The organism is Pseudomonas helleri, from assembly GCF_045830615.1.
GTDB lineage: Bacteria > Pseudomonadota > Gammaproteobacteria > Pseudomonadales > Pseudomonadaceae > Aquipseudomonas > Aquipseudomonas helleri.
The window spans coordinates 5268178-5380812 of sequence record NZ_CP174501.1; the positions used below are offsets into that span (position 1 = coordinate 5268178).

The 112635-nt window shown below is 59.3% G+C and carries 107 protein-coding genes, 2 tRNA genes and 1 other RNA gene (1 of these 110 only partly in view); 58 read left to right on the forward strand and 52 right to left on the reverse strand.

The features are described from left to right. Positions 1-215 precede the first annotated feature (215 nt). The 8 genes from ACJJU9_RS23675 (at position 216) to ACJJU9_RS23710 (ending at position 7469) form a co-directional block, all read left to right on the forward strand. The gene (locus ACJJU9_RS23675) at positions 216-2429 is read left to right on the forward strand and encodes an AsmA family protein (protein ID WP_407729660.1); all 2214 of its coding nucleotides are present in this window, start codon (positions 216-218) and stop codon (positions 2427-2429) included. Then, entirely contained in the window at positions 2426-3493 is a 1068-nt protein-coding gene (gene mutY / locus ACJJU9_RS23680) for an A/G-specific adenine glycosylase (protein WP_048366798.1), read from the forward strand. Before ACJJU9_RS23675 ends, mutY begins: the two co-directional genes overlap by 4 nt. Next, positions 3490-3762: an oxidative damage protection protein gene (locus tag ACJJU9_RS23685; protein WP_048366799.1), complete on the forward strand. Its 273-nt coding sequence runs from the start codon at positions 3490-3492 to the stop codon at positions 3760-3762. The genes mutY and ACJJU9_RS23685 overlap by 4 nt, the downstream gene beginning before the upstream one ends. Before the next feature lie 104 nt (positions 3763-3866). Beyond that, positions 3867-3942: transfer RNA gene (locus tag ACJJU9_RS23690), tRNA-Phe, on the forward strand. 167 nt (positions 3943-4109) lie between these two features. Continuing rightward, positions 4110-4580: a hypothetical protein gene (locus tag ACJJU9_RS23695; protein ID WP_048366808.1), complete on the forward strand. Its 471-nt coding sequence runs from the start codon at positions 4110-4112 to the stop codon at positions 4578-4580. Positions 4581-4639: 59 nt separating this feature from the next. Beyond that, positions 4640-5509, forward strand: coding sequence for an alpha/beta fold hydrolase (locus ACJJU9_RS23700; RefSeq protein ID WP_407729661.1), 870 nt, complete (start codon positions 4640-4642; stop codon positions 5507-5509). Positions 5510-5606: 97 nt separating this feature from the next. Then, entirely contained in the window at positions 5607-6752 is a 1146-nt protein-coding gene (locus ACJJU9_RS23705) for an IS481 family transposase (protein WP_407728679.1), read from the forward strand. Positions 6753-7217: 465 nt separating this feature from the next. Further along, positions 7218-7469, forward strand: coding sequence for a DUF3077 domain-containing protein (locus ACJJU9_RS23710; protein WP_407729662.1), 252 nt, complete (start codon positions 7218-7220; stop codon positions 7467-7469). Between the two features lie 246 nt (positions 7470-7715). Here the strand turns inward: ACJJU9_RS23710 and ACJJU9_RS23715 are convergent, their stop codons facing one another. After that, positions 7716-7961, reverse strand: coding sequence for a DUF1272 domain-containing protein (locus ACJJU9_RS23715; RefSeq protein ID WP_082148605.1), 246 nt, complete (start codon positions 7959-7961; stop codon positions 7716-7718). A 170-nt stretch (positions 7962-8131) separates the two neighbouring features. Here ACJJU9_RS23715 and ACJJU9_RS23720 point away from each other — a divergent pair, with 170 nt between their 5' ends. Both ACJJU9_RS23720 and ACJJU9_RS23725 read left to right on the forward strand, forming a co-directional pair. Further along, positions 8132-8737, forward strand: coding sequence for a biliverdin-producing heme oxygenase (locus tag ACJJU9_RS23720; protein WP_407729663.1), 606 nt, complete (start codon positions 8132-8134; stop codon positions 8735-8737). Further along, complete coding sequence (locus ACJJU9_RS23725; RefSeq protein ID WP_407729664.1) at positions 8734-10971, forward strand: ATP-binding protein; 2238 nt, start codon at positions 8734-8736, stop codon at positions 10969-10971. Before ACJJU9_RS23720 ends, ACJJU9_RS23725 begins: the two co-directional genes overlap by 4 nt. Before the next feature lie 90 nt (positions 10972-11061). Here ACJJU9_RS23725 and gabP read toward each other — a convergent pair whose 3' ends face one another. Further along, positions 11062-12453 carry a GABA permease gene (gene gabP, locus ACJJU9_RS23730; RefSeq protein WP_048366814.1) on the reverse strand — a complete coding sequence of 464 codons (1392 nt, stop codon included), beginning with the start codon at positions 12451-12453 and terminating at the stop codon, positions 11062-11064. Positions 12454-13004: 551 nt separating this feature from the next. On the opposite strand from gabP, the gene ACJJU9_RS23735 reads away from it, so the two are divergent. From ACJJU9_RS23735 to ACJJU9_RS23755, 5 genes are read left to right on the forward strand one after another with little or no spacing between them, the layout of a single operon-like run. Further along, a complete protein-coding gene (locus tag ACJJU9_RS23735) occupies positions 13005-13778 on the forward strand; it encodes an ABC transporter ATP-binding protein (RefSeq protein WP_048366815.1) in 774 nt (257 codons plus the stop codon). Between the two features lie 13 nt (positions 13779-13791). Then, positions 13792-14541 carry an ABC transporter substrate-binding protein gene (locus ACJJU9_RS23740; RefSeq protein WP_407729665.1) on the forward strand — a complete coding sequence of 250 codons (750 nt, stop codon included), beginning with the start codon at positions 13792-13794 and terminating at the stop codon, positions 14539-14541. Between the two features lie 57 nt (positions 14542-14598). Further along, the gene (locus ACJJU9_RS23745; protein WP_048366817.1) at positions 14599-15291 is read left to right on the forward strand and encodes an ABC transporter permease; all 693 of its coding nucleotides are present in this window, start codon (positions 14599-14601) and stop codon (positions 15289-15291) included. Further along, positions 15291-15983: an ABC transporter permease gene (locus ACJJU9_RS23750; RefSeq protein WP_407729666.1), complete on the forward strand. Its 693-nt coding sequence runs from the start codon at positions 15291-15293 to the stop codon at positions 15981-15983. Before ACJJU9_RS23745 ends, ACJJU9_RS23750 begins: the two co-directional genes overlap by 1 nt. Then, positions 15964-17184, forward strand: coding sequence for a methyltransferase (locus ACJJU9_RS23755; RefSeq protein WP_407729667.1), 1221 nt, complete (start codon positions 15964-15966; stop codon positions 17182-17184). The genes ACJJU9_RS23750 and ACJJU9_RS23755 overlap by 20 nt, the downstream gene beginning before the upstream one ends. 79 nt (positions 17185-17263) lie before the next feature. Here ACJJU9_RS23755 and uraH read toward each other — a convergent pair whose 3' ends face one another. Together uraH and ACJJU9_RS23765 are read right to left on the reverse strand one after the other, a co-directional pair. Beyond that, entirely contained in the window at positions 17264-17674 is a 411-nt protein-coding gene (gene uraH, locus ACJJU9_RS23760) for a hydroxyisourate hydrolase (RefSeq protein WP_407729668.1), read from the reverse strand. 15 nt (positions 17675-17689) lie between these two features. Further along, positions 17690-18172 carry a GlcG/HbpS family heme-binding protein gene (locus tag ACJJU9_RS23765; protein ID WP_407729669.1) on the reverse strand — a complete coding sequence of 161 codons (483 nt, stop codon included), beginning with the start codon at positions 18170-18172 and terminating at the stop codon, positions 17690-17692. 135 nt (positions 18173-18307) lie between these two features. Between ACJJU9_RS23765 and ACJJU9_RS23770 the strand changes: the two genes are divergently transcribed. Both ACJJU9_RS23770 and ACJJU9_RS23775 read left to right on the forward strand, forming a co-directional pair. Further along, entirely contained in the window at positions 18308-18982 is a 675-nt protein-coding gene (locus ACJJU9_RS23770) for a heavy metal response regulator transcription factor (RefSeq protein WP_407729670.1), read from the forward strand. Continuing rightward, positions 18975-20342 (forward strand): heavy metal sensor histidine kinase, encoded by a 1368-nt coding sequence (locus ACJJU9_RS23775; RefSeq protein ID WP_407729671.1) that lies wholly within the window; start codon positions 18975-18977, stop codon positions 20340-20342. The genes ACJJU9_RS23770 and ACJJU9_RS23775 overlap by 8 nt, the downstream gene beginning before the upstream one ends. A 111-nt stretch (positions 20343-20453) precedes the next feature. Here ACJJU9_RS23775 and ACJJU9_RS23780 read toward each other — a convergent pair whose 3' ends face one another. From ACJJU9_RS23780 to ACJJU9_RS23805, 6 genes are all read right to left on the reverse strand, one after another. After that, positions 20454-21527: a PAS domain S-box protein gene (locus ACJJU9_RS23780; protein ID WP_048366824.1), complete on the reverse strand. Its 1074-nt coding sequence runs from the start codon at positions 21525-21527 to the stop codon at positions 20454-20456. An 85-nt stretch (positions 21528-21612) separates the two neighbouring features. Further along, on the reverse strand, positions 21613-22581 hold the full coding sequence (locus ACJJU9_RS23785; protein WP_407729672.1) for a PDR/VanB family oxidoreductase: 969 nt from the start codon (positions 22579-22581) through the stop codon (positions 21613-21615). Positions 22582-22650: 69 nt separating this feature from the next. Beyond that, complete coding sequence (locus ACJJU9_RS23790; protein WP_407729673.1) at positions 22651-24099, reverse strand: NAD-dependent succinate-semialdehyde dehydrogenase; 1449 nt, start codon at positions 24097-24099, stop codon at positions 22651-22653. A gap of 59 nt (positions 24100-24158) precedes the next feature. Next, entirely contained in the window at positions 24159-25280 is a 1122-nt protein-coding gene (locus ACJJU9_RS23795; protein WP_407729674.1) for an aromatic ring-hydroxylating oxygenase subunit alpha, read from the reverse strand. Positions 25281-25451: 171 nt separating this feature from the next. Beyond that, the gene (locus tag ACJJU9_RS23800) at positions 25452-27089 is read right to left on the reverse strand and encodes a BCCT family transporter (RefSeq protein ID WP_282364158.1); all 1638 of its coding nucleotides are present in this window, start codon (positions 27087-27089) and stop codon (positions 25452-25454) included. A 299-nt stretch (positions 27090-27388) separates the two neighbouring features. Continuing rightward, positions 27389-28471 carry a tartrate dehydrogenase gene (locus ACJJU9_RS23805; RefSeq protein WP_048388895.1) on the reverse strand — a complete coding sequence of 361 codons (1083 nt, stop codon included), beginning with the start codon at positions 28469-28471 and terminating at the stop codon, positions 27389-27391. Positions 28472-28546: 75 nt separating this feature from the next. Here ACJJU9_RS23805 and ACJJU9_RS23810 point away from each other — a divergent pair, with 75 nt between their 5' ends. Both ACJJU9_RS23810 and ACJJU9_RS23815 read left to right on the forward strand, forming a co-directional pair. Beyond that, positions 28547-29494, forward strand: a complete 948-nt coding sequence (locus tag ACJJU9_RS23810; RefSeq protein ID WP_088500274.1) for a LysR substrate-binding domain-containing protein — start codon at positions 28547-28549, stop codon at positions 29492-29494. 61 nt (positions 29495-29555) lie between these two features. After that, positions 29556-29631, forward strand: a tRNA-Thr gene (locus ACJJU9_RS23815). A gap of 217 nt (positions 29632-29848) precedes the next feature. Here ACJJU9_RS23815 and ACJJU9_RS23820 read toward each other — a convergent pair. Together ACJJU9_RS23820 and ACJJU9_RS23825 are read right to left on the reverse strand one after the other, a co-directional pair. Then, positions 29849-30133, reverse strand: coding sequence for a type II toxin-antitoxin system RelE/ParE family toxin (locus ACJJU9_RS23820; protein WP_407729675.1), 285 nt, complete (start codon positions 30131-30133; stop codon positions 29849-29851). Further along, on the reverse strand, positions 30123-30365 hold the full coding sequence (locus ACJJU9_RS23825) for a CopG family ribbon-helix-helix protein (RefSeq protein ID WP_407729676.1): 243 nt from the start codon (positions 30363-30365) through the stop codon (positions 30123-30125). The genes ACJJU9_RS23820 and ACJJU9_RS23825 overlap by 11 nt, the downstream gene beginning before the upstream one ends. Positions 30366-30613: 248 nt before the next feature. On the opposite strand from ACJJU9_RS23825, the gene ACJJU9_RS23830 reads away from it, so the two are divergent. From ACJJU9_RS23830 to ACJJU9_RS23865, 8 genes are all read left to right on the forward strand, one after another. Continuing rightward, positions 30614-31597 (forward strand): AraC family transcriptional regulator, encoded by a 984-nt coding sequence (locus tag ACJJU9_RS23830; protein ID WP_048366844.1) that lies wholly within the window; start codon positions 30614-30616, stop codon positions 31595-31597. Between the two features lie 157 nt (positions 31598-31754). Next, positions 31755-32789, forward strand: a complete 1035-nt coding sequence (locus ACJJU9_RS23835) for a DUF1254 domain-containing protein (protein ID WP_407729677.1) — start codon at positions 31755-31757, stop codon at positions 32787-32789. A 72-nt stretch (positions 32790-32861) separates the two neighbouring features. Beyond that, positions 32862-33704, forward strand: a complete 843-nt coding sequence (locus tag ACJJU9_RS23840) for a MipA/OmpV family protein (protein WP_407729678.1) — start codon at positions 32862-32864, stop codon at positions 33702-33704. A gap of 52 nt (positions 33705-33756) precedes the next feature. Then, on the forward strand, positions 33757-34584 hold the full coding sequence (locus tag ACJJU9_RS23845; protein WP_407729679.1) for an acid phosphatase: 828 nt from the start codon (positions 33757-33759) through the stop codon (positions 34582-34584). Between the two features lie 13 nt (positions 34585-34597). After that, positions 34598-35374, forward strand: a complete 777-nt coding sequence (locus ACJJU9_RS23850; RefSeq protein WP_407729680.1) for a hypothetical protein — start codon at positions 34598-34600, stop codon at positions 35372-35374. A 245-nt stretch (positions 35375-35619) separates the two neighbouring features. Continuing rightward, on the forward strand, positions 35620-36120 hold the full coding sequence (locus ACJJU9_RS23855) for a sigma-70 family RNA polymerase sigma factor (protein WP_031633056.1): 501 nt from the start codon (positions 35620-35622) through the stop codon (positions 36118-36120). A gap of 11 nt (positions 36121-36131) precedes the next feature. Continuing rightward, positions 36132-37067 (forward strand): FecR domain-containing protein, encoded by a 936-nt coding sequence (locus ACJJU9_RS23860; RefSeq protein WP_407729681.1) that lies wholly within the window; start codon positions 36132-36134, stop codon positions 37065-37067. 111 nt (positions 37068-37178) lie between these two features. After that, positions 37179-39593, forward strand: a complete 2415-nt coding sequence (locus tag ACJJU9_RS23865) for a TonB-dependent siderophore receptor (protein ID WP_407729682.1) — start codon at positions 37179-37181, stop codon at positions 39591-39593. Positions 39594-39698: 105 nt separating this feature from the next. On the opposite strand, the gene ACJJU9_RS23870 is transcribed toward ACJJU9_RS23865, so the two are convergent. From ACJJU9_RS23870 to aguA, 3 genes are all read right to left on the reverse strand, one after another. Continuing rightward, on the reverse strand, positions 39699-40982 hold the full coding sequence (locus tag ACJJU9_RS23870; protein ID WP_048388877.1) for an OprD family porin: 1284 nt from the start codon (positions 40980-40982) through the stop codon (positions 39699-39701). A 248-nt stretch (positions 40983-41230) separates the two neighbouring features. Further along, positions 41231-41914, reverse strand: coding sequence for a DsbA family protein (locus tag ACJJU9_RS23875; RefSeq protein ID WP_407729683.1), 684 nt, complete (start codon positions 41912-41914; stop codon positions 41231-41233). Positions 41915-42106: 192 nt separating this feature from the next. Then, positions 42107-43213 carry an agmatine deiminase gene (gene aguA, locus ACJJU9_RS23880; RefSeq protein ID WP_048366852.1) on the reverse strand — a complete coding sequence of 369 codons (1107 nt, stop codon included), beginning with the start codon at positions 43211-43213 and terminating at the stop codon, positions 42107-42109. Positions 43214-43463: 250 nt separating this feature from the next. On the opposite strand from aguA, the gene ACJJU9_RS23885 reads away from it, so the two are divergent. Genes ACJJU9_RS23885 through ACJJU9_RS23895 form a run of 3 tightly spaced genes read left to right on the forward strand, consistent with a single transcriptional unit; the run spans position 43464 to position 47143 of the window. Continuing rightward, the gene (locus tag ACJJU9_RS23885; RefSeq protein WP_407729684.1) at positions 43464-45278 is read left to right on the forward strand and encodes a cache domain-containing protein; all 1815 of its coding nucleotides are present in this window, start codon (positions 43464-43466) and stop codon (positions 45276-45278) included. Continuing rightward, on the forward strand, positions 45275-46669 hold the full coding sequence (locus ACJJU9_RS23890) for a sigma-54 dependent transcriptional regulator (RefSeq protein ID WP_314917486.1): 1395 nt from the start codon (positions 45275-45277) through the stop codon (positions 46667-46669). The genes ACJJU9_RS23885 and ACJJU9_RS23890 overlap by 4 nt, the downstream gene beginning before the upstream one ends. 18 nt (positions 46670-46687) lie before the next feature. After that, positions 46688-47143, forward strand: coding sequence for a thioesterase domain-containing protein (locus tag ACJJU9_RS23895; protein ID WP_048388869.1), 456 nt, complete (start codon positions 46688-46690; stop codon positions 47141-47143). Positions 47144-47228: 85 nt separating this feature from the next. On the opposite strand, the gene cysQ is transcribed toward ACJJU9_RS23895, so the two are convergent. Both cysQ and nudE read right to left on the reverse strand, forming a co-directional pair. Continuing rightward, complete coding sequence (gene cysQ, locus ACJJU9_RS23900; RefSeq protein WP_407729685.1) at positions 47229-48053, reverse strand: 3'(2'),5'-bisphosphate nucleotidase CysQ; 825 nt, start codon at positions 48051-48053, stop codon at positions 47229-47231. Further along, entirely contained in the window at positions 48050-48616 is a 567-nt protein-coding gene (gene nudE, locus ACJJU9_RS23905; RefSeq protein ID WP_048388865.1) for an ADP compounds hydrolase NudE, read from the reverse strand. Before nudE ends, cysQ begins: the two co-directional genes overlap by 4 nt. An 88-nt stretch (positions 48617-48704) precedes the next feature. Here nudE and yrfG point away from each other — a divergent pair, with 88 nt between their 5' ends. Continuing rightward, a complete protein-coding gene (yrfG, locus tag ACJJU9_RS23910; protein ID WP_314917481.1) occupies positions 48705-49367 on the forward strand; it encodes a GMP/IMP nucleotidase in 663 nt (220 codons plus the stop codon). A 91-nt stretch (positions 49368-49458) separates the two neighbouring features. Here yrfG and lysM read toward each other — a convergent pair whose 3' ends face one another. After that, complete coding sequence (lysM, locus tag ACJJU9_RS23915; protein ID WP_407729686.1) at positions 49459-49899, reverse strand: peptidoglycan-binding protein LysM; 441 nt, start codon at positions 49897-49899, stop codon at positions 49459-49461. A gap of 66 nt (positions 49900-49965) precedes the next feature. On the opposite strand from lysM, the gene ACJJU9_RS23920 reads away from it, so the two are divergent. The 5 genes from ACJJU9_RS23920 to ACJJU9_RS23940 all read left to right on the forward strand — a co-directional run bounded on the left by ACJJU9_RS23920 (position 49966) and on the right by ACJJU9_RS23940 (position 55991). After that, positions 49966-50853 (forward strand): LysR family transcriptional regulator, encoded by an 888-nt coding sequence (locus tag ACJJU9_RS23920; protein WP_048388859.1) that lies wholly within the window; start codon positions 49966-49968, stop codon positions 50851-50853. 94 nt (positions 50854-50947) lie between these two features. Beyond that, positions 50948-51787, forward strand: a complete 840-nt coding sequence (fdhD, locus tag ACJJU9_RS23925; RefSeq protein WP_048388858.1) for a formate dehydrogenase accessory sulfurtransferase FdhD — start codon at positions 50948-50950, stop codon at positions 51785-51787. Continuing rightward, entirely contained in the window at positions 51784-54132 is a 2349-nt protein-coding gene (locus ACJJU9_RS23930) for an FdhF/YdeP family oxidoreductase (RefSeq protein ID WP_407729687.1), read from the forward strand. Before fdhD ends, ACJJU9_RS23930 begins: the two co-directional genes overlap by 4 nt. 224 nt (positions 54133-54356) lie before the next feature. Beyond that, positions 54357-54833 carry a glycine zipper domain-containing protein gene (locus tag ACJJU9_RS23935; RefSeq protein ID WP_407729688.1) on the forward strand — a complete coding sequence of 159 codons (477 nt, stop codon included), beginning with the start codon at positions 54357-54359 and terminating at the stop codon, positions 54831-54833. A gap of 246 nt (positions 54834-55079) precedes the next feature. Continuing rightward, positions 55080-55991, forward strand: a complete 912-nt coding sequence (locus ACJJU9_RS23940) for a hypothetical protein (RefSeq protein WP_153434864.1) — start codon at positions 55080-55082, stop codon at positions 55989-55991. Positions 55992-56129: 138 nt separating this feature from the next. Here ACJJU9_RS23940 and ACJJU9_RS23945 read toward each other — a convergent pair whose 3' ends face one another. Next, positions 56130-56594 (reverse strand): Lrp/AsnC family transcriptional regulator, encoded by a 465-nt coding sequence (locus ACJJU9_RS23945; protein WP_314917473.1) that lies wholly within the window; start codon positions 56592-56594, stop codon positions 56130-56132. A gap of 127 nt (positions 56595-56721) precedes the next feature. On the opposite strand from ACJJU9_RS23945, the gene ACJJU9_RS23950 reads away from it, so the two are divergent. From ACJJU9_RS23950 to ACJJU9_RS23965, 4 genes are all read left to right on the forward strand, one after another. Next, entirely contained in the window at positions 56722-57048 is a 327-nt protein-coding gene (locus ACJJU9_RS23950) for a hypothetical protein (RefSeq protein ID WP_407729689.1), read from the forward strand. A 107-nt stretch (positions 57049-57155) separates the two neighbouring features. Next, positions 57156-58925, forward strand: a complete 1770-nt coding sequence (locus ACJJU9_RS23955; protein WP_407729690.1) for a GspE/PulE family protein — start codon at positions 57156-57158, stop codon at positions 58923-58925. Between the two features lie 117 nt (positions 58926-59042). Beyond that, entirely contained in the window at positions 59043-59354 is a 312-nt protein-coding gene (locus ACJJU9_RS23960) for a DUF2388 domain-containing protein (protein ID WP_407729691.1), read from the forward strand. A 216-nt stretch (positions 59355-59570) separates the two neighbouring features. After that, the gene (locus tag ACJJU9_RS23965; protein WP_048366872.1) at positions 59571-60713 is read left to right on the forward strand and encodes a DegT/DnrJ/EryC1/StrS aminotransferase family protein; all 1143 of its coding nucleotides are present in this window, start codon (positions 59571-59573) and stop codon (positions 60711-60713) included. A gap of 91 nt (positions 60714-60804) precedes the next feature. Here ACJJU9_RS23965 and gcvH read toward each other — a convergent pair whose 3' ends face one another. The 9 genes from gcvH to ACJJU9_RS24010 all read right to left on the reverse strand — a co-directional run bounded on the left by gcvH (position 60805) and on the right by ACJJU9_RS24010 (position 71532). Next, the gene (gcvH, locus tag ACJJU9_RS23970) at positions 60805-61188 is read right to left on the reverse strand and encodes a glycine cleavage system protein GcvH (protein WP_407729692.1); all 384 of its coding nucleotides are present in this window, start codon (positions 61186-61188) and stop codon (positions 60805-60807) included. 62 nt (positions 61189-61250) lie between these two features. After that, positions 61251-62333, reverse strand: a complete 1083-nt coding sequence (gene gcvT, locus ACJJU9_RS23975) for a glycine cleavage system aminomethyltransferase GcvT (RefSeq protein WP_048388843.1) — start codon at positions 62331-62333, stop codon at positions 61251-61253. 156 nt (positions 62334-62489) lie between these two features. Further along, positions 62490-64106: an iron ABC transporter permease gene (locus ACJJU9_RS23980; RefSeq protein WP_323370165.1), complete on the reverse strand. Its 1617-nt coding sequence runs from the start codon at positions 64104-64106 to the stop codon at positions 62490-62492. A 146-nt stretch (positions 64107-64252) separates the two neighbouring features. Next, complete coding sequence (locus tag ACJJU9_RS23985) at positions 64253-65254, reverse strand: extracellular solute-binding protein (RefSeq protein ID WP_153336495.1); 1002 nt, start codon at positions 65252-65254, stop codon at positions 64253-64255. Between the two features lie 365 nt (positions 65255-65619). Next, complete coding sequence (locus tag ACJJU9_RS23990; protein ID WP_407729199.1) at positions 65620-66744, reverse strand: IS481 family transposase; 1125 nt, start codon at positions 66742-66744, stop codon at positions 65620-65622. Positions 66745-67113: 369 nt separating this feature from the next. After that, complete coding sequence (locus tag ACJJU9_RS23995; RefSeq protein WP_407731029.1) at positions 67114-68334, reverse strand: 2-octaprenyl-3-methyl-6-methoxy-1,4-benzoquinol hydroxylase; 1221 nt, start codon at positions 68332-68334, stop codon at positions 67114-67116. 86 nt (positions 68335-68420) lie between these two features. After that, complete coding sequence (gene ubiH / locus ACJJU9_RS24000) at positions 68421-69608, reverse strand: 2-octaprenyl-6-methoxyphenyl hydroxylase (protein ID WP_407729693.1); 1188 nt, start codon at positions 69606-69608, stop codon at positions 68421-68423. Beyond that, the gene (pepP, locus tag ACJJU9_RS24005) at positions 69605-70939 is read right to left on the reverse strand and encodes a Xaa-Pro aminopeptidase (protein ID WP_407729694.1); all 1335 of its coding nucleotides are present in this window, start codon (positions 70937-70939) and stop codon (positions 69605-69607) included. Before pepP ends, ubiH begins: the two co-directional genes overlap by 4 nt. A gap of 29 nt (positions 70940-70968) precedes the next feature. Further along, complete coding sequence (locus ACJJU9_RS24010) at positions 70969-71532, reverse strand: YecA family protein (protein ID WP_407729695.1); 564 nt, start codon at positions 71530-71532, stop codon at positions 70969-70971. Positions 71533-71666: 134 nt separating this feature from the next. On the opposite strand from ACJJU9_RS24010, the gene ACJJU9_RS24015 reads away from it, so the two are divergent. The 4 genes from ACJJU9_RS24015 to ACJJU9_RS24030 all read left to right on the forward strand — a co-directional run bounded on the left by ACJJU9_RS24015 (position 71667) and on the right by ACJJU9_RS24030 (position 73094). Further along, on the forward strand, positions 71667-71876 hold the full coding sequence (locus ACJJU9_RS24015; protein ID WP_048366881.1) for a TIGR02449 family protein: 210 nt from the start codon (positions 71667-71669) through the stop codon (positions 71874-71876). Further along, positions 71873-72190 (forward strand): cell division protein ZapA, encoded by a 318-nt coding sequence (locus tag ACJJU9_RS24020; protein WP_048366882.1) that lies wholly within the window; start codon positions 71873-71875, stop codon positions 72188-72190. The genes ACJJU9_RS24015 and ACJJU9_RS24020 overlap by 4 nt, the downstream gene beginning before the upstream one ends. 31 nt (positions 72191-72221) lie before the next feature. Beyond that, positions 72222-72399, forward strand: a non-coding RNA gene (ssrS, locus tag ACJJU9_RS24025) — 6S RNA. A gap of 89 nt (positions 72400-72488) precedes the next feature. After that, positions 72489-73094 carry a 5-formyltetrahydrofolate cyclo-ligase gene (locus tag ACJJU9_RS24030; protein ID WP_153326039.1) on the forward strand — a complete coding sequence of 202 codons (606 nt, stop codon included), beginning with the start codon at positions 72489-72491 and terminating at the stop codon, positions 73092-73094. Positions 73095-73138: 44 nt separating this feature from the next. On the opposite strand, the gene ACJJU9_RS24035 is transcribed toward ACJJU9_RS24030, so the two are convergent. Next, entirely contained in the window at positions 73139-73288 is a 150-nt protein-coding gene (locus ACJJU9_RS24035) for a hypothetical protein (RefSeq protein WP_088500273.1), read from the reverse strand. 196 nt (positions 73289-73484) lie between these two features. Here ACJJU9_RS24035 and ACJJU9_RS24040 point away from each other — a divergent pair, with 196 nt between their 5' ends. The 4 genes from ACJJU9_RS24040 to ACJJU9_RS24055 all read left to right on the forward strand — a co-directional run bounded on the left by ACJJU9_RS24040 (position 73485) and on the right by ACJJU9_RS24055 (position 78982). Continuing rightward, positions 73485-73934: an EVE domain-containing protein gene (locus tag ACJJU9_RS24040; protein ID WP_407729696.1), complete on the forward strand. Its 450-nt coding sequence runs from the start codon at positions 73485-73487 to the stop codon at positions 73932-73934. A gap of 232 nt (positions 73935-74166) precedes the next feature. Further along, a complete protein-coding gene (locus tag ACJJU9_RS24045) occupies positions 74167-75132 on the forward strand; it encodes an HlyD family secretion protein (protein WP_048366884.1) in 966 nt (321 codons plus the stop codon). Beyond that, on the forward strand, positions 75129-77864 hold the full coding sequence (gene rbbA / locus ACJJU9_RS24050; RefSeq protein ID WP_407729697.1) for a ribosome-associated ATPase/putative transporter RbbA: 2736 nt from the start codon (positions 75129-75131) through the stop codon (positions 77862-77864). Before ACJJU9_RS24045 ends, rbbA begins: the two co-directional genes overlap by 4 nt. Then, positions 77864-78982, forward strand: coding sequence for an ABC transporter permease (locus ACJJU9_RS24055; RefSeq protein ID WP_048366886.1), 1119 nt, complete (start codon positions 77864-77866; stop codon positions 78980-78982). The genes rbbA and ACJJU9_RS24055 overlap by 1 nt, the downstream gene beginning before the upstream one ends. 106 nt (positions 78983-79088) lie before the next feature. Here the strand turns inward: ACJJU9_RS24055 and ACJJU9_RS24060 are convergent, their stop codons facing one another. From ACJJU9_RS24060 to ACJJU9_RS24095, 8 genes are all read right to left on the reverse strand, one after another. Next, the gene (locus tag ACJJU9_RS24060; protein WP_407729698.1) at positions 79089-79493 is read right to left on the reverse strand and encodes a flagellar basal body-associated protein FliL; all 405 of its coding nucleotides are present in this window, start codon (positions 79491-79493) and stop codon (positions 79089-79091) included. A gap of 93 nt (positions 79494-79586) precedes the next feature. Further along, the gene (locus ACJJU9_RS24065) at positions 79587-80252 is read right to left on the reverse strand and encodes an energy transducer TonB (protein WP_407729699.1); all 666 of its coding nucleotides are present in this window, start codon (positions 80250-80252) and stop codon (positions 79587-79589) included. A gap of 142 nt (positions 80253-80394) precedes the next feature. Then, positions 80395-81054, reverse strand: a complete 660-nt coding sequence (locus ACJJU9_RS24070) for a gamma-glutamylcyclotransferase (RefSeq protein ID WP_153326046.1) — start codon at positions 81052-81054, stop codon at positions 80395-80397. 236 nt (positions 81055-81290) lie between these two features. Beyond that, positions 81291-82259 carry a CDP-6-deoxy-delta-3,4-glucoseen reductase gene (locus tag ACJJU9_RS24075; protein WP_153326048.1) on the reverse strand — a complete coding sequence of 323 codons (969 nt, stop codon included), beginning with the start codon at positions 82257-82259 and terminating at the stop codon, positions 81291-81293. Continuing rightward, positions 82259-83725, reverse strand: coding sequence for a 4-hydroxy-3-polyprenylbenzoate decarboxylase (gene ubiD, locus ACJJU9_RS24080; RefSeq protein WP_048390472.1), 1467 nt, complete (start codon positions 83723-83725; stop codon positions 82259-82261). Before ubiD ends, ACJJU9_RS24075 begins: the two co-directional genes overlap by 1 nt. Positions 83726-83869: 144 nt before the next feature. Further along, positions 83870-85129: a transcription termination factor Rho gene (gene rho, locus ACJJU9_RS24085; RefSeq protein WP_048366890.1), complete on the reverse strand. Its 1260-nt coding sequence runs from the start codon at positions 85127-85129 to the stop codon at positions 83870-83872. Between the two features lie 233 nt (positions 85130-85362). Beyond that, positions 85363-85692: a thioredoxin TrxA gene (gene trxA / locus ACJJU9_RS24090; protein ID WP_003206727.1), complete on the reverse strand. Its 330-nt coding sequence runs from the start codon at positions 85690-85692 to the stop codon at positions 85363-85365. A 120-nt stretch (positions 85693-85812) separates the two neighbouring features. Further along, a complete protein-coding gene (locus ACJJU9_RS24095; protein ID WP_407729700.1) occupies positions 85813-86520 on the reverse strand; it encodes a FadR/GntR family transcriptional regulator in 708 nt (235 codons plus the stop codon). 256 nt (positions 86521-86776) lie between these two features. Between ACJJU9_RS24095 and ACJJU9_RS24100 the strand changes: the two genes are divergently transcribed. The 5 genes from ACJJU9_RS24100 (at position 86777) to ppx (ending at position 91371) form a co-directional block, all read left to right on the forward strand. Beyond that, positions 86777-87562: a transporter substrate-binding domain-containing protein gene (locus tag ACJJU9_RS24100; RefSeq protein WP_048366892.1), complete on the forward strand. Its 786-nt coding sequence runs from the start codon at positions 86777-86779 to the stop codon at positions 87560-87562. 20 nt (positions 87563-87582) lie between these two features. Then, positions 87583-88248, forward strand: coding sequence for an amino acid ABC transporter permease (locus ACJJU9_RS24105; protein ID WP_048366893.1), 666 nt, complete (start codon positions 87583-87585; stop codon positions 88246-88248). Then, positions 88245-88895, forward strand: a complete 651-nt coding sequence (locus tag ACJJU9_RS24110) for an amino acid ABC transporter permease (RefSeq protein WP_173430624.1) — start codon at positions 88245-88247, stop codon at positions 88893-88895. The genes ACJJU9_RS24105 and ACJJU9_RS24110 overlap by 4 nt, the downstream gene beginning before the upstream one ends. Then, positions 88882-89613: an amino acid ABC transporter ATP-binding protein gene (locus tag ACJJU9_RS24115; protein ID WP_407729701.1), complete on the forward strand. Its 732-nt coding sequence runs from the start codon at positions 88882-88884 to the stop codon at positions 89611-89613. Before ACJJU9_RS24110 ends, ACJJU9_RS24115 begins: the two co-directional genes overlap by 14 nt. 255 nt (positions 89614-89868) lie before the next feature. After that, positions 89869-91371, forward strand: a complete 1503-nt coding sequence (ppx, locus tag ACJJU9_RS24120) for an exopolyphosphatase (protein WP_048366896.1) — start codon at positions 89869-89871, stop codon at positions 91369-91371. A gap of 144 nt (positions 91372-91515) precedes the next feature. On the opposite strand, the gene ppk1 is transcribed toward ppx, so the two are convergent. Then, entirely contained in the window at positions 91516-93753 is a 2238-nt protein-coding gene (gene ppk1, locus ACJJU9_RS24125) for a polyphosphate kinase 1 (protein WP_048366897.1), read from the reverse strand. Positions 93754-94205: 452 nt separating this feature from the next. On the opposite strand from ppk1, the gene ACJJU9_RS24130 reads away from it, so the two are divergent. Continuing rightward, complete coding sequence (locus tag ACJJU9_RS24130) at positions 94206-94823, forward strand: DedA family protein (RefSeq protein WP_048366898.1); 618 nt, start codon at positions 94206-94208, stop codon at positions 94821-94823. Between the two features lie 130 nt (positions 94824-94953). Next, positions 94954-95619 (forward strand): isoprenoid biosynthesis glyoxalase ElbB, encoded by a 666-nt coding sequence (elbB, locus tag ACJJU9_RS24135; RefSeq protein ID WP_048366899.1) that lies wholly within the window; start codon positions 94954-94956, stop codon positions 95617-95619. On the opposite strand, the gene ACJJU9_RS24140 is transcribed toward elbB, so the two are convergent. Together ACJJU9_RS24140 and ACJJU9_RS24145 are read right to left on the reverse strand one after the other, a co-directional pair. After that, positions 95620-96072, reverse strand: coding sequence for a YaiI/YqxD family protein (locus ACJJU9_RS24140; protein ID WP_048366900.1), 453 nt, complete (start codon positions 96070-96072; stop codon positions 95620-95622). It abuts the gene before it with no gap. Between the two features lie 71 nt (positions 96073-96143). After that, positions 96144-97283 (reverse strand): hypothetical protein, encoded by a 1140-nt coding sequence (locus tag ACJJU9_RS24145; RefSeq protein ID WP_278939343.1) that lies wholly within the window; start codon positions 97281-97283, stop codon positions 96144-96146. A gap of 466 nt (positions 97284-97749) precedes the next feature. Between ACJJU9_RS24145 and ACJJU9_RS24150 the strand changes: the two genes are divergently transcribed. Continuing rightward, the gene (locus ACJJU9_RS24150) at positions 97750-98676 is read left to right on the forward strand and encodes a hypothetical protein (protein ID WP_407729702.1); all 927 of its coding nucleotides are present in this window, start codon (positions 97750-97752) and stop codon (positions 98674-98676) included. A 32-nt stretch (positions 98677-98708) separates the two neighbouring features. Here the strand turns inward: ACJJU9_RS24150 and ACJJU9_RS24155 are convergent, their stop codons facing one another. The 4 genes from ACJJU9_RS24155 to abc-f form a co-directional block, all read right to left on the reverse strand. Continuing rightward, on the reverse strand, positions 98709-100616 hold the full coding sequence (locus ACJJU9_RS24155; RefSeq protein WP_407729703.1) for an FTR1 family protein: 1908 nt from the start codon (positions 100614-100616) through the stop codon (positions 98709-98711). Positions 100617-100682: 66 nt separating this feature from the next. Next, positions 100683-101315: a LysE family transporter gene (locus tag ACJJU9_RS24160; protein ID WP_048366902.1), complete on the reverse strand. Its 633-nt coding sequence runs from the start codon at positions 101313-101315 to the stop codon at positions 100683-100685. A 165-nt stretch (positions 101316-101480) separates the two neighbouring features. Further along, on the reverse strand, positions 101481-102038 hold the full coding sequence (locus tag ACJJU9_RS24165) for a mechanosensitive ion channel family protein (RefSeq protein ID WP_048390485.1): 558 nt from the start codon (positions 102036-102038) through the stop codon (positions 101481-101483). Continuing rightward, positions 102038-103948, reverse strand: coding sequence for a ribosomal protection-like ABC-F family protein (gene abc-f / locus ACJJU9_RS24170; RefSeq protein ID WP_407729704.1), 1911 nt, complete (start codon positions 103946-103948; stop codon positions 102038-102040). The genes ACJJU9_RS24165 and abc-f overlap by 1 nt, the downstream gene beginning before the upstream one ends. Before the next feature lie 50 nt (positions 103949-103998). Here abc-f and ACJJU9_RS24175 point away from each other — a divergent pair, with 50 nt between their 5' ends. Then, on the forward strand, positions 103999-104463 hold the full coding sequence (locus ACJJU9_RS24175; protein WP_407729705.1) for a TIGR02444 family protein: 465 nt from the start codon (positions 103999-104001) through the stop codon (positions 104461-104463). Here ACJJU9_RS24175 and ACJJU9_RS24180 read toward each other — a convergent pair. Further along, positions 104460-105473 (reverse strand): AlgP family protein, encoded by a 1014-nt coding sequence (locus ACJJU9_RS24180; protein ID WP_407729706.1) that lies wholly within the window; start codon positions 105471-105473, stop codon positions 104460-104462. The genes ACJJU9_RS24175 and ACJJU9_RS24180 overlap by 4 nt on opposite strands. Before the next feature lie 336 nt (positions 105474-105809). On the opposite strand from ACJJU9_RS24180, the gene ACJJU9_RS24185 reads away from it, so the two are divergent. Further along, entirely contained in the window at positions 105810-106385 is a 576-nt protein-coding gene (locus ACJJU9_RS24185) for an FKBP-type peptidyl-prolyl cis-trans isomerase (protein ID WP_407731030.1), read from the forward strand. Positions 106386-106473: 88 nt separating this feature from the next. On the opposite strand, the gene rsd is transcribed toward ACJJU9_RS24185, so the two are convergent. The 7 genes from rsd to ACJJU9_RS24220 form a co-directional block, all read right to left on the reverse strand. Continuing rightward, the gene (gene rsd, locus ACJJU9_RS24190; protein ID WP_407729707.1) at positions 106474-106944 is read right to left on the reverse strand and encodes a sigma D regulator; all 471 of its coding nucleotides are present in this window, start codon (positions 106942-106944) and stop codon (positions 106474-106476) included. A gap of 177 nt (positions 106945-107121) precedes the next feature. Beyond that, positions 107122-107661 carry a disulfide bond formation protein B gene (locus ACJJU9_RS24195; protein ID WP_048390495.1) on the reverse strand — a complete coding sequence of 180 codons (540 nt, stop codon included), beginning with the start codon at positions 107659-107661 and terminating at the stop codon, positions 107122-107124. 226 nt (positions 107662-107887) lie between these two features. After that, complete coding sequence (locus ACJJU9_RS24200; protein WP_048366910.1) at positions 107888-109114, reverse strand: heme biosynthesis protein HemY; 1227 nt, start codon at positions 109112-109114, stop codon at positions 107888-107890. After that, positions 109111-110238: a uroporphyrinogen-III C-methyltransferase gene (locus tag ACJJU9_RS24205; protein ID WP_407729708.1), complete on the reverse strand. Its 1128-nt coding sequence runs from the start codon at positions 110236-110238 to the stop codon at positions 109111-109113. Before ACJJU9_RS24205 ends, ACJJU9_RS24200 begins: the two co-directional genes overlap by 4 nt. Before the next feature lie 16 nt (positions 110239-110254). Continuing rightward, complete coding sequence (locus tag ACJJU9_RS24210) at positions 110255-111022, reverse strand: uroporphyrinogen-III synthase (protein WP_407729709.1); 768 nt, start codon at positions 111020-111022, stop codon at positions 110255-110257. Then, on the reverse strand, positions 111019-111960 hold the full coding sequence (gene hemC / locus ACJJU9_RS24215; RefSeq protein WP_407729710.1) for a hydroxymethylbilane synthase: 942 nt from the start codon (positions 111958-111960) through the stop codon (positions 111019-111021). Before hemC ends, ACJJU9_RS24210 begins: the two co-directional genes overlap by 4 nt. A gap of 157 nt (positions 111961-112117) precedes the next feature. Further along, positions 112118-112635: the 3' portion of a LytTR family DNA-binding domain-containing protein gene (locus ACJJU9_RS24220; RefSeq protein WP_048366914.1), read on the reverse strand. It continues 229 nt past the right edge of the window; only the last 518 of its 747 coding nucleotides appear in the window; its start codon lies beyond the right edge, outside the window — the gene reads right to left on this strand; the stop codon is at positions 112118-112120.

Below are 112635 nucleotides of genomic sequence, written 5' to 3' on the forward strand. Positions count from 1 at the left end.
TGTAGGATTGAGATCAAGGCGAGACACTACGCCCTGGAAGGCCTGGAAAACGGACGGAGATTACCACTTCAGCGTAGGCCAAAGCCTTCGCTGATGCGGTCTTTAATGCGCAAACTGTTCTGACACTATCCGCGCCCCAGTCCGTCATCGCGTGGCGCTATACTCAGCGGCTAAATTTGAAACTCACCTAACAACAGACTTACAAGGACTCGCCCATGAAAGCGTTCGGCAAAATCCTGGGTCTGGTGCTTCTCGGGTTGTTGCTGATCATCGTGGCGCTGGGCTTTGCCCTCAGCCACCTGTTCGATCCCAACGATTACAAAGACGAGATCCGCCAGATAGCCCGTGACAAAGCCCACATTGAGCTAACCCTCAATGGCGACATCGGTTGGAGCCTCTTCCCGTGGCTTGGCCTGGAACTGCACGACGCCAGCGTGGCGACCCTGACAGCCCCCGACCAGCCTTTTGCCGACCTGCAAATGCTCGGCCTGTCAGTGCGCGTGCTGCCGCTGCTGCGCAAAGAAGTGCAAATGAGCGACGTTCGGGTCGAAGGCCTGAACCTGCACCTGACCCGCGACAAAGACGGTCGCGGCAACTGGGAAGACATTGGCAAGCCTGCACCCGCTGCGCCCGGCACTGAAACAGCCGCCACCGACAGCACCAAGCCTGCTGCCGCAGACACCGCCAGCCAGCCGATCAAGCTCGACATCGACAGCCTGACCGTGAACAACGCCCGCGTTGAATACAGCGACGAGCTGACCGGCAAGCAGTTCAGCGCCGAGAGCATCCAGCTGAGCACCGGGCCGGTTCACGAGGCCACCAGCATCCCGGTCAAGTTGACCGCCTTTTTGGGCACCAACCAGCCAGTGATGCGGGTCAAGACTGAACTCGACGGCAAGCTGCGCTTTGACCGCGTGCTCAAGCGCTATCAGCTTGAAGACATGAAGATCGTGGGCGAAGCCTCGGGCGAGCCGCTGCAAGGCAAAACCATGAACTTCTCCGCTTCAGGCCAGCTTTTGGTTGATATGGCAGCGAACGTCGCCGAATGGAGCAGCTTGAAGATTTCTGCCAACCAGCTGCGCGCCCTCGGTGAACTCAAGGCCAACAGCCTCGACAAAACCCCGCAAATCAGCGGCGGCCTGTCGATTGCCCAGCTCGACCTGGCCAAGTTCCTCGACAGCATCGGCCAAACCCTGCCTGCCATGGCGCCGGGCAGCCTGAGCAAGTTCGAACTGGTCACCCAGCTCTCCGCTACGCCGACTAGCGTGAGCTTTGATGACCTCAAGCTGAACCTCGATGACAGCACCTTCAATGGCCGCATTGCCGTCGAAGACTTCGCCAAGCAAGCCCTGCGTATTCAGCTCAAAGCCGACACGTTCGACGCTGATCGCTACCTGCCGCCTAAATCAGCCGAAGCCAATGGCGCCAAGGCTGCGCGTCAGGCCGAAGTGCAAGGCAGCGAAGCCAGCGCGCTGACCGCCTCGGGTGACAGCCCGCTGCCGGATGCACCGACCAAGAGCGGCTGGAGCACCACCAAAATCATCCCCGTCGAGCGCCTGAAAACCCTGGACCTGAACGCCGACATCAGCTTTGGCCAACTGACCCTGAGCAAATTGCCCATTCAGAATGCGGCGCTCAAAGCCAACAGCAAAGACGGTGTGCTGACCCTCGAAAACCTCAGCGGCAGCCTCTACAAAGGCACGTTTGCCGCCAACGGCAGCCTGAATGTGCAGCCGGTGCTGCCGGTGGTCAAACTGCAAACCCGCATCACCAATGTGCCGGTTGAGAAGATCCTCCAGAGCCAGGGGCAAACATCACCCGTCACCGGTTTGTTGACCCTCAACAGCAACGTGACCGGCAGCGGCAACAGCCAGAGCGCGCTGATCCAGAGCCTCAACGGCACCGCCAGCTTCGCCCTCAACAACGGTGTGCTGCTCAATGCCAACATTGAACAGCAACTGTGCAAAGCCATCTCCACGCTCAACCGCAAAACCCTGAGCGGCGCCCCGCCGGGCAAAGACACGCCCTTCAACGAACTCAAGGGCAGCCTGGTATTCCGTAACGGCGTAGCCAGCAACCAGGACCTGGTGGTGCGCATTCCCGGCCTGAGCGTCAAAGGCGATGGCGACATCGACCTGCGCGTATTGGGCATGGACTACCGCATTGGCATCATCATCGAAGGCGACACCCGCCCCATGCCCGACCCGGCGTGCCAGGTGGGCAAAAACTTCGTCGGCATCGAGCTGCCTTTGCGCTGCCGTGGCCCGCTGGAACTGGGCGCCAAGGCCTGCCGCCTGGACAAAGAAGGCCTAGGCAAAGTCGCCGTTAAAGCCGCCGGCAACAAACTGAGCGAGAAACTTGAAGAAAAACTCGGAGACAAAGTCAGCCCCGAACTCAAAGACGCGCTCAAAGGGCTGTTCAAACGATGAGGGATGAGCAGTTCGCAAGTGCCGTGCTCGATTGGTATGACCGCCACGGCCGCCACGACTTGCCCTGGCAACAGGGCATCACCCCTTACCGGGTGTGGGTCTCGGAAATCATGTTGCAGCAGACTCAAGTCAGCACCGTGCTCAACTACTTCGACCGCTTTATGGCCTCACTGCCAACGGTCGAAGCCTTGGCCGCAGCCCCCGAAGACGAAGTGCTGCACCTGTGGACCGGCCTGGGCTACTACACCCGCGCCCGCAATTTGCAAAAGACCGCAAAGATCGTCGTCGAGCAATACGGCGGCGAATTCCCGCGTGACGTTGAAAAACTGGTCGAACTGCCCGGCATTGGCCTGTCTACCGCCGGGGCGATTGCCAGCCTGAGCATGGGCCTGCGCGCGCCGATCCTCGACGGCAACGTCAAACGGGTGCTGGCCCGCTTTACCGCGCAAGAAGGCTACCCGGGCGAGCCCAAGGTCGCCAAACAGCTGTGGGCCACCGCCGAGCGCTTCACGCCCTATGACCGGGTCAACGCCTACACCCAGGCGATGATGGACATGGGCGCCACGCTGTGTACCCGCAGCAAGCCCAGCTGCCTGCTGTGCCCGCTGGAAACGCACTGCGAAGCGCACATGCTCGGCCTCGAAACGCGCTACCCGATCCCCAAGCCGCGCAAAACCATCCCGCAAAAGCGCACGCTGATGCCGATGCTGGCCAACGCCGACGGCGAGATTCTGCTTTACCGCCGCCCGTCGACCGGTTTGTGGGGCGGCCTGTGGAGCCTGCCCGAGCTGGACGACTTCAATGACATCGAGTCGCTGGCCCAGCAACACGCGCTGGCCCTGGGCGAACATCACGAACTGCCCGGCCTGACCCACACCTTCAGCCACTTCCAACTGGCCATTGAGCCCTGGTTGATCCAGGTTCAGGAAGCTGGCCATCACGTGGCCGAGGCTGACTGGCTCTGGTATAACCTCGCCACCCCGCCGCGCCTGGGCCTTGCTGCCCCGGTGAAGAAGCTGCTCAAACGCGCAGCCGACCTAATCCACGCAGGAGAGACCTCATGACCCGCACCCTCATGTGCCGCAAATACAAAGAAGAACTGCCCGCCCTCGAGCGCGCCCCATTCCCGGGCGCCAAAGGTCAGGACATTTTCGACCACGTCTCGGCCAAAGCCTGGGCTGACTGGCAAAAACACCAAACCTTGCTGATCAACGAGAAGCGTTTGAACATGATGAACGCCGAAGATCGAAAATATTTGCAGGGCGAGATGGATAAGTTCTTCAGCGGTGAAGAATATGCCAAAGCAGAAGGCTACGTTCCGCCGAGCGAGTAAACCCCGGTTTTAAAGGGTTTGGTCCGTAAGCGACGGTAATAATTAAAATTTTTTGAAAAAAGTGTTTGACGGATCCTCGGAAAAAGCTTCTAATGCGCCCCGTTGCCCAGATAGCTCAGTCGGTAGAGCAGGGGATTGAAAATCCCCGTGTCGGCGGTTCGATTCCGTCTCTGGGCACCACATTCAGCTTTGATGTGGTGTTCACGCCACGCCAAAGCACACAAAAAACCCGCCTAGTGCGGGTTTTTTGTTGCGCGCGATTTTTATCCGTAAGCGCCACCTCTCTTGGCGATTGCAAAGAGATGAGGTTCAATCCTCTCTTCAGCCTGCAAGGACACACCCTTTTAATGTCATCGCCTAAAAAACAGCAAAAGAATGCGCAGCGGGCCAAATCCAAGGCCAAGCAGAACCGCATCGGCAAGCCGGCCAAAACGTCGGCCAGCAGCTTGATGGATCATCCGTTCGATGACGTCAAAATCGATCTGAGCACGTTTAACTTCCAGGACATCCTCGACAACGGTTTTGACCCGGCCGATTACGATGATCTGTTCCAGGTCATGAAGGCCGCCGAGGCCATTAACCTGCAAGCGATGTGCACGGTGTTCCTGCAGTACCCGGTGCTGGAGCTGGTGATTTCCGAAGAGGAAGAAGACAGCGCCACGGACTTCCTGATGGGCTTGTTGATCGAGTACCGCATTGCCATTCACGGCGATGACGAAGACAGCGCCGTGGCCTGGATCGAAACACCGGCCTTCCAGAAAGCCTATGTCGAGGCCTCGCGCTTGCTGCAAGAGCGCAACACCCGGAGCGCGCACTGACCGCAGCGCTGACCCCACCTGTCAGCCGGGCGTTTACCGAGCCCGCCGCTGACGGTTATGTGCTGGGCGGTGTTGAGTGGCGCCATGGCGCTGGCGACCCGACGCGGGCAGTGGTGATCCTCAACGCCGCGACGTCGGTGCGCTGCACGTATTACTCGCGCTTTGCTGAGTACCTGTTTAGCCATGGGCTGGACGTGATGCTGTTTGATTACCGGGGCATCGGGGTTTCTCGTGCCGGATCGCTGCGCGGGTTTCAAGCCTCATGGTCGGATTGGGGCGCGCTCGACTTTGAAGCCTTGCTCCAGCGCGCACAGCGCGACTACCCCGGCCAACCTGTCGATGTGGTCGGTCACAGCTTTGGCGGCTGTGCAGCGGGCCTGGGGGCGTCCGGGGCGGTGATCCGCAATCTGGTGACGGTGGGCGCGCAGTTTGCCCACTGGCGCGACTATGCGGCTGAACAGCGCTGGTCCATGCTCGCCAAATGGCATGGGGTGATGCCGCTGCTGACGCGGGTGTGCGGCTACTTCCCGGGCAAACGCCTGGGCTGGCTCGAAGACACCCCGGCAGGCGTGGTTGGCGACTGGTGCGGCCTGGGCACGCGCTACGAGCAGCTGCCCAGCGCACGCAAACGGGCTACCCTGCCCTTTTCATCGGTGACGGCCAACACCCTCGCCATCAGCCTTAGCGACGACCCCTTTGGCACAGTGGCAGCCACTGAGCGCTTGCTGAGCCATTTCAGCGCCAGCCCGCGTACGCACTTGCGCATAGACCCACAAGAAATCGGCGAAGCGGCCATTGGGCATTTCGCGTTTTTTCATAGCCGTTTTCAGTCCACGTTGTGGCCGATTGCGTTGCAATGGTTGCGACAAGGGGAATTGGCGGCGGGGATGCCGGGGCGGGTGTGTTCCTTTAAAGCGCCCTCACCCTAGCCCTCTCCCTGTATGGACCGGGGACATAGCGAACACAATGTTCGGAGACATCGCGAACACTTTTAATAGGACACATTGACCCCTTAGGAGGTGTGATGTGTCCTGGAAAGAGGTGTCCGCAGTGGATCTTCGTCTCGAATTCGTCGCCTTGGCTTTGGCTGAGGGCGCTAACATCAAAGCATTGTGCGAGCACTTCAATATCGGCCGCACCACTGCTTATAAATGGCTCAAGCGTTTCCAATGTGAGGGTAAAGACGGGCTGATAAATCGGTCCCGTCGACCCCACAGTTCGCCTAATCGAACTGCTCACGAGTCTGAGAAGCAGATACTGGCGCTTAATATCGAGCACACCGGCTGGGGGGCGCGCAAGATCAAGGGATGCCTTGAGCGGCGCGGCAACAACATGCCTGCAGCCAGTACGGTTCATGCCATTCTCAAGCGTAATGAGCGCATCGACCCTCATGCAGGTCTAGTCAAACCATTCATCAGATTTGAACACGAGCAGCCCAATGATCTGTGGCAAATGGACTTTAAAGGCCATGTGCCCATGCGTACGGGTCGCTGCCATCCATTGACACTTCTGGATGACCACTCGCGTTTCTTTTTAACTATCGCCGCCTGTGGCAACGAGCAGCGCAGTACCGTACAGGCCCATTTGATCAATGCGTTTCGCCATTACGGGCTACCTGAGCGCATGACGATGGACAACGGGGCGCCGTGGGGCGACGAGCCTGATGCGTATACAGGGCTGGAAATCTGGATCATGCGTCAGGGCGTAAGGGTGAGCCACTCACGCCCCTACCACCCTCAAACGCAGGGCAAGCTGGAAAGACAGCATCGCAGCATGATCAGGGAGGTTTTTAAGGGCTTGTGTCTGATTGACCTGCCCAGCGCGCAGTTCACGCTGGATGAATGGCGCAAGATCTACAACTACGAGCGCCCGCACGGTGGCATAGGCATGCAGGTACCAGCGTCTCGCTATACGCCCAGCGCACGGGAGTATCAGGAGGTGCTACCTGCCATCGAGTACGGTGCTGAGCTTCATGTGCGAAAGGTGCAGGCTAAAGGTGAGATCTACTGGCAGGGTCAGCCCTGGAGGCTCGGTAAAGGCTTTAAAGGCGAGCGTGTAGGTGTACAAGAGGGTATTGAAGATGGGCAATACGATGTCTTCTGGGGAAGCCATCGTATTGCGCAAATTGACAGAGTGACCGGGGTTGTAATATCAGGGAAAAAGCTTCGTTAACTGTTCGCTATGTCTCCGAACAAAGTGTTCGCTATGTCCCCGGTCCATACACTCCCGGAGGGAGAGGGGACTGATTGGGGGGATGCTGAAGGACGTTGGCAATCTGAAGCTCTTGCACTGAACCTGAGAACACCCCGATAAAGCTCCCTCGGCCCTCCGGGAGAGGGTTGGGGTGAGGGGCTTTTGGGCCTATTGCCAATAGCGGGTGTGAACGTTAGAGTCCGCTGCGTCGCGGTCAATCCCGTGGCCGGGTGTAGGAACCCGATAAAAGTTGGCGCGTAGCGCCCAAGACTGTATCTCCGGCGTTTTTTTATGCCTGAGATAACGCTCTATGGCAGCTGTGTGCGGGCAGACTTCGGTCTGGCCGGGTGCCAACTTTCCCGGTATTCCTACCCCGCACATGGCTGCCACCCAATCCCGTAGGAAGGATCGTGTCAGCTCTTACTCAAAAAGTTGGAGAAATGCATGACCCAATCCCACACCACCGCCCTCGCTTTCCATGAAACCGGTCGCGACCATTTGCTGTTCAGCGTCACGCCCGACATCCCCGCTGCCGATGCATTGCACAGCGCCTCGGAACTGCTGTCTGCCGCCGCTCACTCACTGGACGCCGTAGCCACCGGCACTGCCCTGATCGACGCCCATCAAGCTTTCCTGCTGTGCCACGCCCTGCGCGCGGCCAAAGCGACGGTCGACTCGCTGATACACGACGCGTAAACACCCGCTGCGAGCAAACGAATTTAGAAAAGGGGGGGAATCCAACCTTCGCTGTATATGGCTTTTCTATCAGGCCTTTTCAAAGTTTGACGCACTGCGTCACGAATTGAGCAGGCCCACGCCCTACTACACGGGGTCCGGATCGAAGGACTATCTGTAGGAGCGAGCTTGTCTCGCGATCTTTTGAGCACTTTAAAGATCGCGAGACAAGCTCGCTCCTACACAGTGAATAGCCTTACTTAAACCTCACCGGGCAAAACACCCGTCGGGCTTGTACACCCGCGCTGTCGACGGCGGGTTGTTTGCTAGTTTGCTCGCGGGGCGGCGTGGGCGCGGCAACAGCTCGCCTTCACAGTTAGGGCAGATGCCGCCCAGTTTCTGTTCAACGCACGCCGCACAAAACGTGCATTCGAACGAGCAAATCCGTGCTTGAGCAGAGTCTGGCGGCAGGTCCAAATCACAACATTCGCAACTGGGGCGTAGTTCCAGCATGAGTACCTCTCTGTCGACAAAAAAAACGTTCCTGTGTGCAGTTAAGACGCTTCCTACAAAAAACCAACTGCTAACCTGCTAGCAAAATAATTGCACTTTTTACACACGGTGCATTCAAACAGACATGAGCGCCTTTTCATAAGCGCACACAGAGAGCCCCGTAACACCGCATGCCACATGACACGCTTACCCCATCACTGCCTTCGGTTTTGGCCGAGTTACGTTCTGGTACTCACACCCTGCATGTCGCCCTGGAGAAGCGCTTGCCGTTTTTCTCGGACAGCCTTGATACGGGGCTCTACACACGTTTACTGGCAGCCTATTACGGGTTTTATCAGGCGATAGAAGACGCACTCTCACACAGTGCATGGATCCCGCCGGGCTTTGATCTGCACGCCAGGCTCAAGACCCCCGCTCTGGAGCAAGACCTCCAGGCTTTGAACATCAACCCTGGCACCTTGGCACAGTGCCCTACCCTGCCGGCCATGAACAGCCAGGGCAGCGTACTCGGGGTGTTGTATGTGCTTGAAGGGGCAACCTTGGGCGGCAATGTGTTGCGTAAACGAATCGCTGAACACCTGGGCCTGGACGCCCACAACGGGTGCGCTTTTCTTTACGTGTATGGCGAAGCCACTGGCCGCCAGTGGAAGTCTTTTCTGGAATTTCTGAGCGACGTTCAACTGGACGCCCAAGGATGCGATGAAGCCGTCAACGCTGCCTGTTCCACTTTTAGCTGTTTCGAGCGCTGGCTCGAACGCCAGGAGGTGTTGTTATGACCCCATTAGATACGCAAACCTTTGAAACCCTGTTGGCCAATTGCGCCGACGAGCCGATTCGCTTTCCGGGTGCCATTCAGCCCCACGGCCTGCTGCTGACCTTGTCCGAGCCGGACCTGCACATCCAGCAGATCAGCGCCAACGTCGAAAACTTGTTCGGCCTGGCACCGGCTGCGCTGTTGGATCAGCCGCTGGCGACCCTGACCGGCCCGCAGGCGTCGGTCATCGTTGAGCAAGCGGCGCAGTTCGCCGGGCAGGTCGATGTGCCGCCCCTGGAGCTGACTCTGCAAGGCATTGCCTACGAAGGTCTGCTACACAGAGATAACGGCCTGCTGATTCTGGAGCTTGAACTTAAGCCCGATCAGGCTGCGCTGGTGGGCACCATGGCCAAGATCCGCAACCTGAGCCGCGTGCTGCAAAGCCTGCAAGCCGCCAAGACGCTGCCTGCGCTGTACGACATTTGCGTCAAGGAGATCCAGGCACTGACCGGGTATGACCGGGTGCTGATTTATCGCTTCCAGGAAGAGGGCCACGGCCAGGTGATCGCCGAGGCCTCGTCGCCGTCGATGGAGCTGTTCAAGGGCATGTTCTTTCCGGCCTCGGACATTCCGGAGCAGGCCCGCGAGCTGTACCGCACGCATTGGTTGCGCATTATCCCGAATGCTGACTACACACCGGTTGAGCTGGTGCCCCGATTGCGCCCCGACACGCAGCAACCGCTGGACCTCAGCGGGGCGACGTTGCGCAGTGTGTCGCCGATTCACTGCCAGTACATGAAGAACATGGGCGTGCTGTCGTCCATGAGCATCTCACTCATGGATGGCGACCGCTTGTGGGGCCTGATCAGTTGCGGCCACCGCACGCCGCTGCACGTGCCGCACGAGCTACGCATGGCCTGCCAGACCATCGGCCAGGTGCTGTCGCTGCAAATCAGCGCCTTGCAAACCCTGGAGATCAGCCGCCAGCGTGAAGCCAAAATGGACGCCTTGGTGCGCCTCAACAGCGCGATGGTGCAAGGCCCGGAAAACGTCTTCGACGGCCTGGCGCAAGAACACGCCTTGCTCATGGACCTGACCCAGGCCAGCGGCGTGGCCATTCTTGAAGACAACGTGCTGCACCGTTATGGCCAGTGCCCCAAGCCCGAGCAGATTCGTGAGCTGTACCAATGGTTCAAACAGAACGATGCGCCCGTGTTCTCCACCCATAACCTGTCCACGCTGTTCGCCCCGGCAGCAGACTACAAGGACATTGCCAGCGGCCTGTTGGCCATGAGCCTGCCCAAGCCCGTGGACAATGGCGTGCTGTGGTTTCGCACCGAGGTCAAAGAGAGCATTCCCTGGAGCGGCGACCCGAGAAAGCCGCTCAATCTGGAGTCGAGCGAGACCGGTTTGCGCCTGAGCCCGCGGACTTCGTTCGAGCTGTGGAAAGTCGAAATGGACGGTATTTCGACCAAATGGAGCCATGGTGACCTGTTCGCTGCCAATGACCTGAGGCGCTCGGCGCTGGAAAATGACCTGGCCCGCCAGGTGCGTCGCGAGCAACAGGCGGTGCGGGCACGGGACGAGCTGGTGGCCGTGGTGTCCCACGACTTGCGCAACCCCATGACGATCATTTCGATGCTCTGCGGGATGATGCAAAAGACCTTCAGCAGCGACGGCTCGCACGCGTCCAGGCGCATCACCACGGCCATCGACACCATGCAGCAGGCCAGCAGCCGCATGAACATCCTGCTGGAAGACTTGCTCGACACCTCCAAGATCGAGGCGGGCCGCTACACGATCTCGGCGCAGTCTCTGGACGTGACGCAGATTTTTGAAGAGGCCCTGTCGCTGCTGATGCCGCTGGCGAGCGAAAAGCAGGTAGAGCTGACCTTTCACGCCGAGCCCGACCTGCAGATCCACGCCGACCCTGAGCGCTTGTTCCAGGTGCTGTCCAACCTGATCAGCAACGCGATCAAGTTCACCCCGGCCGACGGCAAAATCGTGGTGGCGGCCATGTCCAACGGCGATGACATCGTGTTCAGCGTGCGTGACTCCGGCAAAGGCATCCCCGCCGAACAACTGCCGCATATCTTCGACCGTTACTGGACGGCCAAAGAAGGCAACGCTTCGGGCACTGGCCTTGGGCTGTACATCTCACAGGGCATCATCAAGGCCCACGGTGGCCAGTTGCTGGCCGAGAGTACGCCGGGCGAAGGCAGCGAGTTCCGCTTTACGGTGCCTAAAATCAGCTGACCGCACACGGTTGTAACGCCCACAAAAAAGGCCGCCATCGCGAACGATGGCGGCCTTTTTCTGGACTCAACGTTGAGGGCCGTCCTGGCCTCAGTTAAGTACCGATGCCCCCGCTTTCTCTGCACTGCGACGACGTGTGACCAACAGGCCCGCCGCCACCACCAAAATGCTCAACAGGCCGGTGGCCATGATTTCAGCCTGATGCTCTGGCTGGAACAGCATGATGGTCAAAATGGCCACGATAAACACGATCACCGCCCAGGTCAGGCCCGGGAACAGCCACATTTTGAACTCGATTTTCTCGCCCTTTTCGGTGCGCTTTTTGCGCATGCGCAGTTGCGATACCGCGATCACCAGGTACACCAGCAGCGCGATGGCGCCGGAGCTGGCGAGCAGGAATTCAAACACCGCAGCAGGCGCCACGTAGTTGGCAAACACGGCCACGAAGGCTGCGCCGGTGGACATCATGACGGCCCAGTAAGGCGTGCCGCTGGCGTTGGTGCGCTTGGCCGCGGCCGGTGCGTCACCGCGTTTGCTCAGGGAGAAGAGCATGCGCGAAGCGGTGTAGAGCGCCGAGTTCAGGCAACTGGTGACCGCGATCAGAACCACGATATCAACGATCAGCTTGGCATTCGGGATGCCCATGCTGACCAGCGCAGTCTGATAAGAGCCAACGCTGGCCAGGCTTGGGTCGTTCCATGGCACCAGGGCCACAACGATGAAGATCGACACCAGGTAGAACAAGCCAATCCGCCAGATCACCGAGTTGGTGGCCTTGGTGATTTGCTTGCTCGGGTCTTTGGATTCCGCCGCCGCAATCGTGACGATTTCGGTACCCATGAACGAGAACATGGTGGTCAGCATGGCGGCCAGTACAGCGCCCATGCCGTTAGGCATAAAGCCGATGGTGTCGACCAGGTGCGACACACCGCTGACGCCGCTGGTGGGCAGCAGGCCGAAGATGGCCGCAAGGCCCAAGCCAATGAAGCCCACGATCGCCAGCACTTTGACCAGCGCAAACCAGAACTCGAACTCGCCGTAGTTCTTGACGCTGAACAGATTGGTGATGGTCAGCAACAAGGTGATGACCAGGGTAAACACCCAGATCTCCACGCCCGGGAACCAGGCATGCAGGATGGTGCCGGCCGCCACCGCTTCCAGCGGGATAACCAACACCCAGAACCACCAGTACAGCCAGCCGATGGTGAAACCGGCCCAGTGCCCGATGGCACGGTCGGCGTAGGTGGAGAATGAACCGGTGTCCGGCGAAGCGACGGCCATTTCGGCCAGCATGCGCATCACCAACACCACTAACGTGCCTGCTGCGGCGTAGGCCAGCAGCACGGCAGGGCCCGCCTGGGCAATCGCGTGTCCGGAGCCGACGAACAAGCCGGCACCGATGACCCCCGCGATAGACAGCATGGTCACATGCCGTGGCTTGAGCCCTTGCTCCAGGCCGTTAGAGGTTTGTGTATTGCTCATTGGGACTACCTTTGCAGTGAAAGCCATTCCGAGCGCCGCGCTTGATTACCTTCTCGTAAAAAGTAACCAACGGGGCGTTTAGAATTATTTACGCAATAAATGAGCCAAAATGTGACAGGTGCACGGTTTGTGCGGCCTGTAAGGCATTTGCGATGTGTTTGTAACCTGTTGAGCGTAATGGCTTTTTGCCTATTTGTTACCGTAACACTCAGTTACAGGGAAACTCGCGCACCAAAAAAAAGCAAATCTACCCATCTGGCCCTAAACCGGTGCGCATCTTTGACCTTTAGTAGGTTCGTGCTTCCAACACAGGGCCAAAACTGGCAACATCGCGACCTTTTTTACGCGACACCTCTCTGGCCGAACGGCAAAATACGGGGCTTGGTTGTTGTCGGCGCGACAGTCTTCTATCGCGATGCGACAAACGACCACACTCGTGCCTTTTGGGCTGGTGGTGCGGCTGGTTGCCTTGGCGACCCTATGCTAGCTTGGCCCTCGCCAGGAAGGCCGCCCAATAGCAGGATCGCACCCGAACACAATGAGGACCGCACATGGCTTTGGCCACGCCCGCGCTTGAAATCCGCAATTTGCATAAACGCTACGGCGAGCTTGAGGTGCTTAAAGGTATCTCGCTGACCGCACGCGACGGCGACGTGATCTCGATCCTGGGTTCTTCCGGTTCCGGCAAGTCCACTCTGCTGCGCTGTATCAACCTGTTGGAAAACCCGCACGAGGGCCAGATCCTCGTAGCCGGTGAAGAGCTCAAACTCAAAAAAGCCAAATCGGGTGAACTGGTTGCCGCCGATGGCAAACAAATCAACCGCATGCGCAGCGAACTGGGTTTTGTGTTTCAAAACTTTAACCTGTGGCCACACATGACCATCCTCGACAACATCATCGAGGCGCCACGCCGCGTGCTGGGCCAGAGCAAGGCCGAGGCCATCGAAGTGGCCGAAGCGCTGCTAGCCAAGGTAGGCATCGCTGATAAACGCCATGCCTACCCGTCGGAACTGTCCGGTGGCCAGCAGCAACGTGCCGCCATCGCCCGTACGCTGGCCATGCAACCTAAAGTGATCCTGTTCGATGAGCCCACATCAGCCCTTGACCCGGAAATGGTCCAGGAAGTACTTAGTGTGATCCGCGCGCTCGCCGAAGAAGGTCGCACTATGCTCATGGTCACCCACGAAATGGGCTTTGCCCGTCAGGTGTCCAGCGAAGTCGTGTTTTTGCACCAAGGCCTGATCGAAGAGCAAGGATCGCCTGACCAGGTGTTTGATAACCCGGTCTCAGCGCGCTGCAAACAATTCATGTCCAGCAATCGCTAACGGAGCAATACGAATGCAGAACTATAAAAAACTTCTCCTGGCTGCTGCCGCCACTTTGGTGTTCAGTGCTAATGCCTTGGCTGTTGATAAGTACAAAGTCGGTATTGAGGGCGCTTACCCTCCGTTCAATAACAAGAACGCCAGTGGCGAGGTAGTCGGTTTTGACCCGGATATTGCCATGGCCCTGTGCGCGAAGATGAAAGCCGAGTGCGAGATCGTCACCTCCGATTGGGACGGCATCATCCCGGCGCTGAATGGCAAAAAGTTCGATTTCATCGTGTCGTCACTGTCGATCACTGACGAGCGCAAGCAAGCAGTCGATTTCACCGACCCGTACTACTCCAATAAACAGCAGTTCATTGCTCCAAAAAAAGTCGACTTCAAAACCGACATCGCTTCACTCAAGGGCAAAGCACTAGGCACCCAGCGTTCTACCCAGGCCGCAACCTGGCTTGAAGACAACGTGGGCGGCAAAATTTCTTTGTATGACACCCAGGAAAACGCCTACCTTGACCTGATTTCGGGCCGTGTCGATGCATTGCTGGCTGACAAATACGCCAACTACGACTGGCTCAAAAGCGAGGCAGGCCAGGCTTATGAGTTCAAGGGTGAGCCGGTCAACGAAGACGACAAGGTCGGCATTGCTCTGCGCAAAGGCGACAACGAACTGCGCGCCAAGCTGAACCTCGCCCTCAAGGAAATCGTTGAAGACGGCACCTACAAGAAGATCAACGACAAGTACTTCCCGTTCAGCATCTACTGACCTGCCTGACCGGTGCTGCCTGCGCAGCACCGGTCCCTAGCAAAGCCTGCCTAACCCATGACTATCGATTTATACGGATTCGGCCCGGCGCTTGCCGCTGGCGCACTGATGACCGTCAAACTGGCACTCACTGCGCTGTGTCTGGGCCTGGTGCTCGGCCTGCTCGGTGCATTGGCCAAAACTTCGCCGTACAAGCCGCTTAAATGGCTCGGTGGCACTTATTCAACGCTGGTTCGCGGCGTGCCGGAACTGCTCTGGGTGTTGCTGATTTACTTCGGCAGCGTCAATGCGGTACGCGGCCTCGGCGAACTGATCGGCATGCCCGACCTCACCCTCAGCGCCTTCGCTGCCGGTGTTATCGCGCTGGGCCTGTGCTTTGGCGCGTATGCGACCGAAGTGTTTCGTGGCGCCATTTTGGCCATCCCCAAAGGCCACCGCGAAGCGGGCATGGCATTGGGTCTGTCCAAGCCGCGCATTTTCACCAAGCTGGTGCTGCCACAAATGTGGCGTATCGCCCTGCCCGGTCTGGGCAACCTGTTCATGATCCTGATGAAAGACACCGCGCTGGTCTCGGTCATCGGCCTGGAAGAAATCATGCGTCAGGCGCAAAACGCCGTGACCTTCGCCAAACACCCCTTCACCTTCTACATGGTGGCTGCCGTGATGTACCTGGGCCTGACCATCTTGGCCATGGGCACCCTGCACGTGCTTGAGAAACGCGCCGCACGCGGCTTCGTGAGGAGAACGTAATGCTGGTGTGGGAACTCTTCATCAAGTGGCTGCCCAAGCTGATTCAGGGCGCGACCCTGACACTGGAGCTGACGGCACTGTCGGTCATCGCCGGTTTGATCGTGGCCATTCCGCTGGGCATCGCCCGCTCCTCCAAGCTGTGGTACGTGCGCTCGCTGCCTTACGGCTATATCTTTTTCTTTCGCGGCACACCGCTGCTGATCCAGCTGTTTCTGGTGTATTACGGGCTGGGGCAATTTGAAGCGGTGCGTGAAAGCGTGTTGTGGCCATACCTGCGCGACCCGTTCTGGTGTGCGGTACTCACCATGACCCTGCACACGGCCGCCTACATCGCCGAGATCCTGCGCGGTGCGATCCAGGCCATCCCGCCGGGTGAAATCGAAGCGGCCCGTGCCCTGGGCATGTCACGCGGTAAAACCTTGCTGCACATCGTGCTGCCGCGTGCTGCACGCATCGGCCTGCCGGCGTACAGCAACGAGGTGATCCTGATGCTCAAGGCCAGCTCGCTGGCGAGTACCGTGACCTTGCTGGAACTGACCGGCATGACCCGCACCATCATCGCCCGCAACTACCAGACGGTGGACATGTTCCTGATCGCCGGGGTGATCTACCTGGTCATGTCGTTTGTGCTGATCCAGGGGTTCAAACTGCTGGAGCGCTGGTTGCGCGTCGATGCCTGCCAAGGCCGTTAACCTTGAGGGCGAGCAACTGCTCGCCCGCTTTGAGGCACTGGACGCGTTTTTACGTGAGCACCAGTCGCTGTGGCGCCCACGGCCATTCACGCAGCTGAATATGCCGTGGGAAGCCCACCATCCTGAACTGTCCCAATGGTTGCGCCAGCGCTCGTTGCACGACGCTGAAGCCAGCCATAACCAGCCACATCAGCTAGGCGCCCCCGCCCCGTTCGCGACACTGGCAGCCACCGCCCTTGCACTGAGCCGCCTTGAGCGTTTACCCGTTCAGGCCCTGGCGCCAGCCGCGCCGCGCTTGCAGGTGGATGTACCGGGGCGCAAATGGCAGCAAATCGAAGCCTTCGCACAAAGCCTGACGTTTAAGCGGCCCCCCACGCACTGGCTGGACTGGTGCTCTGGCAAAGGCCATTTGGGCCGCCGCTTATTAAGCGCCGAACAGCAACTGACGTGCCTGGAATACGACCCGGCGCTGGTCGAAGCCGGTTTGGCGCTCAGCCAGCGGCATCGGCTCAATGCCCGGCATGTGCAACAGGACGTGATGGCGGCGCTGGAGTTGCAACCCGGCATGACCCCCGTGGCCCTGCATGCCTGCGGCGATTTGCACGTGCGCCTGCTGCAACTGGCCAGCGCGGCAAGCTGTGCACAACTTGCCCTATCGCCGTGCTGTTACAACCGCATCAGCGCGCCGCACTACGCGGCGTTATCCACAGCCGCCAAGGCCTCGGCTTTGCAATTATCGCTGGAAGACCTGAGCTTGCCGATGAGCGAAACCGTGACCGCCGGCAGCCGCGTGCGGCGCCAGCGCGATGAGTCGATGGCACGGCGTTTGGGGTTTGATGGGCTGCAACGCCAATTGCGTCAGTGCGATGAATACTTATCCACACCCTCGCTACCCAGCGCCTGGTTGAACAAGCCGTTTGCCCAATACTGCGAAGACTTGGCGGCGTTGAAGAACTTATCCACAACCGGGACAGAAGACTGGGCAGCGCTTGAAGCGGCGGGCTGGGAGCGGTTGGCGCACGTGCGCAATCTGGAGTTGGTACGCGGCCTGTTCCGCCGCCCGCTGGAACTGTGGCTGGTGCTGGACCGGGCGTTGTACCTGCAAGAGCACGGTTATGACGTGCACGTAGGCGAGTTTTGCGACAGCAGCCTGACGCCGCGCAATGTGATGGTGATTGCGCAACGCACACAGCCTCTGTAGGAGCGAGCTTGCCTCGCGATCTTTAAAAAGATCAAAAGATCGCGAGACAAGCTCGCTCCTACAGGGTTAGTCAGTGAACCTACGACCCGCGATACGTCGAGAAGCCGTAAGGGCTGAGCAGCAGCGGGATGTGGTAATGCTGGTCGGCGTTTTTCACTTCGAAGATCACCGGGATCTCCGGGAAGAAGGTGTCACGCCCGGCCTTTTTGAAGTATTCGCCGGTTTTGAACACCACGCGGTATTCGCCCGCTTTAAGCGTCTGCTGGGCCGGGAACAGTTCGCCAATGCGACCTTGTTCGTTAGTCACACCCTGGCTCAGCATCTGCCAGTTCTGACCCACGTGCTGCTCCAGGGTGACGTTAACGCCCGGGGACGGTAAGCCGTTCTCCAGGTTCAGCACGTGCACGCTCAGCGGGTTACCCGCCGCCCATGCGACGCTCGAAACAGCGCTCAGGCCCAAGGCCGCCAAGGTGATTTTCAACCGTTTCATGTGTGATCCTCCGGGTTAATTGCGTTGTGTGGTCAAGCCGATCTGTTGGGCAGCGCTCACCGCGCAGGCTTCGTCCTGCTCGGCGCCGCCCGCTCCGGCCACGCCCATGGCGCCGACCAGTTCAGTGCCGGCAAACAGCGGCACGCCACCGCCTAACAGCAGCAGTTCAGGGATGGAGTTGAGGTTGGCGGCCTCCGGGTTTTTGCGTGCACGTTCAGCAAACAGCCGGGTTGGCGTTTTGGTCGACAGCGCGGTGTAGGCTTTGCGCTGGCTGGCCAGCAGGTTATGCGGCCCTACGTTCTCCGGGCGTAGCGCCAGCAGCACGTTGCCACCGCGGTCCAGCACGTTCAGCGCCCCGTTGCAGTGTTTGAGCACAGCAGCGGCCAGTTGCTGGGCCGTGGCCAGATCGAGGTCGGCATGGCGCGGCAAATCCGGCGCGGCCTGGGCGGCGCCAGCGGTGCTTAAGGCAGCCCACAACAGCACATTTTTCAGCTTCATCGGCAAGCTCCTGTTCGAATGGCGCCACCTTAACCAACGCCCCCCGTCAGAACCCCGTCAGTTGGATTACAAGTTTGTAATAGGCAATACCGGCGAACACGCCTAGCCTGTTCAGACGATTGATCGAGGTGTGCGATGCGCTTGTTAGTGGTGGAAGACGAAGCCAAGACGGCTGAGTTCCTGGCCAAGGGCCTTAAGGAGTCAGGTTTTGTCGTGGATGTGGCCTTGAACGGGCTGGACGGGCGCTACCTGATTGAGCAGCAGGAATACGACCTGATCATTCTTGACGTGATGCTGCCAGGGCTTAATGGCTGGCAACTGTTGCAGTTGATTCGCCAGCGCGGCGCCACGCCGGTGCTGTTTTTAACCGCCAAAGACGCCATCGAAGACCGCGTGCGCGGCCTTGAACTGGGCGCAGACGACTACCTGCTCAAGCCGTTTGCCTTTGCCGAACTGCTGGCCCGGGTGCGCACGCTGCTGCGTCGTGGCCCGATGCGTGAGGCCGAGTCGTACAGCATTGCCGACCTTGAGATCGACGTGCTGCGTCGCCGGGTCAGCCGGGGCGGTCAGCGCATCAGCCTGACCAACAAGGAGTTCGCACTGTTGCAGCTGCTGGCCAGCCGGCAGGGCGAAGTGTTGTCACGCACCTTGATTGCCTCGCAGGTGTGGAACCTGAACTTCGATAGCGACACCAACATGGTCGAGGTCGCCGTGCGCCGGTTGCGCGCCAAGGTCGACGACCCTTACATGCCCAAACTTATCCACACCGTGCGCGGCGTCGGCTATCAGTTGGAAGCGCCCGATGAATAGATCCATCGCCTGGCGACTGGCCCTGGCCATTGCCTTGACCTGCGCGCTGGTGCTCAGCGTGATCGGTGTGTTCCTGTATCGCTCACTGGCCTCGGAGCTGAGCTTTCGCGATGACATGGCGCTGCTCGGTCGCCTTGAGCGCATGCGCGCCCTGCTACACGACAGCGACAGCCTCGAAGCCCTGCAAGAGCGCCCCCGGCTGTATCAAAACATGCTGGGCAATCGTGACAGCCTGCTGCTGGTGACCCACAGCGACGGCCGCCCTGTGATCACGATCAACCCGCATCAGCAAGCGCTGCCGCCTGTGCAGCCCCTCCCTCAGGACCGCATGCCACAGCGCAGCGATATCCAGACAGTGGACAACCTCGTCTTATTGAGCGGCGTGGCCGACGGCCCGGCGGACGAGCGCTTGAACGTGACCGTGGGCATGCATCTGCAAGAGCGTGAGCAGATGCTCGCCAGTTACCGGCTGCGCCTGTACATGGCGGTCGGGCTGGGCGCCCTGCTCGCGTTTGGCCTGGGCTTGCTGCTGTTGCGCCGTGGCCTGAAACCGCTGCGCGAACTGGCCCAGGCCATGCGCGGCATTAACCCGCGCAGCCTTGACCAACGCATGCCGGTCGACCACGTCCCCACGGAATTGAAAGAGCCAGTGCTGGCGCTCAACGCCATGCTCGCGCGCCTTGAGGACAACTTTGCGCGGCTGTCGCAGTTCTCGGCGGATCTGGCCCATGAGATCCGCACGCCGCTGCACAACCTGCTGGGCAGCAACAGCCTGGCCCTGAATCAGACGCGCAGCCCGGCGGAGTATCAGGACGTGCTGGCGTCCAACATTGAAGAATACGAACGCCTGAACCGCATGGCCGAGAACCTGATGTTCCTGGCACGCGCCGAGCACGGGCAACGGCCGTTGCACCTGCAAAACGTGGACCTGCGCGAGGTGGGCGACGAGCTGTGTGATTACTTTGACGCGCTGGCTGAAGACCGTGGCGTGCGCTTGGGCAATTCGCTCAGCGGCACGCTGACCGCAGACCTGCATCTGTTGCAGCGGGCCTTGAGCAACCTGCTGGCCAATGCCGTGCGGCATGCCGAGCCCGATTCGGTGATCAGGCTGGTGCAGCGTGAAGACGCCGAGTATTGCTGGATCGGCGTGCACAACATCGGCCCCGCCATCGAGCCGCAGCATGTGGGCAAAGTGTTCGATCGTTTTTACCGGGTCGACCCTTCGCGCTCACAGCCTGGGGATTCAGGCGGGCTGGGCTTGGCGATTGTGGGGTCGATCATGCAACTGCATGGCGGCGAAGTGCGCGTGCAAAGCGACGACAGCGGGACGCTGTTTGAGCTGGGGTTTCACCACAGATAGTTAATCGAAAACGGCCTGTTGTAGGAGCGAGCTTGCCTCGCGATCTTTTGATCGTTTAAAAGATCGCGAGGCAAGCTCGCTCCTACAGTGGGTGTGTGCAGCGTTTGAGGGTTAGAGCTGGCCTTCAAGCTCAGCAATGCGGTCCAGCAGCGCTTGGCGTTCGGCGCGTTCCTGGGTGATGTCGTCGATCACGCTGATCAAGTGCTCGGGGCTGTCGTCTTGGGAGTTGCGCTGCAATGAGGTGCGCACGTGGGCCCAGATGTAATGGCCGTCTTTGCACAGCAGGCGTTTTTCCAGGTCGTAGTTGCTGATTTCGCCATCCAGCAGGCGCTGCAACTGCTCAAGATTGATTTGCAGGTCGTCGGGGTGGGTGATGGCCTGAAAGGTCAGCGCCCGCAGCTCTTGTTCGCTGTAACCCAACAGCTGGCACAAGCTGTCGTTAACCCGCCGCCAGCGGCCATCAAGGTCGACGTAAGCCATGGCGCCGCACGCCAGTTCAAACAACGCCCGAAAGGCTTCTTCACTTTTGCGCAGCGATTGCTCGGCGGTTTTGCGGGCGGTGTTGTCCATGCTGATGCCGATCATTTTTACCGGGCGCCCGGCGCTGTCGTTCAGTGGCATGGCGCGCGATGAGATCCAGCGCATCTCGCCATCCGGGCGGAAAATGCGGAAGTCGTATTCGTAAGGGGTGTTGTTGGCGAAGCATTCGCGGTACAGCTCGTTCATCACCACTTCGTCTTCGGGCAGTACGTGCGGCCAGAAGTCTTCGTTGCGGTTGACCTGCCAGCCGTAGACCCGCTCGACGTTGGCCGAATAGAACACCTCGTCGGTGATGAGGTTCCACTCCCAGGTCACGATCCCGGCGTTTTCCTGGGCCAGGGTCATGCGCGCTTCGCTTTCCATGATGTCGGCGATGTACTTGCGCCGTACATCGGTCATCGGCAGCTCGACCGATGTGGTGCCCTGAAGGTCTTGCACCGCTTGTTCGCCATAGCGCAGCCACACCCAGTTGACCTTGAGCAGGTCCGCCAGTTTGCGCAAATTGCTGTAGTCGATTTCGCCACCACGGGTCCACTTGTGCACCGCCGTGCGGGAAATACCCAAGGCCGTACCGACCGCTTGCAGGGTCATTTTGTGGTGTTCGAGCAGCTCCTTCAGACGAAAGGCAAAGCTATCTTCGGTCATGACATATCCGTGATCACGTGAGGCGCAGGGCGCTGCGATTATACACACACGCCTGCGGCCCTCGACCCGATCACGGAAGTGAGGCTTATAAGTCCAGTACCAGGCGTTCGCCACGGGCCCGCGACACGCAAATCATCATGGTTTGCTGGGCGGCTTTTTCGTCGTCGCTCAGGTATTGGTCGTTGTGCTCGGCTTGCCCCTCAAGGATGCGCGTCTCGCAGGTGCCGCACACGCCTTCGCGGCACAGGCATTCGACGTCGACATTGGCTTTTTCAATGGCCTTGAGGATGCTCATGCCCTCTTCGACGCGCAGTTCCTGACCGGATTTGGCCAGCACCAGGGTGAACGCACCGCCGGTGATCGGCGCAGCGGCGAACTGCTCCCAATGCACGCGTTCGTCAGCCAGGCCCAGTTGTTTGCCGGTGGCGATCACCGCATCGATCAGCGGTTTAGGGCCGCACACATACACGTGCGCGTCGCTGTCCAGGTTGCCCATCAGCTCGGCCAGATTCAGTGATTGGCCCAGGCTGTCGGCGTAGGTGCGCGTGCGCTCGGCATGCGGGCCTACGCTGAGTTCGTCGTGAAACGCGCCGTGTTCCGGGCTGCGGAAGGCGTAGTGCAGTTGGTAATCGGCGCCCGCGTCACGCAGTTCGTGCACTTGCGAGAGGAACGGGGTGATGCCGATCCCGCCCGCGATGAGGATGTGTTTGCCCGCCTTCGGGTCGATGGCGAACAGGTTGTTGGGGGTCGAAATCATCAGCTCGGTGCCGACCTCGACCTGTTGGTGCATAAATGCCGAGCCGCCTTTGGATTGCTCTTCCAGGCGCACGCCAATCTGATAGCTGGCGGTCTGGCGCGGGTCGCTCATCAACGAATAGGCGTTGCTGTGCTGACGGCCGTCGGCGTCTTTCATCTGCACGATGATGTGGCTACCGCCGGTGAAGTCGGGCAGCGGCTGGCCGTCCTGGCGTACCAGGGTAAAACGTTTGATCAGCGGCGTTACCTGCTCTACACCGATCACACGGGCGGCAAGCATTTGATAAGAGTTGGCCATCGCAAAACCTCTACTGCGGTAAAGGGCGGCACTCGCGTGCCGCCTGATTTAAAACCCGGTGCTGAGGGCTCAGACCGCCAGGCACAGGTATTTCAGTTGCAGGTAATCATCGATCCCGTACTTGGAACCTTCGCGCCCCAGACCGGATTGTTTGACCCCGCCAAACGGCGCCACTTCGTTGGAGATCAGCCCGGTGTTGATACCGACCATGCCGTATTCCAGTTGCTCGGCGATGTGCCACACGTGGCCGATGTCGCGGCTGTAGAAGTACGCCGCAAGGCCGTACAACGTGTCGTTGGCCAGGGCCAGCACTTCGGCGTCGGAGTGGAAGCGCACCAGCGGCGCAACCGGGCCGAAGATTTCTTCGTCCAGCAGCAACATGCCTTGCTTGATGTCACCCAGCACAGTCGGCTCGAAGAACTGCTCACCCAGCGCATGCACCTGGCCGCCCAGCAGCAAGGTCGCGCCTTTGCTGACGGCGTCGTCGATCAGGGCGCGGACTTTGTCCACCGCTTTAACGGTGATCAGCGGGCCGATCTGGGTGTCTGCCGCGTTGCCATGGCCGACCTTCAGTTCGGCCACTTTGGCGGCGAACTGGCTGGCGAACTGGTCATACACCGCGTCGTGCACATAGAAGCGGTTTACGCAGACACAGGTCTGGCCCGCGTTGCGGTATTTGGCCGCGATGGCGCCTTCGACGGCGGCATCAATGTCGGCGTCGGCAAACACAATAAACGGCGCGTTGCCGCCCAGTTCCAGCGAGACTTTTTTGATGGTTTCGGCGCACTGGCTCATCAGCAAACGGCCGATCGGGGTCGAGCCGGTGAAGCTGAATTTGCGCACCAGCGGGTGGCCGGTGAGTTGCGCGCCAATGGCCGGAGCGTCGCCGGTGACGATGTTCAACACGCCTGCCGGGATGCCTGCACGCTGCGCCAGTTCCGCCAGGGCCAGCGCCGAAAACGGCGTTTCGTTGGCCGGTTTGACCACGATGGTGCACCCGGCCGCCAGCGCAGGCGCGACCTTGCGGGTGATCATTGCGGCGGGGAAGTTCCACGGCGTGATCGCGGCGCACACGCCGATGCCTTGCTTGACCACAATCAGGCGTTTGTCGCCGGACGGCGAAGGGATCACGTCGCCATAAACGCGTTTGCCTTCCTCGGCAAACCACTCGATAAACGAGGCCGCGTAACGGATTTCACCCACCGCTTCGTGCAGTGGTTTGCCCTGTTCCAGGGTCATGATCCGGGCCAGATCGTCTTCGTGTTGCAGGATCAGTTCAAACCAGCGACGCAGGATCTGCGCGCGGTCTTTGGCCGTGCGTTCACGCCAGGCTGGCAAGGCTGCGTCGGCGGCCTGAATGGCGCGGATCGCTTCGGCGCCGCCCATCAACGGCACATTGCCCAGCAGTTGGCCTTGGGCCGGGTTGGTCACGTCGACCGTTTGACGGCTGTCGGCATCTGCCCAGGCGCCATCTATAAACGCCTGTTGACGAAACAATTGGGGGTCTTTGAGCTGCACGCAGGACACTCCTCTAAATAGGGCCAGGGCGCCGCAGCGTGGCTGCGGCACCCGGCAGATCAGTCGTCCAGGTGGGCCACGGCGATCAGGTTGTGGAAGTGCGCGATGCCGTGTTCGCTCATGCCGCTGCGCTGACGGTCAGCCATGATCCGGCCTTGGCCGCGATAGCCGCGCGATTGCAGGCCGCGTTGCACGCTTTCGACCAGACGCAGGTCTTCTGGACGGAACACGTCGCGGTACCACTCGATCAGCGATTGCTGCTCGGGGGTGATCTCTTTGTTGAGGAAGTAGATGTCGTAGTGCTGCATGGTCACGCCCGCGCTGACCGGGAACTCGTAGATCACGGTCATGAAGTTGCCACCGGGTGGCGCGTTGAACATGGTGCACGGCCAGGCCCAGAAGCCGCTGAAGGACGGGTCTTTGAGCGACTCGTCGAACTTGAAGGACTTCTCTGACGACTTGGCGTGGCCAAACTGCAACGACCAGTTGCCGTGCAAGGTGTGCCAGTACTCGTCCACGCTCACCGAATCGGCGAAGCCCGGGTGAGCCGGGGCGCAGTGGTAGCACTCCAGGTAGTTGTCGACGATGGACTTCCAGTTGGCCGGGGTGTCGCTGACAAAACGCGCCGCCAGGTGCAGGTCATCGACCACCGGGCAGGCTTCGCGCAGGCGCGCTTGAAGGCCCGGCAGTTGTTCTTCAACGGTGCCCGCTTCGTTGTTCATGTTGATGTAGATGAAACCGGCGTATTCCTCGACGCGCAGCGACACCAGGCTGGAGTTTTCTTTGTCGAAGTTGACCACGTTGTCGCAGTTGCGCGCGTGTGCCAGTTCGCCGTCGAGCTTGAAGGTCCAGGCGTGGTACGGGCAGGTGATCACGTTTTTGGCCTTGCCGCTGCCGCTGAGCAATTGGTGGCCACGGTGCGGGCAGACGTTGTAGAACGCACGCAGCACGTTGTCACGACCACGAACGACGATGATGCTTTCGCCGATGACTTCGCGGGTGATGTAGTCGTTGCTGTTGGCCACTTCGCTGCGGTGGCCGACACAGATCCAGGTGTTGGCGAAAATCTTCTCTTTTTCGACCTCGAACACGTCCTGGTTGGTGTAGTACGACGCCGGAATGGTGTGTGCTACGTCAGCATTGGTGCAGAAGTCAGCAGGCAATTTCACGATTGTGTTCATTCTTTTTCTCTCTCAAGCGCTTAAGAGGGTTGTGCTCGACACCCTGTTTCGGGTTGTTTTTGTGTAACTCATGAATAACAAGAAACTCATGGTTAACACGACACGCAAAAAAAATCGCTCAGGTCCCGGCACCGTGGTGCCGGAGCCTGCGCGTGGTTCAGTCAGCAATACTTAACTCAGGGCTGCGGGTACCGCCTTGGCTTTGGTTGCAGCACCCGGTGCGGGCGTCACGTTTTCAAACGGGGCGACGTAATCCAGGTTCTGCTCGCGCTCCACCGACTCTTCCTCGATCAAGTAAGCCGGCATGGAGCCGTAGTCCTTGAACATCCAGGTAAGGAAGCCGTAGATCTTGGTCATCAGGATCACCAGGAACGGGATCGCCGTCAGCACCACCGCGGTTTTCATGGTCGACAGCGACACCTTGGCAAACAACATCGCCAGCGGGATCAGGGTCAAGGCGATGCACCAGAACAGACGGTGCGTCGGCGATGGGTCCTGGCCTTCCTGCATGTTGCGGGTGCTGGTGGCCGCCACGGCGTAGGCCGCTGCGTCCATGTGCGAGGCACAGAACACCGCCATGATGAACAGGTAAACCCCTAGGAAGATCTGACCGAACGGCAAGGCGTTCAGCAACATCTCGACGGCGGTTTCACCGCCCTGCTCCGTGAGGATGCGCGGCACGTCGATAGCGCCGGTGATGAACTGATGCATGCTGTAGCTTTCGAGCGTGCCGAAGAAGAACCAGCAGCCAAAACTGCCACCCATCAACATCGCCGCGACCACTTCTTTCATCTTGCGGCCCTTGGACACACGGGTCACAAACATCGCGACACCCGGCGCGTAGGACACCCACCACAACCAGTAGAAAACCGTCCAGTTGCGGGTGAAGGCACCGTCACCTTGCGGGTCGGTAAACAGGCTCATGTGCACGTAGTTCTGCATCATCAGGCCAATGGAGTTGGCCGTGTTGTTGATGATGAACTGCGTTGGGCCCACGACCAGTACCACGGCCGCAAACACCAGCGCACCAATGCACACCATCTTCGACAGACGCTGCATGCCACTGGCAATACCGATGTAGGAGCTGAGCGAGAACACCACCGCCACCACACCAATAACTGACAACTGCGTGACGAAGGTGTCCGGCATGCCGGTGAGTGCCGACAGGCCACGGGTCAAGGTGGACGCGGTGAGCACCAGCGATACGGTCAAGGCGCCGAACATGGTAAGCAGGAACACCAGGTCGACGAGCCGACCCACTGGGCCGTGCGCTTTGAAGCCGGTCACTGCCTCGACGATCGAAGACAGGCTCAGGCCGCTCTTCTTACGCACGTGGAAGTGATAAGCCATCGCCAACGACGACAAGGCATACAGCGACCAGGCGCTGATACCCCAATGGAAGAACGAGTAGCTGACGCTGTAATCCAGCGCTTCACGCGAGCCTGCGGCAATGTTCAGACCGGGCGTCTGGTAGTAATACGCCCACTCCATCACGCCCCAGTAAAGCGTCGACGAGCCCATACCGGCGCAGATGAACATGAACACCCACGTCACGGTCGGGTATTCAGCTTTACCATTGCCCAGGCGAATGTTGCCGTACTTGCTGAACGCGATGTACAGCACCACCAGGGCGCAGCAGAACACAAACACTTGCACCGAGGTGCCAAACGTCCGAGACGACAGCTCAAACAGCATATTGGCGGTGACTTCGGCTTGTTGCGGATAAACGGCAAGACCTACAACGGTAATCAGTACAGCAATCAGGCTAGTTGATATCAAAAAGACATCTTTTTTATTGTTATTGGACATTTAAGTCTCCAGATAGAGAGTTTTTCTCTTACTGCGTGGCTCTAGATCAGCGTTTACAGCTGTGAGGGACTCCTTCCATATCGTTGAACCCTGAGCGTTAACCATTAGTTAACACATACCTTTAGGTTAACAATATGCCCCGAGATTTAAGCTTTTGCAACTGGAATTGTTGAAATTTCACACGTCTAAAACGGCTGTTTCAACACGCCAAAGAGCCCGCGAAAGTCCCCGTATTCCGGGCATTTCGCAGGCTTGTGAAGCGTCTATTTCGCGGCGCTGATCAACGCCGTTTAGTCAACTCACGCCAGGGCGGCGGCGATGGCTGCACCGACTTCTTGAGTCGAGGCCTTGCCACCCAGATCCGGGGTTTTCGGACCACTGGCAATCACGTCCTCGATGGCGCGCAAAATGCCATCGTGTGCCGCCTGATAACGCTCATCGCCTTTGCCCAAAAATTCCAGCATCAGCGCGCCCGACCAGATCATCGCAATCGGGTTGGAAATGTTTTGCCCGTAGATATCCGGTGCCGAGCCGTGAACCGGCTCAAACAGCGACGGGAAATTACGCTCGGGGTTGAGGTTGGCCGATGGCGCAATGCCGATGGTGCCGGCGCACGCTGGCCCGAGGTCCGACAGAATGTCGCCAAACAGGTTGGACGCCACCACCACGTCAAAACGGTTGGGTTGCAGCACGAAGCGCGCGCACAGAATGTCGATGTGTTGTTTGTCCCACGTCACTTGCGGGTAGTTGGCCGCCATGGCTTCGGTGCGCTCGTCCCAGTACGGCATGCTGATGGAGATGCCGTTGGACTTGGTCGCCGAGGTCACGTGCTTACGCGGACGCTCTTTGGCCACCTCGAAGGCGTACTTCAGAATGCGGTCCACACCGCGTCGGGTGAATACCGACTCTTGCAGGACAAATTCGTTTTCGGTGCCTTCAAACATGCGCCCGCCCACCGAGGAATATTCACCTTCGGTGTTTTCGCGGATCACCACAAAGTCGATATCGCCCGGCTCACGGCCTGCCAACGGGCACGGCACACCCGGGAACAGACGCACAGGGCGGATGTTCACGTACTGGTCAAAGTCGCGGCGGAACTTGAGCAGCGAACCCCACAGCGAGATGTGATCCGGCACCTTGTCCGGCCAGCCCACGGCGCCGAAGTAGATCGCGTCAAAGCCCTTGAGCGTTTCAAACCAGTCGTCCGGCATCATCTGCCCGTGGCGCTCGTAGTAGTCGCAACTGGCCCACTCGATGATCTCGATCGACAGATCAAGGTTCCACTTTTTAGCCGCCGCCTCCACAACGCGCAGGCCTTCTGGCAGTACTTCGTTACCAATACCGTCACCGGCGATGGCGGCAATTTTGAATGTCTTGCTCATGGGGGGCACTCTTGAAAATGGACAGTGGGCCCATGGTATAAAGCGCCAAAAGAAAGATAATCAGGCGAAGTGAAGATGGATAAGACACGGTTCGTGAATAATCTGCCCAATCTCGAAGACCTGCGCGTGTTCGTGATCGTGGCCCGCCGCTCCAGCTTTGCCGCCGCCGCCAGCGAACTGGGCGTGTCGCCAGCGTATGTCAGCAAGCGCATCCAGTTGCTGGAGCACAACATCGGCGTGCGCCTGCTGCACCGCACCACCCGGCGCGTGGCCGTGACCGATGACGGCGAGCGCGTCTACCGCTGGGCGCTGCATATATTTGATGCCGTCGAGCAGATGAGCGACGAAGTCTCGGCCCTGCACCAAGAGCCACGCGGCCAACTGCAAATCATCAGCAGCTTCGGCCTGGGCCGCCGCCACGTCGGCCCCGCGCTCTCCGAACTGTCCCAGCGCTACCCGGCCCTGGACATCCGCTTTGACATGTTCGACCGCCTGGTAGACCTGATCGAAGAAGGCTTCGACCTCGACATCCGCATTGGCGACAACATCGCCCCCAACCTCATCGCCAAACTGCTGGCCAACAACGCCCGCGTTTTATGCGCCAGCCCCGAGTACCTGCAACGCCACGGCGAACCGCGCACCCTGGCCGAACTGGCGGGCCATGAATGTTTGGTGATCAAAGAGCGCGACCACCCGTTCGGCCTGTGGCGCCTGCAAGGCCCGGAAGGCGAAGAAAGCGTCAAAGTCACCGGCGCCTTGTCCGCCAACCACGGCGAAGTCGTCCACCAATGGGCGATAGATGGGCGAGGCATCCTGCTGCGCTCCCACTGGGACGTGCGCGAGAGCCTTGAAAGCGGCAAATTGGTCCACATCCTCCAGGACTACCGACAGCAAGCCAACATCTGGGCCGTCTACACCGCCCCCCTCGCCAACTCCGCCAAAATCCGCGTCACCGTCGAGTTTCTGCGCCAGTACTTCAGCGAACGCCACCCCGCCACACCCCAGCGGCAAAAAGAATCGTGAAAATAGTCTGTAATCAGGGGTTTACAAGCCACGCCATCCGCGTATACTCCTCGCCCATAACGCCGGTATAGCTCAGTTGGTAGAGCAACTGACTTGTAATCAGTAGGTCCCGAGTTCGACTCTTGGTGCCGGCACCATACGCAATACCGAAAAAGGCTCACCGCAAGGTGGGCCTTTTTTGTTTCTGGTGTCGACTCCTGACGCCGCACCCTGCGCAATCCCACATATCACTTCTGACGACATCACACGCCAAGAATCTGACCTTAGCACCCGGCCATACGAAGCGCCGGCAAGTCCGAGTTATTCCGCAACTCGATCTAAATCCATATCACGTGCGCATAAGGAATTTCGGCCTCACCACTTAGTACGAGGCCGTTGCCGCGTGTGGAAAACCCCGAGGATTTGAAGGCGGTCACCGCGTACTCGATAGGGGATTAGGTAGGACCAATTGGGAACGGCCCATTCACGTGTGTTTTTAACGCGACCTTCACGGCCCATGGCTGGAAATTGGGCCAGTCTGTCGACACTTGCAAAGATTGCATCAGAAAAATCGTCGGCGGCCTTGGGATTTTCAAGGGCGATATAGCTGGCTTCGTCTTCTAGGTGCTTGAGGGCCTTTTCAAGCCACTCAACCCGCATTCGAATTCCAGCGACGGGCGCGCGTTGCTGCGACTTGCTCGTCAGTGGCGAATTTACCTTGGTCAGCCTCTTCTACAGCCTGCTCGATCTGCGACGTCAGTGCCTTCTCGTGCTCGATGTAATCGCGAAGAACATCCACAGCCAAATAGCTGGCGGTTTGGCCGCTCGTCTTGGCCAAGTCGGCTAGAGAGTTGGAAAGGTCTTCTGGCAGGTTCAATGAGATTCCGGTCATGACAACCTCGATGGTGAGCGGTTGTTGGGCATCTTACACCTTCATCGTTGCACTCGAAGATGCAAGTCGTCGAAAGGTGTTTCACCATTTTCCCGGCTTCTGCCCAACACCAAACGCTCCTCACCCCACCGCCTTGTCCCTGAAACAAACATCGTGTTAACTGTGCCATCACCCGCGCCTACAGGCGCCAACACCCTATTCCCGCTGCTCCCTGCCGATTTTTTGCCTTTTGATCAGGTATGAACGCGATGACGAATGCTGCGCCCTCGATAAAGCTCAGTACGCTTCGGCAAATTGCTCCTTATCTGGGGATGCGCGGGGTGTCGCCGCTGGAGTTTTTTCGGCGTTATGGGATTTCGCCGCAGGTGTTTCAGAACCCTGAGGCGTGGATTCCACGGGCGGCGTGTTTTCATATTGCCAATGAGATGGCGGCAGTTGCTCAGGACCCGTTTGCCGGGGCGTCGGTGGGGCATTTGATTGAGGTGCGTTCGCTTGGCGTGTGGGGCGAATGGGTGCTGGGCTCGACCAATCTGGCTCAGGCGTGTGCACTGGCGGCGGTGCACACGGATTTGCTGCATCAAGGCAGTGACGTGAAGATCATCACCGAAGGCCGGATGACGAAGCTGGTTCATCATTTTAACGGGCACCACGGGGCCGACCCCAAGCAGGTGATTTTGGGCACGTTGGCGCTGCTGAGAAAGATCCCGCTGATGTCCGGCGAGCCCGGCGCTATTCGTGTGCATCTGAAAAACCCGCGAGAGCGCGGCGATGAGGCGCTTGAGGAGTATCTGGGGCCGAATCTGGTGATGAATGCTGAGCACAACATGATCGAGTTTGATCGTGACTTGCTCGAAACACCTTTGCAGCCTGTTCGGGACAGTGCCTGGAAAACCACCCTGGCTTTGAAGTCGACCTCCGACGCCGCGGACGCGCTCGTGCAGCAGATCGCGGATCAGGAGTTGTCCAAACTTGTTACTGTTTCACGAAAGATCGGGCTGTCTGCCCGCACGCTCCAACGGCGCCTGGAACATTGCGGTATCGACTTCGATGCATTGCGTGATGAGACTCGTCGCAGTGAAGCCATGCAGTTGATTGCCAGCGCCAGATACAGCGCCACCGAAATTGCCTACATGGTCGGCTACAGCGACCCCGCGCACTTTACCCGCGCCTTCAAACGCTGGACGGGCAGCCCGCCGTCGCACTATCGCAGCCTCTTGAAACAAGACCGTTAATCCCCCCGCCTAACCCTCCGCCACTGCGCGCGGCCCCTTTACGGAGCGGCCTTAGCGTGCGCGCTCGCATTGCTTTTGGCACCAAATGGCAAGTTTGCGCCAGGGCGTTCTTATACAGTCAAAAAACTAACGCCAATCAATAAACCCAGAGGTTTAAATGCCCCCTTTACATGCGATCTGCATCCTTGCCATGGCGCTGGCAGTTGTTGGAAGTGCGAACGCTCAATCCTCCCCAGAGGCGGCGATACCGGTGGGTGTGGATAACTTTGTCCGTGCCGAGTCCGACCTTTACTTGGGCAAGATGGTAGCGACGGGCAGTTTGGGCCGCTTTGTTCATAGCCGCGAGGCCGTGCCCATCGACGCCCAAAATGTGGTGCGAATGAACCGGGACACGCTCTATTCGTCAGCGGTATTCGATCTTGATGCAGGCCCCGTCACCATCACCTTGCCTGAGTCCGGTGGGCGTTTCATGTCGATGGCGGTGATCAATGAAGATCATTACGTGCCCCTCGTCACTTACGGCGCCGGCCGCCAGACACTGACCAAAGAGTCCGTCGGCACCCGCTATGTCTTTGTGGCGGTGCGCACCTTCTTCGATCCCGCTGGTCGCAAAGACCTCGAGAAGGTCCATGCACTGCAGGATGCAATGACGGTTAGCCAGGCCAAGGGTGGCGAGTTTGTGGTGCCTAAGTGGGACCCGGCCAGCCAGGCAAAAGTGCGTGCGGCGCTGGAGGTGTTGGGGTCGACGATCCCTGACTACAACCAGTCCTTTGGCCCTAAGGGCGCGGTCAACCCGATCCATCACTTGATCGGCACTGCCACGGGCTGGGGCGGCAACCCGGCCAAGGACGCCATCTACCTGGGTGGCGTGATGCCGCAGAACGATGGGCACGCCGTTTACCGCCTGAAAGTAGGCGAAGTCCCGGTCAAAGGTTTTTGGTCGGTCAGTGTTTATAACGCCGACGGTTACTTCCAGAAGAACCCGCAAGACGCCTATTCATTGAACAACCTCACCGCCAAGAAAAATGAGGATGGCTCGATTGTCATTCAGTTCGGCGGTTGCGACGCGACGATCGCCAATTGCCTGCCTACCACGCCCGGCTGGAACTACACGGTCAGGCTTTATCAGCCGAGCGAACAACTACTCAATGGCCAATGGAGCTTCCCGAAGCCAGAGCTTGTCGCCCGCTAATCCATACCACCCGACGTCTATAACCCGGCATACACGCTCATACGTTTGGTTTTACAACCAAGGAAACAAACAATGACAACCATCGGCGGTTCAAACTTTCTCAAGCATCCCGTGGCCCTCATGACAGGTGCGACGCTCGCATTGGCGATGGCGCTGCCGGCACACGCAGACAACGCAAATGAGCCATCCGTAACGGTGGGTGGCGGCCTTGGTGTGGGCCCGTTGTACGAAGGTTCTTCGCACTACGCGGCCTTCCCGTCGCTGAAATTGAAGACTGTGTTGCCGACCCAAGAGTGGGGCACGTTCAGCGCGGCGTTCCCGGAGGGCCTGCGTTGGGACTTGCCGGGCTTGTCGCCTTTCGGCTTTGCGCTGCTGATCGGTTATGACCAGGGCCGCAAAGAACGAATCCACACCCTGGACGGCCGCGATGACTATCTGCGGGGCATGGGCAACCTGGACAGCACCGCGCTGGTGGGGGCTGAAGCGTACTGGACGCTGCCGGCCGGTCGCCTGTTTGTGCGTGGCCTGCGCTCGAGCGACAACCGCAATTACGGCGGCGAACGCCTGGGCAAAACCGCCTACCTTGAAGCCGGTTTTGCCACGGCTTACGCGCTGTCGTCGACATTGACCCTGGACTCGACGCTGTACGGCACCTGGAGCAATGAGAACGACATGATGGCGCGTTTCGGCGTCACGGCTCAGCAAGCGGCCCGCACCCAGTTCGAGGAGTACCACCCAGGCGGCGGGATGCGTGACGTGACCTTGAAGCTGGGCCTCACCTGGCAGTGGCAGCCACAAATCGCCCTTGAAGGCGGGGTCAAAACCTACGCCTTGGTCTCCGATGCCCGCAACAGCCCGCTCACGGGTGAAAAGGTCGGCGCTGGCGCTTATCTGAACGCGCTGTACTCGTTTTGATTAACCGCTCACACCGCTGCCATCCGCCACAGAACAAACAAGGGAACACGCGATGAAACAACGACATAAGCAGTTGGGGCTGACCGTGTCCCTGACTGGCCTGCTGTGGTCGGGGCTGGTGCTGGCCGAAGAGGCGGCCACCAAGATCACGGACCCTCATTTCAAGCTCGCTCCGAGCTACCTCAACCCGGCCGACTTGCCGCTGCGCCTGGCGTTGCTCGGCGCGCCGCCCAAGCCCGACTCTGCGGCGCTGGCGCGGGATGAAGAAGCCCGGCGGGCAGCGCTGGCACTGCGTGGCACGGCCCGGGAGGCACTCGCCGCAACGGATGCAGAGTTGTCGTTCCCGGGCCCGGCGAACACATTCTCGTGCGCGATGGGGACGCAGATCAGCGAGAAGACCACCCCGCATCTGTACACCTTGATGCAGCGCACCCTGACGGATGCCGGTGGCTCCACGTATGCCGGGAAAAACGCCTACAACCGCACCCGTCCGTTTGTGGTGCATGACGAAGGCACCTGCCGCAAAGACATGGAACCGCTGCTGCGCACCGACGGTTCCTGGCCTTCCGGGCACTCGGCGGCGGGCTGGGCCTGGGGCTTGATCCTCGCAGAAGTGAACCCGGCACGCGCCACTGAACTGATGACTCGCGGCCTGGCGTACGGCCAAAGCCGCGTCATCTGCAACGCCCACTGGCAAAGCGACGTAGACGCCGGGCGCATCATGGGCGCTGCCACCGTGGCCAGTCTGCACAGCAATCCGGCGTTCCTGAAGGATCTGGCAGCGGCGAAGGAAGAAATCCAGGCGGCGCAAAAAGCAGGCAACACGCCGACAGAAAACTGCGCCGCCGAGGGCGTCGCGCTCTCGTTGACGCAGCACTGAACGGGGACGCGCCATGAGGCTCAGTAACACTTCGTTGCGGCGTAAACACGTGCGTCTGGCCCTGTTGTTCGGGGCCTTGGCGAGCGCAGCAAGCGGCCTGCCGACGGTCGCCAACGCGGCAGACAGCGATGAGTGGCAGTTCAACGGTGGGCCATACCTGTGGGGCGCCGGTATTCGTGGGCACATCGGCCACAAAAGCACCGGGACTACGTTTGTGAAGTCCGACTTTTCGGACATAGCACGCACCGTCGACATGTCGTTGATGTTCATGGGCGAAGCGCGGCGCGGGCCTTACAGCGTGCTTGCCGACCTGATGTACATCGACACCGACACCCGCAGCCGCCTGCCAACCGGGTCCAAGCTGGAAGTAGAAGGCAAGACGGCGTCAGGCTTTTTGGGCGGCGGCTATACGGTGCTCGGCGATGACGATTATCGGGTCGACGTCGCGGGCGGCGTGCGCGTCTGGTACAGCAGCACTACCCTGACCCTGCATGGTGGGCAGGCTTCGGGGCACTCCGGCTCTGACAACGCCACGTGGGCAGACGCCATGGTCGGGCTGCGGGGGCGCTATGCCGTGAGTGAGCGGTTCTGGTTGTCCTCCTGGGGCATGGTGGGTGCCGGGCAATCCCGTGAAGACTGGGACCTGGCAGCGCTGGCCGGCTGGGAGTTCACCCCCGGATTTTCGGCGGTGGCTGGCTACCGGGCCATGGGCGTGAACTATCGCAACGACGGGTTTGTGTACGACATCGTGCAAAAAGGCCCGTTGTTGGGGATTAGCGGACGGTTTTAGGCGTTTGCAGCCCGTAGCGGTTGCCGAGCCTGCGAGGCTACGTCCGACTGTTGCGGTCTTTCAGTTAAACCGTGGGTTGAGGATTTACGATCTCTGCGCGATCGGACGTCGCCTCGCAAAGCTCGTCAACTGCTACGAGGGGTGTGTGAACAGCCCGCAAGGTAGTTGCCATTCCCCCCTTGCATTACTGCCGTGCCATCACGACAATGAGATCGATTACCATTTACGCTTTTGGTGACTCTCTCATGTCGTCGCTCGATCATTCAGCGCTTCATCAGCTGTACAGCGAACACAACAGTTGGCTGAAAGGCTGGTTGCGCGTGCGCCTCGGTAATGCGGCCGATGCTTCGGATTTGGCTCAAGACACGTTTGTGCGGGTGATGACGGCCCGCCATGACGTGCCCATTCGTGAGCCTCGGGGCTATCTCAGTGCTATTGCCCGCTCGCTGCTGATCGACAAGTCCCGTCGGCGCACCATTGAGCAAGCGTATCTGTTTGCTTTGGCGCAGCGGCCAGAGCCGGTGGAGGTGTCGCCAGAGGTGCGGTTGTCGATCATCGAGATGCTGATCTCAATCGATACCCTGCTCGACGAACTGGGCCCCAGAACCCGGGAGATTTTCCTCGCCGTGCAGTTGGAAGGGCTGACCTACGTGGCCGCTGCAGAACGCTTTGGGGTGTCGGTGACCACGGTTAAAAATCACCTGATTCGCGCCATGACCCGCTGCCTTTTGCTGGTTGACGCGTGAGGCCACCGGACATGGACATCAAAACCCTCGAAGCCGCCGCCACCTGGTATGTGCAACTCAATGACGGCACGGTCAATGAGGCGCGGCAACGGGCCTGGCACACCTGGCTGCACGCCAGCCCGCAGCATGCGGCAGCCTGGGCACGGGTCGAAATCCTCCAGCAGCAGTGGTCCAAAATGCCCCGGCAAGCGGCGTTGTCCAGTTTGGGGGCAGCCAAAGCCCAGCGCCGTGATGTGCTGAAAATCCTCAGCATGCTGGTGGCCGTGGGCGGGTGTTCGTGGCTGGCCGTTGAGCAGGTGCCCTATCGCTCGATGCTGGCAGAACTGAGCACCGGCAGCCGTGAACGCCGCTCGCTGCGGCTGGAGGACGGCTCGCAATTGGAGATGAACGCCGGCACTGCGCTGGATATTCGCTTCGATGCAACGCAGCGGCAAATCCAGTTGTATCGCGGCGAAATCCTGCTGCAAACCGCCCAGCCCGCCGACCCGCGGCCTTTGATCGTGCAGACGATTGACGGCAGCGTGCGGGCGCTCGGCACCCGCTTCAGTGTTCGCCAACTGCCCGCTTACACCCGCGTCGGCGTGCTACAGGCTGCGGTTGAGGTCCGCCCGCTTCGCCATGCCGATCAGCCGCTGCGGCTGGAGGCCGGGCAGCAAGCCACGTTCGATCGCGATGCAGTGAGCGCGGTTGGGCTTTTACCGGCTGAATCGGCCGCCTGGGTGCAGGGCATGTTGAGCGTGAATGACTGGCCCTTGGGCGACTTTATCGAAGCGTTGGGCCGTTATCGCCCCGGCGTACTGCGGTGCGACCCGGCGGTTCAAGGGTTGAGCATTTCGGGGGCGTTTCGTATCGATGACACCGACACCGTGCTGGAAAACCTGAGCAAGACCTTACCGGTCAAGGTGCGTTATGTGACGCGTTATTGGGCCAACATCGAGCCGGTCTGAGTTTATTTAGAAAATCCCGGCGCGCGGCCTTGCTGATTTTGATTCTCATCCGTCTTTGACACAAACCGCGATCACAGCGGCTATCTGCCAGACTAACGGAAGGATCACCGAATGCCCCCGCTCCCCCTCAATGCCAGTACCCAGATAACGCGCGCTGTGCGCATGGCGGTGTTCGGCGCGTCGCTGGCCAGCCTGCCCGCCCTGGCGCTGATGCCCACCCAGGCGTGTGCGCAAAGCCAAACGGTGTATGAGATTGCCCCAGGCCCGTTGGGCAACGCCCTGGCCCAGTTTGGCGTGCAGGCGGGGGTGACCATTTCGTTCGATACGGAACAGGCTCGCCACCTCCACACCAGCGGGCTGCAAGGCTCATACAGTGTTGAAGAAGGCCTGGAGCGCTTGCTCGCCAACAGCGGCTTGCAAGCCGAGCGCCAGAGCAATGGGGGCTATGTACTGGTCGCACGCAACGCGCAATCGGCGCTGGAGCTGGGCGCCACTCAGGTCACCACCAACCAGCTGGGGTCTGTTACCGAGGGCACGGGTTCCTACACGCCGGGCACCATCGCCACAGCCACGCGCCTGGTGTTGACCCCGCGAGAAACGCCGCAGTCGATTTCGGTGGTGACCCGCCAGGTCATGGACGATTTCGGGCTTAACTCCATTGATGACGTGATGCGCCATACGCCGGGCATCACCGTATCGACTTACGACTCCGAGCGCACCAACTACTACTCGCGCGGCTTTTCCATCGTCAACTTTCAATACGATGGCATTCCCACCCTGCGCGACACCCAATATTCAGCGGGTCAGACCCTGAGCGACATGGCCATTTATGATCGGGTCGAAGTGCTCAAGGGCGCGACCGGGCTGCTCACCGGTGCGGGTGGCGCAGGCGGCACCATCAACCTGATTCGTAAAAAGCCTACGGCCGACTTCCAGGGCAACATCGAACTGGGGGCAGGTTCATGGGACAACTACCGCAGTCAAGTTGATGTCAGTGGCCCTTTGACCGATACCGGCAATGTGCGTGGCCGGGCAGTGGCGGCCTATCAGGACAAGCAATCGTTCCTCGACCACTACTCACGCAAGACCGGTGTGTACTACGGCATTCTGGAAGTCGATCTGGATGAAGACACCCTGCTGACCTTGGGTGCGGACTACCTAGACAGCGATCCAAAAGGCTCAAGCTGGACAGGCTCGCGCACCGTGTTCGACGCCGTGGGCAACCGCCTCGATGTGCCCCGCTCGTTCAACAACGGCCCCAAGTGGAGTTCATGGGCGCAGTACAGCCGAACGGTGTTCGCGACCCTCGAACATAGTTTTGCCAATGGCTGGGTGACCAAAGCGCAGTACAACCATCAGATCAACGGCTACGACGCGCCTTTGGGTTACATCTCTCAGGACTCAGCCACCGAAAGCTCCATCTGGGCGCAAAAATACACCGGCAAAACCACCAGTGACAGCCTGGATGTGTACGCCTCGGGGCCGTTCGAATTACTTGGTCGGGAACACCAACTGGTGGTGGGCCAGTCCTTCTCCAATGCCCACTGGAAAGGCAAGGACTACGGCAGAGCCACCTATTTCGACAACTCGTACGATTTTTACCAATGGCATGGTCAAGCCATCGAACCCGAGTGGAACCAGCCCACCCGTATCAACGACGTGACGACGCGCCAGACGGGGACTTACCTCGCCGGACGCTTCAGCCTCATGGATGACCTGCACCTGTTGCTCGGCACCCGCGTCGCCAACTACCAGGTCACCGGCACCCGTGACAGCCGGGCCAGCGGCAAAGTGCTGCCTTATGCCGGCGCGGTGTACGACCTCAACGACAACTTCTCGGCTTACGCCAGCTACACCGAAATTTTCCAGCCGCACACCGAATACCTGGACCGTAACCGCAAAATGCTGGAGCCCAACGAGGGCAAGAACTACGAGCTGGGCATCAAAGGCGAGTTTTACGGTGGCCGCCTGAACACCAGCCTTGCCTATTTCGAAGTGCATGAAAACAACCGGCCGATACAAGACACGCTGTTCAACGCCATCCCGGGCAACGACATTGCGTACATGGCTGCCAAGACCAAAACCAAAGGTTACGAAGCCGAAATTTCCGGCGAACTCAGCCCTGGCTGGCAGTTACAGGCAGGCTACACCCACAAAATCGCCCGCGAGAACGACACCGACGAAAAAGTCTCGACTTGGGAGCCGCAAGACCAACTGAGCTTCTACAGCAGCTACAAACTCAAGGGCAACCTGGACAAACTCACCGTCGGCGGCGGCGCGCGCTGGCAGAGTGCTGGCTGGCAGACGCTGTACAACAGCGGCAAAAGAAGCTCAGAAAAATTCACCCAAGACCCGTACTGGCTGGTCGACTTGATGGCCCGCTATCAAATCACTGAAAACCTGTCGGCAACCTTCAACGTCAACAACCTGTTCGACAAGGTGTACTACACCAACATCGGCTTCTACACCTCCGCCTACTACGGCGACCCGCGCAACGTGATGGTGACCACTCGCTGGGATTTTTAAGGCGGTAGGTATCCACAAAAGTCCGCATAAAAAAAAACGCCCCGAACCAAACGGTTCGGGGCGTTTTTTATTCAGATGTCAGACCTGACTGGCAGGCCCGTGGCATCAGAAAATGCTGATTGGGTAATCAACAAATACACGGACTTCGTTACCGCCGACGTTGTAGTCGCTGGCGTTGTTGGAAACGCGCAACCACGAACCGCGCAGACGCACGCTCAGGTCTTTAACCGGACCGCTTTGTACAACGTACTTGGCCTGATTGTAGATTTCGCGCTCGGTACCACGACCACGGCCTGAACCGTCGTCGATGTTGGTGCCGCGTACGTAGGCGATGTTGTAGGTCAGGCCTGGAATGCCAACGGCGCCGAAGTCGAAGCCGTAGCCCAGCTGCCACGAACGCTCATCTTTGGCGTTGAAGTCAGACCAGTAGGAGTTGGCCAGCAAGATGGTGTTGCCGCCGTCGCCCACGCCGCCCGCATTGCGGTAGCCGCCGTATGGGTAGCCGATTTCACCGGTGCTGCTCTGGTAAGCCAGAACCAGCGAGTGCGCGCCGAACGCGTAGGTGGTTGCCAGGCTCCAGATCTTGTTGTCGGTGCCGTCAACCTTCAGCACGTCACGCGCGTAGCCCGAGTCTACGTGGGTGCGGTAGCCGTTGAAGTCAAACGTCAGGGACTGTTTGTCATCCAGTGGCAGGGCGTAGGTCATGCCCAGGTATTGCTTGCGCAGCTCGTCTTTCATCTCGGAGCCGTACAACGAGGCCGAGAAGCGCTCGGTGAACTTGTAGCTACCGCCGAACACGTTGATGCTCTTCAGGCCGCCGCTGTTACGCGCTTCAGCACTTTTACGCGACTCTTCGGTGAAACGACCCACGTTCAGTTCCAGGCCGTCGATCTCTTTGGAGGTCAACAGGGTACCGGTGAAGCTTTCCGGCATCAGACGGGAGTTGTCGTACATCAGTACCGGCAGAGCAGGCATTTGATCACCGTATTTCAGCACGGTGTTCGAAATGCGGAATTTCACGGCAGCGCCAGCCTTGGCGATGTCGTGAGCGGCTTTGCCGTTATGGTCTTGCTTGAAGAAGTCGATGCCGCCTGCGCCGCTGCTGCCCTTGCCGCCGTCCAGACGCAGTGCGTAGATGCCGAAAGCATCCACACCCACGCCCACGGTGCCTTGGGTGAAGCCGGAGGTGAATGTGCCGAGGAAGCCTTGGCCCCATTCAGCTTTATCTTGTTGGTGGTTTTTGTAGTCGCGGCTGATGTAGGCGTTGCGCGCCAATACGTTCAGGTGGCTGTCTTCTACAAAACCTTTTGCGTCAGCTTGATCGTTAGCCATGGCCTGGGTAGCACCGAGTACGCCCAGAGCGAGTAGACCTATCCGTGTTTTTAACATTTTATTTTCCTTATTTCAGAATAGAGACGCGCTGTGGGTTTCAAGCTGAAACATTGAGTGGTGGTTGCTTCACATAAACAAAAAAAGACCCACACGAGACGCCGCGCGGGTCATTTAGAAAGTTGGTGCATGGCTTATCGCCACAGGCGTAGGCAGGGATCCTATCCGTCGTTAAGGCAAAGTGTCAATTTCGTGAAAAATTTGTTAATTGCCAGCAATTCAAAGACCGTTGATCGCCCCTTAACCTTTTACTCGTCGCAGCCATTCAGGCCGCAGGCGGGCGCTGAATCGTTTGGACTTTGGGCGGGTGCTCGCAACCATTGCGCAAAGGCGTCTGGCTTACCGATAAACGCCCCAAAGTCGACCACTTGGTAGCGCCCGTCGAGTTCCAGAACCAGGGTAGGAAAGCCTTGGCCACCCACCTGCCCGAGCAGTTTGCGGCTGTCTTTTATATGAGTGTGGGTCGGTTCGCCACGGGCCGCCTGGTAGGCCGCAACAAAGGCCTCGGTGGGCAGGCCGATTTCAGTGGCCAGTTCCACCAGCACGTCCTTGTCGCTAATCCGCCGCCCTTCGACATAGTGCGCCGTCTGTAAACGCCCCAGCAGTTCAAGGCCACGCCCGGCCAGTTGCTCGGCTGCCAACACGGCAGTGATGGGTGGCGCCGAATCAAAGACCGCCGTGGTGTCGCGCAGCAGCCCTTCAAAGTAAGCCTCGCCAAACGGCTGGCCGGTGTATTCGGCAATTCGCTGGTCATGGGGCATGACGTAGTCACGCAGTTGCGCAGACACGGGGCGGCTCATGGCGCCGGTCATCATCCCGCCGCCATGGGCCACCACCGGCACAAGGCCGCGGGCAGCGTCGATCAGCGGCTTGGCGCCATAGCACCAACCGCACAACGGGTCATAGATGTAGTGCAGAACGGGGGTGGTCATGAAGCGCTCCGAAGGTTCAATCAATCAGAGCGTCAGACTAGCGGTAAGGCGAGAACAGAAAAACGCTGCCAGCGCTTTTAGTGTGTTGCGTGAACCGGGCAAATAAAGGGCCTGTAGGAGCTGCCGCAGGCTGCGAGCTTTTAGAAGATCAAAAGATCGCGAGGCGAGCTCGCTCCTACAGTTTTGGGTGGGTCAGGCTTTGCGTGGGGCGGGTTGTTGCTGGGTCAGGCAGTGGATGTTGCCACCGCCCAGCAGCAATTCACGGCCCGGCACCATCACCACTTCGTGCTGCGGAAACAGGTTTTGCAGGATGTCTTTGGCCTCTGCGTCCATCGGGTCGTCAAAGCTTGGGGCGATGATGCCGCCGTTGACGATCAGGAAGTTCACGTAAGACCCGGCCAAACGCTCCGACGGATTGCGATCCTGGCTGCCAGCGACTTTATCCACACCGTCGCACTCTTCCTGGGTGGCGTACATCGGCCCCGGAATCGGCATTTTGTGCACAACAAAAGAACGGCCCTGGGCATCGGTGCTGGTGGCCAACACTTTCATCGCTTCGTGGCAACGCACGTAGTTGGGGTCGCGCTCGTCGTCGGTCCAGGCCAGCAGCACTTCACCCGGCGCCACGTAGCAGCAGAAGTTATCCACATGGCCGTCGGTTTCATCGTTGTACAGGCCATCGGGCAGCCAGATGATCTTATCCACAGCCAGTTGCGCGCGCAGCACGCTTTCAATCTCTTCACGGGACAGGTGCGGGTTACGGTTGCGGTTCAGCAGGCATTCACCGGTGGTGATCAATGTGCCTTCGCCATCAACATGAATCGAACCGCCTTCCAGCACAAAACCTTCGGTGTAGTAGCGCGCCGAGCGCTCGATTTCGAGGATCTTGCTGCCCACTTGCTGATCGCGGTTCCACGGGAAGTACAGCCCGCCGTCAAACCCGCCCCAGGCGTTGAAGTCCCAGTTCACGCCGCGTACTTCGCCGGTGTCGTTGATCACGAACGTCGGCCCGCTGTCGCGCACCCAGGCGTCATCGTTGGAAAGCTCGACCACGCGGATGTTCGGCACATCGAGCTGAGCGCGAGCGTTTTCGTACTGTGCGGCCGACACCCCGACGGTCACCGGCTCGAAACGGGCAATGGCCTTGGCCACAGCGGCGTGCGCGGCTTGCGCAGGCTTGCCGCCCAAGCGCCAGTTGTCCGGGCGCTCAGGCCAGATCATCCAGACTTGAGTTTGAGGAGCCCATTCGGCCGGCATGTGAAAGCCGTCAGCGCGGGGCGTGCTGTGCAAAGTAGTCATAACCGTCAGGACTCCAAGGAACCAAAAAAGAGGGGGATGGGCGCATCAATCAGGCTGGCCGGAAACAGTGGACGCCCGCCTGCATTTCGTCAAGAAAGGCCCCCTTTATAGCCGATAAATATCCACAATAAAAACCATTTATCGGATTTAACCCAGACAAAAGCATTTTTAATACAGATATAAATCGAGATTAAAAATAGCGCTGGTAGCCTCACTCCTACGGGGTTTAAGCGTAGGTATACTGCGCCCTATGAACTCGACTCCTACAACCCCTCGCCGCCCCCGCTGGCGCAGCCTGGCCTTACTGGCGCTGTGCCTGGCGCCTTTGTTGTGGCCGCTGCAACACTTGGCCGAGCGCTATTACCGCAGCGAACTGGCCGGGCAGAACCGCCAGACCCTCGACCTGTACGTGGCCAACTTGCTGGGCACGCTGCACCGCTATGAGGTGCTGCCACAAATTCTGGGCGAGCTGCCCGCGCTGCGTAATTCCCTGGCCGACCCGGAAGACCCGCAAACCCTGAGCACGGCCAATAAGTTGCTCGCTGAGATCAACAGCCAGACCGGCGCTGAGGTCATGTACCTGATTGATGCCGATGGCAACACAGTGGCGACGTCAAACTGGGACAAGCCCGACAGCTTTATCCGACGTAACTTTGCTTTTCGTCCGTACTTCAGCGAAGCAATGGATGGCAAGTTGGGGCGCTTTTTCGGCTTGGGCACTACGTCCGGCAAACGCGGCTATTACTTTGCCGCCCCGGTGACCGAAGGCGATAAAAAGCTCGGCGTGCTGGTGGTCAAGGTAGACCTGGATCACACCGAGCGTTTGTGGGGCAACACCCCGGAGCAACTGCTGACAACCGACGACAACGGCGTGGTGATTCTCACGTCCCGCCCGGATTGGCGCTTCAAGGCCACGCGCAAGCTGTCGCCTCAAGAGCAACAGGACATTTTCGCCATCCTGCCTTACCCGACGCGCAACCTGCAGCCGCTGAACATCAACCCGGATTCGTGGGTGGTACAAACGCAAAAAATCGACGAGACCGGCTGGAGCGTGAACATTCTCGCGCCGCGTACCTTGATCGATCGCCCGGTGCGGACTGTGCTGGCCATTGGCGCGGCCACCTTGCTGGTGGTCATGCTGCTGATCGGCTTGATGATGCAACGTCGCCGCCATTACCTGGAGCGCATCGCCTTCGAAGCCAAGGCCCGGCGTGAACTCGAAGGCCGGGTGGCCGAGCGTACCAGCGACCTTGAAGGCCTCAACCAGCGCCTGCGTAAAGAAGTGCTGGAGCGCGAGCATGCGCAGCAAGAACTGGTGCGCGCCCAGGATGACCTGGTGCAGGCGGGCAAGCTGTCAGCCCTCGGCACCATGTCGGCCAGCATCAGCCACGAACTCAACCAGCCGTTGGCAGCCATCCGCAGCTATGCCGAAAACGCCGAAGTGTTGCTCGACCATCAACGCACTGAAGACGCGCGCAGCAACCTCAAGCTGATCAACGAACTGACCGGGCGCATGTCTTCGATCATTGCGCACCTGCGCGCGTTCGCCCGGCGCGATCGCCATGCGCCTGAAAGCGTGGCGCTGCAACCGGCGCTGGACGATGCCCTGGCCTTGCTGGCCAAACGTCGGCGCAGCATGGAGGTCGAACTGATCCGCGACTTGCCTGCGGCCACGCTGTGGGTCGAAGCCGGAGAAACCCGTTTGCGTCAGGTGCTGGGCAACCTGCTGGCCAACGCTCTCGATGCACTTACCGAAAAAGGCCCGCCCCGGCGATTGTGGCTAAGTGCCCAATCAACGCCCGAGGGCGTCACTGTGTACATTCGCGACAACGGCCCGGGCTTTTGCATGGAAGCGTTGGGCCGCGCCGGTGAGCCGTTTTACACCACCAAAACCCGCACCCAAGGGTTGGGCCTGGGGCTGGCCATCTGCGACACATTAATCCGTGCGTTTGGCGGCGAATTGTTGTTCGCCAACCACAAAGAAGGCGGCGCCTTAATTACCCTACGACTGCGCGCCGGTGCACCGGGCGTGAGCTTGCAAGCTTCAGAGGACTCCAGGTCATGAGCCAACCCATTGATCCGCGCGTACAGGTCATCTTGATCGATGATGATCCGCACCTGCGCCAGGCGCTCTGCCAAACCCTGGACCTGGCCGGGCTTAAGGTGTTGCCGCTGGCCGAAGCCAACGGCCTGGCCGAGCGCATCTCACGAGACTGGGCCGGCGTGGTGGTCAGTGACATCCGCATGCCGGGCATGGACGGGCTGGAGCTGCTCACACATCTGCACGCGCAAGACCCTGAGCTGCCGGTGTTGTTGATCACCGGCCATGGTGATGTGCCCTTGGCGGTGCAGGCCATGCGCACGGGCGCTTACGACTTTCTGGAAAAACCCTTTGCCAGCGACGCCCTGCTCGACAGCGTGCGCCGTGCCCTGGCCCTGCGCGCACTGGTGCTGGACAACCGCAGCCTGCGCCTGGCACTCAGCGATCGCCAGCAACTGAGCGCACGGCTGGTGGGGCTATCCCCGGCCATGCTGCGCCTGCGCGAGCAAATTGGCGCCCTTGCCGGGACCAAGGCAGACGTGTTGATTCTGGGCGAAACCGGCTCCGGCAAAGAAGTCGTCGCACGGGCGCTGCACGACCTCTCGAGCCGCCGCAACGGCCCGTTCGTGGCGATCAACGCCGGGGCGCTGGCCGAGTCGGTGGTCGAAAGCGAACTGTTCGGCCATGAGCCCGGTGCCTTCACCGGCGCGCAAAAACGCCGTATCGGCAAATTCGAATTCGCCAATGGCGGGACATTGTTCCTCGACGAAATCGAAAGCATGAGCCTGGACGTGCAGGTCAAACTCCTGCGTTTGCTGCAAGAGCGCGTGGTTGAGCGTTTGGGCGGCAACCAGCTGATCCCGCTGGATATCCGGGTGATCGCCGCCACCAAGGAAGACCTGCGTCAGGCCGCCGACCAAGGGCGTTTTCGTGCCGACTTGTACTACCGGCTCAACGTCGCGCCGCTGCGTATTTCGCCATTGCGCGAGCGCGGTGAAGACGTGCTGGTGCTGTTCCAGCATTTTGCCGACGAGGCCAGCGCACGCCACGGCCTGGCGCTCAACGTGTTGCAACCGGGCCAGCGGGCGCAATTATTGCGCCACACCTGGCCGGGTAATGTGCGTGAACTGCAAAACGTCGCTGAGCGCTTTGCCCTGGGTCTGGAATTGGCCCTGGACGAAGGCGCTAGCGACGGCACAACGGCGTCAGACCTTGAGGTGTCTGGCAACTTGAGCGAGCAGGTCGAACACTTCGAAAAGAGCCTGATTGCTGCCGAGCTTGAGCGTTCACACAGCTCGATGCGCAGCCTCGCTGAAGCCCTGGGCGTGCCGCGCAAAACCCTGCACGACAAATTGCGCAAACACGGCCTGCACTTCGAGAGCGGCAGCCACCCTCACACCGATGAACTTGATTGACCTGAACAGGATCCGCGCATGAACCGCGACAGTCGTTATCTGGAATCCATCCTTCATCACGACATTCCGCTGACCCGTGAAATGGGCCTCAAAGTGGTTGGCTGGCAGGATCGGCAATTGCGTTTGCACCTGCCGCTGGACGCCAACATCAACCACAAAAGCACCATGTTTGGCGGCAGCCTGTACTGCGGCGCGGTGCTGGCCGGTTGGGGCTGGTTGCATCTGAGCCTGCGTGAGGCCGGGATCGAAGACGGGCACATCGTGATTCAAGAAGGCCACATCAGCTACCCGCTGCCCGTGACCCAAGACGCCATCGCGCTGTGCGATGCGCCATCAGAGGCCGCGTGGAACAAGTTCCTGGCCATGTACAAGCGCCACGGCCGCGCTCGTTTAACCCTTGAGACGCGGATGATCAATGCCGACGGCGGGGACGATGCGGTGCGGTTCAGCGGGCAGTATGTGTTGCATCGGTAGTCTGCTGTTCGCCAAAACCTTGTCTCGCGATCTTTTAAAGATCAAAAGATCGCGAGGCAAGCTCGCTCCTACAGAGGGGTGGCTTTTAACCTTGCGCCAACGCCAACAACTGCTCACGCCATGGCGCCTTCGCGGGCAACGCCAAAAAATAGCCATTGAGCAGCGATTCCCGCGCCGGATACGTGAACGGCTGGCCATCGAGCTGCAACACCACCCCGCCCGCCCCTTCAAGCACGCCTTGTGCGGCGGCTGTGTCCCATTGCGAAGTCGGCGCCAGACGCGGGTAACAATCTGCCGCGCCTTCAGCCAGCAAACAGAACTTCAATGAGCTGCCAATGTTGGCGGTTTCCAACTTCCCGACAGCCGTCTCCAGCCCGGCCAGCAAGCGCTCTTGCTCGGGGCTTGAATGCCGACGGCTGGCCACTACGATCAGCGGCTCACCGGCGGGCGGCACGTCGCGCACATTGATCGGTACGATCACGTCCGCGTCCGCCCGCCAGGCGCCCAGGCCCGCGCCACCGTAGTAGCAACGACCACTGGTGGGCATTGAAACCACGCCGAACACCACGCGACCGTTCTCGACCAGAGCAATGTTGACGGTGAATTCTTCGCTGCCGGAGATGAACTCCTTGGTGCCGTCCAACGGGTCAACCAGCCACCAGCGTGTCCAGCCAGCGCGCACGCTCTGCGCGATGTTGGCGTCTTCTTCCGACAACACCGGGATGCTCGGGTCCAACGCGGTCAGGCCATCGAACAAAATGTGGTGCGCCGCGAGGTCAGCTGCGGTGACCGGAGAGTTATCGTCTTTGGCGGTGACAGCAACATCCGCACGCCAAAACGGCAAAATGGCCTCGCCTGCACAGTGCGCGAGTTCAATCACCGGGGCTAACAAAGGATGCGCCAGGCTCACGGTTTAAACACTCCGCGCTGGGTCAACAGATCACGCGCCAGGTACAGCGCGGCCAAGGCACGGCCTTCGCTGAACTGCGGGTTTTGCACCAGCGTCGACAGCTCACGCAAGTTGACGCGGTCAACCCGCATCGGCTCCGGCTCGTCGCCTTCGAGGTGGGCTTCGTACAGATCAGAAGCCAGCACCACCTGAATTTTCTGGCTCATGTACCCCGGCGACAACGACAGCTCAGTCAAATGCTCAAGCTGGCGGGCGCCAAAGCCTGCTTCTTCTTTCAATTCACGCTCAGCGGCTGCCAGCACGTCTTCGCCCGGCTCGATCAAGCCTTTGGGCAACGAGACTTCATATTCGTCGGTGCCGCCACAATATTCTTCGACCAGGATGGCGTGTTCGGCATCAATCATTGCCACGATCATGACCGCGCCATAGCCGTTACCGCGCCCCACCAGCCGCTCGTAAGTGCGCTCAACGCCATTGGAAAAGCGCAGTTGCACTTCTTCGACCCGAAACAATCGGCTACTGGCAACAATTTCACGGGCAAGTACGGTGGGTTTTTGGCGCATAGCGGCTCCTCAATATGAACGGGTTACTATACCCCGGCTTTTCCGATTGTCTGTGTCGGATGTTTTTCTACTGTGGGAGAAGTTTTGCATGACAGCGTTACCCTGGCGCGACATTGATACCGTTCTGCTGGACATGGACGGCACACTGCTCGACCTGCACTACGACAACCACTTTTGGCTCGAACACCTGCCGCAGCGCTATGCCGAGCTGCATGGCATCAGCCGCGCCATGGCCGACCTTGAGCTCACGCCGCTGTTTGAAAACAACGCAGGCCAGTTGAAGTGGTACTGCCTGGATTTCTGGAGCCGCGAGCTGAAGATCCCGGTGCGTGAGCTCAAGCTCGAAACCGCGCACCTGATTGCCCTGCGCCCGGATGCAGACACCTTTTTAGCGGCGATCAAACAGGCTGGCAAGCGGGTGATTCTGATCACCAACGCGCACCGCGATTCGTTGTCTTTGAAGCTGGAGCGCATCGAGCTGGCGCCGTATTTCGAGCGCCTGATCAGCTCCCACGATTACGGCTTCCCCAAGGAAAGCCCGGCGTTTTGGGATGCCTTGCAAGCCGATATCGGCTTTGACCCAAGCCGCAGCCTGTTTATCGACGACACCTTGCCAATTTTGCGCAGCGCCCGTGCATTCGGCATCGGCCACTTGCTGGCGGTCAAACAGCCAGACAGCAAAAAAGGCCCGAAAGACACCGAAGAGTTCGCAGCACTGGGGGATTATCGCGAGTTGCTGGAAGGGCTTTGATTCACGCATAAACGTGTAGGAGCGAGCTTACCTCGCGATCTTTTAAACGATCAAAAGATCGCGAGGCAAGCTCGCTCCTACACAGATCAATTTACTCAGGAATACGCAGTGTCTGGCCTGGGTAGATTTTGTTCACGTCTTTGAGCAGCGGTTTGTTGGCTTCAAAGATTTTGTTGTACTGGTTGGCATCGCCATACACCGCCAGCGAAATCGCGCTCAGGGTGTCGCCTTTTTTCACCACGACAAAACGCGAAGCCACAACGGTCGGCCCGGTCACGGTGATCTGGTCGTCAACACTGGCGACGCCTTCAATGTTGCCAGCGGCCAAGACGATTTTTTCTTTCTCTTCTTGCGACGCGACTTCGCCGGTGAGGGTTATCTTGTCGCCCTCTACCTCGGCTTTGATATTAGGATTGCCCAAGCCCACGTCCGCTACGTGCTTTTTGAGTTCGTCTGAGGCATTGGCATTACCCGGTGTAAACAGGTGGGCTAGCTTTTCACCTGCTTCTTTCACAAAGCTTAAAAGGCTCATCGGTCACGCTCCTAAAGGTTGAAATATCCAGAGACCTAAGCGTAGACCATCATTGCTGGAGCAACGATGGACATCAAACAGCTGAAATTCCTCATTGCCCTGGATGAAACCCGGCATTTCGGCCAGGCCGCTGCCCGTTGCCACATCACCCAGCCCACGCTGTCGATGCGCCTGCGCAGCCTTGAGCAAGAGCTTGACCTGCAACTGGTCAACCGTGGCCAGCGTTTCGAAAGTTTTACCGCACCGGGTGAACGCGTGCTCGCTTGGGCGCGTACGGTGCTGGCGGCCTACGACGGCTTGCAGGCCGAAGCGGCGGCCTGTCGCGGCAATTTGATCGGTACGTTGCGCCTGGGCGTAGTGCCGCTTTCAAGCTTCGACCCGCTGCCTTTATTGCAGCGCCTGCACCAGCAACACCCCGAGCTGCGCTTTGAGCTGTCGGCCCTGAGTTCGGAACATATCCTTGAGCAACTGGCCAGCAACCAGCTCGACATTGGTGTGTCGTATCTGGACCGCCTCGACCACGAGCGCTTTGACTCACTGGCCCTGGGCATCACCCGGATGGGCTTACTTTACGACCAACGGCATTTCAACTTTGGCGAACAGCCCCTGAGCTGGGAGGCGCTGATTGAGTTACCACTGGGGCTGCTCAGCGGCGGCATGCACTTTCGCCAATCCATTGATCACAACTTCCACAGCCGTGGCCTCACGCCCCGCCCTTTGTTACAAACTGATGCCGTGCATCAGTTGCTGCAAGCGGTCCACGCAGGGCTCTGCTGCGCGGTCATGCCGCTGGAAGGCGGGCTTGAAGCGCTGACGGACACCTTGCGCCTGCACCCCATTGAAGACGCCCAAACCTTGGCGCAGCTGGGGTTGATCATGCGCCGGGAGGCGCCGCGTTCGGCGTTGGCAGAAGCCTGTTTTGCGCTGTTTCAGAAATCACTGAGCCCGTCATGATCGACGCCATCTATCAGCAGATCAACGCTAGCGATTAGACGCGACTTAGTGTCGCGCCTACGCTTAGGGTCATAGACCACGTTGGTAAAGCCCTATGAACGCCAAGCGCCCTTTGTGCGCGGCGCCCGCTCTCAGTACGCCCGCGCCTGCTGCCAGCCAGACTTATCAGTACGTCACGCTCGACCACAGCAGTGGCGCAGAAACGGCGCTGGCTGAAGAAGTGGCCCTGGCGATTGCCTACAACGGCATCAGCCAGGCCGTGATGCTGGTGACGCCGACCGACCTTGAAGACTTTATCGTCGGCTTTAGCCTGGGCAGCGGCATCATCCATGACGCCAGTGAAATCTACGACCTCAAGCTCAGCGGCTCAGGCTCGGCGCAGTACGCGCAGGTCGAGATCGCCAGCCGGGCGTTCTGGAACCTCAAGCAGCAACGCCGCCAACTGGCCGGCACCAGCGGCTGCGGGTTGTGTGGCGTCGAAGCGGTGGAGCAAGCGTTGCCGGACCTCAAGGTGCTGCCCGGTGCGCCATTACCGCCCGCTCAATGGCTCGACGGTTTGCGCCAGCGCATCAGCGAATTCCAGCCCTTGGGCCAGCACTGCGGCGCGGTGCATGCGGCGGTGTATATGGACGCCAAGGGCGAACTGCTGATGGGCCGCGAAGACATCGGCAGGCACAACGCCCTGGACAAACTGATCGGTGCGCTGGTGCGCCAACACATCGACCTGAGCGGCGGCGCAGCGATTGTCACCAGCCGTTGCAGCCTTGAGCTGATTCAAAAAGTGTTGCGCGCCGGGATTCAAACCCTGATCAGCCTGTCCTCGCCCACGGGCCTGGCGCTGCAATGGGCCCGGCGTCACAACCTCAACCTTATTCATCTGCCACAAAAAAGCGCGCCACGGGTGTACAGCCCTGCGCAGGAGATTCAATCGTGAGCCTTCATCATCAAGCCGACCAAACCCCGACTCCGCGCTACAAGCCTTATAAAGGCCCGGCCGGCGGCTGGGGCGCACTGATCAGTGTGGCGCAGGCCTGGTTGACCAGCGACAACGCACTGAAAAACCTGCGCATGATGCTCAAGACCAACCAGAACGGCGGTTTCGACTGCCCGGGCTGCGCCTGGGGCGACTCGCCGGAAAGCGGCATGGTCAAGTTCTGCGAGAACGGCGCCAAGGCGGTGAACTGGGAAGCGACCAAGCGCCGGGTGGATGCGGCCTTCTTCGCTAAATACAGCGTCAGCGCGTTGCTGGAGCAAAGTGACTACTGGCTGGAATATCAGGGCCGCCTGACCGAGCCAATGCGCTACAACGCCGAAACCGATCATTACGAGCCCATCAGTTGGGACGCGGCCAACAGCGTGATCGCCCGTCATCTGCTGAACCTGTCGAGCCCCAACGAGGCCGAGTTTTACACCTCGGGCCGCGCCAGCAACGAAGCGGCTTATCTGTATCAGCTGTTTGTGCGGGCGTTCGGCACCAACAACTTCCCGGACTGCTCCAACATGTGCCACGAGGCCAGCGGCGTGGCCCTGGCGCAAAGCATCGGGGTCGGCAAAGGCACCGTGACGTTCGACGACTTTGAACACGCCGACGCGATTTTCGTGCTGGGCCAGAACCCCGGCACCAACCACCCGCGCATGCTTGAACCGCTGCGTGAGGCGGTTAAACGCGGCGCTCAAGTGGTGTGCGTCAACCCGCTGAAAGAGCGCGGCCTGGAACGCTTCCAGCATCCGCAACATCCACTGGAAATGCTCACCAACGGCGACCGCCCGACCAACACCGCCTACCTGCGCCCGGCGCTGGGCGGCGACATGGCCTTGCTGCGCGGCATGGCCAAGTTCCTGTTGCAATGGGAGCGCGATGCACAGGCGGCGGGCGAACCGGCGGTGTTCGATCACGCGTTTTTGAATGAACACACCTCGGGCATCCTCGATTACATCTCCAGCCTGGACGACACGTCGTGGGAGCACATCGTCGAGCAATCGGGCCTGACCCTGGTGGACATTGAGCGCGCCGCGCGCATGTACCTCAAGGGCAAGAACGTAATCATGTGCTGGGCGATGGGCATCACCCAGCACCGCCATTCGGTCCAGACCATTCAGGAAATCGCCAACCTGATGCTCCTGCGCGGCAACATCGGCCGCCCCGGCGCGGGCCTGTGCCCGGTGCGTGGCCACAGTAACGTGCAGGGCGACCGCACCATGGGCATCAACGAACGCCCACCGGTGGCCTTCCTTGATGCGCTGGAGCGCCGCTTCAATTTCAAAGTACCGCGTGAAAACGGCCACAACGTGGTCGAAGCCATTCACGCCATGCTCGAAGGCCGGGCCAAGGTGTTTATCGGCCTGGGCGGCAACTTTGCTCAAGCCACGCCCGACAGCCCGCGCACGGCCGAAGCGCTGCGCAATTGCGACCTCACGGTACAGATCAGCACCAAGCTCAACCGCAGCCATTTAATGCATGGCAAAGAGGCGCTGATTTTGCCGTGCCTGGGCCGTACCGACATCGACCATCAGGCCGAAGGCCCGCAAGCGGTCACTGTTGAAGACTCGTTCAGCATGGTCCACGCCTCCAATGGCCAGCTCAAGGCACTGTCGAATCAAATGCGTTCGGAGCCTGCCATCATCGCCGGGATTGCCGCTGCCACACTGGGCACGCACCCCATCGACTGGAACTGGATCATGGCCGACTACGGCCGCATTCGCGAGCTGATTGCCGACACCATTCCAGGGTTCAAAGACTTCAACACGCGCATCCAGAACCCTGGCGGTTTCTACCTCGGCAACTCGGCCGGGGCGCGCCAGTGGAACACGCCGACCCAGCGTGCCAACTTCCGCATCAATGCGTTGCCGCAAGACCTGATCGACGCCCGCACCCGCGCCACGGGCAAGCTGCCGGACCTGATCCTGCAATCCATGCGCTCCCACGATCAGTACAACACCACCATCTACGGCCTCGATGACCGTTATCGCGGGGTCAAAGGCCAGCGCGACGTGCTGTTCGTCAACGAAGCCGACATCATCCGCCTGGGCTTCAAGCCGGGGCAGAAGGTCGACATCGTTTCGATTTGGGATGACCAGCATGAACGTCGGGTGAAGAACTTCACCTTGCTGGCGTTTGATATTCCGGCCGGGCAAGCCGCGGCTTACTACCCGGAGGTCAACCCGCTGGTGCCGCTAGAAAGCACCGGTGATGGCAGCCATACGCCAACGTCAAAATTCGTCGCGATCTGCCTGGAAGCAGCCAGCCCGTCGAGATTGATCATGGCGAAGGCGAGCTAAGCGGCTACAGGGTTTTCAAACTATTTTTTTCAGGCACAAAAAAGGCTGCTTTGGTTAAAAGCAGCCTGTCTGAACGAGAGATAGACTCTCAAAAAGTTATTAAGTTCCCCAACAAAAACAATAAGTTAGGTAATTGTGTACAACTCGTGTTACTGGTCGGATTCCGATTGTAACCAACCCTTTTGAGCCTCAGGATCGCCCCGTCATTCTTTTGAGGCTCACCCATGAAGCTCACCTCCATTCTCTTGTTGTCCCTCGGCCTGGTCAGTGGCGTCGCCTCGGCCGGTGGCACCACCGAAGCCGGTGTAGGCGGCGCATTGGGCGGGGTGCTGGGCGCCGTGGTTGGCCAACAACTGGGCGGTTCTACCGGCTCAACCATTGGTGCTGGCGTGGGCGGCGCAGCAGGCAGCGCAGTGGGTGCAGACAAGCGCAGCCGTGGCGAAGCAGCCATTGGCGGTGCTTTGGGCGCCGCCGGCGGTAACGTGTTGGGCCGTGGAGTGGGCGGCAGCACGGGCGCTCTGGTCGGTTCTGCCGCAGGCGGCGGTGCTGGCGGCGCACTGGGCAATTACATGGGCAATAAAAGCGATGCCGATGATCGCCGCGCCCGTGACCGCGACGACCGTCGCTACTACCGCGATGACCACCGGAGCCGTGGCCATGCCTACGGTCATCACAAGAAAAGAAAGCACCGTCATCATTGATACCCCACAAACGGGAGGCCAAGGCCTCCCGTTTTGTTTGGCTCACCGCGTACCCCGGCTAATTGTTTCAATGCATTACGCCCGTCTTTATTTGCCCGAATCATGCAGGCTGCATGATTGTCCGTTTTACTCAAAAACCTATCTTGTTGATAAACCTCAAGTTATCCACAAAACCCGGCTTGGCATGGCCCCTGCAATTCCCTGAATGAAGGCTGCACCTCATTTCATTTCAGGAGCACAACAATAATGATCGGGACGACAGAGCACTATCCTCCTGCCCCGCAGGATTCCTCCAACCAGTCAGGCGTGTCCTGGGCCGCAATTTTTGCGGGGGCTGCTGCCGCGGCTTCACTTTCTTTGCTGCTGATTTTGCTGGGTGCCGGATTGGGTTTTTCGGCCGTTTCGCCGTGGGCCGATGAAGGCGTCGGCGCCAAAGCGCTGGGCTTTACTGCGATTATCTGGCTTGCCTTAACGCAAATCATTGCCTCAGGCATGGGCGGTTACCTGGCCGGTCGTCTGCGGGTCAAATGGTCCAGCATGCACGGCGATGAAGTGTACTTTCGCGACACCGCACACGGCTTCTTGTCGTGGGCAGTGGCCACGCTGGTGTCTGCGGTACTGATCGCCAGCTCCCTGAGCAGCGTTGTCGGCAGCGGCGTTCAGGCGACGGCTAACGTGGCTTCCGGTGCGGCCTCAGCTGTTACCAGTGCAGCCGGTGAGCACATGCGCAAAGGCGGCGGCGATAAAGGCCCGGAATATTTCATCGACAGCCTGTTTCGCAATGACCAGGGCACAGCCCTCAGCGAGCAAGATGTGCGCAGCGTCGTAAGCCGCATTCTGGTGCGCGGCCTGCATGACGGCGAGCTGAACGCCGAGGACCGCAGCTACCTGGCGCAGATCGTCGCCCAGCGTACCAACCTGACTCAGCCAGAGGCCGAGCAACGGGTTGACCAGGTCTACGCCAAAGCCCATCAGGCCATTGAAGACGCCAAGGTCAAAGCCAAAGAAGCTGCTGACATGGCTGCCAAAGCAGCTGCCTGGAGCACCTTGTGGGCCTTCATCACACTGCTGCTCGGCGCGTTCTTTGCCAGCCTGTGTGCAACTTTTGGTGGTCGCCGTCGCGATGCCGTGACCTACCTCACCCCCACTGATCGTTAACTCTGGAGAATAAAAATGCGCTCGATTCTGTTGTTTTTTCTCGGCATCCCAATCCCGATCATCATCCTGATTGCGCTGTTTGTTCACTGACAGCCTGAACAATGGCCTTCCTCGCGAAGGCCATTTTTTTGCTTTGATTTAAACCGGCAGGCACGTGGTGGATTTGATCTCAGACAGCGCAACGATTGAGTTCACCTCCTGGATACCCGGCACCATCGACAGCTTCTCGAAAAAGAAGCGCTCATACGCCTCAATGTCAGCCGTGACGATACGCAACAAAAAGTCCACCGCCCCCATCAGCACATAACACTCCAGCACCTCAGGAAACCCGCGAATGGCGTCGGTGAATTCGGTGAAGTTGGAGCGCCCGTGCGCATTGAGTTTGATCTCGGCAAAAATCTGCGTGTTGAGGCCGATTTTCTTGCGGTCCAGCAAGGTCACTTGCCCGCGAATAATGCCCTCGTCTTTCATCCGCTGAATGCGCCGCCAGCACGGTGATTGCGACAACCCCACCTGTTCGGCGATCTGTGCGCTGGACAGCGAAGCGTCTTGTTGCAGCAGCGCGAGGATGCGCCGGTCGTAAGCGTCGAGTTCGCCTTGCATAAAAATACCTGTGGATAAGTTATTGACGACCTGAATAAGTCTTTCTGACGCGTAATCGATGCATCTTAGATAAAAAAAACCGCGCCCGACGTGTAAATATTTCTCCAGCCTAATCAGGAGTCATCCCATGCCGCCGCTGGAAGCCGTCTACCCCTCAACCCGCCCCGATGTCTGGGCCAGCCATGCAGCGCCGTGTGCGGTGCGGTTTTGTATTCAGGCAGAGGCCGAAGCGGATGTGTTGTGCCGGGTACTTAACCTGTTCGCCTTGCAGCAGCTCGTGCCCCGGCACGTTGAGGTGCTGCGCGATGACGACAGTTTCAGCATCAACATCCTCAGTGACGAGCAAAGCTGGCACCGCGCCCAGGTGATTGGCGAAAAATTGCGCAATCTGGTCAGCGTCTTTGACATGACGCTCGAACTCGCCCAGCCTGCCAGGTCAGCATTGACCGGGTAATAGCTGGCAACCATTGCGCAAGCCTTCATCCGCTCCAGGTGGCTAGGCTTCAAACACGCAGACAAGGATCCGTCTGCGCAGTGTTTGAAGTCGCCCAGGAGCTGTTTATGCGCAATGCCCCGCCTCATGACCAATGGCTTACCCTCAAACAGCTGCTGCCCGTATTGCTCGCTCAAGGTCGCCTGAAGCAAAGCTGCGCCGAACACGCCTTGATCAGCAGCCGCGAGCCACTCAATGCCCCGTTGCATCCGCTGGTGTTTCTGGCCAATCAACAGCTTGCAGACCCCACCCGCCCCGGCAAACACCTGGACCTCGAAACCCTGACCGCGTGGCTCGCTGATGAATTCGCCCAACCCTACCTGCGCCTCGACCCGCTCAAGATCGACGTGGCGACGGTCACCGGGCTCATGTCATTTGCCTTCGCCCAGCGCCATCAAATCCTCGCCGTGGCCGCCGATGAACACACCATCACTATTGCCAGCGCCCAGCCTTGGGTCAGCAGTTGGGAGGCCGACCTCAAACAGGTGCTCAAGCGCCCCATCCGGCGGGTGATTGCCAACCCCCAGGAGATCCAGCGCCTGAGTGTGGAGTTTTTCAACGTGGCCAAGTCGGTGACGGGGGCGGTGCTGAATGATCAAAAAACCAGCAATACGGCCAACCTTGAGCAACTGTTAACGCTGGGCAGCGCCAGCCAGGAGCCCGACGCCAACGACGCGCACATTGTGAATATCGTCGACTGGCTGTTTCAGTACGCCTTTGAACAGCGGGCCAGCGATATCCATATCGAGCCGCGCCGCGAACAGGGTGGCGTGCGTTTTCGTATCGACGGCGTGCTGCACACCGTTTACCAATTCCCGCCGCACGTCACCATGGCCATTGTCAGCCGCCTCAAGAGCTTGGGCCGGATGAACGTTGCCGAAAAGCGCAAACCCCAGGACGGTCGCCTAAAAACCAAAACCCCGGCCGGGGCTGAAGTCGAGCTGCGTCTGGCCACCTTGCCGACGGCTTTTGGCGAAAAGATGGTCATGCGGATTTTCGACCCGCAGGTCTTGCTCAAAAGCTTCGACCAACTGGGCTTTGACGGCGAAGACCTGCAGCGTTGGGAACACATGATCCGCCAGCCCAACGGCATCATCCTGATCACCGGCCCCACCGGTTCAGGTAAAACCAGCACCCTGTACGCCACCCTCAAGCAATTGGCCACCCCGCAAATCAACCTGTGTACCCTCGAAGACCCGATCGAAATGATTGAGCCCGCGTTCAACCAGATGCAGGTGCAAGCCAATATCGACCTGACCTTTGCCAACGGCGTGCGCGCCCTGATGCGCCAGGACCCGGACATCATCATGCTCGGCGAAATACGCGACCTCGAAACCGCCGAAGTGGCCATTCAGGCAGCGCTGACCGGCCACTTGGTGCTGTCGACCCTGCACACCAACGACGCGCCCAGCGCCATCAGCCGCCTGCAAGAACTGGGCGTTGCGCCTTACTTGATCAAAGCCACGCTGCTGGGCGTGATGGCCCAACGGCTGGTGCGCACCCTGTGCCCCGAGTGCAAGACCGAGCAGCCCGTGCAGGCGCACGACTGGCAGCACTTCGCCCCCGGCTGGGGCCACCCGCCTCCCGCTCATACCTACAAGGCCAATGGCTGCATGGCGTGCCGGGACACGGGCTATTGCGGGCGCTCCGGGGTGTACGAAATCATGCTGATGAACGACCGCCTGAGCGCGCTGATCAACCCGCAAACCGACATCAACGCCCTGCGCCGTGACGCCTGCACTGAAGGAATGCGGCCATTGCGAATCGCAGCTGCACAAAAGGTGACCAGCGGCATGACCACGCTGGAAGAAGCCTTGCGAGTGACGCCTGACCTCTAAACGGGATAACCCGGCCTGGCGATATGCCTAAATGTTGCGTCAAACCCGGCGTCCATCGGAACTAGACTGATACAAGCGCAATCAAACGTCTCAGTTAACCTTTTTGGAGTACCTCTCATGCGCCTCAAATATGCTGTCGCTGCCGCTGCACTGTTGTCCTTTCCTGTTTCAGCCATGGCCGACGGCTTTTGGCGTGACGTCTTGTCTTCGGGGGCGACGACCGGTTCGACGTACCTGACCTTCAAAAAAGACCGCAAAGTGATTGCCGCTCAAGACGACGCAGGCAGCTTTGTCGCCAGCAACGGCGAAATCCGTGGGCCTTATCTGGAGTCGGCGATGCAGCAAGTGCGCTCTGACAACCCGAACATGAAAGTCAGCGACATGGATCTGGCTAACGCGATTCTGGTCAAGAACGCCACATCAGAGTAACCCCTGAACCTGTAGCAGTTGCCGAGCCTGCGAGGCTACGTGCGTTTAGGGTTTACGATCGCTGCGCAATCGGACGTAGCCTCGCAGGCTCGGCAACTGCTACGGGACCGTTAGACCTACACGCTCATTCAGCTTTCATACAGAATTTTCACCGGCTGTGAACAACGCGCTGGGTATGCTTTACTCACCCAAATTCACATCGGACGTCTAGCCTCTATGAGTTCCCTGCCTTTCCTGCCGTTTTCCAAACCCACCATTGATGAAGCCACTATTGCTGCCGTCGGCGACGTGTTGCGCTCGGGCTGGATCACCAGCGGGCCAAAGGTTCAGGCGTTCGAGGCGCAGTTGTCCGAGTACTTTGGCGGGCGCCCGGTGCGCACGTTCAACTCCGGCACGTGCACCATGGAAATCGCCCTGCGCATCGCCGGTATCGGTGCGGGCGACGAGGTGATCACCACGCCTATTTCGTGGGTAGCCACCGCTAACGTGATCATCGAAGTCGGCGCCACCCCGGTGTTTGCAGACATCGATCCGGTGACCCGCAACATCGACCTGGCCAAGGTTGAAGCGGCCATCACGCCACGCACCAAAGCCATTATTCCGGTGTACCTGTCGGGCTTGCCTGTCGACATGGATGCGCTCTACGCGCTGGCGAAAAAACACAACCTACGCGTTGTCGAAGACGCCGCTCAAGCCCTGGGTTCGAGCTGGCAGGGGCAGCGCATTGGCGCTCGCGGTGATTTCGTGTCGTTCAGCTTCCAGGCCAACAAGAACATCACCTCGTCCGAGGGCGGTTGCCTGGTTCTGAATAACGAGGAAGAAGCCCGTCTGGCCGAGAAGTACCGCCTGCAAGGCGTGACCCGCACCGGTTTCGACGGCCTGGATGTGGACGTGCTGGGTGGCAAGTTCAACATGACCGACATCGCTGCGGCGATCGGCCTGGGCCAATTTGCCCACATCGAAGCCATCACGGCGCATCGCCGTGAGCTGGCCAAGCATTACTTCGACTGCTTCGGCGCGGATTTTGAAGCCGAGTACGGCGCGCAACTGCCGGTGGCTGACTTCACCAACACCAACTGGCACCTGTTCCAACTGGTCTTGCCCGAGCGCAAAGACGGCCAGCCGGCACGTGCGACCTTTATGAAAGAAATGCAGGCGTTGGGCGTCGGCATCGGCTACCACTACCCGCCGATTCACTTGCTGAGCTTGTACCGCGAGCGCGGGTTCAAGGAAGGGATGTTGCCGGTGGCCGAACGTGTAGGACGTTTAATCGTGTCCCTGCCGATGTTTACCGCCATGACCAAGGCCGATGTCGAGCGTTCAGTAGCGGCGGTTAAAGCCGTACTCAAAGACGCTTAACACCTATAACTCTGTAGGAGCGAGCTCGCCTCGCGATCTTTTAAAAGATCAAAAGATCGCGAGGCGAGCTCGCTCCTACAGAGGGGGTGGTTTACTCGCCGATAGCGGCTTTGTAGCCAGCAGCATCCAGCAGTTTTTCCAGCTCAGCGGTGTCGGATGGCTTGAGCTTGAAGATCCAGTTGGCGTACGAATCGTCGTTCAGCCCTTCAGGGGCATCCGCCAGACCTTCATTGACTGCAATCACTTCGCCCGACACTGGCGAGTAAATGTCCGAAGCGGCTTTTACCGACTCAACCACGCCCGCTGTATCAGCTGCCTTGAACACTGTGCCCACTTCCGGCAGCTCAACAAACACCACATCCCCCAGCGCTTCTTGAGCGTGGTCGCTGATACCGACGGTAATCGAGCCATCAGCTTCCAGACGTGCCCACTCGTGACTTTCAGCAAAGCGCAGGTCCGCAGGGATATTGCTCATATTCAGTGTCCTCAAGAAGAAATGTCAGCGGCTCACACGGTAGGCAAGCCTGCCAGTAAACGTTAGATCAAGGCTTTGCCAAGACGTACAAAAGTCGGTTTAACCACGCGAACCGGGTACCACTTGCCACGAATTTCAACCTCGGCACGGTCGGCCGTTGCCATCGGAACTCGCGCCAATGCAATCGATTTGCTTAGCGTAGGAGAGAAGCTACCACTGGTGATCTCTCCTTCGCCAACATCTGCGATGCGAACGACCTGATGTGCACGTAGGACACCGCGCTCTTCCAGCACCAAACCCACCAGCTTGAGCCGTGAGCCGCTGGCCTTTTCTGCCTCCAGCGCTTCGCGCCCGATGAAGTTACGCGAGGCGGGTTCCCAGGCGACAGTCCACGCCATATTGGCTGAAAGGGGCGAGACAGACAGGTGAATATCCTGCCCATACAGGTTCATGCCAGCCTCAAGGCGCAAGGTATCGCGCGCGCCCAAGCCTATCGGAGAAATGCCGGCGCCGACCAGATCGTTAAAGAACGAGGGCGCTTGATCGGCCGGGAGCACAATTTCCAGGCCGTCTTCACCGGTATAGCCGGTGCGGGCGATAAACCAATCGCCGCTGACCTGCCCTTCAAAGGGCTTGAGCTGCTGAATAAGCTGGCTACGAGACTGGCTCACCAGCTCGGCCACTTTGTGCCGGGCCTGTGGGCCTTGAATGGCCAGCAGCGCCAACTCGGGGCGCTCATGCAACTGCACGGCGTAGCCGCCCAGGTGGCTGTTCATCCAGGCCAGGTCCTGATCGCGGGTGGCGGCGTTAACGATAAGCCGATAACCCGTTGGCATCAGGTAGACGATCATGTCGTCCACCACCCCGCCGTTTTCGTTGAGCATGGCGCTATACAGTGCGCGGCCGGGTGTGTTCAGACGTTCGACATCGTTTGCCAACAAATGCTGTAGCCATTCCTTGGCCTGATCCCCGGTGACGTCAATCACGGTCATATGCGAGACATCAAAAACCCCACAGTCGCGGCGCACCTCATGGTGTTCCTCAACTTGCGAGCCGTAATGCAAGGGCATATCCCAACCGCCAAAATCGACCATTTTCGCGCCTAAGGCGAGATGCAGGTCATACAGAGGCGTACGCTGTCCCATGGGTTTCTCCTTCCGGGCTTGGCGAAGGTGCGGACAGGCTTGTAGAACGTTTGAGGCTGTTGAAACAGGCCTTTGCGCGTTTAACAAACGACCTGGCCTGACAGACAGACCGCACCGAATGCCGCGCATTGTAGCCGTATGCAGGAGGACTGGCACCTAACCGTTGTGATAGGCCGAGCGGCGAATCAGGCCGATCACCGGTAGCAAACCCACCAGCACCAAGGTCAATGCTGGCAGGGACGCCCGCGCCCACTCGCCCTCACTGGTCATCTCAAAGATCCGTACCGCCAGCGTGTCCCAGCCGAATGGGCGCATCAGCAAGGTGGCAGGCATCTCTTTGAGTACATCGACAAACACCAGCAGCGCTGCGCTCAGAGTGCCCGGCAGGAGTAACGGCAGATACACTTTGAAAAACAGTCGCGGGCCACTCACACCCAGGCTGCGGGCCGCCTCGGGCAAAGACGGTCGAATCCGCGCCAGGCTGTTTTCCAGCGGGCCATAGGCTACCGCGATAAAGCGCACCAGATACGCCAGCAGCAACGCCGACAAGCTGCCCAGCAACAGCGGCTTGCCCGCCCCGCCTAACCAGCCCGACACCGGCACCACCAGCTCGCGGTCCAGGTAGCTGAAGGCCAACATGATCGACACCGCCAACACCGAGCCCGGCAAGGCATACCCGAGATTGGCCAGACTGACCCCGGCGCGAATCGCCGGGGTCGGCGCCTGACGCCGGGCAAACGCCAGCACCAGCGCCACGCAGACGGTAATCAGCGCGGCCATGCTGCCCAGATACAGGGTGTGCAGGATCAGCCCGGTGTAGCGTTCATCCAGATCAAAACGTCCGCGCTGCCAGAACCACACCACCAATTGCAGCAGCGGGATGACGAAGGCGCAGGCAAACACCAACAGGCACCAGCCGCTGGCCAGCCAGGCTTTAGGGCCGCGCAAGTGATACAAGGCCTTGACCCGTGGCCGTTCGTTGCTGGCCCGGCTGGCACCCCGCGCCCGGCGTTCACCGTAAAGCACGACCATCACCACCAGCAGCAACAGGCTGGCCAATTGGGCGGCGGTCGACAGGCTAAAAAAGCCGTACCAGGTTTTGTAGATCGCGGTGGTAAAGGTGTCGAAGTTGAACACCGAGACGGCGCCAAAATCGGCCAGGGTTTCCATCAACGCCAACGCCACACCGGCGCCAATGGCCGGGCGCGCCATGGGCAAGGCGACCCGCCAAAACGCCTGCCACGGGCTTTGCCCCAGAATGCGGGCGGCTTCCATCAGGCCTTTGCCCTGGGCCAAAAAGGCGGTGCGCGCCAGCAGGTACACGTAGGGGTAGAACACCAGAATCAACACGATGATCACGCCGCCGGTGGAGCGCACCCGAGGCAGCCTCAGGCCCATGCCAAACCATTCTCGCAACAGGGTTTGCACCGGCCCGGCGAAGTCCAGCAGACCAACAAAGACAAACGCCAGTACATAGGCCGGAATCGCAAACGGCAGCATCAGCGCCCAGTCCAGCCAGCGCCTGCCGGGGAACTCGCAGAGGCTGGTCAGCCACGCCAGGCTGACGCCGAGCAAGGTCACCCCAATGCCTACGCCAACAATCAGCGTCAGCGTGTTGCCCAGCAGGCGCGGCATCTGTGTGTCCCACAAATGGCTCCAGATCTGGCCGTCAATGTTTTGCCAGGACAACAGCAAAACGCTCAGCGGCAGCAACACCAGAGCGGCAATGGCAAAGACCAGCGGATACCAGCGACGTTGGGCAGGATGGGCCACGAAAAACTCTCGGAAGGGTGTGGAAGTATCAGAAAACAATGTGGGAGCGGGCTTGCTCGCGATGCAGGCACCTCGGTCTCATCAGAAACCACGGTGATGCTATCGCGAGCAAGCCCGCTCCCACAGGTTTATGCGCTAAAACTAACTCAATTCCAGCCAGCGCGGTCCATCATGCGGATCGCTTCAGCCTGGCGCTTGCCCGCGACTTCAACCGGCAGTTCGTCAGCCTTGAACTTGCCCCAACTGGCCACTTCGGCCGAGGGCTCAACGCTCGGGTTGGCCGGGAATTCCTGGTTGGTGTCGGCAAAAATCGTTTGGGCTTCAGGGGTGGTCATCCACTCCACCAGCGCTTTGGCGGCTTCAGGGTGCGGCGCGTACTTGGTCAGGCCAATACCCGACAGGTTGACGTGAACCCCGCGGTCGGCCTGGTTCGGCCAGAACAGTTTTACCGCCAGGTCAGGCTTTTGCTTGTGCAGGCGGCCGTAGTAGTAGGTGTTGACGATGCCGACGTCGCATTGCCCGGCGTTGATCGCTTCCAGCACCGCGATGTCATCGGAGAACACGTCGGTGGACAGGTTGTTGACCCAGCCCTTGAGGATCTCTTCGGTTTTTTGCGGGCCATTCACTTCGATCATGGTCGCGGTCAGTGACTGGTTGTAGACCTTCTTCGCGGTGCGCAGGCACAGGCGCCCTTCCCACTTCTTGTCTGCCAGCGCTTCGTAGGTCGACAGCTCTTCTGGCTTGACCCGGTCGGAGGCGTAAGCGATGGTCCGCGCGCGCAGGCTCAAGCCCGTCCACTCGTGGCTCGAGGAGCGGTATTGAGGCGGGATGTTTTTATCGATGATCTCGGACTTGATCGGCTGCAAGATGCCCATTTGCTCGGCTTGCCACAGGTTACCGGCGTCTACGGTGAGCAACAGGTCAGCCGTGGCGTTTTGGCCTTCAGCCTTGATGCGCTGCATGAGCGGCGCTTCTTTGTCGGTAATGAACTTGACCTTGACCCCGGTTTTCGCGGTGTAGGCGTCAAATACCGGCTTGATCAGCTCGTCGATGCGCGAGGAATAAACCACCACTTCATCGGCAGCAAAAACGCTGCTCCCGAACACGGTAAGGGCCAGGGCAGTCAGTAGACGCTTGGGTGCCAGCATGGAGGGCGGTCTCTCTAATGCGAATCGGGCGTAAATGGTAGTGAATCACATTTGCCAGCTCAACCGAACTCGCCCCCGAGGAGTTACCAGATGTTACAGATAAGCAAAATCCCCCTGTAGGAGGGGCCGCCCCGTCTTCGACGCCGCGCTGTCGCGCAGCAAACAGGCCGCCGAGTATCTTCAGCATCCCCCAATCGGTTCCCTCTCCTTCGGGAGAGGCGTGGTGAGGGGGCTCTTGACTTGAGTACATATCCGTTGCTGCGGCAACGGCCACTTAGGGTTCCGGCCTTACGCCGCGTCACTTTGCAAAAGCGTGTAGAGACCGGACACATGGTTGACACATGTGCGGGGACATAGTGGACACATTATGAACCGTAGTCCGGTTTGTTCACGTCGATAGTTCGCAAAAAGTGATGGCAGAAGTAGACGTCAAACAGTTGATCGCTTTCTGGGTTTGGGCGTATAGCAATATGCTGCCCAACCAAACCCTTGGCGATGCTGAAATAACGTTTCTGGAAGCGAAACCGACTGTGGTAAACCTTGGCCAATACGTCATCCGATCCGTATTCAAACTCCGATAGCTGCTGCGGATATGCCCAGGGACTAGACCGGTACCGGTCCATTGGCACCTGGTAGTCCAACCCTTGATGGGGGCGCTGTAGGTTGTAAATTTCACGCCACCGGTCGAAAGCCGTTTGAGCGTCAGTCAACGTAGAAAAATGCCGACCATTGAGCACTTCGGCTTTCAGTGAACGATGGAAACGCTCAATTTTCCCATTGGTTTGCGGGTGATAAGGGCGGCTGAAACTTATCCGGATGCCTAGGCGGATTAGCCAGATACTCAACTCCGTGATCTCGCCGGGATTACGCGGTGAGCCCCAAGGCGGGCCATTATCGACGTTGATGCGGGCTGGCAAGCCGTAAGTTCGGAAAACCTCGATCATCTTCTTCTGCACCGTGTCCCCACGCTCGTTATCACAAGCTTGTATAGCCAAGTTGAATCGGGAATGGTCGTCCAGCAGCGTTAGGGGATGGCATCGGCCTTGTTGCATCGCAAAGTGTCCTTTGAAATCCATCTGCCAAAGGTCGTTAGGCGCAGCATGTTCAAACCTCAGCTTGGCCGGTGGCCCCTTGTCAGAAGGCTGAATCAGGCCGTGCCGATGCAGAATGTTAGTGACGGTGCTGGGGGCGATACGATTTTTCAACAGGCTGCTGATTGTGCGTCCGCCCCATGCAGGGTTGTCTTGTCTAATCGCCAAGACCTCAGACTCCAAACCGGCCTGAGTCAGTTTCGGACTCATATTAGGCCTGCGGGACTTCTCCTCTAAGCCCGGTTTACCTTGGGCTTTGTAGCGTTCTAGCCACTTATAAGCTGTTTGCGGGCTGATACCGAATCGTCGGCACAGCTCGCGTTTATTGCTGCCGGGTTGCCGTGCTAAAGCAACGAACTCTTCTTTCAGGCTCATGGCGTCTCTCGTATTCCAAGGCATGATGGTTCTCCGGCGAAATTAGCTCACCGAAAAGTGTCCACCATGTCCCCGTACACCCGTCAACCATGTGTCCGGTCTCTACAAAAAGCGGCAAAGTAACCAAAACGCTTTTGCCCCTACCCCTCGGTGCCTCGCTTTGGCTCGGCATGCCCTCACCACAGGCCTTGCTCCGTAGGCCCGCCGCGATCGGCCATCCATGGCCGTGTCGCGGCTAACCCGGCGTCCTGCCGGGTTACCCACTGCGCAAAACCTGCGTTCGGCCAGCGTGGTTTAATGGGGCCTTTTAGATCAAGATCAAAAGCAAGATCTAGATCAAAAGATCGCGAGCAAGCTCGCTCCTACAGGGTCCGCGTTCGCGCAAAGGGTTATTTACAACGATTTGGCCAGCGGCGGCAGGTCGCCGGTGAGGCCCAGCGCCTGGCGCACGAACAGGGCTTTGGCTTCGGGCATTTGGTTGACCCATTTCAAGCCGGTGTTGCGCACCAGCCGTGCCGTCAGCGAGTCCGACTGGAACAAGCGTTCAAAGCCTTCCATGGCCGCCATCAGCGCCAGGTTGTGGGGCATGCGACGCCGCTCGTAGCGGCTCAGTACCCGCACATCGGCCAGGCGCTCACCACGGTCCGCCGCGTGCAGCAACACATCGGCCAGCACGGCGGCATCCAGAAAGCCCAAATTCACGCCCTGCCCGGCCAGCGGGTGAATGGTGTGCGCCGCATCACCGATCAGGGCCAGGCCTTCGGCTACGTAGCGTTTGGCATGGCGTTGGCGCAGCGGCACGCACACTCGCGGGTCGGCACTGAGCACCGTGCCCAAGCGGCCTTCAAAGGCAAATTCCAGTTCGCGGCAAAACCCCTCGTCGTCCAGCGCCATCAACGCCTGCGCTTGTTCAGGGGTGGTCGACCAGACGATTGAACACCAGTCTTGCTGCCCTTCGCGCTCCAGCGGCAAAAACGCCAGCGGGCCATGGTCGGTGAAGCGCTGCCAGGCGGTCTGCTGATGCGCCTGGGCGCAACGCACGCTGGTGACGATGGCGTGATGCTGGTAATCCCACTCGCGGGTCTCACAGCCGGTCAGACGCCGCACAGCCGAGTTGGCGCCATCGGCGGCGATCACCAGCGGCGCGCGCAAGGTGCGGCCATCGGCCAGGGTCAGCAGCCAGTCATCAGCCGAACGGCGCATTTGTTCAAGGCGTGCATTGGCCAGCATCTGGATGCCGGAGTCTTGCAGACGCTCCAGCAACGCGTCCTGCACCACACGGTTTTCAACGATATGGCCCAGCACGTCGGCGTGCACACTGGCCGCCGAAAAGTGGATGTGCCCGGTGCCGCTGCCGTCCCACACGTGCATGTGCGAGTACGGGCTGGTGCGCCGTGCGCGAATACCGTCCCAGGCGCCAAGGCGTTGCAGGATGCGCTGGCTGGCGGCCGACAAGGCGCTGACCCGGGGTTCAAAGGTGTCTTGAGCGGTGAAGGGTTTGACGCTGAGCGGGCTGCCGTCGAGCAGCACCACGTTCAGCCCGCTGTCTTTGAGCGCCAGCGCCAAAGCGCTTCCGACCATTCCGGCCCCGACAATCAGCACATCTGCGCGCATTTCCATGCTTTAAGCCTGTCTCGCTAGCGGCTTGCGCCGCATCTAAAAAGGGTCGACACGGGGCACAGTAAACGCCCCGGCCGCTATCAGCTGTCTGCCCGCGTGCCCAGGCCCATGGCCTGACGGGCAAACCAGCGCTTGGCAGGCGGCAGTACATCGAGGCCCAGCAACCCCAGATTGCGGCCAAACGAAATCAGCGTCTGGTCACTGCCAAAAAGCCGCGTCACTTGATCGGAGAAGCCAATGGTCAACTGCTGGTCCAGTTGCTGGCGCTGTTGATAACTCAGCAAGGTGGCCAGCTCGCCGGGCTTTTGCTCGCTGGTCAGCAAGGCATCAGCCAACGCCTGGGCGTCACGCAACGACAGGTTGAAGCCCTGACCGGCAATCGGGTGCAGGCTGTGCGCCGCGTTGCCCAACACCACCAGGTGCGGGCGTACCTGCTCTTCGGCCTCAACCAGCACCAGCGGGTACAAGTGGCGGGCGCCGACTTGTTCAAGGGTGCCCAGGCGATAGCCAAAAACGGCCTGCAACTCCCTGAGGAAACTGCGCTCATCAAGTGCCGCCAGACGCTGAGCGTCCATGCCCAGGCGGGTCCAGACCAGCGCGCAGCGGTTGTCTGGCAACGGCAGCAAGGCCATCGGCCCTTCGTCGGTAAAACGCTCAAACGCCATGCCGTCATGGGGCTGGCTGGTGGTGATGTTGGCGATGAGCGCGCTCTGGTCATAAGGCCGTTTGCGCACATGAATGCCCAACTGCTCACGCAGGCCGGAACGCCCGCCATCGGCCAGTACCGCCAAGTCGCAATCGAGGGTGGTTTCGTCATTGAGGGTCAGGCGATAGCCATCCTCAAGCGGCTGCATGTGGATAACTTCAGCCGGGCATCGCCAACTGATGACGTCCGGGTCCAGACTTTTCCACAGGCATTGGCCGAGCCAGGCGTTTTCGACCACGTACCCGAGTGCGGGCACGCCTTCATCGCTGGCCGACAAGCGCGCGGTAGAGAAACGCCCGCGATCGGACACGTGAATGTCTTTGATCGGCTCGCCCCGCTCAACAATCGATTCCCACACGCCCAAGCGCTCATAAATAAGCCGGGCGCCATAGCTCAGCGCCGATGAACGGGCGTCGTAGCTCGGCTGGTAGGTGTTGCCGGGGGCGAAGGGTTCGATCAGCACGATCTTCCAGCCGCGCGCCTTGGCACCCGCTTGCAACGCCAGGGCCAGGCTGGCGCCGACCAAGCCGCCGCCAATAATTGCCAGATGGACGCGACTCATGCCGCGTTCGCTCGTGCGGCCGCCATCAAGGCTTCAATCTCGGCGACGGTTTTGGGCACGTCAGCGGTCAGGATTTCACAGCCATTTTTGGTGACCACAACGTCATCCTCGATGCGCACGCCAATCCCGCGCCATTTTTTGGCGACGTGCAGGTTGTTCGGGCTGATGTAGATGCCGGGTTCAACGGTCAGGGTCATGCCGGGTTCCAGCACGCGCCACTCACCGCCCACTTTGTATTCGCCAACGTCATGCACATCGAGCCCCAGCCAGTGGCCAGCCCGGTGCATGTAAAACGCTTTGTAGGCTTCGCTGGCAATCAGCTCGTCAACGTCGCCTTGCAACAGGCCCAGTTCAACCAGCCCGGCGGTGATCACCTGAACGGTTATTTCGTGGGCCTGGTTCCAGTGTTTGTTCGGCGCGATTTCGCTGAACGCAGCTTCTTGCGCGGCCAGCACCAGCTCATAGATGGCTTTTTGCTCGGGGGAGAAATGACCGCTCACGGGGAACGTACGGCTGATGTCACTGGCGTAGCAGTCGATCTCGCAGCCCGCATCGATCAGCACCAGGTCGCCATCCTTGAGCAGGGCGTCGTTTTCCTGGTAGTGCAGGATGCAGCTGTTATCACCCGACGCGACGATCGAGCCATAAGCCGGCATTTTCGCGCCACTTTTACGAAATTCGTAATCCAGTTCGGCCTCCAGGCTGTATTCGTGCAGCCCGGCGCGGCTGGCCTGCATCGCACGGATGTGCGCGCGGGCCGATATTTGCGCCGCGTGGCGCATGACCTTGATCTCTGCCGCCGATTTATACAGGCGCATGTCATGCAGCAGATGATCCAGCGCAACGAATTCGTTGGGCGGCTGGGCGCCGAGGCTGGCCTTGGAGCGAATGGTGTTGATCCACTCCATGAGGTGGCGGTCGAACTCGGGGTTGCTGCCCATCGCCGAATACACCCGGTCGCGGCCTTCAATCAGCCCCGGCAAAATGTCGTCAATGTCGGTGATCGGGAAGGCATCGTCTGCGCCATAGTCACGCATGGCGCCTTCTTGCCCGGCGCGCAAACCGTCCCACAATTCGCGTTCAGCATTGCGTTCGCGGCAAAAAAGCACGTACTCACCGTGGGCACGACCAGGGATCAGGACGATCACCGCCTGCGGCTCGGGGAAACCGCTCAGGTACTGGAAGTTGCTGTCCTGGCGGTACACATATTCAACGTCGCGATTGCGCACCGCCACTGCGGCAGCGGGCAGGATCGCAATGCTGTTGGGCTCCATCTGCGCCATGAGCGCCTTGCGGCGGCGGGTGTATTCCGATTTCGGGATATGGATCATGGGCAGACGGATTCCTTCTTGAAGATCAATCAGTGCAGCGAAGGTTTCGCAGCAGCAGCCTCTTCAGGCTTTTTGGTCTCGGTGAACAGCAGCAACGGCGCGACGCGCAGGTATTCCATGACTTCCATGTAGTCGCTTTCGCCGTCTTCCGACTCTTCCAGGGCGTCTTGCACCTGGGCAATGGCGGCCAGATCCTGCAGCACTTCCTTGGCTTCATCACTCAAGGCATTTTCACGGTAGTTCAGGCCAAAACCGGCCAGGAAACCCTGGCACCATTCGCCCAGCGCAGCCGCGCGCTCGGCCAGTGGCACGTCATCGGACGGCAACAGCAGCACGACGGTGATGTCGTCACCGGTCAGTTCGCCCTTGACCATCTCTTGCAAACCGATCAAGGCATTGCGTACGTTGTCACTGATTTCATGTTCGCTTTGGAACAGTTCGGTCGCGTCAGCCAGCCAGCCGTCGTGATCGAAGCCGGCGCCAGCCGCGCTGCGACCCAGCAACAGGCCGTGCAGTTCTGCAGGCGAAACAGTGTGGCCGCTGGTAGACAGCAGGTTGGCAAAGGCGTGATACGGGGAGTTCTGAATAGGCATGGTCAGCTAGGCGCCAAGCGGCGCTATGTCTAGAATGGAGGCCTTGTATCCTAGCATCGGCAGACGGGCTAGACCATCGAGGCGTCAACTGGCTTGGCAGTCCCCCTCCATCAGAAAATACACAGTAGGACACAATGGAAGACAGCGACCTGCATGCACTGATGGCTAGACTCGAGTTGCTGATTACACGAGTCGAGCAACTTAAACGCCAAAACGGACTCTTAGTAGCTCAGGAAAAGACTTGGCGCGAAGAACGCGCGCACCTCATTGAAAAAAACGAAATCGCCCGGAACAAGGTGGAATCGATGATTTCGCGTCTCAAAGCCCTGGAGCAAGACTCATGAGTACAAGCAGTAGCGTCACCGTACACATCCTCGATAAAGAGTATTCGATCATGTGCCCCCAGGAAGAGCGCGCCAATCTGGTGAGTGCTGCACGTTACCTGGACGGCAAAATGCGCGAAATCCGCAGCAGCGGCAAAGTCATCGGGGCTGACCGTATCGCCGTGATGGCCGCACTGAACATCACCCACGACCTGCTGCACAAGCAGGAAACACCCGAAGTACAGACCAGCAGCGCAACGCGTGAACACGTCCGCGACCTGCTCGATCGCGTCGATCTGGTGTTGGCCACTGATCCGAACGAACGTCAGAGCTGATTCAAAACGTTTCTTTGGGGTATACTCTCGCCACTCCCTGGAGTATTCGCCAGTTAGCGATGTCCCTGAGCCGATTCGCAATACCCTGGAGCTTGCACGTTGGGCCGGTGTGCATGTCCGCTAGACGGAAAGCCTTAAGGTCTACTGCAACTTCCACCTTGAACTTTCGGGTTCAAGGGCCAAGCCGACAGCGGTACGTCGGGGAGCCTGATTTCCAAGTGCAATGCCAGCCTGCTGCTGGCATTGGCTGACTACGAGCCAACCGCCCGGTGGGCTCGATCTCAAACAGCACGCCATCATGACCGAACCTGCGACGCCCTCCCGCCCGCAACTTCGCCGACTGCTGCGTAAAGCCCGCCGCGAATTGTCGCCCTGCGAGCAACGTCAGGCAGCCCGTGGTCTGTATCGACAGCTGGCGCAGCATCCGCTGTTTCGCCGCGCCAAACACATCTCGCTGTACCTGCCCACCGACGGTGAAATCGACCCGCGCCTGCTGCTGCGTGAAGCACAGCGCCGGGGCAAGATCACCTACTTGCCGGTGCTCAGCGCCTGGCCCAGAACCAAGATGGTGTTCCAGCGTTATGCGCCGGGCGAAAAGCTGATCCCCAATCGCTTCCGGATCCTGGAGCCGCGGATCAATCGCGCACGCCAACGCAAAGTCTGGGCCCTGGACCTGGTGTTGTTGCCGTTGGTGGGGTTTGATGCGAAGGGTGGCCGACTGGGTATGGGCGGCGGTTTTTATGACCGCAGCCTCGCGTACCTGGCGCGCCGCCAAAGCTGGCGTAAACCGACGCTGCTGGGCCTGGCCCATGAATGTCAAAAAGTCGGGAGTCTGGCTCAAGCCAGCTGGGATGTACCGTTACACGGCACGGTCTCGGACACGCAGTGGTACGTCGCGCACTGACCCTCAAGGCATCACGTTGCAGCGATGCCTTCGTTCATGAGTGGTTAGCGTTTGAAAGGTTGTACTTGCTGTTGCGCCAGTTCAATCGGTGAATCGTTTGAAGTTGACCAGAGGCTTTGCGCATAACCGGTTGTCACCACGCCCAGACCGAACAAAATAACCAGCACCCACAGTAAATCCGGTTTGCGTTTCATCGATTGCCCCCCTTCAGGCACATCAACACGATGACAGCAACGGTTTTTGTTATAGGCCGTGCAGCAACGTCAAGCTTAAAATGGCGGCATTCTGAGGCAACACGAACAGACACGCAAACGCTGGTGTCAACCGATTGTCGGTTTATCCAAATGTTGCCCGGCAAAATAACTACGCCATGTTTCAGGAGCCCAAAGAATGGCCTATTGGTTGATGAAATCCGAGCCTGACGAGTTTTCAATCAAGGACTTGCAGAAGATCGGCGAAGCTCGCTGGGACGGTGTGCGCAACTATCAGGCGCGTAATTTCATGCGTGCCATGGCCGTGGGCGACGAGTTTTTCTTTTATCACTCAAGCTGCCCGCAGCCGGGTATTGCCGGAGTCGGCCGAATCGCCCAGGCCGCTTACCCGGATCCGACCGCCCTCGATCCCGAAAGCCATTATTTCGACCCCAAGGCCAGCCCCGAGAAAAACCCGTGGAGCGCACTGCAAGTCGCCCACGTGCAAACCTTCCCCAGGGTGATCAAACTCGACTACCTCAAACAGCAAAGTGCACTGGCTGAAATGCCGCTGGTACAAAAAGGCAGTCGCTTGTCGGTGATGCCGGTGACGGCCGAGGAGTGGGCGGTGGTGATGGGGTTGCTGTAGCCCCACCTGCAACTCCACCTGCAACTCCACCCGTAGTCGCTGCCGCAGGCTGCGATTTGGGGCGCAGCGATGTTGAGAAAACGGGTTGCTCCGCAACCCTTCGCAGCCTTCGGCAGCGACTACAGGCAACATTCGCTTTTAGCGTCTACGCTACTGACTTCCTTTGACTGGCATCAAGTGCCCTGCGCCTTGAAACCGTCAAACTAGAGCGCTCTGTGACCAGGATGTCGGCATGTCGAAGAACCATCGCATTTCCCATTATTTCGTTATCCCTTTGGCGATTCTGCTGGTGGCAGCAGGCGGGTTTGGTTACTGGAAATCCCAGCATGACCGGCTCCCCGAAGGCATCAGCATGGGCAATGGTCGACTTGAGTCCACAGAAGTCCAGATCGCCGCCAAGATCCCCGGCCGCCTGGCCGAGGTGCTGGTCGATGAAGGTGACCGTGTCACCAAGGGCCAATTACTGGCCCGCATGGACACCCGCACGCTGGAAGCCAGCCGCGTCCAGGCCCAGGCTGAAGTGCAACGCGCCCGCCAAGCCATGGCCGCCAACGAGGCCAACGTGCAATTGCGCCAGAGCGAAAAACTGCTGGCCAGCCAGGAACTCAAGCGCACCCGCCAACTGTCGCAACGCGGCTTTGCCAGCGGCCAGCAAGTCGACCAGCAGCAAGCCCAATTCGACACCAGCAACGCCGCCGTGACCGCCGCCCAGGCCCAGGTCGCCGCAGCCAAAGCGGCCATCGCGTCCAGCGAAGCCCAAGTGGCGCAACTCACCAGCGAAATCGAAGACAGCAGCCTGCGCGCGCCCATCAACGGCGTGATCCAATTGCGTCTGGCCGAGCCCGGTGAAGTACTGGGTTCGGGTGGCCGGGTGTTCATGATGATCGACCCGAGCGACCAGTACATGAACCTGTACCTGCCCGCCGCCGTGGTCGGCAAACTGACTGTGGGCGCCGAGGCGCGTATCGTGCTCGATGCCCTGCCCGATCAGGCGTTGCCCGCCAAGATTTCCTTTGTCGCGGCCAAGTCGCAGTTCACCCCCAAAGAAGTTGAAACCCGCGATGAGCGCCAAAAACTGGTGTTCCGCGTCAAATTGCGCCTGACCGATCCTGAAGCCGTGCCCCAGGCCAAGCCAGGCATGCCGGGCGCAGGCTATGTGCGAACCGCCGATGTGGACTGGCCGGCTAATCTGCAATGAGCGACCTGGCGCTCAACGCCAGTGGCATCAACCACTGGTATGGCAAACAACAGGCGCTGATCGACGTTGCGTTCAGCCTGCCCAAAGGCACACGCTGCGGCCTGATTGGCCCGGATGGCGCGGGTAAATCGAGCCTGCTCGGGCTGATTGCCGGGGTCAAAAAACTCCAGCAAGGCACCCTTGAGGTACTGGGCGGCCCGATTGATGACCGCCATCACCGCAACACGCTGTACCCGCTGATTGCCTTTATGCCCCAAGGGCTGGGCGGCAACCTTTACCCCGAATTGTCCATCAGTGAAAACATCCGCTTTTTCGGCACGCTGTTCGGCCTGTCTAAAAAAGAATGCGAAGAGCGCATGGAGCAGTTGCTCAAGGCGACTGACCTGGAACGCTTCGCCGATCGCCCGGCGGGCAAGCTCTCGGGCGGCATGAAACAAAAGCTCGGGCTGTGCTGCGCACTGATCCACGAACCTGATTTGCTGATTCTCGATGAACCCACCACCGGCGTTGACCCGCTGTCGCGGCGGCGCTTTTGGGAGTTGGTCGAAGACGTACGCAGCCAGCGCCCGCAACTGACGCTGCTGGTGGCCACGGCCTACATGGAAGAGGCCGAGCAATTTGAGCACTGCCTGATGCTCGACCGGGGCAAGCTGATTGCCGCAGGCTTGAGCGAAGAATTGGCCGCCGCATCGCCCAACGGCAAGCTGGATGAAGCTTTTACCCACTACCAGGGCGACAGTGGTCACAGCAATGAGCCGCTGGTGATTCCGCCCCGGGTCGGCGACAACAGCGATATCGCCATTGAAGCCCACGACCTGACGCTTAAGTTCGGTGATTTCACCGCGGTAAACAAAGTCAGCTTCGCCATTGGCCGAGGGGAAATTTTCGGATTTTTGGGCTCCAACGGCTGCGGCAAAACCACCACCATGAAAGTGCTGACCGGCTTGATGCCGGCCACCGAAGGCAGCGCCAAACTGCTGGGCAATCCGGTGAACGCCAAAGACCTGGACACCCGCAAGCGCGTCGGCTTTATGTCGCAAAGCTTCTCGCTGTACGGCGAGCTGAGCGTGCGCCAGAACCTGGTGCTGCACGCGCAGTTATTCGACCTGCCCAAAGACGAAAGCCAGGCACGCATCGAAGAGCTTATCGAGCGGTTCGACCTGGGCGACGTCGCCGATCAACAGTCCGGCGAATTGCCGCTGGGCCTGCGTCAGCGTTTGTCTTTGGCGGTTGCCGTGCTGCACCGCCCCGAAGTGCTGATCCTCGACGAACCGACCTCCGGCGTTGACCCCGCCGCTCGCGATGACTTTTGGCGATTGTTGATCGAACTGTCGCGGGACCAGGGGGTGACGATCTTTTTGTCGACCCACTTCATGAACGAAGCCCAGCGCTGCGACCGCATCTCGTTGATGCACGCGGGTAAGGTACTGGCCTGCGATACGCCTGATGCGCTGCAACAGCAGTTCAAGGGTGAAACCCTGGAAGCCGCGTTTGTGACGTGCCTGGAGCAGGCGCAAAACGATCAGGGCGCCGCCACCCCGCCGCCCGACACCGAGGCCATCGCCGCGCCAGCCGCCCATGCGCCGCCCCCGCCGAGCAAGAGCGGGTTCAGCCTGACGCGGTTGATTGCCGTGGCCAGCCGTGAATCCAAAGAACTGTTGCGCGACAAGGTGCGCATGGCCTTCGCCTTGCTGGGCGCCGTGTTCATGATGGTGATCTTTGGCTATGGCATTTCGCTGGACGTGGAAAACCTCGCGTTCGCCGTCTACGACCAGGACCAGACACCCCAAAGCCGGGCCTACCTTGAGGCATTCCGCAGTTCACGGTATTTCGAAGAGCACGCACCCATCCAGAGCCCCGAAGAACTGCACAAACGCTTGCAACGCTCCGAGATCAAAATCGCCCTGGAGATACCGCCGGGCTTTGGCCGCGACCTGTATGCCGGGCGCCAGCCCACGGTGGCGGCCTGGATTGATGGCGGCATGCCGTTTCGTGCAGAAACCAGCCGCAGCTACGTCCAGGCGGTGCACCAGGGCAACCTCGAACAGTTGAGCGCCCTGAGCAGCCTGGCGCAAAACAAACAGTCTGCGGCCAAGCTCGAAGTGCGTTTTCGCTACAACCAGGACGTTATCAGCGTGAACGCCATCGGCCCAGGCGTCATGGCGCTGATTCTCGCGTTTATCCCGGCCATGCTCACCGCGCTTGGGATCGTGCGTGAAAAGGAGCTGGGCTCCATCACCAACTTTTACGCCACGCCGTTGACCCGCCTGGAGTTTTTGCTGGGCAAACAGGCGCCGTATCTGGCGGTCAGTCTGGTCAACCTGGCGTTGCTGGTGGCCATGAACCGCTGGCTGTTTGGCGTTCCGTTTAAAGGCAGCGGCCTCACCCTGGCGTTGGGCGGCGTGCTGTATGTGCTGTCGACCACCAGCATGGGGCTGCTGATTTCGGCGTTCACCCGCACCCAGATTGCCGCCATCCTGGGCACCATGATCATCACCAGCCTGCCGACCATTCAGTTCTCCGGGCTGATCGTGCCGCGCTCTTCGCTCGACGGTTCAGCGGCGCTGATGGGCATGCTGTTCCCGGCCGGGCACTTCCTTGATATTGCCGTGGGCACCTTCACCAAAGCGCTGGACCTTCGCCAGCTATGGCCGCAATGCCTGGCGCTGTTCGGGTTCTTCGTCGCCTTTACCGGCCTGAGCCTGATCATGCTCAAGAAGCAGGAGGTCTGATGCATAAGCTCTCGCACATCCTGCGCCTTGGCCTCAAAGAACTCACCAGCTTGCGTCACGACAGCGTGTTGCTGCTGTTCTTGCTGTACGCCTTTACGGTGGCGATTTACATGCCAGCGGCGGGCTCCATCATTGGTGTGCACAACGCCAGCGTGGCGATCATCGACGAAGACCACAGCGCGCTGTCACGCAAACTCAGTGAGTCGCTGTTGCCCCCGGAATTCAAAACCCCGCAAGCCCTGCCCTATGACCAACTCGATGAGGCGTTGGACAAAGGCGAATACACCTTCGTGATTAACGTACCCGCTAACTTCCAGGCCGATTTACTGGCCGGCCGCGAGCCCGCTGTACAGCTCAACGTGGATGCCACCGCCATGAGCCAGGCGTTTATGGGCGCGGGGTATATCGGGCAGATCTTCCAGCGCGAGTTGCTCGATTACGCCGGGCAAGCCAACGCGGGCGCGAAAGCCCCGGCACTGATCAGCAGCCGCCCATTGTTCAACCCGAACCTGGAAGGCGGCTGGTTTTTGGCGGTGATTCAAATCGTCAACAACATCACCATTTTGGCCATCGTGCTGACCGGGACCGCGCTGCTGCGTGAGCGTGAACACGGCACCCTGGACCACTTGCTGGTGTTGCCGCTGACTGCACTGGAAATCATGCTCGCCAAGATCTGGAGCAACATGCTGGTCGTGGTGGTGTGCACCTGGCTGTCACTGGAGATCATCGTTAAATGGGCGCTGGGCGTGCCGCTGTCGGGTTCGCTGGCGTTGTTTTTGATGGTCACCGCGCTGTACCTGTTTGCCAGTACCGCGCTGGGGATCTTCCTTGCCACATTGGCCCGCTCAACACCGCAGTTTGGTCTGTTGGCGATACCGGTGATCATCCCCATGCTGCTGCTCTCGGGCGGCAGCACACCGCTGGACAGCATGCCCGAATGGCTGCAATGGGTCATGCAATGCTCGCCCTCCACCCACTTTGTGAGCCTGAGCGCGGCTATCTTGTTCCGGGGGGCGGGGGTTGATGTGGTGTGGCCCGACCTGCTGGCCCTGACAGCGATTGGCCTGGTGTTCTTTGCCGTCGCGCTGGCGCGGTTCCGCAAGAGTTTGGCGTCGTAAGGCCTTAACTCTTGTAGGAGCGAGCTTGTCTCGCGATCTTTTGAGCTTTTAAAAAAAGATCGCGAGGCAAGCTCGCTCCTACAGTTTGTAATGCAGCGCGAATCGTTTACTGAACAATCAAATTATTGAACAGCAGGTCTTCCACCATTGGCTTGCCGGTCTCGTCCGTCATGACTTGCTGCACTTGTTTCAGTGCTTCCTGGCGCACTTTTTCTTTGGCTTCGACACTGCCCAAACTCTCGCTGGTTTGCTGGGTAAACAAGCCCACCAACTGGTTACGGATCAACGCGTCGTTGGCCTTGACCGCCTTCGCCGCTTCGTCACTCGACACGCGCAGCGAGATATCGGCCTTGTACACCTTGAGCTTCGCGCTGCCGTCCAGCCCGTAATTGCCCACAAACGGTGGGCTCATGGTGATGTAGCTAACCTTCGCGGCGCCTTCTGCAGCTTCTTCGGCAAGCGCCGTTATCGGCAAGGTCAGAGCCAGCAGCAATACAATCCACGCTTTCACAATTCGCTCCTTTGTTCGAGATGGCGGTAAGCATACCGGGGCAGCTTACAAGCCTGTCTACCGTTATCGGCCAGCGCTGCAAAAGCCGTAGGTTTACTCGCGTTTAATCACCATGCCCCCGGACTCCAACAAGGCTTTGACGCTGGGCGGTAGCAGGTCGACAAATGTGCGGCTGATTCTGCGCTGACAGATATTCGTCACGTTGAGCATGCTTTGGGAAAGGTCGAACAAGCCCAGCGTTAGCGACTCATTGTCGTACTTGCCGTCAACCAACCCTGCAATCAAATGCTTTTGGGTTAGCCGGAATAATGTGACGTTCGCGAGCGGAATTTTCGTATCACTGCGAACATACCTATCGATCTCCCGATTGAGCTGCAGGCAGGTTGCGGTCACCAAATCGAGCGGCTGGTCGCTTTGTTTACCTTTCTTCACAGGCTCATACTCAAAAACCATGGGCACGAAGATCTCTAGCTCCTGCGGGTTATCCCCTGTCAGCGGCCGGCTTGAGAACCGCCACTCGCCAATGACCTTGAGGGCAGCCCCGGCAAACAAGGGATGAGAGCTGTAAACGATTTTCGGATCAACCACCGACCCATCAGCCTTGACCATAACTTTCAACCGCACCTCTCCATCCGAGCCTGCGTATCGAAGCTCATCGGGGAAGTCAGGCTTGATCAGGTATTTGACGTCGGGGAGCCACGTCTCTGCCCACGCACTCAGTGTCATGAACATCACCACAAACCCGACTAAGCTTTTCATCACCTTCCCCCCCGGACGCTGCGCTCACATGAGCACAGAGGGAAAGCATGATAGGAGTGTGTCGCCAGGTTTCTCAGCCCATGGGCTCTGATCCTGTTGTGGGATGGCTCCGATTAAATGGACAGAACCCTCAAACTAACCCTTACGGCTTGGCCAACACACAGCGCTTGAGGCGCGCTTCCAGGTTGCGGTCTGGCATGGCGTGGCTGCGCAAGGCGCTGATGGTCTGTTCGACGTAGTCGCGGGTGGTGCCGTAGCGCCCGCTGGCGTTGGCCAGCACCTGGCTGAGTACGCCGTCCGGGAGGTTGCCCGCGTAGCTGGGCAAATGCCGCTCCAGCACAAACCCCAACGCCTGGACCTGGTTACCGTCTTCAAGCCGGCAGTTCAGCCAGTGCGGCCGGTAGGAAGGCACGGGCATTTCACGCCGCCACAAGGCGTTGAGCGCCGCTTCAAGGTTGTCTTCAGGCAGGCGATAGGCAAAGCCACTGCACGAGCCGCCACGGTCCAGGCCAAAGACCAGGCCGGGCAGTTGCGGCGTGCCACGATGCTCGTGGGACCACAAATACAAGCCGCGATGGTAGCCATGCACCCGGCCCCGCACACGCTCGACGGCTGTGCATTCAGGGCGCCAGATAAGCGAGCCGTAGGCGAACAGCCAGACCGGACCGCCTTGATGGCACGCCATGGTGGCCTGCAAGGATTGCTGAAGTTGTTCTGGGGTCAGGGGCGCCCCAAGATCGAGTCGCGGAGGGTAAATCACGTTTGTACACGCTGATTCAGAAACAGTTATCACAGAAGGCATGGAGTCCTACAGGCATTGCATGCGGCGTACTAGAAAATAACGTTATGAATCTTATAGCAGTAAAAATGAAATAACCCGCGCGGCAAGACGTATGGCGGCCAGTAATCTGATTTGACGCAAATCAAGAGCCCCTCACCACGCCTCTCCCGGAGGGAGAAGGAACTGATTGGGGGATGCTGACGATTATCGGTGGCCTGTTTGCTGCGTGACAGAGCGGCGTCGAAGACGGGGTTACGTCAAGGACGGGGCGCGTAGGCGAACACGTCGGCGCGCATTTGGTGCGCGTCCATGCCCGCTTCAACCAGCGCGTCGAGGGTGCCGTAGATCATGGCAGGCGAGCCGCTGGCATACACCGAGACAGCGCTAAGGTCGCTGATGTCTTCACACACCGCTTCGTGCAACAACCCGCAACGCCCTTCCCAGCCGCACAAATCACTGACGACCTTGTGCAAGAACAGGTTGGGGATCTGCTGCCAGGCGTCCCACTCTTCCAACGCGTAAAAGTCTTCAGGACGACGCACGCCCCAGTACAAATGCACCGGATGCTTGAACCCTTTGGCGCGGCAATGCTCGATCAGGCTGTGCATTTGCGCCATGCCGGTGCCCGCGGCGATCAGCACCAGCGGCCCGTCCGGCAATTCAGACAAGTGTGTGTCGCCAAACGGCAGCTCCAGACGGATCATGTTGTTGCGTTGCAACTGCTCGATCAGGCTGCGGGCGCTGTCTTCGCGCACCAGCACGTGCAGCTCAAGGTCGCGCCCCGAGTGCGGTGCGCTGGCCAGTGAAAACGCCGACTTCTCGCCGTTTTCACGCTCCAGCATCACGTATTGCCCGGCGTGATAACGCGGCAGTTTGCCCGCCGGTGCACGCAAGCGCACCCGCCACACATCACCACCCAATTCGACACATTCGGTCAACTGACAGGCCAAGCTACGCACCGGTAATTCTCCCAACGCAAGGACGCCATCCCACAACACCACGCAGTCTTCCAGCGGCGCCGCCAGGCAGGTGTAAACCTCGCCATGGTCACGGACTTCACCCGCCTGCTCCACCTGCCCTTCAACCAGCAAGGCTGCGCACACGTGGCAATTACCATTGCGGCAGCTTTGCGGGCATTCATAGCCCAGGCGCTGCGCCGCATCCAGAATCCGCTCGCCAGGCAAGGTGTCCAATACGGCGCCTGAAGGCTGCAAGGTTACACGCATCAATCTATTCCTAATTGATTCCAGATGTCATCGATCCGGCGAGTCACGGCCTCATCCTTGACGATGACCCGACCCCATTCGCGGGAGGTTTCGCCTGGCCATTTGTTGGTTGCATCCAGCCCCATCTTCGACCCCAGGCCCGAAATCGGCGATGCAAAGTCGAGGTAGTCGATAGGCGTGTTATCGATCATCACCGTGTCGCGCTTGGGGTCCATGCGGGTGGTGATGGCCCAGATCACGTCGTTCCAGTCGCGCGCGTTGATGTCGTCGTCGGTGACAATAACGAACTTGGTGTACATGAACTGGCGCAAAAACGACCACACACCGAGCATTACGCGCTTGGCGTGCCCCGGGTACTGCTTTTTCATGGTCACGATGGCCATGCGGTACGAGCAGCCTTCAGGCGGCAGGTAAAAGTCAGTGATTTCCGGGAACTGCTTTTGCAGAATCGGCACGAACACTTCGTTGAGTGCCACGCCCAGAATCGCCGGCTCATCTGGTGGACGGCCGGTGTAGGTGCTGTGGTAAATCGGTTTGATCCGGTGGGTGATGCGCTCAACGGTGAACACCGGGAAGCTGTCGACCTCGTTGTAGTAACCGGTGTGGTCGCCGTATGGGCCTTCCGGGGCCATTTCGCCGGGGTGGATCACGCCTTCGAGGATGATCTCAGCGGTGGCCGGCACTTGCAGGTCGTTGCCACGGCACTTCACCAGCTCGGTGCGGTTGCCGCGCAGCAGCCCGGCGAAGGCATATTCGGACAAGCTGTCTGGCACGGGGGTGACGGCGCCCAAAATGGTGGCCGGGTCAGCACCCAGCGCCACAGACACCGGGAACGGCGTACCGGGGTGTTTTTCGCACCATTCACGGTAGTCCAGCGCACCGCCACGGTGGCTCAACCAGCGCATGATGACTTTGTTGCGGCCAATCACCTGCTGGCGATAAATGCCCAGGTTCTGGCGGTCCTTGTTCGGACCTTTGGTGACGGTCAGGCCCCAGGTAATCAGCGGCGCCACGTCTCCCGGCCAGCAATGCTGAACCGGCAACAGGCCGAGGTCGACATCGTCGCCCTCAATGACCACTTCCTGGCACACCGCGTCTTTGACGACTTTCGGCGCCATGGAAATGATCTTGCGAAAGATCGGCAACTTGGACCACGCGTCTTTCAGACCTTTAGGCGGCTCGGGCTCCTTCAGAAACGCCAGCAGCTTGCCGATTTCACGCAGCTCGCTCACCGAGTCAGCGCCCATGCCCAAAGCCACGCGCTCAGGCGTGCCGAACAGGTTGCCGAGCACAGGGATATCGTGACCCACCGGGTTTTCAAACAGTAAGGCCGGACCTTTGGCGCGCAATGTGCGATCGCAGATTTCGGTCATTTCCAGTTTGGGTGACACCGGAACCTGGATGCGCTTGAGTTCACCGCGCTGTTCCAGGCCGCTGATAAAGTCACGTAAGTCGCGGTACTGCATGCTTGAGCCTCATGTTGGCCGTGGCGTTGGGGCACCGAGTGTAGCGCCCAAGCCGCGTGATCTGAAGGGAGAGCTGCCCAAAATCAAGAAAGGTTAGACAGCAAAAAGCCGGGTTTCCCCGGCTCTTGCTTAACTTCCGGCGATTTACTTGCGCTTCATCGACAGGAAGAACTCATCGTTGGTCTTGGTCTGCTTCAGCTTGTCGATCAAGAACTCGATGGCTGCCACTTCGTCCATCGGGTGCAACAGCTTGCGCAGGATCCACATGCGTTGCAACTCGTCGTCAGCGGTCAGCAACTCTTCACGGCGGGTGCCGGAACGGTTGATGTTGATCGCCGGGAAGACGCGTTTTTCAGCGATTTTGCGGTCCAGAGGCAGTTCCATGTTGCCGGTGCCTTTGAACTCTTCGTAGATCACTTCATCCATCTTCGACCCGGTTTCAACCAGTGCGGTGGCGATAATGGTCAGCGAGCCGCCTTCTTCGATGTTTCGCGCAGCACCGAAGAAACGCTTTGGTTTCTCTAGGGCGTGGGCATCAACACCACCGGTCAATACCTTGCCGGAGCTCGGGATCACGGTGTTGTAGGCACGGGCCAGACGGGTGATGGAGTCGAGCAGGATCACCACGTCTTTTTTGTGTTCGACCAGGCGCTTGGCCTTCTCGATCACCATTTCGGCAACCTGCACGTGGCGGGTTGGCGGCTCGTCGAAGGTGGAGGCAACCACTTCGCCGCGCACGGTACGCTGCATTTCGGTTACTTCTTCCGGACGCTCGTCGATCAACAGAACGATCAAGTGCACTTCCGGGTTGTTACGCGAAATGTTCGACGCAATGTTCTGCAGCATGATGGTTTTGCCCGCTTTTGGCGGAGCAACGATCAGACCGCGCTGACCTTTACCGATCGGGGCGCAGAGGTCGATTACACGACCGGTCAAATCTTCGGTGGAACCGTTACCGATTTCCATCTTCATGCGCACGTTCGGGAACAGCGGGGTCAAGTTCTCGAAGAGAATCTTGTTTTTCGCGTTCTCTGGACGATCGAAGTTGATCGTGTCGACTTTCAACAGTGCGAAATAACGCTCGCCTTCTTTTGGCGGGCGAATTTTACCGACGATGGTGTCGCCGGTGCGCAGGTTGAAACGTCGAATCTGGCTAGGCGAGACGTAGATATCGTCCGGGCCGGCCAGGTAAGAGGCGTCAGCAGAGCGGAGGAAGCCGAAGCCGTCCTGGAGGATCTCCAGCACGCCATCACCGGAGATTTCCTCGCCGCTTTTCGCGTGCTTTTTCAGCAGGGAGAAAATCACGTCCTGCTTGCGCGAACGGGCCATATTTTCTATGCCCATCTGTTCGGCCAATTCGAGCAGTTCGGTAATCGGCTTTTGCTTGAGTTCAGTCAGGTTCATATAGGAATGACGTAATCATTTATGGAGGGGGAAATTAAGCTTTTGGCTTAATGAGGCCGCGCCGCAGAGAAGGCGACAGGATCGCGTACTAATTCGATAAGGAGTGCGTCGGCGACGGCTTGCAGGGGGCAGTGGAGAAACCAGTGCGGGGCCGAATGTACCACTTGAGTTTCATAGCGTCTAGTCCTTGAGCCATGAAAAAGCCCCGCAATTTGCGGGGCTTTTAACAACGCTTAGATATTAGCGTCGAGGAATGCAGCCAGCTGCGACTTCGACAGCGCACCGACCTTGGTGGCTTCAACGTTGCCGTTCTTGAACAGCATCAACGTTGGAATACCACGAACGCCGTGCTTGGCAGGGGTTTCCTGATTTTCGTCAATGTTCAGCTTGGCAACAGTCAGCTTGCCTTTGTAAGTCTCGGCGATCTCATCCAGAACTGGCGCGATCATTTTGCAAGGGCCACACCATTCAGCCCAGTAATCGACCAATACAGCGCCTTCAGCCTTGAGAACATCGGCCTCAAAGCTAGCGTCGCTAACGTGTTTAATAAGATCGCTGCTCATGGAAGTCTCCGTGGTTGTAAGCAAAAACGTAGCACATCATAGCCGTCATCACCGCGTTCAGGAAGCTGACGGATGATTGTCTATTACTATGGCCGCACATGAGCCTGAGTATGAGCCCTTTCAAAACACGCCGGAGGTGACAAAAGCGATCCCGGTGCGCGAAGCCGCCTGGCGTATATGCTCGCTCATGGCTTTGTGCGCTGGCCCGCTGGCGTGGCGCGCCAATGCGCGAAGGATTTTGCGGTGTTCTTGCCAGGTTTCCATCGCCCGCTCAGGGCGAATAAAGGGCAATTTCTGGCTTTCAAGAAAGATATCGGCCCGGGTTATCAGAATATTCGCCATGGTCTGGTTGCCACTGGCGCGCAAAATAATCTGATGGAACTCAAAGTCCAGTTGCGCCGCCAGGGTAAAGTCCTCGGCGCGCAACTCCAGGCGCATGGCCTCGACATTGTCTTGCAGCACGTCGAGTTCATCACGGGTCAGCCTCACGGCGGCCAACCCTGCCGCCAACCCCTCAAGCGCGTAACGCAATTGAAAGATGTCCTCAGGGCAGGCCTGCGCCGCAAAAGGCCAGTCAGACGCAGTGGCGATCGCTGCGGGCTCGCCCACCGTTTGCACGTAAACGCCTTTGCCGGGCTGGACGCTGACCACACCCAACGCACTCAATGACGACAGCGCCTCACGCAATGACGCCCGGCTGACCCCCAACTGCACCGCCAGATCGCGCTGCGAAGGCAATGCATCACCCGGCGCAAAGCCGTGCTCATCGATCAGTTTACGAATGGCCAACAGCGCCACTTCGGGTACCGCGCGTGCGCTTGAATTCATCACAAATCGACTTGATCGGCTGAGGTTGGAACGTAGTTGTAAAGCTATTGCCGGCGCTCGGCAAGTCACGCCCCACGGCGGTTCAAGCTGTGTACGCAATGCCCGATTGAGGTGCAAAAAGCCCGACAACTGTTCAGACCAGTCCGACCGCCGCAAGCCTTCTGAACCCTGCCTCCCAGCCCTGAAACCGCTGTTGGCATGGCCTGTGCTCTGTCCAATAGCAGACATCACCGTCCACCCGATTTGGAGAGTTGCCATGACCCAGCGCTACAGCGCCCTGATATGTGCCTTGTTCGCCAGCCTGGTGTTGTTTCAGACACCGGCCCGCGCCAATCAACTTGATGACGTGATGGCTCGCGGCACCTTGAAGGTTGCCGTCCCGCAAGATTTCCCGCCGTTTGGCTCGGTAGGCCCTGACATGAAACCGCGCGGCCTGGACATTGATACGGCAAAACTGTTGGCCGACCAGCTCAAGGTCAAACTGGAACTCACGCCGGTCAACAGCACCAACCGCGTGCCGTATCTGACCACGGGTAAAGTCGACCTGGTGATTTCCAGCCTGGGTAAAAACCCGGATCGCGAGAAAGTCATCGACTTCTCCCACGCCTACGCGCCCTTCTACCTCGGCGTGTTTGGTCCGCCAGACGCAGAAATCAAGACGCTGGATGACCTCAAAGGTAAAACCATCAGCGTCACCCGTGGCGCCATTGAAGACATCGAGCTGACCAACGTGGCGCCTGCCGGTGTCACGATCAAACGCTTTGAAGACAACAACTCGACCATCGCCGCCTACCTGGCCGGGCAAGTAGACCTGATCGCCAGCGGCAACGTGGTGATGGTGACCATCAGCGAGCGTAACCCCAAGCGCATCCCGGCCATGAAGCTAAAGCTCAAGGACTCGCCGGTGTATGTCGGGGTCAACAAGGGCCAGCCTGAGCTGCTGGACAAGGTGAACCAGATTCTGAGCGCCGCCAAAGCCGACGGCAGCCTGGAAAAGAATGCGCTGCAATGGCTTAAAGAGCCGCTGCCAGCCGACCTCTGATCACCCGCAACGAGGTCATCATGGCTTATCAGTTCGACTTTTTACCGGTCCTGCAAAACACTGACCTGTTGCTGCGCGGCGCCTTGTTCACCCTGGAACTGACCGCCATCGGCACGCTGTTTGGCGTCAGCCTGGGGATTGTCGGGGCGGTGGTCCGGGCCTGGAACATCCGCCCTTTCGCCGCCCTGTTTGGTCTGTACGTTGAAGTGATTCGCAACACACCGTTTTTGGTGCAGTTGTTTTTTATCTTCTTCGGCTTACCGGGCCTTGGCGTGCACATCAGCGAATGGCAAGCCTCGGCACTGGCCATGGTGATTAACCTCGGTGCTTACTCCACCGAGATTATTCGCGCCGGCATTCAGGCCATCCCCAAAGGCCAACTGGAAGCCGCCGCGGCGCTGGCTATGTCGCGCTTTGAGGCGTTTCGCTATGTGGTCTTGCAGCCCGCGCTGGCCAAAGTGTGGCCGGCACTGAGCAGCCAAATCATCATCGTGATGCTCGGCTCGGCGGTGTGTTCGCAAATTGCCACCGAAGAGCTGAGCTTTTTCGCCAACTTCATTCAGTCGCGCAACTTCCGGGCCTTTGAAACCTACGCCCTGACCACCCTGATCTACTTGTGCATGGCGCTGTTGATTCGCCAGTTACTGAATGCCTTCGGCCGCCGCTACCTGAGCAGGAGTCGCTGATGGACTTTACCTTCTGGGACATCGTGCGCAATTTGCTGGCGGGCCTGCAATGGACCGTCGCGCTGTCCGTCGTGGCCTTTATCGGTGGCGGCCTGATCGGCCTGCTGGTGCTGCTGATGCGCATCTCCAGGAGCCGCTTCGCCCGCACGCTGGCACGCGGCTATATAGAGCTGTTTCAGGGCACGCCTTTGTTGATGCAACTGTTTCTGATCTTTTTTGGCATCGCCTTGCTCGGCATCGACATTTCGCCGTGGATGGCCGCCGCCCTGGCGCTGACGCTGTTTACCAGCGCTTACCTGGCAGAGATCTGGCGCGGCAGCGTCGAATCCATCGCCAATGGCCAGTGGGAAGCCTCGGCCAGCCTGGCGCTAAGCCCGCTGGAACAACTGCGTTACGTGATTTTGCCGCAAGCCTTACGGGTGGCCATCGCGCCCACTGTAGGGTTTTCGGTGCAGGTGATTAAAGGCACCGCCGTCACCTCGATCATTGGTTTCACCGAGCTGACCAAGACCGGCAGCATGCTGGCCAACGCCACTTTTGAGCCTTTTATGGTCTACGGCTTGGTGGCGCTCGGTTACTTCCTCTTGTGCTACCCCTTGTCGCTCAGTGCGCGCTATCTGGAAAGGAGACTGCATGCCTCTGCTTAGAGTTACCGCCCTGCATAAATACTACGGCGACCATCACGTGCTTAAAGGCATCGACCTGAGCGTTGAACAAGGCCAGGTGGTCGCGATCATTGGCCGCAGCGGCTCGGGCAAAAGTACGCTGCTGAGAACCTTGAACGGCCTGGAGTCGATCAACGACGGGGTCATTGAAGTCGATGACGAATACATGGACGCCGCCCGCGCTGACTTGCGCAGCCTGCGCCAGAAAGTCGGCATGGTGTTTCAGCAGTTCAATTTGTTCCCGCACTTGAGCGTCGGCGAAAACGTCATGCTGGCCCCGCAAGTGGTGCAAAAAGTGCCCAAGGCCAAGGCCGCGCAACTGGCCCGCGAGATGCTGGAGCGTGTGGGCCTGGGCGACAAGTTCGATGCCTTCCCCGAACGCCTGTCGGGCGGGCAGCAACAGCGCGTGGCCATTGCCCGGGCGCTGGCCATGTCGCCCAAAGTGCTGCTGTGTGACGAAATCACCTCGGCGCTCGACCCCGAACTGGTCAACGAGGTGCTCAACGTGGTGCGCCAATTGGCCCGCGAAGGCATGACGCTGATTATGGTGACCCACGAAATGCGCTTCGCTCGCGAAGTCGGCGACAAACTGGTGTTTATGCACCAGGGCAAGGTGCATGAGGTGGGCGACCCCAAAATGCTGTTCGCCAACCCGAAAACCCCTGAGCTGGCGAATTTTATCGGTTCGGTTGAGGTTTAAACCCTGTAGGAGCGAGCTTGTCTCGCGATCTTTTCAACCCGTAAAAGATCGCGAGGCAAGCTCGCTCCTACCGTTAGCGGGGGGCTTTTACAGGGGATGTGTGACAAAAATTAGATCGTTTAAAAAATACGAGTTGTCAGGAACAAGCTAACGTCATCTCTTACGTGCTCCATATCAATGCATCGCACATCACGCGTTGGCGCGAGCGTTTGATCGTGGCACGATGGCGAAGTTATCGACCGAGACTCCTCAAACATGCCCCAATCCAAAAGCAAGAATCCGTCCCTGATCGCCGCTATAGACTTGGGTTCTAACAGCTTTCACATGGTGGTGGCCAAGGCTCAGAACGGCGAAATCCGCATTCTTGAACGTCTTGGCGATAAGGTGCAGCTGGCTGCCGGTATCGACGAAGAACGCCACCTCAACGAAGAGTCCATGCAGCGTGGCCTCGATTGCTTGAAGCGTTTTGCGCAATTGATCAAAGGCATGCCCTTGGGCGCCGTGCGCATCGTGGGCACCAACGCCTTGCGAGAAGCCCGCAACCGCAATGAATTTATCGTGCGCGCAGAACAAATCCTGGGCCACACCGTAGAAGTCATTTCTGGACGTGAAGAAGCGCGCCTGATTTATCTGGGCGTTTCGCACACCCTCGCCGACACACCGGGCAAGCGCCTGGTGGCCGACATCGGCGGTGGCAGTACCGAATTCATCATCGGCCAACGTTTTGAGCCCCTGCTGCGTGAAAGCCTGCAGATGGGCTGCGTGAGCTTTACCCAGCGTTATTTCCGCGACGGCAAGATCACTCCGGCACGTTATGCCCAGGCATACACCGCGGCGCGCCTTGAGCTCATGAGCATTGAGCACGCGCTGCACCGCCTGACGTGGGATGAAGCCATCGGCTCCTCCGGCACCATCCGCGCCATTGGCCTTGCCCTCAAAGCCGGCGGCCACGGTGCAGGCGAAGTGAATGCCGAGGGCCTGGCCTGGCTCAAGCGCAAGCTGTTCAAGCTGGGTGAAGTGGACAAAATCGACTTCGAAGGCATCAAGCCAGACCGTCGGGCGATTTTCCCGGCCGGGCTGGCGATTCTTGAGGCGATTTTTGACGCCCTTGAATTGCAACGCATGGACCACTGCGACGGCGCCCTGCGTGAAGGCGTGCTCTACGACCTGTTAGGTCGTCATCACCACGAAGACGTGCGCGAGCGCACCCTGAGTTCGCTGATGGAGCGCTACCACGTTGATCTGGAACAAGCCGCACGGGTTGAACGTAAAGCCCTGCGCGCGTTTGACCAGGTGGCCAAGTCATGGGAACTCGAAGACGGGGTCTGGCGCGAGCTGCTGAGCTGGGCGGCCAAGGTCCATGAAGTCGGCCTGGACATTGCCCACTACCACTACCACAAGCACGGTGCTTACCTGATCGAGCACTCCGACCTTGCCGGTTTCTCACGTGAAGACCAGCAAATGCTCGCGCTGCTGGTGCGCGGTCATCGCCGTAACATTCCAAAAGACAAGTTCGCCGAGTTTGGCGCCGAAGGCATCAAACTGATTCGCCTGTGCGTGCTGCTGCGTTTTGCGATTTTGTTCTACCACATCCGTGGCAACCAGGAAGCGTCGCAAGTGAAGCTGCGCGCCGATGGCGATCACCTGGAAGTGATCTTCGCTGAAGGCTGGCTGGAACAGAACCCGCTGACCAAGGCCGACTTCGAACAAGAAGCCCAATGGCTAACGCGCGTCGGGATAGTGCTGACTATTTCGTAAGGGCCTTTGCAAAAACCTGTAGTCGCTGACGAGGAACGAGGCTGCGATTCGGGCCGCAGGACCTCTATGCGGGGTCGCTGCGCAACCCATCGCAGCCTCATTCTTCGTCAGCGACTACAAGTGGGTGAAAGCGAGCTCGCTCACTTACACCGACGGGCCGGTGCTGACGGTCAGTACCGGCAGGCTCAGGCGCTCCAGCAGGGTCGCTTGGGCGCTGCGCGGGTTCTGGTTGCCGGTCGGCGTGTTGCGCACGTAACGGCCGTCAGACTGCAGGCTCCAGCTGTGGGTGTTGTCCGTCAGGTAGCATTCCAGCTCCTTCTTGACCCGCAGAATCAGCTTTTTGCCCTCTACCGGGAAGCACGTCTCGACACGTTTATCGAGGTTGCGCTCCATCCAGTCAGCACTCGACAGGAACATCTGCTCTTCGCCGCCATTGAGGAAGTAGAACACCCGTGTGTGTTCCAGGAAGCGGCCAATGATCGAGCGCACGTGAATGTTGTGCGAGACGCCCGGAATGCCCGGACGCAAGCAGCACATGCCACGCACCACCAGATCAATGCGCACGCCGGACTGGCTGGCCTTGTACAGCGCGCGGATGATTTTCGGGTCGGTCAGCGAGTTGAACTTGGCGATGATGTGCGCAGGCTTGCCCTCTAACGCAAACTGCGTTTCGCGGGCAATCATGTCGAGCATGCCTTTTTTCAGGGTAAACGGCGCATGCAGGAGCTTTTTCATGCGCAGGGTCTTACCCATGCCGATGAGTTGGCTGAACAACTTGCCGACGTCTTCGCACAGCGCATCATCCGATGTCAGCAAGCTGTAGTCGGTGTACAGGCGCGCGTTACCGGCGTGGTAGTTGCCCGTACCCAAGTGCGCGTAACGCACGATCTCGCCCGCTTCACGGCGCAGAATCAGCATCATCTTGGCGTGGGTCTTGAAGCCCACCACCCCGTAGATCACCACTGCACCGGCGGCTTGCAGACGGCTGGCCAGTTGCAGGTTGGACTCTTCGTCAAACCGCGCCCGCAATTCGATCACCGCGGTCACTTCTTTACCGTTACGCGCGGCATCCACCAGCGCATCGACGATTTCAGAGTTGGCACCGCTGCGGTACAGGGTCTGGCGCACAGCCAGTACGTGCGGGTCTTTGGCCGCCTGACGCAGCAAATCGACCACCGGGGTGAAGGACTCAAACGGGTGCAGCAGCAAGATGTCCTGCTTGCTGACCACGCTGAAAATGTTCTCGCTGTTCTGCAACAACTTCGGAATCGCCGGGGTGAACGGCGTGTATTGCAGCTCCGGATGGCTGTCCAGGCCGGTGATGCTGAACAGCCGCGTGAGGTTCACCGGGCCGTTGACCTGGTACAGCTCGGTCTCTTGCAGGTTGAACTGCTTGAGCAGGTAATCCGACAGGTGTTTCGGGCAGGTATCGGCCACTTCCAGACGCACCGCATCGCCGTAGCGACGCGAGAACAGCTCGCCGCGCAGGGCACGGGCCAAGTCTTCTACATCTTCGGTGTCCACAGCCAGGTCGGCGTTACGGGTCAGACGGAACTGGTAGCACCCCTTCACCTTCATGCCCTGGAACAGGTCATCGGCGTGGGCGTGAATCATCGACGACAGGAACACGTAGTTGTCGCCTGGGCCACCGACCTCTTCAGGCACTTTGATCACACGTGGCAACAAGCGCGGCGCCGGGATGATCGCCAGGCCGGAATCGCGGCCAAAGGCGTCGATGCCTTCAAGCTCAACGATAAAGTTGAGGCTCTTGTTCACCAGCAGCGGGAACGGGTGCGTCGGGTCGAGACCGATCGGGGTAATGATCGGCGCGATTTCGTCGCGGAAGAACTTGCGCACCCAGACTTTGATCTTGGTGTTCCAGTAACGGCGACGAATAAAGCGCACCTGATGCTTTTCAAGCTCAGGCAGCAGAATGTCGTTGAGGATCGCGTATTGGCGATCAACGTGGCCGTGTACCAGCTCGCTGATCCGGGCCAGCGCCTGGTGCGGCTGCAAGCCATCGGCGCCCGCTTGTTCGCGGGCGAAGGTAATTTGTTTCTTCAGGCCGGCCACACGAATTTCGAAGAATTCGTCCAGGTTGCTGGAGAAAATCAACAGGAACTTCAACCGCTCAAGCAGCGGGTAGGACTCATCCAGCGCCTGCTCAAGCACCCGGATGTTGAATTGCAACTGCGAGAGTTCACGGTGGATATACAGGCTGCTGTCATCCAGACCCGGAATGGCAATGGCTGGTTGCGCCGCCGCTGGCGCTTCAGGCGCAGCAGGTGCGTGAGCTTCCGGCACGGGCGGTGTCTCAGTGGCCTGCTCCACAATGGGCTCAGCCTCAGTAGCAACGAGTTCTGTCTGTCCTTCGGTATTCATTGAATGTTCCTGTAAGAGCGGGTTTGACTCTCGTGACCGTTTAGCGGCGCGTGCAATCAAGCTGCCAGAATGCCACCAACGCCAATGGGTTTAAACCGCTCATAGGCGCTTTATGCGGGCTGGAGCCGATTAGAGGGCTTTTTGTCAATTTTGTTCTGCAACTGCCGTACAAGTAGTCGCTGCCGCAGGCTGCGATAAGGACCGCAGGGCCTTGGCTTTTAAAACAGGGCTGCTGCGCAACCCATCGCAGCCTGCGGCAGCGGCTACAGATTTTTAAATGCGTCGCGCGCGACCGTTATAGCAACGTGTCATGAATCCTAGATGACAACCCTTATGATGTAGGTCAAATACTTACGATTTGTAGGAATTGTTCATGAGAAGACACAGTTCGATACTTTCCTGAACGTCCCTTAAGGCGTAGGCTGCGCGTTCATTTCTCCAGCATCCAGACAATGCTCCAACAATTTCTTCAAGAATTCGGTTACTTCGCCCTGTTTCTAGGGACGTTCTTTGAAGGTGAGACCATCCTGGTTCTCGCAGGCTTCTTGGCGTTCCGCGGATACATGGACCTTAAACTGGTCATGATCGTGGCGTTCCTCGGCAGTTATGCCGGCGACCAGCTGTGGTACTTCCTGGGGCGCAAACACGGCCGCAAATTGTTGGCGCGCAAACCGCGCTGGCAACTCATGGGCGACAAGGCGCTGGAGCATATCCGCAAGCACCCGGACATCTGGGTCTTGAGCTTCCGTTTTGTGTACGGTCTGCGCACCGTCATGCCCGTGGCCATTGGCCTTTCAGGCTACCCACCGGGCCGCTACCTGCTGCTCAACGGGATTGGTGCCGCCATTTGGGCCGTTGCCCTGGCCACCGCCGCCTACCACTTTGGCGCCGTGCTGGAAGGCCTGCTGGGCAGCGTCAAAAAGTACGAGCTGTGGGTACTGGGCGCCTTGCTGGTGCTGGGCGGCTGCCTGTGGCTGCGCCGGCGCTTCAAAAACGCACGCCTGGCCAAACAGACCGCGCTGGAAGAAAAAAACAAAGCCGCTGAAGTTAACACCCCACCAGCGGAATGAGCCGGTGTGTGCGCTCGCACACACCCTCTCCCTGGGCGCTGCACCGCAGCGCCTGCGTGATCGCGGAACCTCCCACTGGCATCAGTTGCCAAATAAAGAGACAGTAACGCCACGAACAAGGAGACCCACCATGACCACCAAAAATATTGCCGTTGTTCTTTCCGGCTGTGGCGTCTATGACGGCACCGAAATCCACGAAAGCGTGATCACCCTGCTGCGCCTCAGTCAGCGTGGCGCCCACGTGCAATGCTTCGCGCCGAACATTGCGCAACTGCACGTCATCAACCACCTGACCGGCGAAGAAATGCCCGAGTCGCGCAATGTGCTGGTCGAGTCGGCGCGTATCGCCCGTGGCGAGATCAAGGACATTCGTGAAGCCAAGGTGGACGACTTTGACGCACTGATCGTACCCGGCGGGTTTGGCGCCGCCAAAAACCTTTCTAGCTTCGCCACTGAAGGCGCTGCCTGCAGCGTTCAACCCGATGTTCTGGCCCTGGCTGAAGCCTTTGCCGAGGCGGGCAAGCCGATCGGTTTGATGTGCATCTCACCGGCCATTGCCGCCAAAATCTACGGCCCTGGCGTGATCTGTACCATCGGCAAAGACGCAGACACCGCCGCTGCGGTAGAAAAAATGGGCGGCACTCACCAGGAATGTGAAGTCTCGGACATCGTCGAAGACAAAGCCCGCAAACTGGTCAGCACCCCGGCCTACATGCTGGCCCAGTCCATCAGCGAAGCGGCTTCTGGCATCAACAAAATGGTCGACCGCGTCCTGGAGCTGACCCAGCACGCGTAATCAGCCCCGCGCGAGCCGGGTCAGAATCCGGTCCAGTGCATTGGCGAACGCCTGCTTGTCGCGTTCGCCATAAGCACCCTGTCCGCCACCGACCTGGCCTTGCTCACGCAAATCGGTAAACAGATTGCGCACCGCCAGCCGCTCGCCCATGTTCTGCGCGTCAAACTCTTTACCGCGCGGGTCCAGCGCTGCCACGCCCTTCTTCACCAGCCGGTCGGCCAGCGGCACATCGCTGCAAATCACCAACTCGCCGGGCACGGCATGCTCGACCAAATAGTCATCCGCCGCATCCGGGCCACTGGGCACCACAATCAGCTTCACCAACGTATACGTCGGCTTGACCTGACTCTGCCCGGCCACCAGCACCACCTCAAACTGACGCTTGAGCGCGAATTTTATGACCTGATCCTTCGCAGCCTTGGGGCAAGCGTCTGCGTCGATCCAGACACGCATGGGGGTAGCTCCACATTAAGTAATAAGGTGAAGGCTAGCATTTTCCGACCACCCCCTAGCAGCCCATAGACTTAGCCATTGATTTTGTATCCGCCCCCTTCTGCACCTTCATGCAACGCCGACTGAATACGTTCATACAGCGCATTGGCTTCTGACGTGGTGATGGAACGCGAACAATCGCGAAGCACCACCCTCAGCAAAACGTTTTCCTGACCCGGCAAAAGGCCCAGCCGCTCAATCGCCTGCACGGGCAGATCCGCCATGGCCCATCGGCCTTTAATGTGCATTTCTTCAATCCAGGCCGCGTTATCCCCGGCTGCCAGCAACATCTTTTCGGTCAGCACCTCTTCACTCAAGCCCGGTGTCACGGCCAGCGAAATATCCCGTGAGATGGAAGGCAAACGCGAAACCGCCTTCCAGGGGAGCAGATCATGCAGTTGCGCCTGAACGCGCTCATTGGGGTCACGCAGCAGACGAATATCCGGGATACCTTTGCGCAGCATGGTCAGGCGATCCAGACCCATGCCCAACGCCAGTCCACCATGCTTGGCAGGGTCCACACCCAGTCTTTGCAACAGTGAGCGGGCAATACAGCCACACTCAAGCACTTCAATGGGCTGCTTATCCAGGAGCAGGTTTACTTCAATGCCACCCTCTGTGTAGTGATGCGGGCTGCTCTGATAAATCCACGACATGCCGGGCACTGAACATTCAAGGATATCTGCGACCAGCCTGAGCAAATGCTCACGCGTTGAAAGTTGCGGATCGCCCAAGACCCAAATATCCATCTGATGAGGTTCTGCGCAATGCCACCTGTCGCGGCTGTCACGTCTGAAGGTGATCCCGGGCGCCGCCAATAAAATAAGCTCCCCGGCTTTACGATTCTGCGCCGCCTGCTGCAATGCCTTTGGAATCTGACTGGTGGTTTGAGTGCGCAGGAGCGAATGCTCATCCACCCAACGCGTGTGTTCACTGCCCAAGGTGACTTCAGCAGGATCATAGCCAAGCAATCCATAGTTTTCTTGCGCAGACACTATTCGGGGCCCTCTTAAAACCTGTGCATCAGGCCAGCCTCGCGCTTTCAACCCTTCAAGCACTTCATCTAATAAAAGGCCAATAGCATGAGCAGGGTGCTTCAACTCTGTGAGGTCATTAAGTTCAAGAGCCTCATTGACCAAGCGGGCACACAAATAAGCTTTAGATGAATGCATAACCATCCCTCATTCGAGCCACGGTAAATTCCCGTGAATACTTTATAAGGGTCCGAATCTAGATCAAATACGCACCTTCTCACAACGAAAATTAATAAAAATACCTGAACAACATCTAACATCAGACATGGACTACATACGCTTCCTACACAAATAACCGAATAAACCACAAGTGGAATTCCAAACACCGAAACGATATAACCAGACAAAAATAGAACTACCCTTTTTAAAAATATCGCCCTATAACTTATCTACCTCCTGAAAAACAGGAGCCCTATCAATAAGGATAATAAAGATGACTGACCTGACTGTTCCAAAACCAAAATTCAACCGCATGACTTCTGGTCCGGATAATTTTGGCTGGGCACCCCTTGTATGGGCTTACCAGCCTGACTAATCACCGATAAACCAATGCCTATGTGAGTGCCTGTAACCCCATCAGCGGGCACTCACTTTTTCAGAGGATATGCGTGTGCCCACAAAAATTGCACCTCTAGACTTTAAGGACTCTTGGGTTATTTCTGACAACGACGATTTTCTTCGAGAGTGCACTGCTGTTGGCTTTAACACACAATCACTCAGCCAAATCGAGCACCTCCCGGCTTGCAGTGTTGTGTTCTCATTTTGTAATGATGCAGCGCGCAAAACATTCGACATAGCGAAGCATGCCTCAAGCAAACAAAGTGTTTTTTGCGCAACACATGTTTTTGAACCCTCAGTCAAAAGTGCACTGTACGGTTTATCGCTCATCATAAAGAGCGATTTTTATGCTGCGCTCCGCAAGCAAAAACTCATTTTGGCATTGCTGGATGCTCACACACAGTTCGACGTAAAGGGCCAGCACGCAGACGCCAGCGTCATCATTTTAGAAGACGCCACGCCCTACGCCATGATCGAAGAAGATATCAGCAGCAATTTCATTTATTCAGCCGCTGAGTTTTTCGAAGTTCATTACGCTCATATGAATGCACAAACTGCCTGTCCTTTTCAGTTTAGCGGCTACTTAACCATCTTTGGCATTCTTACTGTTCTTAGAAAGCACACGCCCTTACCCGACAACGAACTAAAGCTGGCACTGGAGCAATTAACCTCGGCCGTGGCACAACATACGGCACTCTTGATTGTCGAACACAATACAATTACTTCATTTAAAGTTAATAATATTGAGCACATCACTTTGCTTGAGCGTGCGGCAGGCTCTAGAGGGTTGAAACTCACAGAATTTGCAGTCGGGGTTAATGATGCCATCGCCCCGTTTATTGATTACTCCGTTAATTCCCAAATGAACGAGGGGATTAGCGGAATACATGTTGCTCTGGGCGATGGATCGTCGGGCTATCACATTGATTTTTTATGCCCGGGTGCGGTGTTCAGCCCTGCGCCACCCCTGTAGCCGCTGCCTGCGGCTACAGGGGGGAACGGAGATTAAGAAGCCTGTTCCCGACGCTTTTCAGCCAGTCTGCTGCGGGTGTAGAGCACGATGATCGCCAGGATGGCGATGGCTTGTGCGCTGAGCGAGTAGGCGTCTGCGTGGATGCCGAGCCAGTCGAACTCGAAGAACGGCACAGGTCGTGTGCCAAAGATTCCGGCTTCCTGCAGGGCTTTGACGCCATGGCCGGCGAAGACGACGGACAAGGCGCACAACAACGCGGCGTTGATGCCGAAGAATACGCCCAGTGGCAATTTGGCTGAGCCGCGCAGGATGATCCACGCCAGGCCGATCAGCAGCACCAGCGCCGTGGCGCCGCCTGCCAGTACGGCGTCATGCCCGGCCGGGCCCGCTTGCAGCCACAGGGTTTCGTAGAACAGGATCACTTCGAACAGTTCGCGGTACACCGAGAAGAACGCCAGCACCGCAAAGCCAAACCGCCCGCCGCCGCTGACCAGGCTGCTTTTGATGTAGTCCTGCCAGGCATCGGCATGGCGGCGGTCGTGCATCCACACGCCCAGCCACAGCACCATGACGCTGGCAAACAACGCGGTGCAGCCTTCGAGCAGTTCGCGCTGGGCGCCGCTGACGTCAATCACGTAGGCGGCCAGCGCCCAGGTGGCCAAGCCCGCGACCAAAGCCAGGCCCCAGCCGATGTTGACGCTGCGTACCGCCGATTGCTGGCCGGTGTTGCGCAAGAAGGCGAGGATCGCCGCCAGCACCAGAATCGCTTCCAGGCCTTCACGCAGCAGAATCAACAAACCCGAAATGTAGCTCAGGGACCAGCTCAAGCCATCGCTGCCCAGCAGCCCGGCCGACTCTTTGAGCAAGGCTTTGGCCGCGTCCAGACGCTGCTCGACCTGTTCGATGGGCAAGCCGTCCTGCAGCGATTGCCGATACGCCATCAGGGCTTTTTCGGTGGTTTTACGCACGCTGCTGTCGACGTTGTCCAGCGAGCTTTCTACCAGCTCAAAGCCTTCCAGGTAGGCCGCTACAGACAGGTCGTAGGCTTGCTCACGATCCCCCTCGCGATAGGCCGCCAGGCTTTTGTCCAGGGTTTGGCTGGTGTAGTCGAGCAACTGCGCCGGGCCGCGCTTGACCTGCGGCGGCTGTGCCCGCTGTGCGCGGAACGTCGCGGCGGCTTGCGGGCCTTCTGCGGCCAGCACTTCGCCGGGGGTCTGACGGGCCAATTCAGCGAGGTCGTAGGTTTTGTCTGCTTTAGCCGCCGCTGGGTCTGCACTCAGGCCCGCCACATAGGTGGCCAGGTCCCAGCGCTGACGGTCGTCCAGTTGGTCGGCAAAAGCAGGCATGTCGGTGCCTTCAACGCCCAGCGCCAGGGTGTTGAAAATCGCGTAGAGGCTCAGGCGGTCAAGACGCGCAGCATCGCGCAGGTTGGCCGGTGGCGGGGTCATGCCCATGCTGGCCGGGCCGTCCCCGGCGCCGGTGGCACCATGGCACACCGAGCAATGCAGGGCGTACAGCGGCTCACCGCGTGCAGGATCCGGGGTAATCACCGGCGCTTGGCTGACTTCGTAAGCGACGGCCAGCTTGGCTCCCAACTGGCGCGCCTCACGGGCGACCTTGGCGCCGTCTTCGCGCTGTTCAATGGCCGATTGCAGGGCCTCAACACCTTGTGCCAGCTCCGCACGCTCAGGGCGCTCAGGGCGCTCAGGCAAGTCGGCAATCAGACCCTTGAGGACGGTGAGGAATTCTAACTGTTCGTGATACTCGGTTTCGTCGATGACTTTGCCGTCTTCGACCGTAGGCGGATAGTCCGCACCGATGTAGTCAATAAGGTGCAACGCTTGGGAAGCACCTTCTGGGGAATTGGCTGAAACAGCGAGGCTGCACAACGCGAGCACTGGCACCATCAGCCAGGCCAAACAGCGCGATCGGGCGGTCATTGAAAGATCCGGGTGGAAATGAGAAGTAACACATTGTTCACTTCCAATGACCGCGACTCAAGATTTTTAGGTGGTGGCGCGGTGCAACGTCGCCAGAAACCCTGCGGCACCCACGAACAAACCGGCAAAGGTGCGGTTCAGGCGGCGCTGCTGTTTGGGCGTGCGCAGCAGGCGCAAGACCTTGGATGCCAAGCCGGTGTAACCGGCCATGACGATCAAATCGACAGCAATCATGGTCACGCCCAAGGTCAGGTACTGGCTCACCAAGGGTTCGTTCGGGTTCACAAACTGCGGCAGCACCGCGAGCATGAACACCAGCGCTTTGGGGTTGCTGACATTCACCAGAAAGCCACGAAACACCAGCGCCAGTGGTTTGCCGATGGGGCGGATGGCCGAGTCGTCGCTGAGGTCGGACGGCAAGGCACGCCATTGTTTTACGGCGAGGTAAACGAGGTAGGCCACGCCAAACCATTTGATCGCGTAGAAGGCGGTGGACGATGCGGCGAGGATGGCACCGACACCGGCGGCGACAATGAAGATTTGCAGGGCCAGACCCAATTGCAGGCCCAGCGCATTCCAATAGCCGCGCCAGAAGCCGTATTGCAGGCCGCACGACATCGACGCAATGGCGCCTGCGCCAGGCGACAGGCTGATGACCCAGCAAGCAGCGAAAAAGGCCAACCACGTTTCCAGCGACATCGCACACCTCGGACAAAAACTGTAACAAGGCCTTAAGCTAATGCGCGGGCTGAAAATTAACCAGATGTTTTTGCGGATAGTGCGTGTAGGAGCGAGCTTGTCTCGCGATCTTTTTTAAGATCAAAAGATCGCGAGGCAAGCTCGCTCCTACAGAGGGAAGGGTGTTTACAGATCGCCTTCGCGCCAGCGGCGCACGGAGCGCTGGAAAAACAGGCTGTTGGGGACTTGCACCATGCTGCTGCCACTGCCGGCTTCGGCAGGCTCAACCAGGGTGGTGTACAGCAGGTTGATGGCCACGACACGACCTTTGACCCCCGGCTTGTCGAGGGTGTCGAGCAACTCCACCACGTCGCCAATGCGAAACGGCCCCACGGTGAAGATCAACACCGCGCACAGCAGGTTGGACAGCACGCTCCACATGGCGAAGAAGGCAATCGCCGCCACCGCCACAAAGCCTGACAGCGCCGTCCACAACACCGTGGCCGAAACGCCCAGGCGTTCGAGAACGAAGATCACCGCGCTGCCCATGATGAACCAGCGCAACCCGCCTCGCAGCGGCAACAGCAACTGCGACGGCAAAGGGTAACGCTCGCCCAGACGGGTCAGAAAACGCGCAACTACGCGTTGCAGGAAGTACCCCGCCAGCAGGATCAGCAAGATCTGCACGCCGATCCATAGGGGCGCGATCAACTCGGCCGGTACGGGTAAGTTGAGCGACTCCATCAGGACAGGGCTTCCAGTTCGGCTTGCAAGGTCTCAAGCACTTCCAGGGCTTCCATCCAGCGTTCTTCGAGCTGGCCTTCAAGCACCTTGAGCTTGGCCTGATCGACCAGCAACTCACGCAGTTCGTCTTTGCGCGCCGCCTCGTAGACGCCGCTGTCACCGAGGCTGGTCTCGATCCGGGCGAGCTTTTCAGTGACTTTGCCCAACTCGCTTTCGAGCTTGTCGGCTTCACGCTTGTGCGGTGCCAGTTGCTGACGCAACGCAGCCGCCGCCTGACGTTGAGCCTTTTTATCGGTCTTGTCCGGGTTGATTACGGTGTTGCTCACCGGCGCATTGCGCAGGCGGTAATCAGCCAGCCAGCGGGCGTAGTCGTCGAGGTCGCCGTCGAACTCCTGGACTTTGCCATCGGCCACCAGCAAGAACTCGTCGGTGGTGCTTTTGAGCAAGTGACGATCGTGAGACACCACCAGCACCGCACCACTGAACTCTTGCAAGGCCATGGTCAGTGCCAGGCGCATTTCCAGGTCAAGGTGGTTGGTCGGTTCGTCGAGCAGCAACAGATTCGGGCGTTCCCACGCGATCAACGCGAGGGCCAGACGGGCTTTTTCACCGCCCGAAAAGTTCAGCACCGGCTCGTCGATGCGCGCCCCGCGGAAGTCGAACCCGCCGAGGAAGTCACGCAACACTTGCTCACGCTCGGTCGGCGCCAGACGCTGCAAGTGCAGCAACGGGCTGGCCTTGGAGTCCAGTGAGTCGAGTTGATGCTGGGCAAAGTAACCGACCGACAGGTTTTCGCCACGGGCCAGACGCCCCGCCAGCGGAACCAGCTCACCCGCCAGGTTTTTGATCAGGGTCGACTTACCGGCACCGTTCGGGCCGAGCAGGCCGATGCGGGCACCCGGCACCAGTTGCAGCTTGACCTTCTCAAGGATGGTTTTGTCGCCATACCCCAAACGCGCGTCCGACAAGTCGAGCAACGGGCTGGAGAGTTTGACCGCTTCACGGAACACGAAGTTGAACGGTGAGTCGACGTGGGCCGCGCTCAGTTCTTCCATGCGTTCAAGGGCCTTGATCCGGCTCTGCGCCTGACGGGCCTTGGTGGCCTGGGCCTTGAAGCGGGCGATGTAGCTTTCCATGTGCGCACGTTGCGCCTGCTGCTTCTCGTAGGCCTGTTGTTGCTGGGCCAGACGCTCGGCGCGGGCACGTTCAAAGGCGCTGTAACCCCCGCGATAGAGGGTGATTTTGCGCTGTTCGACGTGAGCGATGTTATCGACCACGGCGTCGAGGAAGTCCCGGTCGTGGGAGATCAACAACATAGTGCCGGGGTAGCTTTTGAGGAAGTCTTCGAGCCACAGAATGGCGTCGAGGTCCAAGTGGTTGGTCGGTTCGTCGAGCAACAACAGATCGGACGGGCACATCAGGGCCTGGGCCAGGTTAAGGCGCATCCGCCAGCCGCCGGAGAAGTCGGCGACCGGGCGGTCCATTTGTTCGTTGGTAAACCCCAGCCCGGCGAGCATTTTGCGCGCCCTGGCATCAGCGGTGTAACCGTCGGCGCTGTCCAGTTCGGCATGCCAGCGCGCCTGCGCGGCACCGTCCTGAGCGGCCTCAGCCTGGGAAAGATTGGCTTGAACCTCGCGCAAGCGCTGGTCGCCATCGAGCACGTAGTCGATCGCAATGCGATCGAGAGTGTCGATTTCTTGCCGCATGTGGGCAATCCGCCAGTCGGCCGGTAGCAGACAATCCCCGGAATCAGGCGTCAACTCACCCAGCAGCAAGGCGAACAAAGTGGATTTACCGGCGCCATTGGCGCCGACCAAACCGGCTTTGTGGCCGGCGTGCAGGGTCAGCTCGGCGTCTTCTAGCAGACGCTGAGGGCCACGCTGTAAAGTCAGGTTCTGAAGTCGGATCATAATGGCCGCGGAGTCTACCAGCTTCCCTCTCAACTGGCGCGAATTGCACTATGCAGACCGATCTGTGGAATTACTGTTTGAAGGTCTATGCCCTGCCCGGCATTGAACACGCCTGTTTAAGCCTGCAACGTCAGGGCCTGGATGTGTGCCTGCTGCTGTGCGCAGCCTGGCTGGAACACCGGCGTATCGCCTGTGATGAGGCGCGTTTTGAGTGCTTGCGGGCCTGCGCCGAGCCTTGGCAACGCGACGTCGTGCAGCCCTTGCGCCAATTACGCACGCAATGGCGCGAAGCGGCCACGCACGATGACGAACTGTCTGCGTTACGCGGGCTGATCAAAGGCCTGGAGCTGGAGGCAGAACGGACGTTATTGCGACGTCTGGAGACGGCAACCTTGGGCTGGTTGCCTGCGCAATCGCAAGACAACTGCGACTGGCTGCAAAGACTGGTCAGCGGGGTTGAACACCCTGATCACGGCGCGCTGCAAACGCTGCGCGCCGCAATCAACCACGCTTAAGAAGCGCTGGTAGGGGTTGTCGCCGGCGTTGCGGGTGTCGCCGCAGCGGGTGCAGCAGCCGGTGTTGGCGCTGCGGTTGCGGTGGCTGCGGTGGTTGCAGGCGCAGTCGCAGGTTTTGCCGCAGGCTTGGCGGCTGGCTTGGCGGCAGCTGGCTTTCTCACGGCTGGCTTGGCAGCGGGTTTGGCCGCAGGTTTAACCGCTGGCTTGGCAGGTGCCTTGGCCGCTGTGGAAGCCGGTTTGGCCGCTGCAGGTTTAGCCGCTGGTTTAGCAGCAGCAGGTTTTGCTGCGGGCTTGGCCGCCGGGGTTCTGGCCGCTGGTTTGGCGGCTGCGGATGCAGGGGCTTTGGCAGCAGCAGGTTTAGCGGCGGCTGGCTTGGCGGCAGGTTTTGCAGCAGCGGTACGGGTTGTCGCCGGCTTGGCGGCTGGCGCTTTAGCAGCGGCCGGTTTGGCGGCAGGGGCTTTGGCAGCAGGTTTTGCCGAAGCGGTTTTAGCCGCAGGCTTGGCCGCTGCTGGCGCTTTGGCCGGTGCTTTAGCAGCAGGTTTAGCAGGCGCCTTGGCGGCAACCGGTGCTTTGGCCGCAGGCTTTTTAGCGTTGGCAGCAGGTTTGGCGGTGCGAGCCGTCAGGGCCTTGCCAACGGCCTCTTTAACCCGGCCAATGCCTTGGGCCAACTTGAGGCTTTCTTGAGCATCACGCTTGAGTTGCTGGATATAAGCGCGCGTTTCGGTTTGACGGTCTTTGAGCGAGTCCAGCAGTTGCTCAAGTTCTTTCACGGAAGACTTGGCTTTGGCTTGTGCCTTGGACTTGCCAGCGTGAGCGGCTTCTTGCAGTTTTTCACGCGCCTTGTGCAGTTTTTCCTGAGCTTTGCCACGTTGTTTTTCAAGCTTGGCGAGCAACTTCTCAGCATCAGCCAGCGCTTGGGAACAGGCGCTTTCCAAATGCTCAAGCAGGCTGCCTGAGAGTTGTTGGAGCAAGTGCAACGGCGTATTAACAGTCTTCTTGTTGGCCGACATGGTTTACCTCCTGGCTGAAGTGAGTGCGGCTCATACTAGACCTCTGTAAGAACCGCCGCTAGATCATGTTGACACTAACCATAGCAGCGGGTTGCATAGCGCCGGAAAACTTGTGCCAGATCACTTTTTAGCGGCCTGTTCAGATAAATTTATTGGCCACTTCTGCGTTTATTTAAGCCCTCGATATTTCCCCCAAACAATCGTGCTCGCACAGGCATAATCGCTCGCACTGAAGACCGGAGACTGCCCATGTCGCGTGCCCTTTTATTGACCCTCTTGTGCGTTGCCTGTTCGGCCCATGCGGCCCCGGCGCAAAGCCCGCAAGCCGCGCACGACCTGGCCTACAGCTTGGGTGCGAGCCTTGGCGAGCGTTTGCGCGAAGACGTGCCGCAGCTACAGATCCAGGCCTTGATCGACGGTTTGCGCAGCGCTTATGAAGGCAAGCCGCTAGCGCTGAGTGATGAACGAATCGAGCAAATATTGACGGCGCACCAGGCGCAAATCGATGCCGAGCCCGCGCAACCGCAGAGCGAAGTTGCACTGAATGCCGAGCGTGATTTTTTATTAAAAGAAAAACAAAAAGCAGGCGTCCGCGAGTTGGGTAACGGCATTTTGGCGACTGAACTCAAGGCAGGCACCGGGGCAAAACCTGATGCTCAGAGTTCGGTGTACGTGAACTATGTGGGGCGTTTGCCGGACGGTACGGTTTTCGATCAGAGCACGCAGCCACAATGGTTGCGCCTGGACAGCGTGATCAATGGGTGGCGCTTGGCGCTGGCGCAGATGCCAACCGGTTCGACATGGCGGCTGGTGATACCGTCCAATCAGGCGTACGGGGCTGAAGGCGCAGGGGATTTGATCGCGCCTTACACGCCGCTGGTGTTTGAAATCGAGTTGCTGAAGGTGCAGTAAGACGAATTTCTGTAGGAGCGAGCTTGCCTCGCGATCTTTTAAAAGATCAAAAGATCGCGAGGCAAGCTCGCTCCTACCGAATGGGGTATCAAGCCTGGGCGGCTTCTTTCTGTTTGTGCGCGCTGTGCAGCACTTCGATCAAGCAGTCTTCAAGCTCAAAACGCTCGTCGAGCAAGGCGCCGAGTGTTTTGAATTCGCGGGCGAGTTTTTTACAATGCGGGCGATGCGCCTTGCCGACGCAGTGGTCGTTAAAGGCCAAAGCGGCTTCGGTAATGACGTTGATTCGGGGGTAGATGGTCTCAGCCAAGGCGAGCCCGCGCTCATCATTGAACGCTTTCGCCTCGGCGTTGAGCTGCTCATAAATTTCGAAGTGGCCCGCAGAAACGTAATCAACCAGCACTTGGCAGAAGACTTTTTGAGGCCCGCGCTTGGGGTTGCGCTGCTGATCAATGACAGCCGCATAAGCGCTCACAAGCCTGCTGCGCTCTTGCAACCAGCGGTCTACCAACTGGTGAACACCATTGAAGCGTTCCTGAGCACTCTTACATCTTTCGAGCATGATGATCTCTCTTCCCTAGTGGGCCCATGCCACCCGACCGAGCCGGGCCTGTGTGGACCAAAACCTGTGCAGATACACCGGCAATGGGCGACATAACTCCAACAATGCGTGCGGGCCAGATTATGCCCGCCAAGCAACTGCTTCAAGGTACGCACGAGAGAAAGTTCATACAAGCGTTTAATACGAAGTGCTACTTCTGGTCGCAGGACGGGGCTTTTTAACCGGTAAAAAATAGCGCACCCACTGGAACAAACTCAGCGCCGCCAAACCTGCAAACGCCAGCATGCTCAGCTCGGGGATGCTCAGGTCAAAGAGTGTCCACTGGATGTGCGCGCAGGCTTCGGTCCCGCGGTAGACCGACGTAAACAGATCGCCCAGTGACAGGTTGTTCCACAGTTGCGCCAAATCGGGCTGACAAATCATCAACTGCTGGGCCGGCAAACGCTGATAAAGCACTTGGCAGGTGGCACTGGCCAACCCCGCCAGAGCCAGCAGCATGGACACCATTGAGTAAACCAGTACGCCGATGGCACGCGGCGCATGGACAAAGGCGATCAGGTTGACCGCACCAAAAGCCAGTAACAGATAGCGTTGCACCAGGCAGAGCAAACAGGGGCTCAGCCCGGGCCCGTACTCCAGATACAAAGAGGCGCCCAGCACCGCAGCACTGGCAACCAACGCCAAAAGGAATATGAAACGTGAGCAGGCCAACAACATGGCTTTTCCGTAACAAAATAGACAGGCGGGTACGGTAGAGGAAAGCCAATAGCCCTTTCAAGGCCAGCCAATACGGATACTTCCGTAAGCTTGTAGGGAATCACCAACAACTGCTGAAAGGCTTTAGTGCAGATAGCGTACGAAATTTCTTGTCGCGCCTAAAAAGCGGTTCCCCCCTGTGATAACGGCCGATGACAGTTTCCACAGGGGGTGTTTACAAAACGCTCTATTGCGGTAAAGGCAGCGCCAGCAAACGTTCATCCAGCAAGTTCAGGCCTTCCTGAAACAACTGATTGCTGCGCGCCGTGTCACCCAATTGGGCAAGGAGCCGTGCAAGCTCTGCGCAAGTTTCTGGGTTGCGCTCAAGCTTGAGACTGCTTTCGAAGTAGTCCCGCGCCTTGCCCCACAGGCTGTTCTGCAAGCACAGGCGGCCCAGGGTCAGCAGCAAGCTGGCATCCGCCGGGTGCGCCTTGAGCCACCCTTCTGCGGTCTGCAATTGCTTGACCGGGTCGCTGCCCCGCAGCAAGCCATACAGGCGCACCAAGTGGCTGTCGTACGTGCGCTTGAGCGCACCGCGCACCACTTCTTCGGCCTCTGACTGTGCCCCCAGGCGGCGCAATTGCTCGGCATAAGCCAGTACCAGGGTGGGCTCCTGACGCTGTGCCGAGGTCAGTTGCTGCCAGGCCAGGGTCAACGACTGCAGCCCCGCCTCGCCCCCCGTGTCGCGTTGCGCCGCCAGGCCAAGGTTTTGCCCCCAGGCGCGGCGTTCAAGTTCAGCCAGTTCCTGGGCAGGCAAGACTTTGTCTTTACGCAACTCAGGCAGCAGGCGGATCAGGGCCGACCAGTCGCCGCGCTGCTGGTGCAGACGCTGAAGCTGGCGCAGCACCTGCACGTTATGCGGATGGCGTTCGTGCATAGCTTGCAAGGTGTTGAGGGCGCCTTCGGTATCGGCGCGATCAACTTGCAATTGCGCATGGTTGAGGGCAATCGCCAGTTCGGCCTGGGGCTGACGTTCAAGGGCGCGCTCAAGCAGGCTGTCGCTCTCTTCGTAACGGCCCAGCTCGTTGGCCGCACGCGCGGCACCGAGGTAGAACAGCAGCGGTTGGCGCTCGGCTTCTGCAGCGCGGGTCAGGTGTTTTTGCGCGCTGGCCCAGCGGCCCTCGGCCAAGTCCATCTGGCCTTGTTCAATCGCCAGTTGAATGCGACGGCTGCGGTTACGCCGTGACCACGGGTTGACCAGGCCAGTCGAGACGCTGAACAGCTCAACCAACAGCTTGATGCCCCAGATCACCAGCCACAGGATCACCAGCACGGCCAGTGAGGCCCACAGGCTGGATTCGTAGCGGAAGTTTTTGTAAGCCACCAGCACGTAGCCTGCGTCCTCGGAGATTGCCAGGCCGACGCACGCAGCGGCCGCAATCAACAAGAACACAATCACATACAGACGCTTCATGGGCGGGCCTCCTCGGCCGGTTTGGCAGCCGCACGACCCGGTTCGTCAGCCTCAACATGCCGACGCTCAAGGTAGGCCTGCATCGCACTCAGGGTGCCCGCCAGGTCCGGCGTCTTGACCGTGACCGGCTGCTTGCTCAGCTCAACCACTTGCTCCAGCATTTTTTGGCTTTGCGCGTTGTCCTGGTTGAAGTTGCCTTTGAGCACCTCTTGCGCCTGCGCCAAGGCCTGGGTGTAGACCGAGGCCTGACCGTTAAGCGCAGCCCACTGCGCTTGCTCCAGCGCCAGGCTCAAGGCCAGACGGACTTGGGTCAGGCTTTGCCCTGCCAGCAACGGACGCACGTTTTTGTCGGCATTGAAGTCGATACGGATGTAATGGGAGATTTCATCCCACCATTGCTCCCAACGGCTTGTGCCGTCGCCATCGGCGGTCAGGCCCAGCAGTGAATCACCCGAGTCCTTGAACTCGGGCGCCAGCGCGGTGAGTTGTGACACTTGATCACGCAAGGCTGCCAACTGCAGGAACACACCCGTGCGGTCTGGCTGTTCGACGCTGCGCAAGGCAGCGAGGCTCTTGGCCAGTTGCTCGCGGGCAGCGAACGAACCCGGATCATTCTGCTCGCGCAAAATGTCATCGGCGCCCTGCACCAGCGCCTGGGCGCTGCTGATGTCTTGCAGCGCTGACAAGCGCAGGCTGGCCAGACGCAACAAGTGCTCGGCCTCGGCCAGGCGCCAGTCTTTGCGGCTAGCCCCCAGCACGGTCTCAAGGCGTTGATTCAAGCGTTGCTGATCGCCTTGCAGTTGCACCACCAACTGACGCTGGTTATCCAGGTCGTTGGCCGAAGGCAACTGGTTGAGCCGCGTCAGCAGTTGTTGCTCGCTCTGTTTGATCGACAGTGTTTGTGCGCCCAGCGCCTGCACCTCTGCCAATTGCTCGGCAGTGCTGGCTTCCAGATGGCGCATCTGCCACACCGCCCAACCGCCGACCGCGATGCCGGCAGCGCCGAGCAACAGTGCGAAGGCGGCCAGACCATTGCCCCGACGCTCGGGCTTGATGACAGGTTTTTCAACCGGCGCTTCTGGCGCGGGCTGCACGTGTTCTTTTGGCAAGACTGTTTCGCTCACGTATCCATCCTTTGCGTTAGAAAGCAGGTACGGGATGTGCCCGTAACGCCGCCAGCAAAGCCGCAGCGCTCGCGCCACGGCAATCCACAACGTTTTTGGCCCCGGCATCGCGCGCAATCTGCGCAACGCGAGGGCTTGGAACAAACAATGTCATACCGCTCAGTTGGGGCCAGGCATCACCTGCCAACTGCTGCAAATGTTCAAATCCCTGTCCACTGCTGACCACTAGCGCGTTCAGGCGTTCCGCTTTTGTGCGTTCAAGCAGTGTGTGAGCCGGGTAAGACGGCAGCGTTCGGCGATACAGCTCGAGGTAATCGACCTGCGCCCCCAGCTGGCGCAGACGCTCGGCGAGCATTTCGCGCCCGCCCTCGCCGCGCACGATCAGCACCTTGGGCTCGCTGCACGTCACCGCTTGGGTAAACGCGGGCAACGCCAGCAAGGCCTCGCTGTCATCTGCGGATAAAGGGTAGCTAACATCCAGGCCATGCTCGGCGAGAATCTGCGCAGTGGCGGCACCCACACTGAACCACGCCTGCTCAGGCGCTTGCGGCCAATACTGGCTGACCCACTGCACGCCAAGGCGCGCAGCGGGCTTGCTGACCACGATGACCGCGCAATAGCGGTCCAGGTGAGCGATAACCTCGCGCTGGCTTTCGCTCAATGCCAGCGGCTCGATGGCCAGCAGCGGCAAGCTGCTGCTGAACACACCGACAGTGGCCAGCTCGTTCGCAAGTGCTGCCGACTCCTCAGCGGGTCGGGTCAGCAGCAGGCGCCAGCCTGTCACTCGTGACCCGCCTCGCCGTAGACCGCTTTAAGGATCTCACCGGCGCCTTGGGCCAGCAGGTCTTCGGCGACCTGCACACCCAACGCTGTCGCGTCGCTGTGCGGGGCACGTGCTTCGGCGCTCAGCAATGTGCCACCGGCGGGCTCACCGACCAGGCCGCGCAGCCAGATCTGCTCGCCTTCCAGCACGGCATAGCAGGCGATGGGTACTTGGCAGCCGCCATTAAGGTGTTTGTTGAGCGCGCGCTCTGCGGTCACGCGCACTGCTGTGTCGGCATGGTGCAGCGGCGCCAGCAACGCGTGAATTTCGTGGTCAGCGCTGCGGCATTCAATGCCCACGGCGCCCTGGCCACCGGCTGGCAGGCTGTCTTCGACACTGATCGCCGAGGTGACGCGGTCTTCAAAGCCCAAGCGGATCAGGCCCGCAGCAGCGAGGATGATGGCGTCGTATTCACCGGCGTCGAGCTTGGCCAGACGCGTGTTGACGTTGCCGCGCAGAAAGCGGATTTCGAGGTCTGGCCGACGGGTCAGCAACTGAGCCTGACGGCGCAGGCTCGACGTGCCGACCACACTGCCGGCCGGCAAGGCTTCGAGGCTGGCAAAGGTATTGGAGACAAAAGCGTCACGCGGGTCTTCGCGCTCGCAAATGCAGAACAGACCGAGGCCTTCAGGGAAGTCCATCGGCACATCCTTCATGGAGTGCACGGCGATGTCAGCTTCGTTTTCGAGCAGGGCAGTTTCCAGCTCTTTGACGAACAAACCCTTGCCGCCGATTTTCGACAGCGGCGAGTCCAGCAGCTTGTCGCCACGGCTGACCATCGGCACTAGCGTCACCACAAGACCTGGGTGAGCCTGCTCTAAACGGGCTTTGACGTATTCGGCCTGCCACAGAGCCAGGGCGCTTTTACGGGTAGCGATGCGGATTTCGCGAGAGGACATGGATCAATCCGTACTGAAAAGATACGGCTGATAATAACAGCTCAGCCAAAACAGCTTTGACTTGTATCAGAAAGTACGTGGCCGATTAAGCCAAGAGCAGGCCGCGACCTTTAAAAGATCGCAGCCTGCGGCAGCTCCTACAGAAGGGCGCCCGGGTTTAGAGCTGCTGCATCATTTTGCGCACGCCCGCCACGTGGCGGCGGCTCACAATCAGCGCATCGCCATTAAGCCCCTTGAGGAACAGCTGAAAGTGCCCCAGCGGGGTACGTTGCAGGCGTTCGATACGGTCACGCGCTACCAGCGCGTTGCGGTGGATACGCACAAAGCGTTCACCGAATTCGTCTTCAAGGGCTTTGAGCGGCTCATCGAGCAACACTTCGCCGCCCTCGTGACGCAAGGTCACGTATTTATGGTCAGCGATGAAATAAATAACTTTGTCGATAGGGATGAGTTCAATGCCTTTTCGGGTTCTGGCACTGATGTGGCTGCGCGGCCCGCTGCCCGTTTGCGCGGCTGGCCGAGTCAGGGCCGCCAGTTGCACACGGTTAGGCCGGTGCGCGTCTTTTAAGGCCGCAGTAAGGGCCTCGGCGCTGACCGGCTTGAGCACGTAGCTCACACCGCTGTCTTGCAGGGCCTGAACAGAGAACTCGTCAGGCGCTACGCAAAACACCACGG

What these genes read in the sequence shown, in the direction of transcription:
- ACJJU9_RS23675 (WP_407729660.1), top strand. Translation starts at nt 216, where the DNA reads ATGAAAGCGTTCGGCAAAATCCTGGGTCTGGTGCTTCTCGGGTTGTTG.
- mutY (WP_048366798.1), top strand. Translation starts at nt 2,426, where the DNA reads ATGAGGGATGAGCAGTTCGCAAGTGCCGTGCTCGATTGGTATGACCGC.
- ACJJU9_RS23685 (WP_048366799.1), top strand. Translation starts at nt 3,490, where the DNA reads ATGACCCGCACCCTCATGTGCCGCAAATACAAAGAAGAACTGCCCGCC.
- ACJJU9_RS23695 (WP_048366808.1), top strand. Translation starts at nt 4,110, where the DNA reads ATGTCATCGCCTAAAAAACAGCAAAAGAATGCGCAGCGGGCCAAATCC.
- ACJJU9_RS23710 (WP_407729662.1), top strand. Translation starts at nt 7,218, where the DNA reads ATGACCCAATCCCACACCACCGCCCTCGCTTTCCATGAAACCGGTCGC.
- ACJJU9_RS23715 (WP_082148605.1), bottom strand. Translation starts at nt 7,961, where the DNA reads ATGCTGGAACTACGCCCCAGTTGCGAATGTTGTGATTTGGACCTGCCG.
- ACJJU9_RS23720 (WP_407729663.1), top strand. Translation starts at nt 8,132, where the DNA reads ATGCCACATGACACGCTTACCCCATCACTGCCTTCGGTTTTGGCCGAG.
- ACJJU9_RS23725 (WP_407729664.1), top strand. Translation starts at nt 8,734, where the DNA reads ATGACCCCATTAGATACGCAAACCTTTGAAACCCTGTTGGCCAATTGC.
- gabP (WP_048366814.1), bottom strand. Translation starts at nt 12,453, where the DNA reads ATGAGCAATACACAAACCTCTAACGGCCTGGAGCAAGGGCTCAAGCCA.
- ACJJU9_RS23735 (WP_048366815.1), top strand. Translation starts at nt 13,005, where the DNA reads ATGGCTTTGGCCACGCCCGCGCTTGAAATCCGCAATTTGCATAAACGC.
- ACJJU9_RS23740 (WP_407729665.1), top strand. Translation starts at nt 13,792, where the DNA reads ATGCAGAACTATAAAAAACTTCTCCTGGCTGCTGCCGCCACTTTGGTG.
- ACJJU9_RS23745 (WP_048366817.1), top strand. Translation starts at nt 14,599, where the DNA reads ATGACTATCGATTTATACGGATTCGGCCCGGCGCTTGCCGCTGGCGCA.
- ACJJU9_RS23750 (WP_407729666.1), top strand. Translation starts at nt 15,291, where the DNA reads ATGCTGGTGTGGGAACTCTTCATCAAGTGGCTGCCCAAGCTGATTCAG.
- ACJJU9_RS23755 (WP_407729667.1), top strand. Translation starts at nt 15,964, where the DNA reads ATGCCTGCCAAGGCCGTTAACCTTGAGGGCGAGCAACTGCTCGCCCGC.
- uraH (WP_407729668.1), bottom strand. Translation starts at nt 17,674, where the DNA reads ATGAAACGGTTGAAAATCACCTTGGCGGCCTTGGGCCTGAGCGCTGTT.
- ACJJU9_RS23765 (WP_407729669.1), bottom strand. Translation starts at nt 18,172, where the DNA reads ATGAAGCTGAAAAATGTGCTGTTGTGGGCTGCCTTAAGCACCGCTGGC.
- ACJJU9_RS23770 (WP_407729670.1), top strand. Translation starts at nt 18,308, where the DNA reads ATGCGCTTGTTAGTGGTGGAAGACGAAGCCAAGACGGCTGAGTTCCTG.
- ACJJU9_RS23775 (WP_407729671.1), top strand. Translation starts at nt 18,975, where the DNA reads ATGAATAGATCCATCGCCTGGCGACTGGCCCTGGCCATTGCCTTGACC.
- ACJJU9_RS23780 (WP_048366824.1), bottom strand. Translation starts at nt 21,527, where the DNA reads ATGACCGAAGATAGCTTTGCCTTTCGTCTGAAGGAGCTGCTCGAACAC.
- ACJJU9_RS23785 (WP_407729672.1), bottom strand. Translation starts at nt 22,581, where the DNA reads ATGGCCAACTCTTATCAAATGCTTGCCGCCCGTGTGATCGGTGTAGAG.
- ACJJU9_RS23795 (WP_407729674.1), bottom strand. Translation starts at nt 25,280, where the DNA reads ATGAACACAATCGTGAAATTGCCTGCTGACTTCTGCACCAATGCTGAC.
- ACJJU9_RS23800 (WP_282364158.1), bottom strand. Translation starts at nt 27,089, where the DNA reads ATGTCCAATAACAATAAAAAAGATGTCTTTTTGATATCAACTAGCCTG.
- ACJJU9_RS23805 (WP_048388895.1), bottom strand. Translation starts at nt 28,471, where the DNA reads ATGAGCAAGACATTCAAAATTGCCGCCATCGCCGGTGACGGTATTGGT.
- ACJJU9_RS23810 (WP_088500274.1), top strand. Translation starts at nt 28,547, where the DNA reads ATGGATAAGACACGGTTCGTGAATAATCTGCCCAATCTCGAAGACCTG.
- ACJJU9_RS23820 (WP_407729675.1), bottom strand. Translation starts at nt 30,133, where the DNA reads ATGCGGGTTGAGTGGCTTGAAAAGGCCCTCAAGCACCTAGAAGACGAA.
- ACJJU9_RS23825 (WP_407729676.1), bottom strand. Translation starts at nt 30,365, where the DNA reads ATGACCGGAATCTCATTGAACCTGCCAGAAGACCTTTCCAACTCTCTA.
- ACJJU9_RS23830 (WP_048366844.1), top strand. Translation starts at nt 30,614, where the DNA reads ATGACGAATGCTGCGCCCTCGATAAAGCTCAGTACGCTTCGGCAAATT.
- ACJJU9_RS23835 (WP_407729677.1), top strand. Translation starts at nt 31,755, where the DNA reads ATGCCCCCTTTACATGCGATCTGCATCCTTGCCATGGCGCTGGCAGTT.
- ACJJU9_RS23840 (WP_407729678.1), top strand. Translation starts at nt 32,862, where the DNA reads ATGACAACCATCGGCGGTTCAAACTTTCTCAAGCATCCCGTGGCCCTC.
- ACJJU9_RS23845 (WP_407729679.1), top strand. Translation starts at nt 33,757, where the DNA reads ATGAAACAACGACATAAGCAGTTGGGGCTGACCGTGTCCCTGACTGGC.
- ACJJU9_RS23850 (WP_407729680.1), top strand. Translation starts at nt 34,598, where the DNA reads ATGAGGCTCAGTAACACTTCGTTGCGGCGTAAACACGTGCGTCTGGCC.
- ACJJU9_RS23855 (WP_031633056.1), top strand. Translation starts at nt 35,620, where the DNA reads ATGTCGTCGCTCGATCATTCAGCGCTTCATCAGCTGTACAGCGAACAC.
- ACJJU9_RS23860 (WP_407729681.1), top strand. Translation starts at nt 36,132, where the DNA reads ATGGACATCAAAACCCTCGAAGCCGCCGCCACCTGGTATGTGCAACTC.
- ACJJU9_RS23865 (WP_407729682.1), top strand. Translation starts at nt 37,179, where the DNA reads ATGCCCCCGCTCCCCCTCAATGCCAGTACCCAGATAACGCGCGCTGTG.
- ACJJU9_RS23870 (WP_048388877.1), bottom strand. Translation starts at nt 40,982, where the DNA reads ATGTTAAAAACACGGATAGGTCTACTCGCTCTGGGCGTACTCGGTGCT.
- ACJJU9_RS23875 (WP_407729683.1), bottom strand. Translation starts at nt 41,914, where the DNA reads ATGACCACCCCCGTTCTGCACTACATCTATGACCCGTTGTGCGGTTGG.
- aguA (WP_048366852.1), bottom strand. Translation starts at nt 43,213, where the DNA reads ATGACTACTTTGCACAGCACGCCCCGCGCTGACGGCTTTCACATGCCG.
- ACJJU9_RS23885 (WP_407729684.1), top strand. Translation starts at nt 43,464, where the DNA reads ATGAACTCGACTCCTACAACCCCTCGCCGCCCCCGCTGGCGCAGCCTG.
- ACJJU9_RS23890 (WP_314917486.1), top strand. Translation starts at nt 45,275, where the DNA reads ATGAGCCAACCCATTGATCCGCGCGTACAGGTCATCTTGATCGATGAT.
- ACJJU9_RS23895 (WP_048388869.1), top strand. Translation starts at nt 46,688, where the DNA reads ATGAACCGCGACAGTCGTTATCTGGAATCCATCCTTCATCACGACATT.
- nudE (WP_048388865.1), bottom strand. Translation starts at nt 48,616, where the DNA reads ATGCGCCAAAAACCCACCGTACTTGCCCGTGAAATTGTTGCCAGTAGC.
- yrfG (WP_314917481.1), top strand. Translation starts at nt 48,705, where the DNA reads ATGACAGCGTTACCCTGGCGCGACATTGATACCGTTCTGCTGGACATG.
- lysM (WP_407729686.1), bottom strand. Translation starts at nt 49,899, where the DNA reads ATGAGCCTTTTAAGCTTTGTGAAAGAAGCAGGTGAAAAGCTAGCCCAC.
- ACJJU9_RS23920 (WP_048388859.1), top strand. Translation starts at nt 49,966, where the DNA reads ATGGACATCAAACAGCTGAAATTCCTCATTGCCCTGGATGAAACCCGG.
- fdhD (WP_048388858.1), top strand. Translation starts at nt 50,948, where the DNA reads ATGAACGCCAAGCGCCCTTTGTGCGCGGCGCCCGCTCTCAGTACGCCC.
- ACJJU9_RS23935 (WP_407729688.1), top strand. Translation starts at nt 54,357, where the DNA reads ATGAAGCTCACCTCCATTCTCTTGTTGTCCCTCGGCCTGGTCAGTGGC.
- ACJJU9_RS23940 (WP_153434864.1), top strand. Translation starts at nt 55,080, where the DNA reads ATGATCGGGACGACAGAGCACTATCCTCCTGCCCCGCAGGATTCCTCC.
- ACJJU9_RS23945 (WP_314917473.1), bottom strand. Translation starts at nt 56,594, where the DNA reads ATGCAAGGCGAACTCGACGCTTACGACCGGCGCATCCTCGCGCTGCTG.
- ACJJU9_RS23950 (WP_407729689.1), top strand. Translation starts at nt 56,722, where the DNA reads ATGCCGCCGCTGGAAGCCGTCTACCCCTCAACCCGCCCCGATGTCTGG.
- ACJJU9_RS23955 (WP_407729690.1), top strand. Translation starts at nt 57,156, where the DNA reads ATGCGCAATGCCCCGCCTCATGACCAATGGCTTACCCTCAAACAGCTG.
- ACJJU9_RS23960 (WP_407729691.1), top strand. Translation starts at nt 59,043, where the DNA reads ATGCGCCTCAAATATGCTGTCGCTGCCGCTGCACTGTTGTCCTTTCCT.
- ACJJU9_RS23965 (WP_048366872.1), top strand. Translation starts at nt 59,571, where the DNA reads ATGAGTTCCCTGCCTTTCCTGCCGTTTTCCAAACCCACCATTGATGAA.
- gcvH (WP_407729692.1), bottom strand. Translation starts at nt 61,188, where the DNA reads ATGAGCAATATCCCTGCGGACCTGCGCTTTGCTGAAAGTCACGAGTGG.
- gcvT (WP_048388843.1), bottom strand. Translation starts at nt 62,333, where the DNA reads ATGGGACAGCGTACGCCTCTGTATGACCTGCATCTCGCCTTAGGCGCG.
- ACJJU9_RS23985 (WP_153336495.1), bottom strand. Translation starts at nt 65,254, where the DNA reads ATGCTGGCACCCAAGCGTCTACTGACTGCCCTGGCCCTTACCGTGTTC.
- ACJJU9_RS23990 (WP_407729199.1), bottom strand. Translation starts at nt 66,744, where the DNA reads ATGCCTTGGAATACGAGAGACGCCATGAGCCTGAAAGAAGAGTTCGTT.
- ACJJU9_RS23995 (WP_407731029.1), bottom strand. Translation starts at nt 68,334, where the DNA reads ATGCGCGCAGATGTGCTGATTGTCGGGGCCGGAATGGTCGGAAGCGCT.
- ubiH (WP_407729693.1), bottom strand. Translation starts at nt 69,608, where the DNA reads ATGAGTCGCGTCCATCTGGCAATTATTGGCGGCGGCTTGGTCGGCGCC.
- pepP (WP_407729694.1), bottom strand. Translation starts at nt 70,939, where the DNA reads ATGATCCATATCCCGAAATCGGAATACACCCGCCGCCGCAAGGCGCTC.
- ACJJU9_RS24010 (WP_407729695.1), bottom strand. Translation starts at nt 71,532, where the DNA reads ATGCCTATTCAGAACTCCCCGTATCACGCCTTTGCCAACCTGCTGTCT.
- ACJJU9_RS24015 (WP_048366881.1), top strand. Translation starts at nt 71,667, where the DNA reads ATGGAAGACAGCGACCTGCATGCACTGATGGCTAGACTCGAGTTGCTG.
- ACJJU9_RS24020 (WP_048366882.1), top strand. Translation starts at nt 71,873, where the DNA reads ATGAGTACAAGCAGTAGCGTCACCGTACACATCCTCGATAAAGAGTAT.
- ACJJU9_RS24030 (WP_153326039.1), top strand. Translation starts at nt 72,489, where the DNA reads ATGACCGAACCTGCGACGCCCTCCCGCCCGCAACTTCGCCGACTGCTG.
- ACJJU9_RS24035 (WP_088500273.1), bottom strand. Translation starts at nt 73,288, where the DNA reads ATGAAACGCAAACCGGATTTACTGTGGGTGCTGGTTATTTTGTTCGGT.
- ACJJU9_RS24040 (WP_407729696.1), top strand. Translation starts at nt 73,485, where the DNA reads ATGGCCTATTGGTTGATGAAATCCGAGCCTGACGAGTTTTCAATCAAG.
- ACJJU9_RS24045 (WP_048366884.1), top strand. Translation starts at nt 74,167, where the DNA reads ATGTCGAAGAACCATCGCATTTCCCATTATTTCGTTATCCCTTTGGCG.
- rbbA (WP_407729697.1), top strand. Translation starts at nt 75,129, where the DNA reads ATGAGCGACCTGGCGCTCAACGCCAGTGGCATCAACCACTGGTATGGC.
- ACJJU9_RS24055 (WP_048366886.1), top strand. Translation starts at nt 77,864, where the DNA reads ATGCATAAGCTCTCGCACATCCTGCGCCTTGGCCTCAAAGAACTCACC.
- ACJJU9_RS24065 (WP_407729699.1), bottom strand. Translation starts at nt 80,252, where the DNA reads ATGAAAAGCTTAGTCGGGTTTGTGGTGATGTTCATGACACTGAGTGCG.
- ACJJU9_RS24070 (WP_153326046.1), bottom strand. Translation starts at nt 81,054, where the DNA reads ATGCCTTCTGTGATAACTGTTTCTGAATCAGCGTGTACAAACGTGATT.
- ACJJU9_RS24075 (WP_153326048.1), bottom strand. Translation starts at nt 82,259, where the DNA reads ATGCGTGTAACCTTGCAGCCTTCAGGCGCCGTATTGGACACCTTGCCT.
- ubiD (WP_048390472.1), bottom strand. Translation starts at nt 83,725, where the DNA reads ATGCAGTACCGCGACTTACGTGACTTTATCAGCGGCCTGGAACAGCGC.
- rho (WP_048366890.1), bottom strand. Translation starts at nt 85,129, where the DNA reads ATGAACCTGACTGAACTCAAGCAAAAGCCGATTACCGAACTGCTCGAA.
- trxA (WP_003206727.1), bottom strand. Translation starts at nt 85,692, where the DNA reads ATGAGCAGCGATCTTATTAAACACGTTAGCGACGCTAGCTTTGAGGCC.
- ACJJU9_RS24095 (WP_407729700.1), bottom strand. Translation starts at nt 86,520, where the DNA reads ATGAATTCAAGCGCACGCGCGGTACCCGAAGTGGCGCTGTTGGCCATT.
- ACJJU9_RS24100 (WP_048366892.1), top strand. Translation starts at nt 86,777, where the DNA reads ATGACCCAGCGCTACAGCGCCCTGATATGTGCCTTGTTCGCCAGCCTG.
- ACJJU9_RS24105 (WP_048366893.1), top strand. Translation starts at nt 87,583, where the DNA reads ATGGCTTATCAGTTCGACTTTTTACCGGTCCTGCAAAACACTGACCTG.
- ACJJU9_RS24115 (WP_407729701.1), top strand. Translation starts at nt 88,882, where the DNA reads ATGCCTCTGCTTAGAGTTACCGCCCTGCATAAATACTACGGCGACCAT.
- ppx (WP_048366896.1), top strand. Translation starts at nt 89,869, where the DNA reads ATGCCCCAATCCAAAAGCAAGAATCCGTCCCTGATCGCCGCTATAGAC.
- ppk1 (WP_048366897.1), bottom strand. Translation starts at nt 93,753, where the DNA reads ATGAATACCGAAGGACAGACAGAACTCGTTGCTACTGAGGCTGAGCCC.
- ACJJU9_RS24130 (WP_048366898.1), top strand. Translation starts at nt 94,206, where the DNA reads ATGCTCCAACAATTTCTTCAAGAATTCGGTTACTTCGCCCTGTTTCTA.
- elbB (WP_048366899.1), top strand. Translation starts at nt 94,954, where the DNA reads ATGACCACCAAAAATATTGCCGTTGTTCTTTCCGGCTGTGGCGTCTAT.
- ACJJU9_RS24140 (WP_048366900.1), bottom strand. Translation starts at nt 96,072, where the DNA reads ATGCGTGTCTGGATCGACGCAGACGCTTGCCCCAAGGCTGCGAAGGAT.
- ACJJU9_RS24145 (WP_278939343.1), bottom strand. Translation starts at nt 97,283, where the DNA reads ATGCATTCATCTAAAGCTTATTTGTGTGCCCGCTTGGTCAATGAGGCT.
- ACJJU9_RS24150 (WP_407729702.1), top strand. Translation starts at nt 97,750, where the DNA reads ATGCGTGTGCCCACAAAAATTGCACCTCTAGACTTTAAGGACTCTTGG.
- ACJJU9_RS24155 (WP_407729703.1), bottom strand. Translation starts at nt 100,616, where the DNA reads ATGACCGCCCGATCGCGCTGTTTGGCCTGGCTGATGGTGCCAGTGCTC.
- ACJJU9_RS24160 (WP_048366902.1), bottom strand. Translation starts at nt 101,315, where the DNA reads ATGTCGCTGGAAACGTGGTTGGCCTTTTTCGCTGCTTGCTGGGTCATC.
- ACJJU9_RS24165 (WP_048390485.1), bottom strand. Translation starts at nt 102,038, where the DNA reads ATGGAGTCGCTCAACTTACCCGTACCGGCCGAGTTGATCGCGCCCCTA.
- abc-f (WP_407729704.1), bottom strand. Translation starts at nt 103,948, where the DNA reads ATGATCCGACTTCAGAACCTGACTTTACAGCGTGGCCCTCAGCGTCTG.
- ACJJU9_RS24175 (WP_407729705.1), top strand. Translation starts at nt 103,999, where the DNA reads ATGCAGACCGATCTGTGGAATTACTGTTTGAAGGTCTATGCCCTGCCC.
- ACJJU9_RS24180 (WP_407729706.1), bottom strand. Translation starts at nt 105,473, where the DNA reads ATGTCGGCCAACAAGAAGACTGTTAATACGCCGTTGCACTTGCTCCAA.
- rsd (WP_407729707.1), bottom strand. Translation starts at nt 106,944, where the DNA reads ATGCTCGAAAGATGTAAGAGTGCTCAGGAACGCTTCAATGGTGTTCAC.
- ACJJU9_RS24195 (WP_048390495.1), bottom strand. Translation starts at nt 107,661, where the DNA reads ATGTTGTTGGCCTGCTCACGTTTCATATTCCTTTTGGCGTTGGTTGCC.
- ACJJU9_RS24200 (WP_048366910.1), bottom strand. Translation starts at nt 109,114, where the DNA reads ATGAAGCGTCTGTATGTGATTGTGTTCTTGTTGATTGCGGCCGCTGCG.
- hemC (WP_407729710.1), bottom strand. Translation starts at nt 111,960, where the DNA reads ATGTCCTCTCGCGAAATCCGCATCGCTACCCGTAAAAGCGCCCTGGCT.